The sequence below is a fragment of the Ruegeria sp. CJ3 genome (assembly GCF_056536725.1).
Genome location: NZ_JBQFQE010000001.1, coordinates 168797 through 279858, shown reverse-complemented (window position 1 = coordinate 279858; position 111062 = coordinate 168797). Strand labels below are relative to the sequence as shown.

General features: G+C 61.2%; 115 protein-coding genes (2 of these 115 running past the window's edge). 51 read left to right on the top strand and 64 right to left on the bottom strand.

Annotated features, from left to right (window positions below; genetic code table 11):
- A protein-coding gene (locus ACR0J1_RS01385) for a DUF4440 domain-containing protein (protein ID WP_480729999.1) crosses the window boundary here: on the bottom strand, positions 1 to 133 show its beginning. Its footprint begins 284 nt before the window's first position; the window shows 133 of its 417 coding nt (coding positions 1-133); its start codon is at positions 131 to 133; its stop codon lies beyond the left edge, outside the window.
- A gap of 117 nt (positions 134 to 250) precedes the next feature.
- Between ACR0J1_RS01385 and ACR0J1_RS01380 the strand changes: the two genes are divergently transcribed.
- The 5 genes from ACR0J1_RS01380 to ACR0J1_RS01360 all read left to right on the top strand — a co-directional run bounded on the left by ACR0J1_RS01380 (position 251) and on the right by ACR0J1_RS01360 (position 4087).
- Complete coding sequence (locus ACR0J1_RS01380) at positions 251 to 676, top strand: DUF2852 domain-containing protein (protein ID WP_480528835.1); 426 nt, start codon at positions 251 to 253, stop codon at positions 674 to 676.
- 63 nt (positions 677 to 739) lie between these two features.
- On the top strand, positions 740 to 1171 hold the full coding sequence (locus ACR0J1_RS01375) for an RDD family protein (protein WP_480730001.1): 432 nt from the start codon (positions 740 to 742) through the stop codon (positions 1169 to 1171).
- A gap of 75 nt (positions 1172 to 1246) precedes the next feature.
- On the top strand, positions 1247 to 2071 hold the full coding sequence (locus tag ACR0J1_RS01370; protein ID WP_480730002.1) for an arginyltransferase: 825 nt from the start codon (positions 1247 to 1249) through the stop codon (positions 2069 to 2071).
- Between the two features lie 6 nt (positions 2072 to 2077).
- A complete protein-coding gene (locus ACR0J1_RS01365; protein WP_480730004.1) occupies positions 2078 to 2485 on the top strand; it encodes a VOC family protein in 408 nt (135 codons plus the stop codon).
- A 243-nt stretch (positions 2486 to 2728) separates the two neighbouring features.
- A complete protein-coding gene (locus ACR0J1_RS01360) occupies positions 2729 to 4087 on the top strand; it encodes a dicarboxylate/amino acid:cation symporter (RefSeq protein ID WP_480730006.1) in 1359 nt (452 codons plus the stop codon).
- Between the two features lie 42 nt (positions 4088 to 4129).
- On the opposite strand, the gene ACR0J1_RS01355 is transcribed toward ACR0J1_RS01360, so the two are convergent.
- From ACR0J1_RS01355 to ACR0J1_RS01345, 3 genes are all read right to left on the bottom strand, one after another.
- The gene (locus ACR0J1_RS01355; protein WP_480730007.1) at positions 4130 to 6484 is read right to left on the bottom strand and encodes a TRAP transporter large permease subunit; all 2355 of its coding nucleotides are present in this window, start codon (positions 6482 to 6484) and stop codon (positions 4130 to 4132) included.
- A gap of 17 nt (positions 6485 to 6501) precedes the next feature.
- On the bottom strand, positions 6502 to 7428 hold the full coding sequence (locus tag ACR0J1_RS01350; protein WP_480730009.1) for a TRAP transporter small permease subunit: 927 nt from the start codon (positions 7426 to 7428) through the stop codon (positions 6502 to 6504).
- A gap of 119 nt (positions 7429 to 7547) precedes the next feature.
- A complete protein-coding gene (locus ACR0J1_RS01345; protein WP_480528828.1) occupies positions 7548 to 8630 on the bottom strand; it encodes a TRAP transporter substrate-binding protein in 1083 nt (360 codons plus the stop codon).
- Between the two features lie 248 nt (positions 8631 to 8878).
- On the opposite strand from ACR0J1_RS01345, the gene ACR0J1_RS01340 reads away from it, so the two are divergent.
- Complete coding sequence (locus ACR0J1_RS01340) at positions 8879 to 10312, top strand: cache domain-containing protein (RefSeq protein WP_480730011.1); 1434 nt, start codon at positions 8879 to 8881, stop codon at positions 10310 to 10312.
- Positions 10312 to 10956: a response regulator transcription factor gene (locus ACR0J1_RS01335; RefSeq protein ID WP_480730013.1), complete on the top strand. Its 645-nt coding sequence runs from the start codon at positions 10312 to 10314 to the stop codon at positions 10954 to 10956. Before ACR0J1_RS01340 ends, ACR0J1_RS01335 begins: the two co-directional genes overlap by 1 nt.
- A 74-nt stretch (positions 10957 to 11030) precedes the next feature.
- Here ACR0J1_RS01335 and ACR0J1_RS01330 read toward each other — a convergent pair whose 3' ends face one another.
- Together ACR0J1_RS01330 and ACR0J1_RS01325 are read right to left on the bottom strand one after the other, a co-directional pair.
- The gene (locus ACR0J1_RS01330; RefSeq protein WP_480730014.1) at positions 11031 to 11417 is read right to left on the bottom strand and encodes a bleomycin resistance protein; all 387 of its coding nucleotides are present in this window, start codon (positions 11415 to 11417) and stop codon (positions 11031 to 11033) included.
- Positions 11418 to 11459: 42 nt separating this feature from the next.
- Positions 11460 to 12305: a HalD/BesD family halogenase gene (locus ACR0J1_RS01325; protein WP_480730016.1), complete on the bottom strand. Its 846-nt coding sequence runs from the start codon at positions 12303 to 12305 to the stop codon at positions 11460 to 11462.
- Positions 12306 to 12729: 424 nt separating this feature from the next.
- Here ACR0J1_RS01325 and ACR0J1_RS01320 point away from each other — a divergent pair, with 424 nt between their 5' ends.
- From ACR0J1_RS01320 to ACR0J1_RS01300, 5 genes are all read left to right on the top strand, one after another.
- The gene (locus ACR0J1_RS01320; protein WP_480730018.1) at positions 12730 to 14481 is read left to right on the top strand and encodes an acetolactate synthase 3 large subunit; all 1752 of its coding nucleotides are present in this window, start codon (positions 12730 to 12732) and stop codon (positions 14479 to 14481) included.
- 67 nt (positions 14482 to 14548) lie between these two features.
- Positions 14549 to 15109: an acetolactate synthase small subunit gene (ilvN, locus tag ACR0J1_RS01315; protein WP_480730020.1), complete on the top strand. Its 561-nt coding sequence runs from the start codon at positions 14549 to 14551 to the stop codon at positions 15107 to 15109.
- Between the two features lie 288 nt (positions 15110 to 15397).
- On the top strand, positions 15398 to 16120 hold the full coding sequence (locus ACR0J1_RS01310) for a helix-turn-helix domain-containing protein (RefSeq protein WP_480730021.1): 723 nt from the start codon (positions 15398 to 15400) through the stop codon (positions 16118 to 16120).
- A 94-nt stretch (positions 16121 to 16214) separates the two neighbouring features.
- Complete coding sequence (locus tag ACR0J1_RS01305) at positions 16215 to 17372, top strand: aromatic ring-hydroxylating oxygenase subunit alpha (protein WP_480730023.1); 1158 nt, start codon at positions 16215 to 16217, stop codon at positions 17370 to 17372.
- A complete protein-coding gene (locus ACR0J1_RS01300; protein ID WP_480730025.1) occupies positions 17369 to 17590 on the top strand; it encodes a hypothetical protein in 222 nt (73 codons plus the stop codon). The genes ACR0J1_RS01305 and ACR0J1_RS01300 overlap by 4 nt, the downstream gene beginning before the upstream one ends.
- On the opposite strand, the gene ACR0J1_RS01295 is transcribed toward ACR0J1_RS01300, so the two are convergent.
- The 3 genes from ACR0J1_RS01295 to prfB form a co-directional block, all read right to left on the bottom strand.
- Positions 17591 to 18388 carry a DUF2189 domain-containing protein gene (locus tag ACR0J1_RS01295; protein WP_480730027.1) on the bottom strand — a complete coding sequence of 266 codons (798 nt, stop codon included), beginning with the start codon at positions 18386 to 18388 and terminating at the stop codon, positions 17591 to 17593.
- Between the two features lie 29 nt (positions 18389 to 18417).
- Entirely contained in the window at positions 18418 to 19815 is a 1398-nt protein-coding gene (locus ACR0J1_RS01290) for an amidase (RefSeq protein ID WP_480730028.1), read from the bottom strand.
- Positions 19816 to 20004: 189 nt separating this feature from the next.
- Positions 20005 to 21129, bottom strand: coding sequence for a peptide chain release factor 2 (gene prfB, locus ACR0J1_RS01285; protein ID WP_480730030.1), 1125 nt, complete (start codon positions 21127 to 21129; stop codon positions 20005 to 20007).
- An 89-nt stretch (positions 21130 to 21218) separates the two neighbouring features.
- On the opposite strand from prfB, the gene ACR0J1_RS01280 reads away from it, so the two are divergent.
- Complete coding sequence (locus ACR0J1_RS01280; protein WP_480730031.1) at positions 21219 to 22037, top strand: aminoglycoside phosphotransferase family protein; 819 nt, start codon at positions 21219 to 21221, stop codon at positions 22035 to 22037.
- On the opposite strand, the gene ACR0J1_RS01275 is transcribed toward ACR0J1_RS01280, so the two are convergent.
- The 3 genes from ACR0J1_RS01275 to ACR0J1_RS01265 form a co-directional block, all read right to left on the bottom strand.
- Complete coding sequence (locus ACR0J1_RS01275) at positions 22031 to 24520, bottom strand: penicillin-binding protein 1A (RefSeq protein WP_480730032.1); 2490 nt, start codon at positions 24518 to 24520, stop codon at positions 22031 to 22033. The genes ACR0J1_RS01280 and ACR0J1_RS01275 overlap by 7 nt on opposite strands.
- A 95-nt stretch (positions 24521 to 24615) precedes the next feature.
- Complete coding sequence (locus tag ACR0J1_RS01270; protein WP_480730034.1) at positions 24616 to 25836, bottom strand: N-acetylmuramoyl-L-alanine amidase; 1221 nt, start codon at positions 25834 to 25836, stop codon at positions 24616 to 24618.
- A gap of 66 nt (positions 25837 to 25902) precedes the next feature.
- Positions 25903 to 27066: a pyridoxal phosphate-dependent aminotransferase gene (locus ACR0J1_RS01265; RefSeq protein ID WP_480730035.1), complete on the bottom strand. Its 1164-nt coding sequence runs from the start codon at positions 27064 to 27066 to the stop codon at positions 25903 to 25905.
- On the opposite strand from ACR0J1_RS01265, the gene ACR0J1_RS01260 reads away from it, so the two are divergent.
- The 3 genes from ACR0J1_RS01260 to ACR0J1_RS01250 all read left to right on the top strand — a co-directional run bounded on the left by ACR0J1_RS01260 (position 27065) and on the right by ACR0J1_RS01250 (position 30042).
- Complete coding sequence (locus ACR0J1_RS01260) at positions 27065 to 28447, top strand: M48 family metalloprotease (RefSeq protein ID WP_480730037.1); 1383 nt, start codon at positions 27065 to 27067, stop codon at positions 28445 to 28447. The two genes, ACR0J1_RS01265 and ACR0J1_RS01260, sit on opposite strands and share 2 nt — an antisense overlap.
- A complete protein-coding gene (locus ACR0J1_RS01255; protein ID WP_480730039.1) occupies positions 28444 to 29202 on the top strand; it encodes a DsbA family protein in 759 nt (252 codons plus the stop codon). The genes ACR0J1_RS01260 and ACR0J1_RS01255 overlap by 4 nt, the downstream gene beginning before the upstream one ends.
- A 378-nt stretch (positions 29203 to 29580) precedes the next feature.
- Positions 29581 to 30042, top strand: coding sequence for an N-acetyltransferase family protein (locus ACR0J1_RS01250; RefSeq protein ID WP_480734628.1), 462 nt, complete (start codon positions 29581 to 29583; stop codon positions 30040 to 30042).
- Between the two features lie 130 nt (positions 30043 to 30172).
- On the opposite strand, the gene ispG is transcribed toward ACR0J1_RS01250, so the two are convergent.
- The 3 genes from ispG to hemA form a co-directional block, all read right to left on the bottom strand.
- Complete coding sequence (gene ispG / locus ACR0J1_RS01245) at positions 30173 to 31294, bottom strand: flavodoxin-dependent (E)-4-hydroxy-3-methylbut-2-enyl-diphosphate synthase (protein ID WP_480730042.1); 1122 nt, start codon at positions 31292 to 31294, stop codon at positions 30173 to 30175.
- A 70-nt stretch (positions 31295 to 31364) separates the two neighbouring features.
- A complete protein-coding gene (locus ACR0J1_RS01240) occupies positions 31365 to 32579 on the bottom strand; it encodes a helix-turn-helix domain-containing protein (RefSeq protein ID WP_480730044.1) in 1215 nt (404 codons plus the stop codon).
- 130 nt (positions 32580 to 32709) lie between these two features.
- Positions 32710 to 33933: a 5-aminolevulinate synthase gene (gene hemA / locus ACR0J1_RS01235; RefSeq protein WP_480730046.1), complete on the bottom strand. Its 1224-nt coding sequence runs from the start codon at positions 33931 to 33933 to the stop codon at positions 32710 to 32712.
- Positions 33934 to 34245: 312 nt separating this feature from the next.
- Here hemA and ACR0J1_RS01230 point away from each other — a divergent pair, with 312 nt between their 5' ends.
- Positions 34246 to 35631, top strand: coding sequence for a dipeptidase (locus ACR0J1_RS01230; protein WP_480730047.1), 1386 nt, complete (start codon positions 34246 to 34248; stop codon positions 35629 to 35631).
- Positions 35632 to 35764: 133 nt separating this feature from the next.
- Here ACR0J1_RS01230 and lpdA read toward each other — a convergent pair whose 3' ends face one another.
- The gene (gene lpdA / locus ACR0J1_RS01225; protein ID WP_480730048.1) at positions 35765 to 37159 is read right to left on the bottom strand and encodes a dihydrolipoyl dehydrogenase; all 1395 of its coding nucleotides are present in this window, start codon (positions 37157 to 37159) and stop codon (positions 35765 to 35767) included.
- Between the two features lie 203 nt (positions 37160 to 37362).
- On the opposite strand from lpdA, the gene ACR0J1_RS01220 reads away from it, so the two are divergent.
- Entirely contained in the window at positions 37363 to 37797 is a 435-nt protein-coding gene (locus tag ACR0J1_RS01220; RefSeq protein WP_480730049.1) for a hypothetical protein, read from the top strand.
- On the opposite strand, the gene ACR0J1_RS01215 is transcribed toward ACR0J1_RS01220, so the two are convergent.
- From ACR0J1_RS01215 to ACR0J1_RS01200, 4 genes are all read right to left on the bottom strand, one after another.
- On the bottom strand, positions 37794 to 38375 hold the full coding sequence (locus ACR0J1_RS01215) for a DUF924 family protein (RefSeq protein WP_480730051.1): 582 nt from the start codon (positions 38373 to 38375) through the stop codon (positions 37794 to 37796). The genes ACR0J1_RS01220 and ACR0J1_RS01215 overlap by 4 nt on opposite strands.
- 107 nt (positions 38376 to 38482) lie before the next feature.
- Positions 38483 to 39757 carry an MFS transporter gene (locus tag ACR0J1_RS01210; protein WP_480730052.1) on the bottom strand — a complete coding sequence of 425 codons (1275 nt, stop codon included), beginning with the start codon at positions 39755 to 39757 and terminating at the stop codon, positions 38483 to 38485.
- A gap of 104 nt (positions 39758 to 39861) precedes the next feature.
- The gene (gene queA, locus ACR0J1_RS01205; protein WP_480730408.1) at positions 39862 to 40908 is read right to left on the bottom strand and encodes a tRNA preQ1(34) S-adenosylmethionine ribosyltransferase-isomerase QueA; all 1047 of its coding nucleotides are present in this window, start codon (positions 40906 to 40908) and stop codon (positions 39862 to 39864) included.
- A 45-nt stretch (positions 40909 to 40953) separates the two neighbouring features.
- On the bottom strand, positions 40954 to 44337 hold the full coding sequence (locus ACR0J1_RS01200; RefSeq protein ID WP_480730054.1) for a YhdP family protein: 3384 nt from the start codon (positions 44335 to 44337) through the stop codon (positions 40954 to 40956).
- 70 nt (positions 44338 to 44407) lie between these two features.
- Here ACR0J1_RS01200 and ACR0J1_RS01195 point away from each other — a divergent pair, with 70 nt between their 5' ends.
- From ACR0J1_RS01195 to ACR0J1_RS01180, 4 genes are all read left to right on the top strand, one after another.
- Positions 44408 to 44869: a peroxiredoxin gene (locus ACR0J1_RS01195; RefSeq protein ID WP_480528794.1), complete on the top strand. Its 462-nt coding sequence runs from the start codon at positions 44408 to 44410 to the stop codon at positions 44867 to 44869.
- An 86-nt stretch (positions 44870 to 44955) separates the two neighbouring features.
- Positions 44956 to 45774, top strand: coding sequence for a ferritin-like domain-containing protein (locus ACR0J1_RS01190; protein WP_480730409.1), 819 nt, complete (start codon positions 44956 to 44958; stop codon positions 45772 to 45774).
- A 178-nt stretch (positions 45775 to 45952) separates the two neighbouring features.
- Positions 45953 to 47278 (top strand): DUF5930 domain-containing protein, encoded by a 1326-nt coding sequence (locus tag ACR0J1_RS01185; RefSeq protein ID WP_480730055.1) that lies wholly within the window; start codon positions 45953 to 45955, stop codon positions 47276 to 47278.
- Positions 47268 to 47768 carry a bactofilin family protein gene (locus ACR0J1_RS01180; RefSeq protein ID WP_480528792.1) on the top strand — a complete coding sequence of 167 codons (501 nt, stop codon included), beginning with the start codon at positions 47268 to 47270 and terminating at the stop codon, positions 47766 to 47768. The genes ACR0J1_RS01185 and ACR0J1_RS01180 overlap by 11 nt, the downstream gene beginning before the upstream one ends.
- A gap of 74 nt (positions 47769 to 47842) precedes the next feature.
- Here the strand turns inward: ACR0J1_RS01180 and ACR0J1_RS01175 are convergent, their stop codons facing one another.
- Positions 47843 to 48625 carry a hypothetical protein gene (locus ACR0J1_RS01175; RefSeq protein ID WP_480730056.1) on the bottom strand — a complete coding sequence of 261 codons (783 nt, stop codon included), beginning with the start codon at positions 48623 to 48625 and terminating at the stop codon, positions 47843 to 47845.
- 153 nt (positions 48626 to 48778) lie between these two features.
- Between ACR0J1_RS01175 and aqpZ the strand changes: the two genes are divergently transcribed.
- Positions 48779 to 49465, top strand: a complete 687-nt coding sequence (gene aqpZ, locus ACR0J1_RS01170) for an aquaporin Z (RefSeq protein ID WP_480730058.1) — start codon at positions 48779 to 48781, stop codon at positions 49463 to 49465.
- A gap of 47 nt (positions 49466 to 49512) precedes the next feature.
- On the opposite strand, the gene ACR0J1_RS01165 is transcribed toward aqpZ, so the two are convergent.
- Together ACR0J1_RS01165 and ACR0J1_RS01160 are read right to left on the bottom strand one after the other, a co-directional pair.
- Complete coding sequence (locus ACR0J1_RS01165; RefSeq protein WP_480730059.1) at positions 49513 to 50061, bottom strand: peptidylprolyl isomerase; 549 nt, start codon at positions 50059 to 50061, stop codon at positions 49513 to 49515.
- Positions 50054 to 50560 carry a peptidylprolyl isomerase gene (locus ACR0J1_RS01160; protein WP_170396522.1) on the bottom strand — a complete coding sequence of 169 codons (507 nt, stop codon included), beginning with the start codon at positions 50558 to 50560 and terminating at the stop codon, positions 50054 to 50056. The genes ACR0J1_RS01165 and ACR0J1_RS01160 overlap by 8 nt, the downstream gene beginning before the upstream one ends.
- Before the next feature lie 136 nt (positions 50561 to 50696).
- Here ACR0J1_RS01160 and ACR0J1_RS01155 point away from each other — a divergent pair, with 136 nt between their 5' ends.
- The 6 genes from ACR0J1_RS01155 (at position 50697) to ACR0J1_RS01130 (ending at position 56566) form a co-directional block, all read left to right on the top strand.
- A complete protein-coding gene (locus ACR0J1_RS01155) occupies positions 50697 to 51887 on the top strand; it encodes a phosphoglycerate kinase (RefSeq protein WP_480730061.1) in 1191 nt (396 codons plus the stop codon).
- Between the two features lie 122 nt (positions 51888 to 52009).
- Positions 52010 to 52309, top strand: a complete 300-nt coding sequence (locus ACR0J1_RS01150; RefSeq protein WP_480730062.1) for an FtsB family cell division protein — start codon at positions 52010 to 52012, stop codon at positions 52307 to 52309.
- A 173-nt stretch (positions 52310 to 52482) separates the two neighbouring features.
- Complete coding sequence (gene pdhA, locus ACR0J1_RS01145) at positions 52483 to 53472, top strand: pyruvate dehydrogenase (acetyl-transferring) E1 component subunit alpha (protein ID WP_480730063.1); 990 nt, start codon at positions 52483 to 52485, stop codon at positions 53470 to 53472.
- 15 nt (positions 53473 to 53487) lie between these two features.
- Positions 53488 to 54858, top strand: a complete 1371-nt coding sequence (locus tag ACR0J1_RS01140; RefSeq protein ID WP_480730064.1) for a pyruvate dehydrogenase complex E1 component subunit beta — start codon at positions 53488 to 53490, stop codon at positions 54856 to 54858.
- A 14-nt stretch (positions 54859 to 54872) separates the two neighbouring features.
- Positions 54873 to 56174, top strand: coding sequence for a pyruvate dehydrogenase complex dihydrolipoamide acetyltransferase (locus ACR0J1_RS01135; protein WP_480730065.1), 1302 nt, complete (start codon positions 54873 to 54875; stop codon positions 56172 to 56174).
- Positions 56175 to 56323: 149 nt separating this feature from the next.
- Positions 56324 to 56566: a hypothetical protein gene (locus tag ACR0J1_RS01130; protein ID WP_480730067.1), complete on the top strand. Its 243-nt coding sequence runs from the start codon at positions 56324 to 56326 to the stop codon at positions 56564 to 56566.
- A gap of 7 nt (positions 56567 to 56573) precedes the next feature.
- Here the strand turns inward: ACR0J1_RS01130 and cysE are convergent, their stop codons facing one another.
- The gene (gene cysE, locus ACR0J1_RS01125; RefSeq protein WP_480730069.1) at positions 56574 to 57383 is read right to left on the bottom strand and encodes a serine O-acetyltransferase; all 810 of its coding nucleotides are present in this window, start codon (positions 57381 to 57383) and stop codon (positions 56574 to 56576) included.
- A gap of 84 nt (positions 57384 to 57467) precedes the next feature.
- On the opposite strand from cysE, the gene ACR0J1_RS01120 reads away from it, so the two are divergent.
- Entirely contained in the window at positions 57468 to 57806 is a 339-nt protein-coding gene (locus tag ACR0J1_RS01120; RefSeq protein ID WP_480730070.1) for a TraR/DksA family transcriptional regulator, read from the top strand.
- Here the strand turns inward: ACR0J1_RS01120 and ACR0J1_RS01115 are convergent.
- The 16 genes from ACR0J1_RS01115 to ACR0J1_RS01040 form a co-directional block, all read right to left on the bottom strand.
- The gene (locus tag ACR0J1_RS01115; RefSeq protein ID WP_480730071.1) at positions 57787 to 58083 is read right to left on the bottom strand and encodes a DUF7742 family protein; all 297 of its coding nucleotides are present in this window, start codon (positions 58081 to 58083) and stop codon (positions 57787 to 57789) included. The two genes, ACR0J1_RS01120 and ACR0J1_RS01115, sit on opposite strands and share 20 nt — an antisense overlap.
- A 9-nt stretch (positions 58084 to 58092) precedes the next feature.
- Entirely contained in the window at positions 58093 to 62055 is a 3963-nt protein-coding gene (locus ACR0J1_RS01110) for a baseplate multidomain protein megatron (protein WP_480730072.1), read from the bottom strand.
- Positions 62055 to 62498, bottom strand: coding sequence for an NlpC/P60 family protein (locus ACR0J1_RS01105; protein ID WP_480730074.1), 444 nt, complete (start codon positions 62496 to 62498; stop codon positions 62055 to 62057). The genes ACR0J1_RS01110 and ACR0J1_RS01105 overlap by 1 nt, the downstream gene beginning before the upstream one ends.
- Entirely contained in the window at positions 62495 to 63379 is an 885-nt protein-coding gene (locus ACR0J1_RS01100) for a DUF2163 domain-containing protein (RefSeq protein ID WP_480730076.1), read from the bottom strand. Before ACR0J1_RS01100 ends, ACR0J1_RS01105 begins: the two co-directional genes overlap by 4 nt.
- Complete coding sequence (locus ACR0J1_RS01095) at positions 63379 to 64011, bottom strand: phage distal tail protein, Rcc01695 family (protein WP_480730078.1); 633 nt, start codon at positions 64009 to 64011, stop codon at positions 63379 to 63381. The genes ACR0J1_RS01100 and ACR0J1_RS01095 overlap by 1 nt, the downstream gene beginning before the upstream one ends.
- Positions 64012 to 64023: 12 nt before the next feature.
- Entirely contained in the window at positions 64024 to 64686 is a 663-nt protein-coding gene (locus tag ACR0J1_RS01090; RefSeq protein WP_480730080.1) for a phage tail tape measure protein, read from the bottom strand.
- Positions 64673 to 64882 carry a rcc01693 family protein gene (locus tag ACR0J1_RS01085; protein WP_480730081.1) on the bottom strand — a complete coding sequence of 70 codons (210 nt, stop codon included), beginning with the start codon at positions 64880 to 64882 and terminating at the stop codon, positions 64673 to 64675. The genes ACR0J1_RS01090 and ACR0J1_RS01085 overlap by 14 nt, the downstream gene beginning before the upstream one ends.
- Positions 64879 to 65193 (bottom strand): gene transfer agent family protein, encoded by a 315-nt coding sequence (locus ACR0J1_RS01080; protein ID WP_480730083.1) that lies wholly within the window; start codon positions 65191 to 65193, stop codon positions 64879 to 64881. Before ACR0J1_RS01080 ends, ACR0J1_RS01085 begins: the two co-directional genes overlap by 4 nt.
- The gene (locus tag ACR0J1_RS01075) at positions 65193 to 65606 is read right to left on the bottom strand and encodes a phage major tail protein, TP901-1 family (RefSeq protein WP_170396490.1); all 414 of its coding nucleotides are present in this window, start codon (positions 65604 to 65606) and stop codon (positions 65193 to 65195) included. Before ACR0J1_RS01075 ends, ACR0J1_RS01080 begins: the two co-directional genes overlap by 1 nt.
- A gap of 20 nt (positions 65607 to 65626) precedes the next feature.
- Entirely contained in the window at positions 65627 to 66040 is a 414-nt protein-coding gene (locus tag ACR0J1_RS01070) for a DUF3168 domain-containing protein (RefSeq protein ID WP_480730085.1), read from the bottom strand.
- Positions 66037 to 66375: a phage head closure protein gene (locus ACR0J1_RS01065; RefSeq protein WP_480730087.1), complete on the bottom strand. Its 339-nt coding sequence runs from the start codon at positions 66373 to 66375 to the stop codon at positions 66037 to 66039. The genes ACR0J1_RS01070 and ACR0J1_RS01065 overlap by 4 nt, the downstream gene beginning before the upstream one ends.
- Complete coding sequence (locus tag ACR0J1_RS01060) at positions 66372 to 66971, bottom strand: head-tail connector protein (RefSeq protein ID WP_480730089.1); 600 nt, start codon at positions 66969 to 66971, stop codon at positions 66372 to 66374. The genes ACR0J1_RS01065 and ACR0J1_RS01060 overlap by 4 nt, the downstream gene beginning before the upstream one ends.
- A 171-nt stretch (positions 66972 to 67142) precedes the next feature.
- Positions 67143 to 68321 carry a phage major capsid protein gene (locus tag ACR0J1_RS01055; protein ID WP_480730091.1) on the bottom strand — a complete coding sequence of 393 codons (1179 nt, stop codon included), beginning with the start codon at positions 68319 to 68321 and terminating at the stop codon, positions 67143 to 67145.
- A 33-nt stretch (positions 68322 to 68354) separates the two neighbouring features.
- Positions 68355 to 68900, bottom strand: a complete 546-nt coding sequence (locus tag ACR0J1_RS01050) for an HK97 family phage prohead protease (RefSeq protein WP_480730093.1) — start codon at positions 68898 to 68900, stop codon at positions 68355 to 68357.
- 26 nt (positions 68901 to 68926) lie between these two features.
- Positions 68927 to 69142, bottom strand: coding sequence for a GTA head formation protein, RCAP_rcc01685 family (locus ACR0J1_RS01045; protein ID WP_480730094.1), 216 nt, complete (start codon positions 69140 to 69142; stop codon positions 68927 to 68929).
- Positions 69135 to 70295, bottom strand: a complete 1161-nt coding sequence (locus tag ACR0J1_RS01040) for a phage portal protein (RefSeq protein WP_480730096.1) — start codon at positions 70293 to 70295, stop codon at positions 69135 to 69137. The genes ACR0J1_RS01045 and ACR0J1_RS01040 overlap by 8 nt, the downstream gene beginning before the upstream one ends.
- A gap of 540 nt (positions 70296 to 70835) precedes the next feature.
- Here ACR0J1_RS01040 and ACR0J1_RS01035 point away from each other — a divergent pair.
- Positions 70836 to 71426, top strand: a complete 591-nt coding sequence (locus ACR0J1_RS01035; RefSeq protein WP_480730098.1) for a hypothetical protein — start codon at positions 70836 to 70838, stop codon at positions 71424 to 71426.
- A gap of 99 nt (positions 71427 to 71525) precedes the next feature.
- Here ACR0J1_RS01035 and ACR0J1_RS01030 read toward each other — a convergent pair whose 3' ends face one another.
- A complete protein-coding gene (locus tag ACR0J1_RS01030) occupies positions 71526 to 72896 on the bottom strand; it encodes a DNA-packaging protein (RefSeq protein ID WP_480730411.1) in 1371 nt (456 codons plus the stop codon).
- A 433-nt stretch (positions 72897 to 73329) separates the two neighbouring features.
- Entirely contained in the window at positions 73330 to 73704 is a 375-nt protein-coding gene (locus tag ACR0J1_RS01025; RefSeq protein WP_480730100.1) for a VOC family protein, read from the bottom strand.
- Positions 73705 to 73743: 39 nt separating this feature from the next.
- On the opposite strand from ACR0J1_RS01025, the gene ACR0J1_RS01020 reads away from it, so the two are divergent.
- Complete coding sequence (locus tag ACR0J1_RS01020) at positions 73744 to 74277, top strand: winged helix-turn-helix transcriptional regulator (RefSeq protein ID WP_480730101.1); 534 nt, start codon at positions 73744 to 73746, stop codon at positions 74275 to 74277.
- A gap of 298 nt (positions 74278 to 74575) precedes the next feature.
- Complete coding sequence (locus ACR0J1_RS01015; protein WP_480730103.1) at positions 74576 to 75835, top strand: DEAD/DEAH box helicase; 1260 nt, start codon at positions 74576 to 74578, stop codon at positions 75833 to 75835.
- A gap of 31 nt (positions 75836 to 75866) precedes the next feature.
- Here the strand turns inward: ACR0J1_RS01015 and ACR0J1_RS01010 are convergent, their stop codons facing one another.
- The 10 genes from ACR0J1_RS01010 to fabD form a co-directional block, all read right to left on the bottom strand.
- Entirely contained in the window at positions 75867 to 76718 is an 852-nt protein-coding gene (locus ACR0J1_RS01010; protein ID WP_480730105.1) for a CopD family protein, read from the bottom strand.
- A 3-nt stretch (positions 76719 to 76721) separates the two neighbouring features.
- Positions 76722 to 77066, bottom strand: coding sequence for a copper resistance CopC family protein (locus tag ACR0J1_RS01005; protein WP_480734482.1), 345 nt, complete (start codon positions 77064 to 77066; stop codon positions 76722 to 76724).
- Positions 77067 to 77085: 19 nt separating this feature from the next.
- On the bottom strand, positions 77086 to 77511 hold the full coding sequence (locus ACR0J1_RS01000) for a c-type cytochrome (RefSeq protein WP_480730109.1): 426 nt from the start codon (positions 77509 to 77511) through the stop codon (positions 77086 to 77088).
- A 216-nt stretch (positions 77512 to 77727) separates the two neighbouring features.
- Complete coding sequence (gene mltG / locus ACR0J1_RS00995) at positions 77728 to 78882, bottom strand: endolytic transglycosylase MltG (RefSeq protein WP_480730111.1); 1155 nt, start codon at positions 78880 to 78882, stop codon at positions 77728 to 77730.
- A complete protein-coding gene (gene fabF, locus ACR0J1_RS00990) occupies positions 78883 to 80148 on the bottom strand; it encodes a beta-ketoacyl-ACP synthase II (protein WP_480730113.1) in 1266 nt (421 codons plus the stop codon).
- 209 nt (positions 80149 to 80357) lie between these two features.
- Positions 80358 to 81101 carry a 1-(5-phosphoribosyl)-5-[(5-phosphoribosylamino)methylideneamino]imidazole-4-carboxamide isomerase gene (locus tag ACR0J1_RS00985; RefSeq protein WP_480730115.1) on the bottom strand — a complete coding sequence of 248 codons (744 nt, stop codon included), beginning with the start codon at positions 81099 to 81101 and terminating at the stop codon, positions 80358 to 80360.
- Positions 81102 to 81224: 123 nt separating this feature from the next.
- A complete protein-coding gene (locus tag ACR0J1_RS00980) occupies positions 81225 to 81764 on the bottom strand; it encodes a GNAT family N-acetyltransferase (protein WP_480730116.1) in 540 nt (179 codons plus the stop codon).
- Between the two features lie 142 nt (positions 81765 to 81906).
- Positions 81907 to 82140, bottom strand: a complete 234-nt coding sequence (locus tag ACR0J1_RS00975; protein WP_008756330.1) for an acyl carrier protein — start codon at positions 82138 to 82140, stop codon at positions 81907 to 81909.
- Between the two features lie 208 nt (positions 82141 to 82348).
- Positions 82349 to 83086: a 3-oxoacyl-[acyl-carrier-protein] reductase gene (fabG, locus tag ACR0J1_RS00970; protein ID WP_480730118.1), complete on the bottom strand. Its 738-nt coding sequence runs from the start codon at positions 83084 to 83086 to the stop codon at positions 82349 to 82351.
- Between the two features lie 41 nt (positions 83087 to 83127).
- Positions 83128 to 84066, bottom strand: a complete 939-nt coding sequence (gene fabD, locus ACR0J1_RS00965; RefSeq protein ID WP_480730120.1) for an ACP S-malonyltransferase — start codon at positions 84064 to 84066, stop codon at positions 83128 to 83130.
- Positions 84067 to 84240: 174 nt separating this feature from the next.
- On the opposite strand from fabD, the gene ACR0J1_RS00960 reads away from it, so the two are divergent.
- Positions 84241 to 85467 carry a cytochrome b/b6 domain-containing protein gene (locus tag ACR0J1_RS00960; RefSeq protein ID WP_480730122.1) on the top strand — a complete coding sequence of 409 codons (1227 nt, stop codon included), beginning with the start codon at positions 84241 to 84243 and terminating at the stop codon, positions 85465 to 85467.
- Positions 85468 to 85520: 53 nt separating this feature from the next.
- On the opposite strand, the gene ACR0J1_RS00955 is transcribed toward ACR0J1_RS00960, so the two are convergent.
- Both ACR0J1_RS00955 and ACR0J1_RS00950 read right to left on the bottom strand, forming a co-directional pair.
- Positions 85521 to 86093, bottom strand: a complete 573-nt coding sequence (locus tag ACR0J1_RS00955; protein WP_480528743.1) for a YceI family protein — start codon at positions 86091 to 86093, stop codon at positions 85521 to 85523.
- A 126-nt stretch (positions 86094 to 86219) separates the two neighbouring features.
- A complete protein-coding gene (locus ACR0J1_RS00950) occupies positions 86220 to 86729 on the bottom strand; it encodes a hypothetical protein (RefSeq protein WP_480730124.1) in 510 nt (169 codons plus the stop codon).
- A 279-nt stretch (positions 86730 to 87008) separates the two neighbouring features.
- Between ACR0J1_RS00950 and rpsF the strand changes: the two genes are divergently transcribed.
- The 6 genes from rpsF (at position 87009) to ACR0J1_RS00920 (ending at position 90781) form a co-directional block, all read left to right on the top strand.
- A complete protein-coding gene (gene rpsF, locus ACR0J1_RS00945) occupies positions 87009 to 87362 on the top strand; it encodes a 30S ribosomal protein S6 (protein ID WP_039529890.1) in 354 nt (117 codons plus the stop codon).
- Positions 87363 to 87389: 27 nt separating this feature from the next.
- Complete coding sequence (rpsR, locus tag ACR0J1_RS00940) at positions 87390 to 87617, top strand: 30S ribosomal protein S18 (RefSeq protein ID WP_005982441.1); 228 nt, start codon at positions 87390 to 87392, stop codon at positions 87615 to 87617.
- Between the two features lie 12 nt (positions 87618 to 87629).
- Positions 87630 to 88250 (top strand): 50S ribosomal protein L9, encoded by a 621-nt coding sequence (gene rplI, locus ACR0J1_RS00935; protein WP_480730126.1) that lies wholly within the window; start codon positions 87630 to 87632, stop codon positions 88248 to 88250.
- A 153-nt stretch (positions 88251 to 88403) separates the two neighbouring features.
- The gene (locus ACR0J1_RS00930; RefSeq protein WP_480730128.1) at positions 88404 to 88886 is read left to right on the top strand and encodes a transglycosylase SLT domain-containing protein; all 483 of its coding nucleotides are present in this window, start codon (positions 88404 to 88406) and stop codon (positions 88884 to 88886) included.
- Positions 88887 to 89118: 232 nt separating this feature from the next.
- Complete coding sequence (locus tag ACR0J1_RS00925; RefSeq protein WP_480730130.1) at positions 89119 to 89820, top strand: autoinducer binding domain-containing protein; 702 nt, start codon at positions 89119 to 89121, stop codon at positions 89818 to 89820.
- A 106-nt stretch (positions 89821 to 89926) separates the two neighbouring features.
- Positions 89927 to 90781: an acyl-homoserine-lactone synthase gene (locus tag ACR0J1_RS00920; protein ID WP_480730132.1), complete on the top strand. Its 855-nt coding sequence runs from the start codon at positions 89927 to 89929 to the stop codon at positions 90779 to 90781.
- A gap of 96 nt (positions 90782 to 90877) precedes the next feature.
- Here ACR0J1_RS00920 and tig read toward each other — a convergent pair whose 3' ends face one another.
- The 3 genes from tig to ACR0J1_RS00905 all read right to left on the bottom strand — a co-directional run bounded on the left by tig (position 90878) and on the right by ACR0J1_RS00905 (position 95413).
- The gene (gene tig, locus ACR0J1_RS00915) at positions 90878 to 92209 is read right to left on the bottom strand and encodes a trigger factor (RefSeq protein ID WP_480730133.1); all 1332 of its coding nucleotides are present in this window, start codon (positions 92207 to 92209) and stop codon (positions 90878 to 90880) included.
- Positions 92210 to 92394: 185 nt separating this feature from the next.
- On the bottom strand, positions 92395 to 93519 hold the full coding sequence (locus ACR0J1_RS00910; protein ID WP_480528736.1) for a porin: 1125 nt from the start codon (positions 93517 to 93519) through the stop codon (positions 92395 to 92397).
- Positions 93520 to 93826: 307 nt separating this feature from the next.
- Complete coding sequence (locus ACR0J1_RS00905) at positions 93827 to 95413, bottom strand: NAD(P)H-hydrate dehydratase (protein WP_480730134.1); 1587 nt, start codon at positions 95411 to 95413, stop codon at positions 93827 to 93829.
- 168 nt (positions 95414 to 95581) lie between these two features.
- Between ACR0J1_RS00905 and ACR0J1_RS00900 the strand changes: the two genes are divergently transcribed.
- From ACR0J1_RS00900 to ACR0J1_RS00880, 5 genes are all read left to right on the top strand, one after another.
- Positions 95582 to 95920, top strand: coding sequence for a P-II family nitrogen regulator (locus ACR0J1_RS00900; RefSeq protein WP_480469443.1), 339 nt, complete (start codon positions 95582 to 95584; stop codon positions 95918 to 95920).
- 34 nt (positions 95921 to 95954) lie between these two features.
- A complete protein-coding gene (glnA, locus tag ACR0J1_RS00895) occupies positions 95955 to 97361 on the top strand; it encodes a type I glutamate--ammonia ligase (RefSeq protein ID WP_480730135.1) in 1407 nt (468 codons plus the stop codon).
- Between the two features lie 105 nt (positions 97362 to 97466).
- Positions 97467 to 98111 (top strand): MSMEG_1061 family FMN-dependent PPOX-type flavoprotein, encoded by a 645-nt coding sequence (locus tag ACR0J1_RS00890; RefSeq protein WP_480730136.1) that lies wholly within the window; start codon positions 97467 to 97469, stop codon positions 98109 to 98111.
- A gap of 20 nt (positions 98112 to 98131) precedes the next feature.
- Positions 98132 to 98923 (top strand): lytic murein transglycosylase, encoded by a 792-nt coding sequence (locus ACR0J1_RS00885; RefSeq protein ID WP_480730137.1) that lies wholly within the window; start codon positions 98132 to 98134, stop codon positions 98921 to 98923.
- A 197-nt stretch (positions 98924 to 99120) separates the two neighbouring features.
- A complete protein-coding gene (locus ACR0J1_RS00880; RefSeq protein ID WP_480730139.1) occupies positions 99121 to 100029 on the top strand; it encodes a hypothetical protein in 909 nt (302 codons plus the stop codon).
- Positions 100030 to 100067: 38 nt separating this feature from the next.
- Here ACR0J1_RS00880 and ACR0J1_RS00875 read toward each other — a convergent pair whose 3' ends face one another.
- Complete coding sequence (locus ACR0J1_RS00875) at positions 100068 to 100811, bottom strand: heme-dependent oxidative N-demethylase family protein (protein WP_480730140.1); 744 nt, start codon at positions 100809 to 100811, stop codon at positions 100068 to 100070.
- Between the two features lie 124 nt (positions 100812 to 100935).
- On the opposite strand from ACR0J1_RS00875, the gene dddP reads away from it, so the two are divergent.
- On the top strand, positions 100936 to 102279 hold the full coding sequence (gene dddP / locus ACR0J1_RS00870) for a dimethylsulfonioproprionate lyase DddP (RefSeq protein WP_480730142.1): 1344 nt from the start codon (positions 100936 to 100938) through the stop codon (positions 102277 to 102279).
- Positions 102280 to 102466: 187 nt separating this feature from the next.
- Positions 102467 to 103681: a bifunctional alpha/beta hydrolase/OsmC family protein gene (locus ACR0J1_RS00865; RefSeq protein ID WP_480730143.1), complete on the top strand. Its 1215-nt coding sequence runs from the start codon at positions 102467 to 102469 to the stop codon at positions 103679 to 103681.
- A gap of 35 nt (positions 103682 to 103716) precedes the next feature.
- Here ACR0J1_RS00865 and ACR0J1_RS00860 read toward each other — a convergent pair whose 3' ends face one another.
- The 5 genes from ACR0J1_RS00860 to ACR0J1_RS00840 form a co-directional block, all read right to left on the bottom strand.
- The gene (locus tag ACR0J1_RS00860; protein ID WP_480730144.1) at positions 103717 to 104058 is read right to left on the bottom strand and encodes a hypothetical protein; all 342 of its coding nucleotides are present in this window, start codon (positions 104056 to 104058) and stop codon (positions 103717 to 103719) included.
- Positions 104059 to 104069: 11 nt separating this feature from the next.
- A complete protein-coding gene (locus ACR0J1_RS00855) occupies positions 104070 to 104624 on the bottom strand; it encodes a hypothetical protein (protein WP_480730146.1) in 555 nt (184 codons plus the stop codon).
- 142 nt (positions 104625 to 104766) lie between these two features.
- Entirely contained in the window at positions 104767 to 105354 is a 588-nt protein-coding gene (locus ACR0J1_RS00850) for a biotin transporter BioY (RefSeq protein ID WP_480730148.1), read from the bottom strand.
- A 76-nt stretch (positions 105355 to 105430) separates the two neighbouring features.
- Positions 105431 to 105853 (bottom strand): DUF6314 family protein, encoded by a 423-nt coding sequence (locus ACR0J1_RS00845; RefSeq protein WP_480730149.1) that lies wholly within the window; start codon positions 105851 to 105853, stop codon positions 105431 to 105433.
- Positions 105850 to 106182: a hypothetical protein gene (locus ACR0J1_RS00840; protein ID WP_480730151.1), complete on the bottom strand. Its 333-nt coding sequence runs from the start codon at positions 106180 to 106182 to the stop codon at positions 105850 to 105852. The genes ACR0J1_RS00845 and ACR0J1_RS00840 overlap by 4 nt, the downstream gene beginning before the upstream one ends.
- A gap of 88 nt (positions 106183 to 106270) precedes the next feature.
- Here ACR0J1_RS00840 and purB point away from each other — a divergent pair, with 88 nt between their 5' ends.
- From purB to ACR0J1_RS00820, 4 genes are all read left to right on the top strand, one after another.
- Entirely contained in the window at positions 106271 to 107575 is a 1305-nt protein-coding gene (gene purB / locus ACR0J1_RS00835) for an adenylosuccinate lyase (protein ID WP_480730153.1), read from the top strand.
- 184 nt (positions 107576 to 107759) lie between these two features.
- On the top strand, positions 107760 to 108302 hold the full coding sequence (locus tag ACR0J1_RS00830) for a tetratricopeptide repeat protein (RefSeq protein WP_480730155.1): 543 nt from the start codon (positions 107760 to 107762) through the stop codon (positions 108300 to 108302).
- Positions 108303 to 108367: 65 nt separating this feature from the next.
- Entirely contained in the window at positions 108368 to 109459 is a 1092-nt protein-coding gene (locus ACR0J1_RS00825) for a flagellar motor switch protein FliG (protein WP_480730157.1), read from the top strand.
- A gap of 72 nt (positions 109460 to 109531) precedes the next feature.
- The gene (locus ACR0J1_RS00820) at positions 109532 to 110455 is read left to right on the top strand and encodes a lysophospholipid acyltransferase family protein (RefSeq protein WP_480730159.1); all 924 of its coding nucleotides are present in this window, start codon (positions 109532 to 109534) and stop codon (positions 110453 to 110455) included.
- Here ACR0J1_RS00820 and ACR0J1_RS00815 read toward each other — a convergent pair whose 3' ends face one another.
- Positions 110456 to 111062: the 3' portion of a DUF1223 domain-containing protein gene (locus ACR0J1_RS00815; protein ID WP_480730160.1), read on the bottom strand. 95 nt of this gene lie beyond the right edge of the window; only the last 607 of its 702 coding nucleotides appear in the window; its start codon lies beyond the right edge, outside the window — the gene reads right to left on this strand; its stop codon occupies positions 110456 to 110458.

Genomic DNA, 111062 nt, shown 5'->3' with positions numbered 1-111062 from the left:
CCCGATCGGCCTGCGCGTTGCCCTCGACCAGCGCGGTCCAAACCTGCTTTTCCAGCGAAAGGATCTGATCAAGCGTCGGAGCGGGTTTGTTTTCAATATCTTGCATGAGCAGAAATTGCGCCTGATCCGCCACTGCGTCAACCGTCGAAAAACAGGATGTAAATTCTTTTCACATTGCCCCTTGCATTGAATCCGGCAGGCCCCATCTAGGGTATGTGAAAAGAATTTACATCCTGAGTGGAGAGAGCAAATGACCGCATTGTCCGAACACGCCGTTCCTGAAAACCCGGGCTGGCTGCACCGCGCCGAGGCCTGGCTTGACAGCAAGGGCAAAGGGGCCTGGATCGCCGCAATGGTCCTTGGCTTTATCTTCTTCTGGCCCATCGGCCTGGCCTTTCTGGCCTATATGATCTGGAGCAAACGCATGTTCAGCAAATCCTGCAGCCGCCGTTCGTCGTGGAACAGCCACATGAGCGCCATGAAACCTTCCGGCAACAGCGCCTTTGACGCCTACAAGGCCGACACTCTGGCGCGGCTGGAGCGTGAGCAGAAGGACTTTGAGGCTTTCCTGCACCGCCTGCGTGAAGCCAAGGACAAGGCCGAGTTCGACGAGTTCATGGACGAACGCGCCCGCGACAATCGCGATGACACAGACACCGGCGAACAACCCGCCTGATCCAGCCTTGCCCTGTCCCGATCTTCGGGACAGGGTGCCTTTGACCAATAACCGGACCAAGACATGACCCACCTGCCCGATCCCGACAGCCAGCCGGAATTTTACCAATCCGTCGCCACCAAGCGTTTCTTTGCGTGGCTGTTTGATATCGCCTTCATCTCGTTGCTGTGTACCGTGGCGATCCTGCTGACCTTCGGCATGGGCTTTTTCATCCTCGCCCTGATCTATGCGGCCATTAGCTTCATCTATCGGGTCGTGACGATCGCCAACGGCTCAGCCACGCTGGGTATGCGGTTCATGGGCATCGAGTTGCGCGACGCGTTCGGGGCACGCATGGATACCGGCAAGGCCATCGCGCATACGGCAGGCTATTTCGTCAGCATGGCCATCCCGGTCCTGCAGATCATCTCGGTCATCATGATGATGACCAGCGCGCGCTGTCAGGGTTTGACCGATGCCTTACTTGGCACCGTCATGATCAACCAGCGGGCCTGAAAAACTCCTGACTGAAACACTTGGCGGCATAAGGAACCGTTGCTATCATCCGTTCCGAGGAAATGCGGAACCTTCATGCGACACACGCTGCCAATCGCGCCACAATTCTATGTGACGGCCCCCCAGCCCTGCCCTTATCTTGAGGGCAGGATGGAGCGCAAACTGTTCACCGCCCTGCAGGGGGAAGGCGCGGATCAGTTGAACAATTGCCTGTCTCAGCAGGGATTTAGACGCTCGCAGAACGTGCTCTACCGCCCGTCCTGCACCGATTGTTCCGCCTGTCTGTCGGCCCGTATCGACGTTTCGGCCTTCCGCCCGAGCAAAAGCCAAAAGCGCGCGGCCAAGCGCAACGGCTATCTGAAACGCCGCGCCACATCGCCCTGGGCCACGGATGAGCAATTCGACCTGTTCCGTCGCTATCTGGATGCCCGCCACGCCGATGGCGGCATGGCCGACATGGACGTGTTCGAATTCGCCGCGATGATCGAGGAGACCCCGATCCGCAGCCGCGTCGTCGAATATGCCGACCCGGAAACGGACGAACTGATCGCGGTCAGCCTGACGGACGTTCTGGATGACGGGCTGAGCATGGTTTATTCGTTCTACGAGCCGCAGTTTCAGCAAAAATCGCTGGGCACCTACATGATCCTCGACCATATCGAGATCGCGCGAGAGGCCGGGCTGCCCTATATCTATCTGGGCTATTGGGTGCCGGGCAGTCCGAAGATGGGGTACAAGGCCAAGTTCTCGGGCCTGCAGGCCTATATTCAGGGCGAATGGCGCGTGGTCGAGGACCCGGATCAGCACGAACACGCCTCACACCACCCCCTGTCCTCGGCACCGATTGCTGAGCAGGTGGCCAATATCCAGCTGCCCGACCGACACCCGACCAAGGGCTGACCCGCCATGCGGCAGAGCCTACATGCGGTGACGCTGGTCGTACCGGATTATGACGCGGCGATTGCGTTTTACACCGGGGTTCTGAACTTCACACTGACGCAGGATATCGATCTGGGCGATGGCAAACGTTGGGTCCGCGTCACGCCGCCGGGATCGTCCGGTGCATCGCTGCTGCTGGCCAACGCGGTGGGCGCGGAACAAGAAGCCTCGGTCGGGAACCAGACCGGCGGGCGCGTGGGGTTCTTTCTGGAAACCGACGATTTCTACCGCGACCATGCCGCGATGCTTGAGGCTGGCGTCGGGTTCGAGGAAGCCCCGCGCCGCGAACCTTATGGAATCGTCGCCGTCTGGCGCGATCCTTTCGGGAACCGCTGGGATTTGATCGAGTTTTCAGCACCTTCGCTGAGCGAATAAAGTATTATAAATCAAAGCACTACCAAAATCCCCAATCAAATCGCCCATTGATGCGGCAATTTTGACCACCTTGCATAATTTTTAGGCGGTTGAAAACTGACGTTACGTCACCAGATTAGTCGAACTTCTTGATACTCAATCCAGTTCTGAGGCCTGCGGTCATCTAACGATCTGCAGGGGCTGGCATTTCTTGTTGCTGTGACGGGCTTCCCACCGTTGCAGAGGTACTGAAGGAGGGGGAAAATGGTTAACGCCACTCGCCGACTGGTCTCGGCCACTTTGACGACCCAGATCCTGATCGCGCTGGCCCTTGGGTCGGTATTCGGACTGGTTTTGAATTATCTCGATATCGCCGCCCTGAACGCCACGCTTGTAGATGGTGCGCTGTCGATGCTGGGGCAGATGTTCCTGAACGCGCTACAGATGCTGGTGGTGCCACTTGTTGTCTTCTCGCTGCTTTGCGGAGTTGTCGGGATCGGAGACGTCAAACTACTGGGCCGCGTCGGCGGCATGACCTTCGTCACCTATCTGGCCACCACCGCGCTGGCCGTGACCACCGCGCTGGTCTTCGCCAGCCTGATCGGCCCCGGCAAAGGGTTCGAAAGCATGTATCTGGTCGGAGACGGCGTGAGCGTCGCCAACCCACAGACCACATGGGAGATTCTGGCGAACATCATCCCCAAGAACCCGATCAACGCGCTGGCCAATGGTGAGATGCTGCAGATCATCTTCTATGTGATGGTCGTCGGGATCGCCGTTCTGATGATGGGCAACCGCGCCAAGGCGTTTGTCGAAGGCTGTGAGTTCATGAACGAGTTGGCGATGAAAATCGTCAAGATCGTCATGGCTTTTGCCCCGATCGGCGTGTTCAGCCTGATCGCCAAGACCTTTGCGATGGAGGGCTTTGGCCTCTTTGGCCCCGTGATCGGCTATCTGACCACGATCAGCCTGACGCTGGTGTTCCACCTCTGCGTCACCCTGATGGCGCTGCTGTATTTCACCACGGGCCTCAACCCGCGCACATTCATGCGCAAGATGCGTTCGGCTCAGGTGTTCGCGTTCTCGACCTCAAGCTCGAACGCGACGATCCCGGCCAGCCTGCAGTGCGTGACGCAGCGCGTCGGCGTTGACCGTTCGGTCGCCTCGTTCGGGGTTCCTCTGGGCGCGACGATCAACATGGACGGCACCGCGATCATGCATGGGGTCGCCACCGTGTTCCTCGCCAACGCTTATGGCATGGATCTGGGGCTGAGCGGTTATCTGACCGTCATCTCGATCTCGGTTCTGGCGTCGATCGGAACAGCAGGTGTGCCGGGCGTGGGTATCGTGATGCTGGCAATGGTTCTGAACCAGTTGGGCATGCCGCTGGAGGGCATCGGGATCATCCTCGCCGTTGACCGTATCCTCGACATGATGCGGACCGTGGTGAATGTCACCGGTGATGCCGTCGTGACCACCATCGTCGGAAAGAAGGTCGGCAAACTGGACAAGACGGTGTTCGACAACCCAGAGGCGGGCGTGTTCGACACCACCGACCTTGAGATCGACCACGATGTCGAACAGGAATTTGCCAAGCTGACCCATGCGCAGCCGCAGACCTGACATGAAAAAAAGGAGGCCCTGCTGGGCCTCCTTCACGTGATACTAGTTCGGGATCAGATCAGGGACAATTGTCACAATCGTCGGGAAGAACCACAGGATCGCAATTCCCACCACCTGAATGATCACAAATGGAATGATGCCGCGATAGATATGGCCCGTTGTGACCTCTTTCGGGGCAACCCCACGCAGATAGAACAGCGCAAACCCGAACGGTGGCGTCAGGAACGAGGTCTGCAAGTTCACCGCCACCATGATCGTCACCCATTTCGGATCAAACGACCCGCCATAGATCACCGGGCCCACGATGGGGATCACGATGTAGATGATCTCGAGGAAATCCAGCACGAAACCCAGGAAGAACAACACCAGCATCACGATCAGGAAGACCGTGAACTCGTTATCGAAGCTCTTGAGGAACTGCTGGATATAATGTTCACCGCCGAACGAGATCACCACAAGGTTCAGCAGTTGCGAGCCAATCAAGATGGTGAAAACCATCGAGGTTACCTTGGCCGTCTCACGCACCACCGGCGTCAGCACGCCGCTTGCGAACAGGACCCAGCAGCCGAACAGCAGGCCGAACAAAGCGTACAGGTAGGCCGAATAGGCGATGATGAACGCGATCCAGCTTTCGACCGAGACATTGCCCTGATTGATGCGCAAATCGAAGTTCACGCCCATAAGCAGCGCAATGATCACGGCAAAGGTTGACCAGATGATCACTTTACCGGACCGGCCCTGATCCTGAAGCTTGCGATAGGCTGCCAGCATGATCGCTCCGCCCGCGCCAAGGGCCGCAGCGGGCGTCGGGTTGGTCACCCCGCCCAGGATCGAGCCCAGCACCGCAATGATCAGAACCAGCGGCGGGAAGACCACGCGGATCAGATCGTTTGTGGCACAGCGCGCAGCGGCCTCTTTGCAGCCATACATGGCCAACGCAAAGGGCAAGGCCAACAACAGGAACGTGGCCCCGGATGAGGTCGTGGGCGCGATCAGCAGCACATCGACCAGCAGCATCAGCAACAGACCGATGGCCCCCAAGATCAGTGGCTGAGGCGCACGCGAGGGCGCGATGCCCCGGCCCAGAACCAGTGTCAGACCCAGCAGAACTACCATCACGGCAACACCGTTGCCGATGGGCGCAGCCGAAGCGATCTTGGCCTCTTGGGCGGCAGCAAGCTCCTCTTCGCTCAGGCGCTCGGAAGATGCAGCACCACCGGCGGCATCGATTGCCTCTTGCTCGGTCACCGCCTGATCCCAAGCGGACTGACCATGCAACTCGATCATCGAAGCCTTGCACTCTTCGGACACGTTGGTGCGCAGCGATGCCCCCTGCCCGATATCCGAAAACGCCGAGACCGAGATGTTCTGGCTGCCGATCACGCCCGCACTGCCCAGCAGCAACGCGCCCGCGATCAGCGCAACCGGCGCACCGAGCAGCCATGTCAGGCCTTCGGACCGTGTGATGGTCTCGCCCGAACCGCCCGACAGTTCCACGGCGGGTGCCTTATCCGGATTAAGCAGCGCATAGCCAAAGGCATAAAGCGCATAGAGCAGCGCCAGCATGATCCCCGGCAGCAAGGCCGCCTGGAACAACGTCCCAACCGAAACCACGGCGGGTTCACCCAGATAGGTTAGCGCGTCGGTACACCCGGCCTCAACCGCGCGAGTTTCCTGAGCCGTTGAATAGAGGTCACCTGCCAGCGTCCCCAATAGAACGATAACAATCGAGGGCGGAATGATCTGACCCAAGGTACCTGACGCCGCAATCACGCCCGTCGCCAGTTCCGGCGAGTAGTTGTTGCGCAGCATGGTCGGTAGCGCCAGCAGACCCATGGTGACCACAGTCGCGCCCACGATCCCGGTCGAAGCGGCAAGGAAAGCACCCACAACCACAATCGACACGGCCAAACCGCCGGGCAGCGGGCCAAAGACGCGCGCCATCGTGGTTAGCAGATCGTTTGCAATCTTCGAGCGTTCCAGCGTGATGCCCATAAGGACGAACATCAGAACGGCCAGCAACGTCTCAATCGACTGCCCGGCCAGAACACGCTCGTTCATGCGGTTCACGATGAAGGATACGTTGCGGTCCAGCGCAGTTTCCCAGCCCTGCACAAAGACCGGTTCGGCTATCCTTGGTAAATCGGGGTATCGGAACACCGACACCGTGTCGGGTTTGACCCCGGCATTCACCAGATCACGGTAGGCTTGCGACCCGGTGTCGATCGCTTGGTGGATCAACAGCCCGGCGCTGTCCAGCGCGGCGATGATGCCAAAGGAAATCACCCCGGCCCCGCCGATGGCAAAGGCCACCGGGAAGCCTGACAGAATGCCTCCGAAGAGACAGAAAAATACGATAATGAGGCCTATCTCGACACCATCAAGTCCGAATAGCATTGTCTGGTTCTCCGTCCTTAATGCGTGCCTTCGAAGGCTTCTTCACCCTCACCAAGGCTGTCCTTGTCGAGGTATTTTCCAGTGCTTCCCACCCCTTCCACGAACTCCAGATACGAGCGATACAGGAAGGCAATTGCGTGCAGGAACACCATGGCGGCAAAGGCCACCAGCAGGATCTTGAACAGGAAGTAGGCGTTAAAGCCGTTGGGGCTGAACCCGATGGTTTCCACATTCCAGCGCAGGGCGCGGGATTTGGCCAACAGACGATCCAACGTGTCACTGGCCGAGGGTTTCGGCACAATCAGGTGCCGCCACATGAAGTACCAGCCATACATCCAGGTCAGCACGGCTATCGGCATCATGAACAGAACTGCTCCGCACATATCGACGACGCGTTTGGCACGGTGGCTGATACCCGCATAGATCAGATCGACCCGCACATGACCGCCCTGAACGAAGGTGTAAGTGCAACACAGGCAGACAACCATGGCGTTATACAGTTTAAGTTCTTCGGCGAACCAACTGATATCCATCTGAAAAGGGATACCCAGCCCAAAGGACATATCGGGCCGGGTGAACACTCGTTGCATAAAGACGATCACGATCTGCTGGATTACCATCAGCAGGCCCGCCCACGCAAAGAACCGCCCTGTCGTGTTGGCGAACCCTTCAAGGACACGCACCATCCCCCACATGAAGCCGCGCCAATAAAGCCCGATGGCGGTCAGCACCAGAAACAGCGTGAAGATCACAAAGAAGAACTCGACCGAGCCGCCATAATAAACAAAGCGCATAATCGCTTCTTTGTTCGACCAGTCCAGCCAGAGTTGCGGATGCGTGATCGCGTATCCGAAATTATAGAAGGCTTCGGCAATGTTCTGAATGAACCAGATCAGTCCATTCCACAGGGCGCCGAAGAACGAGATACCGTTATCGTCCTGCATGTTGTCCCCAGGTCGCGTCGGTTGCACGTTTGGTTATGGCGGCATGTCCGAACCGCCTATGTGCAACGGGAAAGGCTCCCCCGTCAGACGGGGGAACCGATTGCTGTGAACGGGATGGCTTAGCCGCGCACGCGGTCGCGCTCGGAGGTGTAGACACCCGACGACAGGTTGTTCCAGGCCGAGGACTCAGCCATCGACTTCATGGCGCTGTCGTGGATGCGCGCGAACAGCTCGTCGCCCATATACTGATCCAGAACTTCCTGGCTGGCCTTACCGAAGGCATCCCAAACGGGCTGCGGGAATTCCATGACCTTGACGCCAGCGGCCTGCAGACGCGCCAGCGCGGCACCGTTGTTGGCCAGGAATTGCGCCAGGTTCCACTGGTGGCACTCTGCTGCAGCGATTTCGATGATCTTCTGCTGTGCCGCGCTCAGGCTGTCATAAACCTCGCGGTTGGTTGCCAGCGACAGACCCGCACCCGGCTCGTGGAAGCCCGCGGTGTAGTAGGTCTTGGTGATTTCCTGGAAGCCGGCCTTCTCGTCGGCCCACGGACCGATCCACTCGGTTCCGTCAATCGCGCCGGACGACAGCGCCTGATACACTTCGGAACCCGGGATGTTCTGAACCGATGCGCCCAGTTTACCCAGCGCTTCGCCGCCCAGACCCGGCATACGGAACTTCAGACCGTTGAAATCTTCGGGGCTGTTGATCTCTTTCGAGAACCAGCCGCCCGCCTGCGCGCCAGTGTTACCGGCCAGGAAAGATTTCAGGCCAAAGATTTCGCCCAGCTCATCGTGCAGCTGCATACCACCTGCGTGATAGTACCAGTTCACCAGCTCCTGCGCGGTCATGCCGAACGGAACAGCGGTAAAGAACGCATAGCCCGGGTGCTGTCCGACAAAGTAGTAGTCTGCGGCGTGATACATATCGGCCTGACCGGACGAGACCGCGTCAAACACTTCGAACGCGCCAACCAGTTCACCGGCGGCTTTGATTTCAACGTTCAGGTTGCCATCCGACATCGTGGTGATGCTGTCGGCGCAGCGCTGTGCGCTGTCGAAAACGCCTGCAAGACCGCGGCCCCACGAGGTGACCATGGTCAGCGTGCGCTTGCCCTGCGCATAGGCGGGTGCCGCCAGTGTGGTGGCTGCAGCAGCCGAGCCGCCCAGTGCTGACGTTTTCAGAAACTTACGACGATCCATATGAGTGATCCTCCCCTGTCATATTTATTGCCCGGTTCTGTCCCGGACCGATCGTTTCCAGTGCGCGACAGCCTAGTTGCACGCACATGAATGTGAATACCTACTACTACGTAGCCGAGAGGGTTTTTGGTGAAACAGCCTCGTAAATCGGGCTTGTTTTGTCCGCATTCCATCAAATCCCGGTGCCTGAGCCCTCTGTTTGATCAATCTTTTTGCAATTTTCCCCTCGCTTGCGTATCGATTCGGCCATGGGAGGATTCCGAAATCTGGTCTCGCTGACCTACGCGCAGAAGCTGTCGCTTGTTGCTGCAATACCGCTGATCGCAGCGGTGGCGGCGATTGCGCTGGTCGTTGCCTATGAATCGCGAGCAACAGCGGAAAGCGAGATTCAAGCACTCGAACGTCGCTTGATCGAAGCCAAGAAGGACGAGCTGCGCAACTACGTCACGCAGGCGCGCAACGGGTTTGCCTACATTTACGGGCGCGCATCGCCGGATGACGAGGTAGCGCAGAACCTCGTCACACAGATCCTGTCGGCGATGATCTATGGCAAGGACGGGTTCTTCTTTGTCTACGACTATGACGGGAACAATCTGGTCAGCCCGCGCCAGACCGAATTCATCAATCGCAACTGGGTGGGCCTGACTGACAGTGATGGCACCCCCATCGTCGACGAATTCATCAAGCTCGCCCGTCAGGGGGCCGGTTGGCACAGCTTCATGTGGCAAAAGCCCTCGACCGGGGAAGAGGCGCAGATGATCGCCTATGTGGTCGGCCTGCAGGACTGGCGCTGGGTGGTGGGCACTGGCGTCTTCATTGACGATATCGTCGCCACCGTCGCCAACGCCCGCGCCGAGGTCGAGGCGCGTGTGCAGCGCACCTTCCTTTATATCGGCGGCATCGTTCTGGCCGCTGTGCTGATCGTTTTCGCCTCGGGCATGTTGCTGAACTTCCGCGAGCGCCGTCTGGCCGATGCCAAGCTCAAGGAACTGACGCAGCGCGTATTTGACGCGCAAGAAGAAGAACGGGGCCGCGTCGCCCGCGAGTTGCACGATGGGATCAGCCAGATCCTTGTCGGCGTGCGTTATGCACTGGACAACGCACGCCGCCGCCTGTCGCGCGGCGATGATGCAGGCGCACAGGACCCGCTTGAGAAAGGCATCGACAATCTCGGCACTGCGATCACCGAGGTTCGCCGCATCAGCCGCGACCTGCGCCCCGGTGTGCTGGATGATCTAGGCCTTGGCCCCGCGCTCAAGGCGCTGACGGATGACTTCCGCGAACGCACCGGGATCGAGACCGAATTCTCGACCGTCGTGTTCCGCAACCGGCTGGATCAGGATAGCAAGATCGCCCTCTACCGGATTGCCCAGGAAGCATTGACCAATATCGAGCGCCACGCGGGCGCAACCCGTGTAACCATCGACCTGCGCGGTCACAAGAAAGGGGCCACCATGCGGATCACCGACAATGGCATTGGACTGCGCAGCGAACCGGATGGTGCAAGCACCGGGATCGGGCTGCGCAACATGCAGGAACGCATCGAACAGCTTGACGGATCGCTGCGCATCCTATCGTCGCGCGGCCAGCGCAGCGGTACGGTGATCGAAGTCAGCTTGCCGCTCAGCCACCTGTTGCCGCCGCAGGAAGACGCAACACCAAAACGAAAGGCCGGTTCCTGATGACTGATACGATCCGGGTTCTCATTGTCGACGACCATCCCATGGTGGCCGAGGGCATCCAATCGCTGCTGGAAAGCTACGACGAGATCGAGGTGGTCGGCACGCTGTCGAACGGGCAAGAAGCAGTGGATCAGGCCGTGCGCCTGCAGCCGGACGTGATCCTGATGGACCTCAATATGCCCGGCCTCAGCGGGCTCAGCGCCACCGAGATCATCCTCGAACGCCTGCCCGACACCCGCATCCTGATCCTGTCGATGCATGACAGCCCCGAATACATCTCAACGGCGCTCAGCCACGGCGCCAAGGGCTATGTGCTCAAAGACGTGCCAACCGAAGAGATCAAACAGGCCATCGACGCCGTGATGCAGGGCGAACGTTATCTCTGCACCGGGGCCAGCGGGTCACTCGAACCCAAAGACGGCGACACGCGTGAGGCGCTCACCGGTCGCGAACAAACGATCCTGCTGGAACTGGCGCAGGGTAAATCCAACAAAGAGGTGGCGCAGGCGCTGGATATCTCGGTGCGCACGGTCGAGACCCACCGCAAGAATATCAAACGCAAGCTGGGCATTTCCTCGACCGCCGGCCTGACCCGCTATGCGCTGGAACATGGCGTCTTGCAGGGCACCAGCCCCGGGCTCTGACCGCAGCGCGGCACGCGCTGCCCGGCCCAACCCGAGGAGATGCGCCAAAGGCGCATTGACGACGGGCGGGAGGGCTACCCGCCGCCGCGCGAGCTGTTGTCTTCTCCGAAAAACACCAGCGTCCCGTCCTCGTCGATGACATGGAATTCGCGCTGTTGATACGGCTGATTGAAGGGCGGCCGCACGCGCCCTTCGGGCAGGTCGTCCAGACCCGGACGCAAGCTTTCAAACAGGGCATCGATACCCTTTACATCTATATAGAAGGACTGATCATCCCCCAAAGCCCGCCCATCCGCGCGCGGCGGACATTCCAGCAATCGGATCGCCACAGGGCCATTGCGCAAAAAGGCATAGTTGTCCTGTCGGAAGGTGCAGTCAAAGCCAAGTCTGTCACAATAAAACCCAATCTGTGCGTCCAGCGAAGAACACAAGACAAATGGCGTGAGTTGCAGGATCTGCATCAACCAACCCTCCTCTGATCGATGCCTTCAGTCTAGCACGACTCAGTCGATCAGCTGGTCATTTCGCAACCCTTCACGTTCATGATGATGCGGCAACACCCGGCCATACAGTTGCCGGGTCCGCTCGACCCCGCCACACATGCCCTCAGTTTCAACAAACGAGAATATGCCGACATAGCGCCGGCGCGCGCCCTTGACCGGCGCGACCCTGTGCAGGGAATATCGGCCCCTGAAAATCTGCAGGTCTCCGGGGCACAATTCCAACGTTCGGACCTGCGCCATACTGCCATCCATAACCGCCGCGACGCCCGGGAAATTCTCATCCTCTGCGCTGCGCAGATTGGGGACGTATTGGAACGCGCCACCCTGCTCGCCGCTCTGAATCGCCAGCGTGACCGTGTAGTTGTTGGTGTCGAAATGCCAGGGAAAGCCCTGCCCCTCCTCGACCACGTTGATGATCACATCGGCCAGCGGGTCGTCATAGCGAAAGAACTGGTCCTCGGGCTCGTCCAAAGCGGCGCGGATGAACGGCAGAAACCCCTCGAATTCATAAATCCGCCGCAGAGGGCCGTCTTTGGCAAAGTTGTCGGCCGGGACAAAGGCGTTCGAGCGATCATAGAACCGACGCAACGGATGCCCGATGCCAAAGCGCGGGTCGTCCTGCGTGAAATACGCGTTGGTCCGGTTGAACGACCGGTGTGCCTGCGGGGCAGCGGCCTCGGCCTCTCGCACCAGATGTTCAAGACCGGCCTCATGCACAAAGCCCGGCAACACTGCGCATCCGTCCTGATCAAGTTCACGTCTCAGGTCTTCGATCAGCCGGTCGTAGGCCCAGGAATCCGGACAATCGATCGGGTAACGCCCCAGGTCCACCAGATCATGCAACATCTCTGACCTCCCAGTTTCACTCACCTTGGCCCAGCGTGACTCAGAGGCGACGGACTCTCATGCCCGTTTCGGACATTCCGTTGCCGGTTTCAGACATTCGCTCCGACCGCCCGACAGGCCGAATTGGGATGATTTTTCGCGGAAGTTCCGGACATGCGGCAAAATGCGCAAGATTATGTCGGAGAATACCGCCACCAGGATAGAAAATTCATACGATTGCCTGTTGACGCCCCTGCGCCCCGCTCATAATGTCCCTGCACGCAAAGAAGGAGCCTCTGGCGATGAAAACGCTAGTCGTAATCGTAGGAACCACGCGCATGGGCCGGTAACGGTAAACCATAATCGAACCCATGCGCCTCCGAAAACTTCGGGGGCTTTTTTTTGGCAATACGCAAGACACTTGTCGCGAACGGAGCAAAAGCAGATGACACGTGAGATGACCGGCGCAAAGATGGTGGTTCAGGCCCTCAAGGATCAGGGCGTTGACACGGTATTCGGATACCCCGGCGGCGCCGTCCTGCCGATCTATGATGAGATCTTTCTGCAAAACGACATCCGCCACATTCTGGTGCGACACGAACAGGGTGCGATCCACGCCGCCGAGGGCTATGCGCGATCAACCGGTAAACCGGGCGTGGCACTGGTGACATCAGGACCCGGTGCTACCAACGCGGTGACCGGGCTCACCGATGCGTTGCTCGATTCGATCCCGATTGTCGTTCTGACCGGTCAGGTGCCGACATTCATGATCGGCTCGGACGCGTTTCAAGAGGCCGACACCGTTGGCATCACCCGTCCCTGCACCAAGCATAACTGGCTGGTCAAAGATACCAACTCGCTTGCCGCCAGACTGCACGAGGCGTTTCACGTCGCCACTTCGGGCCGGCCCGGTCCGGTTCTGATCGACATCCCCAAGGACGTGCAGTTTGCCACCGGCACTTATACCGGCCCCGAACCGTCGGCGTCGCATTACCAGCCAGTGCTGAGGGGCGATCTGGAAGAAATAACCGAACTGGTGGCCGCGATAGAGACCGCGAAGAAACCTGTGTTCTACACGGGCGGCGGCGTGATCAATTCGGGCCCAGAAGCAAGCCGCTTGCTGCGCGAACTGGTGGATGCGACCGGCTTTCCCATCACCTCAACCCTGATGGGGCTGGGGGCCTATCCGGCGTCTGGCAAGAACTGGATGGGGATGCTGGGGATGCACGGCCTCTACGAGGCTAACATGGCGATGCATGACTGCGATCTGATGATCAATATCGGCGCGCGGTTCGACGACCGGATCACCGGGCGGATCGACGCGTTCTCGCCGAACTCGGTCAAGGCGCATGTGGATATTGACCCCTCCTCGATCAACAAGGTGATCCGTGTTGACATTCCGATCGTGGGCGACGTGGCCCACGTGTTGCAGGACATTCTGGCCACGTGGACCGAGCGCGGGCGCAAGACCGAAGCCGCCGCGGTGGCCGAGTGGCAAAAGCAGATCGCTGACTGGCGCAAAGTGAACTGCCTTGCCTTCACCAACAGCGAGAAGACCATCAAGCCACAACACGCCCTGCAGCGCCTCGAAGAACTGACCAAAGGGCATGACCGCTACATCACCACCGAAGTGGGTCAGCACCAGATGTGGGCAGCCCAGTATCTTGGGTTTGAAGATCCCAACCGCTGGATGACATCTGGCGGGCTGGGCACGATGGGTTATGGCTTCCCAGCCTCCATCGGTGTGCAGATGGCTCACCCAGATGCCTTGGTGATCAACGTAGCGGGCGAGGCCTCGTGGTTGATGAATATGCAAGAGATGGGCACCGCGACGCAGTACCGCCTGCCGGTGAAACAATTCATCCTGAACAACGAGCGCCTTGGCATGGTCCGCCAGTGGCAGGAGCTGCTCCATGGCGAACGCTATTCTCATTCGTGGTCCGAGGCCCTGCCCGATTTCGTCAAGCTCGCCGAGGCTTTCGGCGCCAAGGGCATCATGATCAGCGACCCCGCCGATCTGGATGACGCGATTATGGAGATGATCAACTACGACGGTCCGGTGATCTTCGATTGTCTGGTCGAGAAGCACGAGAACTGCTTCCCGATGATCCCCTCGGGCAAAGCCCACAACGAAATGCTTCTGGGCGAGGCCGAAACGCAGGGTGTGATTGATAGCAAAGGTTCGGTCTTGGTCTGACAAAATTCGACGAATTTTGTCAGCGTTCGATGCGCCCGGCAACTTATCTATGATGAAAGGGACATGCATGTCTGCCCTACAAATCCAAAAAGGCTCCTCCCGCCATTCCGCTTACAACCTGCGCCCGACCTTTTCCGACGTGCAGGAGCAGCACACAATTGCCGTTCTGGTCGAAAATGAACCCGGCGTGCTGGCCCGCGTGATCGGGCTGTTCTCGGGGCGCGGCTATAACATCGACAGCCTGACCGTGGCCGAGGTGGACCACACCGGGCATCTCAGTCGGATCACCATCGTCACGACCGGCACGCCGCAAGTGATCGAGCAGATCAAGGCCCAGCTTGGGCGTATCGTCTCGGTGCGGGACGTGCATGACCTGACGGTCGAGGGCTCGTCGGTCGAGCGTGAGCTGGCGATCATGAAAGTGGTCGGCGAAGGCGATAAACGGGTCGAGGCACTGCGTCTGGCCGATATCTTCCGTGCCAATGTGGTCGACAGCACCTTGAACTCGTTCATATTCGAGATCACCGGCGTGCCCGACAAGATCGACGCCTTTGCCGATCTGATGCGCCCGCTGGGGCTCGCCGAAGTCGCCCGAACGGGCGTCGCCGCTCTGCTGCGGGGCGACTGATCAGGACTCGCAACCGCTCTGGCACCTTGCAGTCAGAGCGGGCGAGCATCTCAATCCCGCCATCGCGCACCTCTCTTGAGCGATATCCGCGCAATACCCTGAAAAAGATCACGCAAATTGGCGTAAAGCCTATTGATTTTGCCACCGGGCACGTTAGCGTCTGAACCGTAGCGGAGCCGATCACGGTCTCTGCTAGGGTCATCATTACGATTTCTGCCTGACGTTCGGCCTTTTTTGGGGCCGCTGCGACTATGTTTCCCTGCAATACCACTCACGACCGGGACAAACATGGCCGACACCTTTCGCAGCCCCGCCGAATTGCGCAGCATGTTCGGCGCGAACCTGCGGCAACTAGCGCGTCGCTACCCATCCGTCGCGGCGCTTTGCCGGCAGTTGGGGATTAACCGCACCCAGTTCAATCGCTACCTGTCGGGCGAGAGCTTTCCGCGACCGGATGTTCTGGACCGTATTTGCCGCTTCTTTGGGGTCGACGCACGCATTCTGCTGAAACCGCTGGACGAAATTGCCACGGCTCAGGACCACCCGGCGTCTGAGACCATTGATCGTTTTCTGGCAGCCAGGACCGAGACACCGATCGAACCCGGCTTCTATCACGCCGAGGAAACCGGCACAGGCCTGCACCGGCTGTTCTTCGTGCGGCAAATCCGACACTGTACCCTGCTGCGCGCTTATGAGCCGCGACCTCTGATGCAGGAAACCCCCGCCCCCAGGCGCGAGATTCAGGGGTTTGTCTCGCATACCAACGGGCAGATTTGCGCCCTTATGTCCCGGCGGGGCGGGCTTGATTGCCGGATGATGATGGCAACCCCGACGCCCGACTCCCCCGAACCACACTGGTCCGGTTATATGATCAGCCTGCCGCGCACCGCAGGTGCCGGCGCGGATGTGCAAAAGCTTGAACTGAGATATCTGGGTCGTGACCTGTCCGCAGCCTTGCGGCTGGCCCGCGCAATGCCCCATCCGCCAGACCATATACTGGCGCAGATGTGACCAAAGTGTCGCTGTGAGAAAAGCCGAAGTCGCGGAATTGAAAGTCAGCCCCACCTTGCCGTGTCTAGGCTGGTTCCCGACACAGGAGGACCACATGGCCAGCATCCCGACCAATCTGTCAACCGTCCGCCAGCCCATCGAGACCGCTCTGGGCCTGCCCAACGCGCACTATACCGACCCTGCCCATCACGCCGAAGAGGCCAGCGCCCTGATGCTGGATGGCTGGGCTGGCCTTGCCGCAACGGCAGACGTTCCCGAACCCGGTGACGCGGTGCCGCTGCAGTTTATGGGCATCCCCCTACTTCTGCTGCGGGACCGGTCGGGACAGGTGCGCGTGTTTCAGAACATCTGCCGCCATCGCGGCATGATCCTGGTGGAAGAACCACGCAAGATCGAAGGTGCCATCCGCTGCCCCTATCACAGCTGGTGCTATTCGACCGAGGGCCAACTGGTTGCAACGCCGCATGTGGGCGGCCCGGGCCAGAACGCGCATGAGCGTGTGAACCGGTCCGAGCTTGGCCTGATCGAGGTTCGCAGCCATATCTGGCGCGAGTTGGTCTGGATCAACGTCTCGGGCACCGCCCCTTCATTTGAAGAGGCCAACGCTGCACTGATCGAGCGCTGGGCCGAGTTCGAGAAGCCGCTTTTTCACGGCGGTGCCGGCAGCAGCTTCCGCCTTGATGTCAACTGCAACTGGAAACTGGCGGTCGAGAATTACTGCGAAAGCTATCACCTGCCCTGGGTGCACCCGGGCCTCAACAGCTATTCCCGGCTGGAAGATCACTATCACATCCAGGAGCCCGGCCTGTTCTCGGGTCAGGGGACACTGGTCTATCGGCAGCTGACGGCAGAGGATGGCACCGTCTTCCCCGACTTCGCGGGGCTCAGCGCAAAATGGGACACCGCCGCCGAATACATCGCGGCCTTTCCCAACGTGCTGCTCGGCGTCCACCGCGATCATGCCTTCGCCATCATCCTGCGCCCTGAGGCGCTGGACCAGACCTCGGAACATATCCACCTGTTTTATGCGGTGGCCGACACCGATGACGATCTGCGCGCGCGCAACACCGCCCAATGGAAAGAGATCTTTGAAGAGGACGTCTTTGTCGTCGAAGGGATGCAGCGCGGTCGCGCGGCCCCGGGTTTTGACGGCGGGCGATTTTCTCCGGCCATGGACGGGCCAACCCACCTGTTCCACGATTGGGTGGCAAGCCGCTTGCAGGCCCATCGCGCCCGACCGGCGGCGGAATGAACGATCTGGACGCGCGGCTCAGACAGGCACATCTGGCCGCGGACACCGCCGCGCTGGCCGATCTGTATCAACAGGCGGCGGATGCGACGCGGGATGAAGATGCCGCCGCATTCTTCCTGACCCACGCCTATATCCATGCGCTCGAGGCGAACCTGCCCGCCGCCGCCCCTCTGCGCCAGCGCCTGATCGACATGGGGCGCGAGGTTCGGCAGCCCTGACTATGCGGATGGCTGCTGGGCCACGTCGGCCACGCTGTCTCCGGTGATCAGCCGGTAGAGGTGCCAACTGCCATGACCCAGCAGGGGCAACGTCACAAACAGCCCCAAAAACCACGGGATCAGCGCCACAAAGGTCACAACCGCGATAAAAGCCCCCCACCCCAGCATCACCGCCTTGTTCGCATTCACGTAAGCAAAGCTCGAGATCATCGCCGTCACGAAATCCAGTTCGCGGTCCAGCAGCATCGGAATGGACAGAACCGTGATCATATAGAGCAGCACCGCAAAGACCGCGCCGACAACCGTCCCCACGGCCAGCATCGTCAACCCGTTTAGGGTCAGGAACACCTCGAACGAAGACGAGATATTGGTCATCGTCGTCAAACCCAGAAACAGGGCAAAGATCATATGGCCGAGGAAAAACCAGAACAGGAACATAACCACGATGATGGCGCAGATCGACGGCAACTGCCGGCGGCTCTGCTGGATCACAACGCCGAAGATCGCGCCGAAATCCAGCGGCTCCTGCTGTTCCAGACGGTGCGACACCTCATAGAGACCAACGGCGGCAAAAGGTCCAATCAGCGGAAAGCCGATGGCAGCCAGCACCAGCCAGAACGAGGTTCCCGTCTGCAACGTAACCCAAGCCATGATCCAGCCCCCCAGCACGTAAAAGCCCGCAAACAGCAGCCCAAACAGCGGCGCACGGCGGAAATCATGCCAAGCCCGCCGCAGGGCCTCTTTCAGCATCGCCGTATCGGCAGGCTTCAGCGTTGGCACACCAAAGGGTTTGTCCATTCTCTGTCTCTCCTCCCCAGGCCCCTGCTCTAAAGGGCCGGTCTTTTCTGCGGCCACTCTGTTTCCGCGTGATAGGCCGCACCAATCGCCAGCAACCGCCCGTCTGATCCCCGCGGGCCAAACAGTTGCAGTCCCATTGGCAAACCGTCGGGCCCAAATCCCGCAGGTGCCGCCAGACAGGGCAGGCCAAGCAGGCTGACCGGTGTCGTCACCTGCATCCAGCGGTGATAGCTGTCCATCGCCTGCCCCGCGATCTCTGTCGGGTAAGGCAGTTCGATCCCAAAGGGCCAGACCTGCGCTGCTGGCAGGATCAGCGCGTCATAAGCCTCAAACACCTCGGCCGCCCCCCGGAACCAGTCCGACCGGATGACGCTGGCCCGATGCACCTCCATCGCACTCAGCGCCAGCCCCCGGTCCAACTCCCACTGGGCGCTGTCCTTCAACGCGGCCTTCTGAGCTGCCAGCGGCTCAAGCCCCGCCGCCACACTCCAGGATCGCAGGGTGGTCCAACTGTCCCAGATCAGATCGGCTGAAAAGGGCGGCGCAACAGGTTCGACCTGCGCCCCAAGCCCCTCGAAAACCTTCAGCGCGCTCTCGCAGAGCTCACCAATCCCCTCTGCATATGGAAACGCCCCGCCCCAATCGCCCAGCCACCCGATCCGCATCCCCGAAAGGTCAACAGGCCGGACCGGAGCGACATCGGCAACCGGCCCGCTCAAAGGCATCCTCGGATCAGGCCCTGACATCACATCCAGCAATATCCCTAGGTCTGCCGGGCTGCGCGCCATGGGCCCCAGGGTCGAAAGCTGATGCAGGAAACTGTCCCCGGCAGGTTCGGACGGGACCCGCCCCCAACTGGGCCTGAAACCGTAGACATTGTTCCAGGCGGCCGGGTTGCGCAGGCTTCCCATCATGTCCGACCCGTCGGCCAGCGCCAGCATTCCCGTCGCCAGCGCCACCGCCGCCCCGCCTGACGACCCCCCACCGGACCGGGACAGATCATAGGGATTGCACGTCGCGCCATAGACGGGGTTGAACGTATGCGACCCCAGCCCGAATTCCGGCGTGTTGGTCTTGCCGATGATGATCGCACCCGCCGCGCGCAAACGCGCCGCAATCAGGTCATCGGACCCAGGAACATGATCCTTGAATAAGGGCGAACCCTGCGTCGAACGAACCCCGGCCACATTCACCAGGTCCTTGACCGCAACAGGCAGACCATGCAGGGCACCACGGCGCGACCCCGCATCCATAGTCCGCGCCTCGGCCATCAACTCATCCTCGCCCCGCAAGGCCACAATCGCATTCACTCGACCATTGACCGCACCGATCCGATCCAGGGTCGCCCGCATCAACGCCTCAGCCGACAGGCGCCCATCAGCCAGCCCGCTCAGCAGGTCTTCGGCAGAGAATTCATTCAAATTCATCAAGGTTCCAAACAGATACGCCACCACCTCTTGCAGCCCAGCCTAGCCAAGCCGCGACAGCAATTAAACCCACTGTTTGAATGTATCTTTTTCCGCACCTGCCCGCGCCACGGGATCCCGCTTCATCTGGCTAAAAATATCCCGGGGGAGGCGCGGCCCGCCGCGACGGGGGCAGAGCCCCCAGCGACCTCAGTCGCCCTGCGCCTCGGACCGGGATTTCCCCGCGACGTCCAGCGCAAGTGTCGCCGCCATGAACCCATCCAGATCCCCGTCCAACACGCCTTTGGTGTCCGAGGTTTCATGATTGGTCCGCAAATCCTTTACCATCTGGTAAGGCTGCAACACGTAAGACCGAATCTGGTTGCCCCAGCCCGCATCGCCCTTCGCCTCATGCGCCGCGTTGATATCGGCGTTCCGGCGGTCCAGTTCTTGCTGATACAGGCGCGATTTCAGTGCCTTCATGGCGATATCCCGGTTCTGGTGCTGCGATTTCTCGGAACTCGTCACCACGATGCCGGTGGGAATGTGCGTGATCCGCACCGCCGAGTCCGTCGTGTTCACGTGCTGCCCCCCGGCCCCCGAGGACCGGTAGGTATCAATACGAATATCCGACGGGTTCACCTCGATCTCGATATTGTCGTCCACCACCGGATAGACCCAAACCGAGCTGAACGAGGTATGCCGCTTGGCCGCCGAGTCATAGGGCGAGATGCGCACCAGCCGGTGCACACCACTTTCCGACTTCAACCAACCATAGGCGTTGTGCCCGGAAATCTTGTAAGCGGCAGATTTGATCCCCGCCTCTTCCCCCGCCGTCTCGGATTGCAGCTCGACCGTGTAGCCCTTCTTCTCAGCCCAACGCACATACATCCGCGCCAACATCGAAGCCCAATCGCAGCTCTCGGTCCCACCCGCGCCCGAGTTGATCTCGAGAAAGGTGTCATTGCCATCCGCTTCACCATCCAACAGCGCCTCAAGCTCTTTCTTGGCGGCCTTCGCTCCAAGCGCTTTGATGGCCGCCTCGGCATCCTCAACGACTTCTTCGTCCTCTTCCATCTCGCCCAGTTCGATCAGCTCGATATTGTCGCTCAGATCGGTTTTGATGGTCTCATAGGTCTCGATGGCGTCGACCAGCATCTGCCGTTCGCGCATCAGTTTCTGCGCGTTCTCAGGATTATCCCACAGGTTCGGATCCTCGACCCGCGCGTTGAATTCCTCCAACCGGTGCGGCGCGGTCTCATAGTCCATGCGCTGCGCCAGCAGCTCCAGCGACTTTTCGATTTCCGCCACGATGTTCTGGGTTTCGGCGCGCATGGTCTTGTCCCAACTTGCTCAATCAGGCCTGCGTGATAGCAAGAGGTGCGGGCCACCACAAGACAGGCGGGATCGGAATGCAAAGCGCGGTGGAAAAGATAGCAGATGAATGGGGCCTGAGCCTTCTGGAACAGGTCGCCGATACTGGTCACGCGCGGGCCTGGAAGGTGCAAACAGCTGATGGATACGCAGCCCTGAAGCTTTATCGCCGGGGGGATCGAGGGAATGAGGCTGCGGGGACGAAGCTGCTCGGCCTCTGGCAGGATCGCGGCGCGGTTCGGGTTCTGGCTGAAACCGAAAACGCGGTGCTGATGGACTGGCTTGAAGGGCCATCCTTGGGCGATCTGGCACGAGGAGGTCAGCCCGATGCGGCTGTGGCAACTCTGGCTGAAACCGCGTATCGCCTGCACCACGCGCCGGTTGTGCAGGCATCAGGCCTGAGGCCGCTACGGCAGGTTTTCGACCCGATTTTCGCGATCCGCTTCTCACCAGACTGCGCCCCGCAATTCCAGCATGACATGAGCCAAGCGATCTCCCTGGCACGCACTTTGCTAGACAGTCAGCCCATCGCCGTCCCGCTGCACGGCGACCTGCACCCCGATAACGTCATCCAAACCGCCGAAGGCCCTCGGGTCATCGATGCCAAAGGGTATCTGGGCGATCCCGCGTTTGAGCTTGCCAACGCTCTGCGCCATCCCAAGGGCATGGCCGCGCTGGTCCAGCAACGTCGCCAGATTGAACACTGCCTGATGCTCTATGCCAATGCGATGAGCGTAGACGTTAACCGGCTGGCCCAATGGGCTGCCGCAAAATGCGCGTTGTCGATCTTCTGGCGCGCCGAGGCCCTGATCGAAACCGACCGTGAGGCCGATCTGCTTCACCTTTTCCTAAAGATCGCAGATCAGTAAAGCCCGCCGCCCTGCAGGTCACCCTGACTTGCGTTGGGACCAACCGTGATCGTGTTCCCGGTCGAGGTCGTCACCTGACGACCGCCTCGGGTCACCTCTTCGAACAGCGGCAGTTCTGATCCCACGGCAAAGCCACCATCATAAACCCGGTCGATAAAGCCATCGACGCCATCCCGGAAATACTCGGCCACGACATATTCGCCCGAGGCATCCTCGGGCAGACGCGCACCGCTGAACCGGTCGATCTTGATGAAATGCCCACCCGGAGGCACTTCGAACGGGCCACCACCGTATTTCTCGACGGCCTTCTCCATGAAACTCTGGAAGACCGGGCCGCACATCGTGCCGCCATAAGCCCCCCGCCCCATCGGGCGTGGACGGTCGTAACCGATATAGCAGCCCGCCACGATGTTCGACGTGAAGCCGATGAACCACGCATCCTTGGATTCGTTGGTCGTACCGGTCTTGCCCGCCGTCGGCACCGGCAGCCTGACATGGGCCGAGGCTGTACCGCGATCCACCACCCCTTTCATCATCGAGGTCAGCTGATACGCCGTAATCGCATCCATCACCTGACTGCGATCGGTGATGATCTGTGGCGCCTCATCCGGCTCCAGCCAGCTTGAGTTGCAATCCAGACATTGCCGGTCATCGTGGCGATAGATCGTCTTGCCGTACCGGTCCTGAATTCGGTCAACCAGCGTCGGCTCAACCCGTTCACCCCCGTTGGCAAACATCGCGTAGGCCGCGACCATCTTATACAGCGTCGTCTCCTCGGACCCCAGTGAGTTGGCAAGGAATGCCCCCATCCGGTCATAGACACCAAAGCGTTCCGCATAGCCCGCAACAACGGGCATCGTGACCTCTTGCGCCAGACGGATGGTCATCAGGTTCCGCGACTGTTCAATCCCGGTACGCAGCGGCGTTGGCCCATAGAATTTGTTCGACGAGTTCTTGGGCCGCCACAGACCCTGTGGCGTGTTCACCTCGATCGGCGCGTCCACAACGATGGTAGCAGGGCTATAGCCGCTGTCCAAAGCTGCGGCATAAACGAAGGGCTTAAAGCTCGATCCCGGCTGGCGCTGCGCCTGCGTGGCGCGGTTGAACACGGTGTCCTGATACGAGAACCCGCCCTGCATCGCCAGAACCCGGCCCGAGTTCACATCCATCGCAACAAAACCACCCTGCACTTCGGGCACCTGGCGGGCGGACCATTGACCCTCTTCGCCTTCCATCACAAGGATCACGTCGCCGCGTTTGAAATTGGCGGCAAAGTCGCCCTGCATCCACTGGATATCTGAGCGCGGGATACTGCCGTCCGCCGGGCCGTCCTCAATCCCAACTGTCAGGGATTGATCGGCCACGTTCAAAACAACTGCCGGATACCATTGCGTCGGCAACACCACATCACGCGGGACTTCCATGATGGCCAGCGCCTCGCGCCATTGCGCCTCATCCGCCAGCTTTTCTTCGGGGATTACCTCTCCGGTGCCACGCCATTTCCCGCGTGACCGGTCGTATTTTTGCAACGCCGTACGCAGGGCCTTGGCGGCCTCGACCTGCATCTCTTCATCCACCGAGGCGCGCACGGTGAAGCCACCGGTAAAGAACTCACCCTCGCCGAAGTCTTCGCTCAGCTGGCGGCGGATTTCGTCGGTGAAGTAGTCGCGGGGCGGCAAAGCCGTGCGGAAGCTTTCAAAGTCACCATTCTGAACCGAGCGCAGCGGTGCATCGACCTCGGCTTCATAGGTCGCCTGATCGATATAGCCGTTCTGGTTCATCTCACGCAGCACGTAGTTGCGCCGCGCCAGAAGACGTTCTTTCTCGCGCACCGGATGGTAATCCGACGGGGCCTTGGGCATCGCAGCCAGCGTTGCGGCCTCATGCGGGGCCAATTCCTGCAACGTTTTGTTGAAATAGGTTTGGGCAGCAGCGGTCACGCCGTAAGAGTTCTGGCCCAAAAAGATCTCGTTCATATAAAGTTCGAGGATCTGTTCCTTGTCCAGCGTATCCTCAAGCCTTGTGGCGAGGATGATCTCTTTGATCTTGCGCTCGGCCCGGCGGTCACCGGACAGCAGGAAGTTCTTCATCACCTGCTGGGTAATGGTCGAAGCACCGCGCACATTTGCGCCCTTCGATTTCACCGCCTCAACCCCGGCGGCGACGATGCCACGCGGATCGTATCCCTGGTGGGTATAGAAATTCTTGTCTTCCGCCGAGATAAACGCCTGTTTCACCAGATCAGGAATTTCCTCGGACGGGGTGAACAGGCGGCGTTCCTGCGCGAATTCGTCGATCAGTTGACCTTCGCCCGAGTAAATCCGGCTGATCGTGGGTGGTTTGTACTGCGCCAGCGACTCATGGCTGGGCAGGTCTCGGCCATACATCCAGAACACCGCGCCGACGACCAGCGCGGCCATGAAGATACCCAAGGTCACGAGGCTGAAGATCGCCCCGAAAATCGAAAGAATAAACCGGATCACGTTACTGCCTTTTACTCGCGGTGCCGCCTATATAGGGACGCGCCTGCCCCGGGTCAAAACACGAAAGCCTACAATGGCCGTTTTGCGCCGCTGCGTTATTGCCCCACCAGCGCGCGTTTCACCAGATCATCCTGCCGCCAGCCCTCAAGCCCCTGCGCCAACCCTCGCGCCATCGCTGCCCGCCAATCGGGGTCTTGGATGTTCTTCAGATCACGCGGGCTGGACAGAAACCCAAGCTCGACCAGAACCGAGGGGATATCAGCAGCCTTGAGCACCGAGAATGAACCGGTGCGGATCGGGCGGCTGTTCATCGGCCCGCCCTGCTGCGCCATGCCGTCAGCCAGCGCCCGCGCCAGAGCGTTGGTGCGCGGTTGCGTTTCCTGCCGCGCCATGTCCAGCAGCACGTCAGCCACCTGATCGTCGGACCCGCTCAGATCAATCCCGGCGATCAGGTCGCCCCGGTCATGCCGCTCGGCCAGTTTCTGGCTGGCCACGTCCGAGGCCTCGTCGGCCAGCGTATAAACCGCAGCCCCATGCGCGCGCCCTTCGGACAGCGAATCCGCATGCAGCGAGATGAACACATCCGCCCCCGCCCGATGCGCCAGCGCGATGCGGCGTTCAAGGCTGACAAACTGGTCATCCACCCGGGTCATCACCACCTCATACCCGCCTGTGCGCAGCAGTATCTCGCGCAGCTCGCGTGCGAAGGTCAGCATCAGAGTCTTTTCGTCGGTGCCGGGAACCTCGGCCCCTGGATCAATGCCGCCGTGCCCGGGGTCCAGCATCACGCGCAGGGTCCGATTGTCGCGCGGCTTCGCGGCCTCGGGCGTGGCCGCCGGTTCGGGCAAATCCCAGCCGGGCTGGCGCGGCGCGCCCGCGCTGGCAGCGAAACTGTCGAAATCGGTGCCCATCAGATGCAGCGACAGATGCGCGGCCCCGGTGGCCTCATCCACGCGCAGATCGGCGGTTTCGATTGCCAAGGGCGCGCCCAGTTCCAGCACCAGCCGCGACCAGCCGGGCACATAAGCCCCAAACTGCACGCCACTGATCCGGTTGGTTTGCAAAAAGCGCTGACGGTCCAGTCCCGTCCAGTCGACCTCCTGAAAATCCAGAACCATGCGATAGGGATCGCGCAGGGTGAAGACGCGATAGGGCACGCCCTGGCTGAGACCAAGATCGACCCGCACGCCCGACCGGCCCGCATCGGTGATCCGGCTTTGATCCGGCAACACCCGCGCAAGCGCGCTGAAGTCATGCGCGAACGCAGCGCCGGTCAGCGCCCAGATCAGGGCGAGTGCATAGAAAATCCTGCTCATGGCCTCAAGTTTTCCCGAGATCGTTTGGCCGGTACTCTACCCGACCAACGCCGTTTTGTGAACGCCCTAGACCGGCGCGGCAATCGCCCCGCGCTCGACCATGAAATGCTGCAGGCGGGCCAGGCCTTCTTCGATATCCGCCGTCGCGCGCGCATAAGAAAACCGCAGCGTCGTGTGCCCCCGCACGGGATCGAAATCCAGCCCCGGGGTGACCGCAACACCGGCCTTGTCCAGAATCTCGGCAGCAAAGGCGCGGCTGTCGTCGGTCAGGCCCGAGACATCGGCATAGACATAAAACGCCCCATCGGGCGGCGCGATATTGGTGAACCCGGCCTTGGGCAACCCGTCCAGCATCAGCGCGCGGTTGCGGCGATAGACGTCCAGATTGGCCTGCAGTTCCGTGTCGCAATCCATCGCGGCCAGCGCGGCCACCTGACTGGCATGGGGCGCGCAGATGAACATATTCTGTGCAATCCGCTCGACCACGCGCACCTGATCCTCGGGCACGACCATCCAGCCCACGCGCCAGCCTGTCATCGAGAAATACTTGGAGAACGAGTTGATCACATAACACTCATCCGTCAGTTCCAGCGCGGTGACGGCTTTGGCCTCATATTCCAGCCCATGATAAATCTCGTCGCTGATGAATGAGGCCCCCTGTCCGTGTGCCGCTTCGATCAGCGCGCCCATCGCGGCGTGATCCAGCATCGTGCCCGTCGGATTGGCGGGCGAGGCGACCATCAGGCCCTGCAGGTCCAGACCGGCAAAGTCGGCCGGCACCGGCTGCAAGCGGTTTTCCGGCGCGGTGGGCAGATCAACTGGTACCAGCCCCAGCGCCTTGAGGATCTGCCGATAAGACGGATAGCCCGGCGCGCCGATGCCAACACGGTCGCCACTGTCGAACAGAGCGGTGAAGGTCAGCAGGAATCCGCCCGACGAGCCGGGGGTGATCACCACACGCTCGGGGTTCAGATCAACATCGTACCACTCGCCATACAGCCGCGCGATGCGCTGGCGCAGCACGGGCAGGCCCAAAGCCACCGTATAGCCCAGTGGCCCCTGCTCCATGGCCTTCGCCAGCGCGGCGGTTGCGCCTTTGGGCGCGCCGGTTCCGGGCTGGCCGACTTCCATGTGGATGATGTGGCGACCGCCATCCTCGGCCTTGCGGGCGGCCTCCATCACGTCCATCACAATGAACGGGTCGACCCCGGACCGGGTTGAGTTTCTCATGCCCATCTCCCATGTTGCGGCCATGGCTTTTGAACGCGTATCCCGGCTGGCGTCAATCCCGGCCCTGATGCTGGCTGCGGCGATGTGGCTGGCGGCAAGCGCACAGGCCAGCGCCCAGAACCTGATCCGCGACCCCGATATCGAGCACGGCCTGCGCGAACTGGCCTTTCCGATCCTGCGCGCCGCCGGGCTGAACACCAACCGCGTGCGGATTCTGGTGGTCAATGACAGCACGTTCAACGCCTTCGTCATCGACTACAACACCATCTACGTGAACTATGGTCTGATCCTGTCGGTCGACACGCCCGAGATGCTGCAGGCCGTCATCGCACATGAGGCCGCCCATATCGCCAATGGCCACCTTGCCCGGCGGGCCGAGAACCTGCGTGCGGCCCAACGCAACGCCCAGTTCGGCACCGCATTAGCCCTGATCGTCGCCGCGGCGGGCGGAGGAGAAGCAGCCGCCGGCATCGCCGCTGGCACCTCGGGCTCGGCGCTGCGCAGCTTTCTGGGGCACACGCGTGCCGAAGAGGCCTCGGCTGATCGCAGCGCGGCCAGCTATCTGCGGTGGGCGGGTATCTCTCCGCGCGGGATGGTCAACCTGCACCGCAAATTCGCCGGTCAGGAATTGCTGAACCAGGCCAATCAGGACCCTTATATGCGCTCGCATCCCACCAGCCGCGAACGCCTGCGCGCCGCCGAACAGTTTCTGGATGAGTTCGACGACAAAGCCCAGCAGAACGCCAATGCCGATTATTGGTTCGCGCGGGTCAAGGGCAAACTGTCGGCCTGGCTGCGCGCGCCCGGCTGGACCCTGCGCCGCGCGGTCGAGGAAACCGACCCCGGCATCCGCCTCATGCGCGAGGCTTCGGCCCATCACCAGAACCGCGATCTGACCCGCGCCCGCGCCGCCATCGACAAGGCCCTTGAAATCCGCCCCGATGATCCATTCTTCTATGAATTGAAAGGCCAGATCCTGCTGGAAAACCGCCGACTGAAAGAAGCGGTTGCAGCTTACGGCACAGCTGTTGATATGGCCCCGAATGACTCGCTGATCCTGGCCGGGTACGGGCGGGCCCTGCTGGCGGACGGGCGAACAAAGGACGCCTTGCAAGCGCTTGAAAAAGCACGTGCAAGGGACTATCGAAATGCCCGGTTGATGCAGGACCTCGGCGCGGCATATGCGCGGGTTGGCAATAATGGGATGGCCTCGGCGGTCACAGCAGAACGATATGCCTTGCATGGTCGGCTGGATGATGCAGGTATCCACGCAAGGCGCGCCCTTGGGCAACTGCCCGAGGGGTCTCCGGGGTGGCAACGGGCGCAGGATGTGCTGATTGCCTCGGAGCAGGCGAAGAAAAAGAAAAGGAAACGGAAATGATCCTCAGACATACAGCACCCGCCCTTCTGGGGCTTTCCATGCTTGCCGCTCCGGCCCACGCGCTGGACCTGAACGCCATGAGCGACGCTGAGCGGGCCGAATTCGGTGCGCAGGTGCGTGAATACCTGCTGGAAAATCCCGAAGTGATCATCGAAGCGATCAACATTCTGGAAGAACGCAACGCCGTCGCCGAAGCTGCTGCTGATAAAGAGCTGGTCGCCGCCAACGCAGACGCGCTGTTCAACGACGGCTACAGCTGGGTGGGCGGCAACCCGGACGGAGACATCACACTGGTCGAGTTCATGGACTACCGCTGCGGCTATTGCCGCCGTGCGGTGTCCGAGGTTGCCAGCCTGCTGGCCGAGGATGGGAATATCCGGCTGGTGATCAAAGAACTGCCCATTCTGGGCGACGCTTCGGTTGTATCGTCGCGCTTCGCCATCGCGACAAAGCAGGTGGCTGGGGACGATGCCTATAAGCAAGTCCACGACGCGCTGCTGGAGTTCAGTGGCGAGCCTTCCGAGGTCACCCTGCGCCGGATCTCAGACGGTCTGGGTCTGGACAGCGACGCCATCGTTGCGGCGATGGACAGCGATGAGGTGACAGCGGAAATCGCCCAGACCCGCCAACTGGCGCAGCGGTTGCGGATTTCGGGCACACCGTCCTTTGTGCTGGGTTCTGAGATGCTGCGTGGCTTCCTGCCCGCCGATCAGATGCTGCAGATTGCGGATGGCGTGCGCGCGGAACAGGGGTGAGAACAAGGACGGCCGAGCCGCCCAAACACCCCAGCGCCGCATCTCGGTAAACACATAAAATCTTAGTGCAATGGCACCGCCGACGTCGGCTTCGAGCTCAATCCTGCTTCGTCTTGCTCGTAAGCTACTGCACTGGTACCCTGATTACACGCTTGGCACGGAAGCTAGGCGATGGAGATTTTATGTTTACGATTGCGGGAAACCGCTAAGTCCTGAACGGCAGGACGATCAAGCCAAGTAGAGTCTGTTCAAAGGTGGCAGGCTTTCCTTTTGCATGGCTCGTGAACATTCAAACTATCACCAACGATGCATGAGCTTTGCGCCTGTCACATCAAGCGTCTTTGCTTGTTTGACAGCACGAAGAAAGACGAAAGACCAATGAAAATACGACCAACAAAGCAAGCCGATATCGCAGCCTTACAGGAGGTGCTTAGCGGCACCGAGCTTTTCCCCAATGAAATGCTTCCTGACATGGTGGACGGATTCCTGTCCGACGGTGAAAGCTCTGATATTTGGCTGACATGCGAAGCAAACGGTAAGGCCGTGGGCTTTTGTTACGCAATCCCAGAGGAACTTGCCGAAGGTGCATGGAACATGCTCGCCATCGCAATTCTGCCAACCGAGCAGGGTAACGGTTTTGGCGGTGCCATCGCCAAGCATCTGGAGGTCGAACTCAAGAACCGTGGACAGCGCATCTTGATAGCTGACACTTCAGGCACCGACGAGTTCGAACAGACACGCGCGTTCTATCGCAAGAACGGCTACAGCGAGGAAGCTCGGATCAGGGATTTCTGGGCTGCGGGGGATGACAAAGTCGTCTTCTGGAAATCACTAAGCTAACCTTAAAAAGCTGGTGCTGGCCTGCCTTCGGGCAGGTCAGTCTCATTTGTTTGCTCGATTTGGCAACGGTAGCAAAGTCCGCCTAGCGACCCAAGTGAACTCACATCATCAAGTTTGTAGGATTGCGCCGCTACTCCGCTGCCTCAGCCGCCGCATCCAGCTCTGCTGCCTTCTTCTCGACCTCTTCCACGATGTGATCGATCATCTGATCGTTCGACATCTTGTGGCTGGCCTTGCCCGCCAGATAGACCATGCCGGACCCGGCCCCGCCGCCGGTGAAACCGACATCGGTCATCAGCGCCTCGCCCGGGCCGTTCACGACGCAGCCGATGATCGACAGGCTCATCGGCGTCTTGATGTGCTCCAGCCGATGTTCCAGCGCTTCGACGGTTTTGATCACGTCAAACCCCTGTCGCGCGCAGGAGGGGCATGAGATGATATTCACACCGCGATGGCGTAGGCCCAGAGACTTCAGGATCTCAAAACCCACCTTAACCTCTTCCACCGGATCGGCGGACAGGCTGACGCGGATCGTGTCGCCGATGCCCATCCACAGCAGGTTGCCCAGACCGATGGCGGATTTGATGGTGCCGCTGACCAGCCCCCCGGCCTCGGTAATACCCAGATGGATGGGCGCATCGGTGGCCTCGGCAATGCCTTGATAGGCGGCAGCCGACAAGAACACGTCGCTGGCCTTTACGCTGATCTTGAAGTTGTGAAAGTCGTTATCCTCAAGGATACGGATATGTTCCAGCCCGCTTTCCACCATCGCCTCGGGGCAGGGCTCGGCGTATTTCTCAAGCAGGTGTTTCTCCAACGACCCCGCATTCACCCCGATCCGGATCGAGCAATTGTGGTCCCGTGCGGCCGCGATCACCTCTTTGACCCGCTTTTCGTCACCGATATTGCCCGGGTTGATCCGTAGGCAGGCGGCCCCGGCCTCGGCAGCCTCGATCCCGCGGCGATAGTGGAAATGGATGTCGGCCACGATGGGCACCGGGCTTTCGCGCACGATCTCTCTCAACGCTTTGGAAGATGCTTCATCCGGGACTGAGACGCGCACAATATCTGCGCCTGCTTCCGCCGCAGCCTGCACCTGCGCCACGGTCGCGGCCACATCGGTGGTCAGGGTGTTTGTCATGGTCTGCACAGCAATAGGTGCGTCGCCCCCGACAGGCACGTTGCCAACCATGATCTGACGGGATTTGCGGCGATAGATGTCGCGCCACGGACGTACGGGATTGTGGGACATGGGGATCGGTCCGGATCAGCCTGAGTTGCGCCTTAGATAGTTCGCCAACCCGGCGGGAGCAATGCCAAGATCACTCGGCGGGCGCTTCTGCCGCCTCGGTCTGCAGTTCGGCGACCAGCTGCTTGAGTGCGCTGTTCTGATCGGCCTCAAGATCGGCTACGGTGAAATTCTCAGCCACTGCATCCTTTGACAAGACAACACCCTTGGTCACGGTACCGGGTGCACCAACCGGGCCAAAATGTTCGCCATTCATCGAGAAATAGACGGACCCCGAGGCCCCTGCCCGCAACTGCGGCGGCTCTTCGGTCAGCGGAACTTCAAACGTGCTGCCCTGCTCGACGGTACCCAAAGTACCTTCGAAGATGACGCTGCCATCGGCGGCGGTGACGCGCATCCATGACGGGTTCACGGCCACAATCTTCAGCGTCGTATCCAGTTGTTCGACCACCTGCGGCAGCGCCGGACGTTCGACTGTATGAACTTCGGTCACCTGAATCTGCGGCGGCTCGGGCGCGCGGAAGGTGCCAACCGTCCGGGGGTCAAGCGTCGAGATCGGCGCATCACGCGCCACCAACACCGGTACATCCAGCGCCTGAGGGCGATACAGACGGTCCAGCGCCTCAGAGCTTGGCGTATCGGCGCTGGCCAACTCGGTCTCTTCCGTCCGCGCTTGCGCCGCGTCCAGCGGATCGAGGTCGGTCAAAACGACAGGCGCCTGCTCAACCGGGCTGACCTGCACCTGCTGAATGCGGTTCAGGACGGACCAACCGCCATAGCCAATGCCGCCGATGACGGCCAACAGAACCAGCGTCGAACCAATGGCCCGCGGCTCAATCTGGCTGACAACAGATTCGCGGCCCGGAATATAAGGCGTATTGGGCGAGACAAAGGGATCGCGCCCCATCGGTCCGCGCGACGGCAGACCGCCCGGTGCTTTCTTGACCACAGACGCCTCGGCCGACATGCCATGGGCGACCTCAAAGCCGCTTTCCTTGCAGAAGGTCTGAAACGTCTCGTCTGGGTTCATGCCCAAGTAACGGGCGTAGGACCGAACATACCCTGCGATGAAGCCAGGCGTGTCAAAGGCATCCGGATCGGCATTTTCGATGGCAGCGATGTAGTTGGCCTTGATCCGCAGTTCCCGCTGCACGTCCAGAAGAGACTTGCCCATCGTCGCGCGTTCGCCACGCATGACATCGCCAAGCCGTACCTCATAGTCATCAAACCCCTTGGGTCTGACGTCCATGCCTTCTTCGGAATCGCGCTGTGATCTGCGCCCAATCATTCCTGCTGCCCCATCTTTGCCTGTCGCGTGTTACGCGTCAGCGGCGAATCGCCCCTATGACGATTCGTCCGCTACTTTTGTTAGCTTAAGCCTAACACGCAGCAAACTCGTTGCACACTTTGGTGTGAGGTTATCCAGCAAGTTCGGCGCGATTTAGCGCACAATGTGACCAAAGTTCGTCCATCGCCTGCACCAGACGATTCATTTCGTCAGGCCCATGTACCGGAGACGGGGTAAAGCGCAGGCGCTCTGTGCCACGCGGAACGGTCGGGAAATTGATCGGCTGCACATAGATGCCGTAGTCATCCAGCAGCCGGTCGCTGAGGATTTTGGTATGCACCGGATCACCAACGATCACAGGTACGATATGGCTGCCATGGTCGATCAGCGGCAAACCCAGCCCCTTTAGGCGCAGCTTGAGGATCTTTGCCTGCGTCTGGTGCTGCTCACGCAGCTCGGGCGTCCGCTTGAGATGCGCGACCGAGGCCGCCGCCCCCGCCGCAACCGCAGGCGGCAGCGAGGTGGTGAAGATAAAGCCCGGCGCATAAGAGCGTACGGCGTCACACATTTTTGCGCTGGCGGCGATATAGCCACCCATCACGCCATAGGCCTTAGCCAGCGTGCCGTTGATGATGTCGATACGATGGGCCAGCCGGTCGCGCTCGGTCACACCGCCACCGCGGGGGCCGTACATGCCAACCGCGTGAACCTCGTCAATATAGGTCAGCGCACCGAATTCATCGGCCAGATCGCAGATTTCCTCGATCGGTCCGAAATCGCCATCCATCGAGTAAACCGATTCAAACGCGATCAGCTTGGGTGCAGCCGGATCGTCCGCCGCCATCAGTTCGCGCAGGTGTTCAACATCGTTGTGGCGGAAGATACGCTTGGCACCGCCGTTCCGGCGCACACCTTCGATCATTGAGGCATGGTTCAGCGCATCGGAATAGATGATCAGGCCGGGGAACAGCTTGGGCAGCGTGCTCAGCGTCGCGTCATTGGCGATATACGCGCTTGTGAACAACAGCGCCGCCTCTTTGCCGTGCAGGTCAGCGAGTTCAGCCTCGAGCCGCTTGTGATAAACGGTAGTGCCCGAAATATTGCGCGTCCCGCCCGAGCCCGCGCCGGCAGCATCCACCGCCTCGCGCATCGCATCCAGAACGACCGGATTCTGCCCCATGCCCAGATAGTCATTGCCACACCAGACAGTGATATTCTGCTGCGACCCGTCGGGGCAGGTGCGCACCGCATGAGGGAAGTGCCCGTTACGGCGTTCAATGTCGATAAAGGTCCGGTAACGACCTTCTTCATGCAGCCTGGCAATCGCTGAATCGAGCTGAGCAGTATAGTCCAACGGACCCTCCCTGGATGCCCGGCCTCTGTTCGCGGCAGCCGGGCGGCTGTTTCTCCTGCGCCCTGCGGGGCGTCGGATTGCGTTCCTTTGAACCACTCAAGTATAGTTCAAAAAATGGCGCATCATTGATTTGCATCAAATATCGACCTAAACCCCAATCGACAAGTGGTGTTGCGGCCTGCGGACGCGAGGAAACGACGCAGGGCGACTCAATACCCCAATGCATAGCCGGTTTTCGATGAACGCGTGTTGGAGGGCCCTCCCCTCGCTGCTACATACCCTACCAAATTCAGGACAATTCAGGAGAACACCATGTCGCTTGACGCCGTACTGAGCCGGATCGATTCCGATCTGACCCCCTCTATCGACCGCCTGATGGAGTTTCTGCGCATCCCCTCGATCTCAACCGACCCCGAGTATGACCCACAGGTCGAACAGGCCGCCGACTGGCTGGTCGCCGATCTGCAAAGCCTGGGCGTGCAGGCCGAGAAACGCGCCACGACCGGGCACCCGATGGTTGTTGGCCAGGTGGGCGAAAGCGAAGACGGCCCTCACCTGCTGTTCTATGGCCACTACGACGTGCAGCCCGTAGACCCGCTGGAGCTGTGGAACCGTGACCCGTTCGACCCTGCGCTGGAAGACACCGACCTGGGTCAGGTGATCCGCGGGCGCGGCGCGTCGGATGACAAGGGCCAGTTGATGACCTTTGTCGAAGCCTGCCGCGCCTGGAAAGCCGTTCACGGCAAAATGCCCTGCCGCATCACCTTCTTCTTCGAAGGCGAAGAGGAATCCGGTTCGCCCTCGCTGGTGCCGTTCCTCAAGGAACATGCCGAGGAACTGAAGGCCGATCTGGCGCTGGTCTGCGACACGTCCATGGTCTCGCGCGGTGTTCCCTCGATTGCTTCGCAGCTGCGCGGCCTGCTCGAGGAGGAATTCACCCTCACCGGCCCGCGCATCGACCTGCATTCGGGCCACTACGGCGGCCCCGGCCTGAACCCGCTGCGCGAGGTGTCGAAGATCATCGCGTCATTCTATGACGACGAAACTGGTCGTGTCGCAGTCGATGGTTTCTACGAAGGCGTTCACGAGGTCTCGGCCGAGCAACTGCGCCAATGGGAAAATTGCGGCTTTGACGAGGCAGAATATCTGAACTCGGTCGGATATTCCCAGCCGCATGGCGAAAAGGGATACTCGGCGCTGGCACAGCAATGGGCCCGCCCGACGCTCGAGGTCAACGGCCTGTGGGGTGGCTATCAAGGGGTCGGGACCAAAACCGTGATCCCATCCGAGGCGCATTGCAAGATCACTTGCCGTTTGGTCGGCGACATGGACCCCGCCGCGCTGCGCGGCAAGATCCGCAAACACGTCGAAGACCGTCTGTCGACCGATGTGAAAATCGTGTGGGAGGACAACGTGGCCGGCGACCCCGCCTCGGTCATGAACCTCGACCGCCCCGAATTCGAAGCCGCCCGCGGGGCGCTGTCCGAAGAATGGAACCGCGAGGCCGTCTTTACCGGCATGGGCGGCTCGATCCCCGTGGTCGGCTACTTCCACGAAATCCTCGGACTAGATTCGATGCTGGTGGGTTACGCCAATGACGACGACGCCATCCACTCACCCAACGAGAAGTATGACGTCAAAAGCTTCCACAAGGGCATCCGCTCCTGGGCCCGCATTTTGGACGCTCTGAACCGTTAAGACTCTTTGCGAGGCTCTGCCTCGCGCTCCGGGATATTTTTAGCCAGATGAAGTGCGGATCCCCTGCTTCATCTGGCCCTTAAATATCCCGGGGGAGTCGCGGCTTGCCGCGGCGGGGGCAGAGCCCCCTTTCTTACATATGGATTACACGCCCATAAGCATCCAGCACGCTTTCATGCATCATCTCTGACAGGGTGGGATGCGGGAAGACCGTGTTCATCAGGTCTTCTTCGGTGGTTTCCAACTGGCGGCCCACCACATAGCCCTGGATCATCTCGGTCACCTCGGCCCCGATCATATGCGCGCCCAGCAACTCACCGGTCTTGGCGTCGAAGATAGTCTTGATCATCCCCTCGGGCTCGCCCAACGCGATCGCCTTGCCGTTGCCAATGAAGGGGAAGCGCCCGACCTTGATGTCATAGCCAAGCTCCTTTGCTTTCGCTTCGGTATAGCCCACCGACGCAACCTGAGGCTGGCAGTAGGTGCAGCCCGCGATACTTTCGGGTTTCACAGGATGCGCGTGTTTGCCCGCGATCAATTCAGCGACCATGACGCCCTCGTGGCTGGCCTTGTGCGCCAACCAGGGCGCACCCGCTATGTCGCCGATGGCATAGAGGCCGTCGACCCCGGTTCGGCAGAATTCATCGGTGACCACATGGGTTCTGTCGATTTTCACACCCAAAGCCTCAAGCCCGAGGTTTTCAACATTGCCAACGATACCCACGGCTGAAATCACGGTGTCAAAGTCGTGTTTCTCGACCTTGCCCTTTACTTCGATATGGGCCGTTACCTTACCCTTGGCGCGGTCAAGTTGCTTGACCATCGCCTTTTCCATGATCTTCATGCCCTGCTTGGTGAAGGCCTTCTTGGCGAAGGCACTGATTTCTGCGTCCTCCACCGGCAAAACCCGGTCCATCACTTCGACAACGGTCGTGTCCGCGCCCAGCGTGTTGTAGAAGCTGGCGAATTCGATGCCGATTGCGCCCGAGCCGATGACCAGCAGTTTCTTGGGCATCCGTGGCGGCTGCAACGCGTGCTTGTAGGTCCAGACCAGATCACCGTCGGCCTCAAGCCCCGGCAGTTCGCGCGCCCGCGCGCCCGTCGCCAACACGATATTCTTGGCCGTCAGCTCTTCGGTGCCCTTGTCGGTCTTGACGCTGACCTTGCCCTTGGCCGGGATCGTCGCCTCGCCCATCACCACGGTTACTTTGTTTTTCTTCAGCAGATGTCCGATGCCGCCCGACAGCTGCGCCGCGACCCCGCGCGAGCGTTTGACGACCGCGTCCAGATCATAGCCGACCTTGTCCGCCTTCAGGCCGAAATCCTTGGCGCGCTCCATCAGATGAAACACCTCAGACGAGCGCAGCAGCGCTTTGGTCGGGATACACCCCCAGTTCAGGCAGATGCCGCCCAGATGCTCACGCTCGACAACGGCGGTTTTCAGGCCCAGCTGGGCTGCGCGAATAGCAGCGACATAGCCTCCGGGGCCGGCCCCGATTACGATCAGATCATAAGATTGTGCAGCCATGTGTCCCTCTCGGCGCAGGTCGGTTTCAAAACTAGTTTACCGTTAAACTATTTTTTTCGACGCATCAACAGCCCTACCCGCGACATATGTGACGCAGGGTCAGATCGCCGGTTTGACGCTGATTTCAGCCTATACCCGTGCCCGCCCAAAGGCTAGAACCGAACCCGACTGTATTCATACCGTATATTTCAGAGAGGCCTGTCATGGCAAAAACCCTCAAAGATCTGTTGCTTGCCCTGTTGAACGCAACCCTGATCCTGCTGGCCTTGTGCCTGTTTCTGGGCTGGAAGCTGGCCCAGTCGGTCGACACCATCCGAACCGGGTTTGCCGAGAACCTGCAACTGGTGACCCCGCTGCGCGATCAAGCCCAAGGCATTCGCGGAGAGCTGACGGCGTTGCGCAGCGATCTGGCTGCGATCCGATCGCAGGAGGGCGTACTGGATTCAGCTGATCTGCAAAAACTCAACGCCACCTTGCAGCGACTGGGTAAGCTGGAAGAGGGTCTGGAAAGCACTCAGGCCCGGCTGGCGGGCCTGGTGGATAATCCCGAAGACCTGATTGACCACGCCATCACCACCTCGGTCGACCGCGTGACCAACAGCCTTCTGATCGTTCGGGCATGTGTGCCCGCGACTTAGGTCGCGCCGGTTTGCAATTCGCGCACTGTGGCCCCGTAACCGCCATTGTTGACATAGGCGGCCTCGTGTTCAGTTGTATTCCGATCCAACGCATCGTTGCGATATGGGAAACGACCGAACTTGCGGATCACCTCGCGGTGGGCCCGTGCGTGCAACAGATTGCTCTCGCCATCCTGCGGCATCCGTTCGTGCATCAAACGCACACAGCGTTCCTGATCGCACAGGTTTTCCGAATGCATCATCGGCAGATAGAAGAACTGCCGCGCCGGTTCGTCGATCTTCATGTCCCAGCCCTTATCGACGGCGCATTTTGCAGCCGCCAACGCCGCGCGATCCGTCGCAAACGCCTGCGCGCTGCCGCGGAACATATTGCGAGGCAATTGATCCATAAGGATAATATAGGCCAGCGAACCGCTGGGATAGGTCAGCCAAAGCGAGAATTTGCCCTCGCACGCGGCTTTCCATGTAGCAAAGAACTTGTCGCGGATCTGCGCATCAAGCGCATCATCCTGCAGGTACCACCCCTTGGGGCCAACCTCATCCAACCAGAAACTCAATACTTCTTCAGGACCAACCATTGCCCTAGACTCCGTAATTGTCCTCCCCAGGGACGTAACGTCATTTAAATCTCTTTTACAGATTTGTCACAGTAACATATTGCAACACAAAAGTCACAAATCCGGCGTCAGGCGGGTTCCTGCGTATCCGAGTCATCCTGCGCCGCCTCGATGGCGACCTCTTGCGCGACCTCAAGGGCCACGGGCGAGGATGTCGGATAGAGCGGCGCGATCGCTCCGGTCTCGTCCACCGGCACATAGGCGCGCTGGGTCATGCGGTAAGCCGCGTAGATCGCCATGGTGAACATCAGCGTAGCGATGAACAAAAAGAACCCCGAAGGCCCCAGCAGGCCAAGCCCCATCAACCAGCCGGTGATGATCGGGCCCGCGATGGCGCCCAGGCCATTGATAAAGACCAACCCGCCCGAGGCGGCGGACATATCATCATATTCCAGATAGTCGTTGGTATAGGCGATCAGCAGGGAATAAAGCGGGCTGGTCATCCCTCCGATTGAGAACGCAGCCAGCAAGAGCACCGGGAACGCGCCCGCACCGAGCATCATGCCGACCAACGCGCCGAAACCGCCGACGGCGGCCACCAGCATGATCAGGATACGCCGGTCCATGCGGTCCGAAATCCAGCCAATCGGATATTGCAACAAGACGGCACCGACGTAGAACGCCGCGACGAAGGTCGAAATCTCGACCAGCGACAGCCCGGCCTGCGCGCCATAAACCGCGCTCATCCCGAACTGGGCCGAGAACACGCCCCCCAAAAGGAACATCCCGACGCAGCCCAGCGGCGAGGTTTCCAACAGCTTGCGCAGCGTCATCGGCTTGGTGGTATCAAAGGCAGGGGTTGGCGAAATCGACAGCAGAATGGGCGCGAAGGACACCGAGACCAGGATCGAGGCGATCACAAAGGTCTCGTACCCCGCAGGGTCACCCACCAGCATCAGCGCCTGCGCGCTGACGACGCCCGCCATCTGCACGATCATATAAAGCGACAGCGCCTGGCCGCGGTTTTCATTGCTGGCCGCATTATTCAGCCAGCTTTCTGCCGTCACATACACGCCCGAAAAGCAGAACCCGATCACGACCCGGCCCAGCGACCACGCAATCGGGTCGGTCAGCATCGGATACATGATCATCACGGCCGAGATGAACGAGGCCAGCGCCGCAAACACACGTACATGGCCCACTCGGCGGATCATCTCGGGGGCCAGACGGGAACCGCCCAGAAAGCCCAGAAAATAGGCCGACATCACAAACGACATCTGAAGCGTCGAGAATCCTTCGATCTCGCCGCGCACACCCAGCAGCGTGCCCTGCAGGCCGTTGCCGACCATCAGCAATCCCATGCCGAGAAGAAGCGCCCACGCGCTGGAGAGAACCTGAAGCATGTCGCCCGTCCAAATGCCGAAACCAAGTGTCGATTTGCGCTCAAATACCGTCTGCGTCGCGTTTGTCTACGACATTGTGAGGACGCTAACGGAAAAGTTGCGCGCTAGGGGATCAGCAGCGAGGCATCGCCGTAAGAGAAGAACCGATAGTCTTCACCGATGGCATGGTCATAGACCGCTCGCATTCGGTCCCGCCCCATCAACGCAGAAACCAGCATCAGCAGCGTGGATTTCGGCAGGTGAAAATTGGTCATCAGCGCGTCCGCTGCATGGAACTGAAAGCCCGGGTAGATGAAGATGTCGGTCTCGCCTTCCCAGGCCGCGATCTCGCCGCCCCGTGCGGCGCTTTCGATCAGACGCAGCGCGGTGGTGCCCACCGGGATCACCCGCCCGCCTGCGGCCTTGGTCGCGGCGATCTCGGCAGCGGCCTGCGGGCTGACCCGGCCCCATTCTGCGTGCATCTTGTGGGTGGTCACATCCTCGACCTTCACCGGCAGGAACGTGCCCGCGCCCACATGCAGGGTCACATGGGTAAAATTCACGCCCCGCGCGGCGAGCGCCTGCAGCAGCGCATCGTCGAAATGTAGCGAGGCCGTGGGGGCGGCTACCGCCCCGGAATGCCGAGCCCAGACGGTCTGGTAATCGGTCTTGTCCTGTTCATCTGCGGCGCGTTTCGCAGCGATATAGGGCGGCAAGGGCATCGCGCCGGCCTGTTCCAGCGCCTGGTCGAAATCCTCGCCCGTCAGGTTGAAGCGCAGAAAGGCCTGCCCGTCGACAACCCGGTCCAAAGTGGCGCTGAGGTCGTCGGAAAAGACAATCTCCTCACCCGGTTTGACCTTCTTCAGCGGCTTGATCAGCGCGCTCCAGCAGCCGTCGGCCTGCGGGTCCAGCAAGGTCGCCTCGATCGCGGCCGAGACGGGGCCTTGCGCACTGTCGCGGTGGCGGCGCCCGTTCAGCCGCGCGGGGATGACGCGGGTGTCGTTCAGCACCAGCCGGTCGCCCGGTTGCAGCAGATCGGGCAGATCGAACACATGCCGGTCGTTGATCCCATCGCCCTGCGCCACCAGCAGACGCGCCGACGAACGCGGGCTGGCGGGCCGCGTGGCAATCAGGTGTTCCGGCAGGTGAAAATCGAAATCGCTGAGTTTCATGGCCGCGCCATACATCGCCGCAACAGATTCGGCCACCGCCTGTGATCAGCGGTCTTCGCCTCGCGACTGCAGGGCGGGATGCGGCGTATCGGACCGGTCCGGCGTAGCGTTCGGGCCGTCCGAAACCGTTGGCGCGGGCTGGCGCATCAGGTTGCGCAGGAACAGCGGGGCCAGTCCCGACAGCGGATTGACCGAGACCTTGGGATCGGTCAGCGGCCCGGTCAGCGTGTAGTTAAAGGCAAACACCCCCTCGCCCTTGCGGGTCAGCACGCTGCCGATTGCGTTCAGCAGGTAGATCGGGGAAATCGCGCCGCGCAGGTTCAACCGTCCCGCGACGGTATCAACTGTGCCATCGAAGGACAGACCCATCGAAGGCCCCACGGCGCTGCCGCTGAGGATTTTCACCTCAGTGGGCGTGATGCGCATCTTGCTGTCGATGCCGGCAAAGAAAATACCCTGCCCCGCCATTTCATCCAGCAGCCCCACAAGGCTGATTGCGTTCAGCAGGGCCGCCATGGCGGGGGCATCCTTGATCCGCGTGTTCTCGATCCGCAGATCGACGTCATAGTTTCCAGGCTCGGCAATGGGGTCGAGTTGCAGTTGCAAGCTGCCGCCACGGGCCTGAGTAATAATGCCCGCCGACCGCATCACCGCGCCCGCATCTTCCGAAGTCAGGCCAACCGCGCTGCGCCCGCTATGCGGGGCCACCTGCCCCTTGACCGGCGCGCCTCCGTTGACCTGCGCCGCAAACGCGCCGGTCAGCCCGCCGGTGGTCTGGAACGATCCGGTCAACCCGGTCAGCGCAACCGTCTCGGTCACCTGTAATCGGTCCAGCGTCACGTCCATCTTGGGCCCCGGCCCTCCGGCCCCGCCGTCGCCGCCCCCTTCGCCAATGGTCGATTTACCCAAATCCAGCACACCGCCCAGAACCCGGATATCGGGCAGAGCGTCGCCACGCCCGATCAGTTCGGCCGGAACCGCCAGCCAGTCGCCCAGTTCGAACGAGCTGAACCGGACCCGGTCAAAATCCCCGTCTCGGAACGAAATCGTCGCCGAAGCCCGCAGCCCCGCCGTGTCGATCCGCAGCGCATCGACGCTCAGCTGTGCGCCCAGCGTGGCCTCGGCCGTCAGGGTACCGCTGGCCGCCGCCGGTTTGCGCCAGCCAAGCTCGGGGATGGCCAATGCAGTCCCGTCCAGATCAGATTGCGCCCGCAGCTTCGGCGGCGCGCCCGCGCCGATATCCAGTGTGAAATCCGCCAGCGCCTGTCCCGTCAGCATCCCGCGCGGCAGCCCCGCATGGATCTGGTCCAGCAGCCGGGGCGAGAATTCGATCTGACCGGTCAGAGTGCTGCGCTGCGCGGTCTCGCCTCCGATCGGCTGCTGCCACTTCGCGGTAACCGGGACGATGCCGAACAGACCTTCGCCGTCGATCGAAACCCCGGTCTGGTCCCCGCTGAGGCGCAGCCGGTCGGCGCTGATCTCAAATCCCGGCACCAGCTTGTCACTGTCCAGATCGGCCAGCGTACCGTCGAAATGGAACCGGGTATCTTCCAACTTCAGCCCCTTGATCAGCGGCAGCGACAGCGTACCGGCAAGGCGCACCTGCCCGTCGGCCAGATCGACAGGCAAGTTGGCTTTGCTCAACAGCGCCAGCGGAGGGCGATCCAGCAGGGACAGTCCTGCCGTCACGCTGCCGCTGGCCTGAATCCGCGCAATACCCGGCGCGCCTTTCTTGATCCCGGTGTCCGGAATGATGAACGAGGTGCCCGAGGCATCCACCGCCCCGCCCTCATCCGCGATCACCACGCCTTTCTGCGCGGTCACGGTAAAGCGGCGGTTCAGCAGGCTGGCCTGCCCCTGCGCCTCTTGTATCGGAGGCAGCGTCTTGGCGAACCGCAGGCTGGTCTTATCGAACTCGAAATCCGCATAGATGTCGGGCTTTTCGCCGGGCCGCAGCCGCAGGGCGAAATCCAGGTCGGACATTTCGCCATAATGCAGGTTTTCAGTGACCCAAAGACGCGGCTTGGGGGCCAGCCGCTCGGGCCAGTATTTCAGCACTTGGTTCGAGTTCATCTGGTCGATCTGGGCGTCGATCTGGGCCTGCCAGCCTTCGGACAACCCGGCCAGTGTGCCGTTAAGGCGCAGCCGGTGCTCGCCATCCTCGACCGTCATCTGCCCGACCCGCATCCGGAACGGGGCAAGCTTCATCTGAAAATCCACATCCGCCCGCGTCAGGTTCAGCGCCTCGGGAAATAAGTTGGCGGGATTAACCTCGATCCCGCTGAGGTGGAACTGCCCCGCCATGCTGTCGAGCCGCCCGGCCTCGGCCCCTTGCAGGAACGCCTTGCCCTCGGCCTCGACCTGACCCCAGGCCGAGTTGATCGATATCTCGTTGAAATCCAGCACTTCCTGTTTCGGGTCATAGGTAAAATAGGTACGCGCCGAGTCGAACCGGACCGGAACCGTTTCCGGCGTCGGCTGCACCGCCCCTGCGCCCAGGTTCAGCGTGGCAAAGACCGGCCCCAACGCGCCATCAGCGTCAACGCTGCCGCGCAACGCCCCCGAGATCGGCGTCCGCAGCACCTGCATCCACGCCAGCGCAGGGCTGTGCCCGGCAATATCCTCGGCGGGCAGATCGGTGATCGACACGCCGAACTGCGCCGCAGCACTATCGAGCGAGCTGGTATAGTTCGCCTCGATCCCGCTGACATAATCCCGGCCCGCCAGCACCGAGAACCCGGTGGCCAGCCGCACCTCGCGCGCGCTGCGGGTGGCCTGAATATGCCCCCCGTCCAGCACCCATGACCGCCCAAGCCGCAGATCGCTATAGTCCAACGTGATCGCATCCAGTTGAACCGAGGTCAGCGCCGACAGCGCGGGCGACCGGAACACCTCGTCCGAGGCTTCGATCAGCTGCGCCAGATTCGGGGCCTCGCCCACAGGTGTGCTGCCGGTGCCGACCGTCAGCGACAAAGCCCCGTCCTCGCCCCGCGTCAGCGCGATCTGTGCGCCCTGCAGAATGATCCGCTTGGGCCGGACATGGCCGCGTAACAGGGGCCGCATCGCAAGGCTGGCGCGCAGGTCGCGGACCTCGGCCACCTGTTGCCCGGCGGCATCACTGATGCGCACATCGGTCAGGCGCAGGCGCGGGCGCCAGCCTTCGTGGATGATAAAGCTGACATCGCCGAACCGGATCTGCACCCCGCCCAGCGCCTGATCCAGCCGCGCCTCGACCCGGTCGCGGACCCATGCGGGCGCGTGCATCGTCTGCCCGACCACCATGAACCCGGTCACCAGCGCCAGCAGCGCCAGAATGAAAACACCGCGCATGGCCCACAGCCCAGCCGTCCGCCGACGCGACCGGCGGCGCGGCTTTTTGCCGGCTTCCGTCTCATCCTGCTGATCTTGCTGGACCAATTTGCGTTCCACGCCTTTCAACCTGCCCACAGCGCCCTATGATACGAGGCAACCGTTAATATCCTCAGCCCGGAGTCCTCATATGCCCGACGTTTCAGACATCGCCCCTGATTTCACCCTGCCCCGCGACGGCGGCGGAGAGGTTTCCCTGTCGGAACAGCGCGGCCGCGCGGTGGTTCTGTTTTTCTATCCCCGTGATGATACGCCGGGCTGCACCAAGGAATCCATCGGTTTCTCGGAACAGCTTCAAGCGTTTAGCGATGCTGGCGCTCACGTTTTCGGCATCTCGCGCGATAGCGTGGCCAAGCATGACAAGTTCGTCGCCAAGCACGGGCTGACCACACCGCTGCTGTCCGATGACGGGCAGACCGTGTGCGAGGATTACGGCGTCTGGGTCGAAAAGAATATGTATGGCCGCAAATCCATGGGCATCGAACGCTCAACCTTCCTGATCGACGCCGAGGGCAAGATCGCCCGCGTCTGGCGCAAGGTGAAAGTACCGGGCCACGTCGATGAGGTGCTTGAGGCCGTACAGGCACTCTGACCCTCTCGACCCGCCCTTGCATCCGCGCTATGCCGCGCGCGGATGCAGCGTAAGGGGGGCAAACCGTGGCAAAAACACTGACCCAGATGGCGACCGAGGTTCTGACCACGGCGGATGGGCGCGCCAAAACCGCGCTGTCCAAACGCCACGCCGCCGCATGGTTCGCATCCCGCAAGGCCGAGGCTGAGGCGATCGAGATCGGTACCGCCGAACCTCCGCTTAGCCCGGCGCGTCCGGATAAGCCCGATCTGCTATCGCCGCGCGACGTCCCGCGCCGCAGGCCGGGGTCCGAGGCCGGGCGCATCGCCTTGCTACACGCGGTCGCCCATATCGAGTTAAACGCGGTGGACCTGCACTGGGACATCATCGCCCGCTTCGGCCACGTCCCCATGCCCATCGGATTCTACGACGACTGGGTCAAATGCGCTGAAGAAGAATCGCGACATTTCGAGATGGTCAGCGATTGCCTGGAACAGATGAACAGCCATTACGGCGCCCTGCCCGCCCATGCCGGAATGTGGCGCGCCGCCGAAGATACGGCTGAGGACCTGATGGGCCGCCTCGCCGTGGTGCCCATGGTGTTGGAAGCGCGCGGGCTGGACGTCACCCCCGGCATGATCGACATCTTCCGCAAGGCCAAGGCGGATGACGCCGTGGCCGCGCTTGAGGTGATCTATGCCGAAGAGGTCGGTCATGTCGCCTATGGCTCGAAATGGTTCCACTTTCTGTGCGGGCGCGAAAATGCGGACCCGAAGGATGTGTTCCACACGCTGGTGCGCCGCTATTTCCACAGCACCCTGAAACCGCCCTTCAACGAGGAAAAGCGCGCCGAGGCCGGATTGCCGCCCGATTTCTACTGGCCGCTGACCGAGGACCTGCCACCACCCGGGGTTGTGTCAGACTGACATTAAACGCGCAATTTCGGCAAATTCCCGCCGATCACGTGCGGGAAATCTCCTCCCGGGGCCATTGACTGGTTAACAAACTTGCCCGATTGGCCCGACCGCTTTATGCAGTCGCCCCAAGGAGCGGCGACACACTCACGACCGGCTCCGGGATATGGGGACAATTGAGGTAGGACGCGTGCGCACACGCCTTGCAATCAAACTGCACTCACTGCTCGAGCGGCACTTTCCTGAACGCCGGGTCTTTCTGAAATCCGACAATGACACACGGTTCATTCGGCTGAGTTCCGAGACTCAGATCGCAGCCGTCGCCGGTGTCGCCGCGATGGTCGCGTGGACCGCGATTGCCACGTCGATCCTGCTGATGGACAGCATCGGATCGGGCAATTTCCGGGAACAGGCCAAGCGCGATCAAGCCACCTATCAGGAACGGCTGAACATCCTGTCGACCGAACGCGACGCCCGCGCCGCCGAGGCGCTGGCCGCCCATGACCGGTTCAATGCAGCGCTGGAACAGATCTCGGTCATGCAGTCGGAGCTTCTGGAATCGGAAAACCGCCGCCGCGAGCTGGAAACCGGGATCGAGGTCATCCAGACCACCCTGCGTGCAACCATGAAACAGCGCGAAGAGGCCCGCACCGAACTGGCGGACCTGCAGCAATCCACCGGCGACGACGGCGCGTACATGATGGCCTCGGCCAATCCGGCGCAGATGGCGTTCATGACTGACGCGCTGGCCCGCACCGCCGCGCAGCGCGATCAGATCGCCGCCGATGCGCAGGGCGCGCTGAACCAGCGCGACGAGCTGGAACTGGAAATCCGCCTGATGCAGGAGCACAGCGAAGAGATTTTCCGCCAGCTGGAAGAGGCGATGGTGATCTCGGTCGAGCCGCTGGACAAGATGTTCCGACAGGCCGGAATGCCCACAGACCACATCCTCGAAGAGGTCCGGCGCGGATATAGCGGCATGGGCGGTCCGCTGACCCCTTTATCCTTCAGCACACGCGGTGAGGAACTGACCCCCGACCAAATCCGCGCCAATATCCTGCTGGAACAGATGGACCAGTTGAACCTCTATCGCATCGCTGCCGAAAAGGCCCCCTTCGCCAGCCCGGTGCGTGCAGCGGTTCGGTTCACCAGCGGATACGGCACCCGCCGCGACCCCAAGACCGGCGGACGCCGCATGCATAACGGCGCGGATTTCGCCGGAGCGCAGGGCACCGATATCTTCTCTACTGCCGACGGCGTGGTCACGCATGCGGGCTGGCAATCGGGCTTTGGACGGCTGGTAAAAATCAAGCACGCCTTCGGGATTGAGACACTTTACGCTCATAACACCAAGATACGCGTAAAGGTTGGTCAAAGGGTCTCGCGCGGGGATCATATTGCTGATATGGGTAGCACCGGACGGTCCACCGGCACGCACCTGCACTATGAGGTGCGCGTGAACGGGAAACCTGTAAATCCAATGACTTACATCAAGGCTGCGAGAAATGTTTTCTAAGAGCAAAATCAACGAACCCGGATCGAAAGAGCCTGAGGCAGCAAAACCCGCCGCTCCGGCCACTCCGGCGGCCCCTGCACCGGCTGAAACCAAGGCCAGCACCCCGCCCAAACCCAAGCCGCCCGCATCGGTCCTGTCGTCCGATCTGCATATCACCGGCAACCTAAAGACCTCGGGCGATATCCAGGTCGAAGGCACCGTCGAAGGCGACATCCGCGCCCATCTGCTGACCATCGGCGAAACCGCCACCATCAAGGGCGAAGTCACCGCCGATGACGTTGTGGTCAATGGCCGCATCGTGGGCCGTGTCCGCGGCCTGAAGGTCCGCCTGACCTCGACCGCACGGGTCGAAGGCGACATCATCCATAAGACCATCGCCATCGAAAGCGGTGCGCATTTCGAAGGCTCGGTGCAGCGTCAGGACGACCCGCTGAACCCGGGCCGCAGCGCCAAGCCCGCTGGCAACCCGGCTGCGGAAGTGAAGAAATAATCCGCCCCCCCGGATTTCGGAAACCAACGCCGCAGCCCGCGCTGCGGCGTTTTTCTTTGCCTACGCCGCAGCCCCTAAGCGGACGGCTGGTTCCAGCTTGCGTTTGCCTCAATCACCGCCGCAACCGCCAGCGCCTTTTCTGACAGATCAGGCGGCGTATCATCCGCAAAGGCCAACTGCTGCAACCTGCGATACATCGCGCGAGAGGTGTAAAAATCGAACACCTCGGTGCGCGCCGGGCTTTCCCAGAAGGCGGTCATCCAGACCGACTCGCGCCCCGGTACGCGCCCCGCACACCAATCCCTCCAGAACCGGTGGGCCAGAACCGCGCTGCGCTGCGCCGCCACCTGATCCAGCAGATCCTGCAACGGCCAACCAGCCAGCGCAAACATGCACAATACATCGTCAAGCGCCTCGTCCATATCATCCGTAAGGGCGCGGTTGAGGTACAGGCGCTGGAACCGGTCAAGAACGCTCCATTCTTCGACAGACCAGTTCGCGGCAACGCCAGTGGCGAACCGGTTCAGACTGACCTCGGGGCCGGTATTGCTGACATCCTCGCCATAGGCCAGAATCTCCAGCACGCGCGGCAGAAGATAACCCCATGTCGCTTTGGCGATCCCGTTGGGGTCGTAGGCCGCAAAGTACCAGTCCTGAACATAGCTCAGTGGTAGATCGCCGATCCGAGGGTTGAAGAAGTCTGCCTCGATATCGGCATCCATGCAGCATCCCTCGCACACCTCGATGCTTTGAGGTTTGGGATACGCGAAGACGCGATAGGCCTCTTGCACAAGCTCGTAAAACGGCTCGCCCACCGCGACCTTTGGAATGAAAGGCTGTTTGCGTTCTTGCGCCATACGGACCCGCCGAAAACTGAAGAGGGTCCCTCAGGTCTACCCCCGCGCCCTGTATCTGGCAAACCGATCGCCTGAAACGGGTCGCAAACTTCAATTTCACAAAAATTGATTTCTGAATTACACTCCACCCCATTGTTTTCCGGAGGAGATTTCATGTCATCAAAACTCATGGCCGAGTTTTTCGGCACGTTCTGGCTGGTACTGGGCGGCTGCGGCAGCGCGGTACTGGCGGCAGGTGTGGCCGATGTGGGCATCGGCTGGCTGGGTGTTTCGTTTGCATTTGGCCTGACGGTTCTGACCATGGCCTATGCGGTCGGGCATATCTCGGGCGGGCATTTCAACCCTGCGGTCAGTCTGGGCCTGATGATCGGAGGGCGGTTCGACGCCAAAGACCTGATCCCCTACTGGATTGCGCAGGTGATCGGCGCGATTGCCGCCGCTGCGGTGCTGTATCTGATCGTCAGCGGCGCGCCGGGCTTTGAAGGCGTGGGCGGTTTTGCCTCGAACGGATATGGCGAGGCGTCGCCCGAAGGATACTCACTAATGTCGGCGCTGATCATCGAGATCGTGATGACGGCGTTCTTCATCATCATCATCCTGGGCGCGACGTCTAATTTTGCGCCTGAAGGGTTTGCGCCTATCGCCATCGGCCTCGGGCTGACCCTGATCCACCTGATCTCGATCCCGGTGACGAACACATCCGTCAACCCGGCGCGGTCGACCGGCGTTGCCCTGTTTGCTGACGGTCCGGCGCTGGCGCAGTTGTGGCTGTTCTGGGTGGCCCCGCTGATCGGTGCTGCAATCGGAGCGGTGATCTGGCGGGCCATGGGCGACGACTAAGCCCACGACAAAGGCCCCGGTGCAATCCGCACCGGGGTCCTGTTTGTTCACTCGGTCACAGTGACCTTTTTCATCGCATCCGGCTGGCCGATGACCGCGCCATTCGGCCCGTCGCCGCGCTTGATCGCATCGACCACATCCATCCCGTCCGTGACCTGACCGACCACGGTGTACTGGCCGTTCAGGAACGGCCCCGGTGCAAACATGATGAAGAATTGCGAGTTGGCACTGTCGGGATCCTGCGCACGCGCCATACCGACCACACCCCGGTCATAGTTATAGTCCGAGAACTCGGCAGGCAGATCGGGGCGGTCCGACCCGCCGGTGCCCGCACGGCGCATATCCGCGCCCAGACGACCATGTTCGACATCGCCGGTCTGCGCCATGAAGCCGTCGATCACGCGGTGGAACACCACGCCATCATACTGACCGGCGGCAGCCAGCGCGGTGATCTGTTCGACATGCTGCGGTGCGAGGTCCTCGAACAGGTCGACGGTGACGGTACCGTTGGCGCCCTCACCTTCAATTTCGATCTCTAGACCCGTGGCCAGCGCAGGGCTGGCCAGCAGAGCGAATGCGGCGGCCAGCTTATGCATCGGCGGCCACCTTGACGCTGATCATGCGGTCGGGGCTCGCAGGCGGCTCACCGCGTACGATGGCGTCCACATGCTCCATCCCGTCGATGACGCGGCCATAGACGGTGTACTGACCGTTCAGGAAATGGTTGTCCTTGAAGTTGATGAAGAACTGCGAGTTGGCCGAATCCGGGTTGGCCGAGCGTGCCGCGCCCAGCGTGCCGCGATCATGGGGCAGTTTCGAGAACTCGGCCGGGACATTCGGCAACGACGAACCGCCGGTGCCCGCCATGCGGATGTTGAACCCGTCTTCCATATCGCCATGCTGCACATCGCCGGTCTGCGCCATAAACCCGTCGATGACCCGGTGGAACGCGACATTGTCATACTCGCCACCACGCGCCAGTTCCTTCATGCGGGCCGAATGCTGAGGGGCCACGTCCGGCAGCAGTTCGATCACGACGTTGCCGTCCTTCAGCTCGATGATGATCGTGTTTTCGGGGTCTTTGATCTCGGCCATCTGGCCCTCCTGTCTTTGAAACTTGCGCAAATACCTAAGACGCGAGGGCACGAATGCCAAGTGACGCATTGACCTGAAGGCAAAATGCAGGAAAAGAACCGCCTGAAACTGGATGCAATGGGCAAGGATAGGCGCGATGGGCTGGAAATCTCTGGACGATATGGATCTGAACGGCAAACGGGTTCTGGTGCGCGTGGATATCAACGTGCCCGTCGCAGATGGCGTGGTCACAGATGACACCCGCATCCAGCGCATTGTGCCCACCGTGCGCGATATCCTCGCCGCAGGTGGCAAGCCGATCCTGCTGGCCCATTTCGGGCGCCCAAAAGGCGAACGCATTGCTGAGATGTCCCTCAAGCAACTGGTGCCCGCGCTTGAAGCTGCATTCGGTGTACCAGTGCGCTTTGCCGAGGATTGCGTCGGACCCGACGCCGAAGCCGCTGCCACATCGCTGGGCGATGGCGAAGTTCTGCTGCTGGAAAACACCCGCTTCCACGCCGAGGAAACCAAGAACAGCGTGTCGCTCGCGGAAGGCATGGCGAAACTGGGTGACGCCTATTGCAACGACGCTTTCTCAGCCGCCCACCGCGCCCACAGCTCGACCGAGGCACTGGCCCGCCTGCTGCCCGCCTGCGCCGGTCGCTTGATGCAGCAAGAGCTGAGCGCACTGGAAGCCGCTTTGGGCGCGCCCAAACGCCCCGTCACAGCTGTAGTTGGCGGCGCGAAGGTATCGACCAAACTGGACCTGCTGGGCAACTTGATCGAGAAGGTTGATTATCTGGTGATCGGTGGCGGCATGGCCAACACCTTCCTTGTGGCCAAGGGGATCGACGTTGGCAAATCATTGGCCGAACACGCGATGACGGACACCGCAGCCGAAATCCTCGGCAAAGCCGAAAGCACCGGCTGCACCATCGTCCTTCCGCGTGACATCGTTGTGGCCGAGGCATTCGAGGCCAACGCGCCAAATCAGGTTCTGCCCGCAGATCAATGCCCCGCCGACGCGATGATCCTGGACGCAGGTCCCGAAAGCGTCGCCGCCGTATCCGAGTTCTTGGAGAAAAGCCAGACCCTGATCTGGAATGGCCCGCTGGGCGCGTTCGAGCTCACCCCGTTCGACGCGGCCACCAACGCCGCCGCCCTCAAAGCAGCCGCGTTGACACGTGATGGCAAGCTGACCTCGGTCGCGGGCGGAGGCGACACGGTCGCGGCACTGAATGCATCCGGCGCGGCAGCGAATTTCTCGTATATCTCGACCGCGGGGGGCGCATTCCTGGAATGGATGGAAGGCAAAACCCTGCCGGGTGTGGCCGCACTGGATCAATAAACAGCCCAGCGCAGCTTTTTGCGAACAGGGGATTCACAAGGCGAATCACCTGTGACATAGTGCGTTCAGATGCCCGCAAAGGGCACGTTTCTGAGGCAGTTTGTTATACGGCGGTTAACACAGTGACCCGTTCCCATCGCCCCGGTCTGGGCGCATTCATCTTCTTCTCGATCGCCTTCATGCTGGGGGTCTATTTCACCTTTGCCGCCGTGCAGGGGGATTATGGCCTGTTTCGCCGTGTCGAGATTGCCGCCGAACGCGACGCCCTGTCCCGTGACCTGGCGCAGTTGAACACCGAGATCGACCGGATGGAGAACCTGACCCGCCGCCTGTCCGACACCTATCTGGACCTTGATCTGCTGGACCAGCAGGCGCGCTCGGTGCTTGGCATGATCCGCGCCGACGAAATCGTCATCCGCTGACAAGATTTTTCGACGAAAAATCTCGGCACCGTTCCGCCCATGAAATAAGCGTCTCCCCATCGAATGGAGCGCGCCCTGCCCCCGCGTCACTTTTACCCTCGCCAGATGAAGTGAAATGCCTTAGAAGATAGTTTAACGCTAAACTATCTTGCCGAAAGGGGGAGATCGCCACAATGGCTGCGCGAAAAACCACAAAGAAACCAAACGTTTCTGCGGAAGAACTGACTACATACTACCGCGAGATGCTGCTGATCCGCCGATTCGAAGAAAAGGCGGGCCAGCTTTACGGTATGGGTCTGATCGGCGGGTTCTGCCACCTTTACATCGGTCAAGAGGCGGTTGTCGTCGGTCTCGAGGCCGCGGCGAAAGAGGGTGATAAACGCATCACCTCTTATCGCGACCACGGCCACATGCTGGCTTGCGGCATGGATCCGGGCGGCGTCATGGCTGAACTCACCGGGCGCGAGGGCGGCCTGTCCAAGGGCAAAGGCGGCTCGATGCATATGTTCTCGAAAGAGAAGCATTTCTACGGTGGCCACGGCATCGTCGGCGCGCAGGTGCCACTAGGTGCGGGTCTGGCCTTCGCCGACAAGTACAAAGAGAACGGCGGCGTCACCTTCACCTATTTCGGCGACGGTGCGGCGAACCAGGGTCAGGTCTATGAGACCTTCAACATGGCCGCCCTCTGGGATCTGCCAGTCGTCTTCGTGATCGAGAACAACCAATATGCGATGGGCACGGCGCAGGCGCGCTCAACCTCCTCGCCTGACATCTATGTCCGGGGCGAGGCATTCGGCATCCCCGGCGAGATCGTCAACGGCATGGACGTGCTGGCGGTCAAAGCCGCGGGCGAAAAAGCCGTCGCACACTGCCGCGCAGGCAAGGGTCCTTACATCCTCGAGGTCAAGACCTATCGCTACCGCGGCCACTCGATGTCCGACCCGGCCAAGTACCGCACCCGCGAAGAGGTTCAGAAGGTCCGCGAACAAAGCGACCCGATCGAACACGTGCGCGAGCTGCTTTTGACCGGCAAACATGCGACCGAAGATGACCTGAAAGCGATCGACAAAGAGATCAAAGAGATCGTCAATCAGGCCGCCGAATTCTCAAAAGAAAGCCCCGAGCCGTCGCTGGACGAGCTCTGGACAGATATCTACGCCTGAGAGGACGATTAAGACATGGCAACCGAAATTCTCATGCCCGCCCTTTCGCCCACGATGGAAGAAGGCACCCTGGCCAAATGGCTGGTCAAGGAAGGCGACACCGTATCCTCGGGCGACATCATGGCCGAGATTGAAACCGACAAGGCCACGATGGAGTTTGAGGCCGTCGATGAAGGCATCGTCGGCAAGATCCTGATCGCTGAAGGCACCGAAGGCGTCAAGGTGAACACCCCTATCGCTGTTCTGGTCGAAGAAGGCGAAGACGCCTCAGCCCTGCCCGCGGCTGCGCCGGCAGCCGCAGCGGTGACCGAGGCCGCCCCTGCGGCGGTTGAGGCCCCCGCTCCTGCCGCCGCCCCGGCCGCTCCGGTGGTGGACCTGTCGCCAGACTGGCCTGCGGATGCCGAGATGGCGCAGCAGACGGTCCGCGAAGCCCTGCGCGACGCCATGGCCGAAGAAATGCGTGGCGATGAAGACGTCTACCTGATGGGCGAAGAAGTCGCCGAATATCAGGGCGCGTATAAGATCTCCCAAGGTCTGCTGGACGAGTTCGGCGGCAAACGCGTGATCGACACTCCAATCACCGAGCACGGCTTTGCCGGCATCGCGGTTGGTTCGGCCTTTGGCGGTCTGAAACCAATCGTGGAATTCATGACCTTCAACTTCGCCATGCAGGCGATTGACCAGATCATCAACTCTGCAGCCAAGACACTCTATATGTCCGGTGGTCAGATGGGCTGCCCCATCGTGTTCCGTGGCCCCAACGGTGCCGCCGCCCGCGTCGCCGCTCAGCACTCGCAGGATTACGCCGCGTGGTACATGCAGATCCCCGGCCTGAAAGTCGTCATGCCCTACTCGGCCGCCGACGCCAAAGGCCTGCTGAAATCGGCGATCCGCGACCCCAACCCTGTGGTCTTCCTGGAAAACGAAATCCTCTACGGTCGCTCCTTCGACGTGCCGCAGGTAGATGATCTGACCGTACCGCTGGGCAAGGCCCGCATCTGGCGCGAAGGCTCGGATGTAACCATCGTCAGTTTTGGCATCGGCATGCAATACGCGCTAGAAGCCGCTGACAAGCTGGCCGAAGACGGCATCAGCGCCGAGGTGATCGACCTGCGCACCATCCGCCCGATGGACACTGGCGCAATCATCAACTCGGTGATGAAAACCAACCGTCTGGTGACCGTCGAAGAAGGCTGGCCGCAAGGCTCGGTCGGCAGCTACATCAGCTCGGTCGTGATGCAAGAGGCGTTCGATTACCTCGACGCGCCGGTCATCACGCTGACCGGCAAGGATGTTCCGATGCCCTATGCCGCGAACCTCGAAAAGCTGGCCTTGATCACCACCGATGAGGTGATCGCCGCCGTCAAACAAGTGACCTACCGGTAAGGAGCGACAGACAGATGCCCACCGAAATTCTGATGCCCGCCCTTTCGCCCACGATGGAGGAAGGCACGCTTGCCAAATGGCTGGTCAAAGAGGGCGACACCGTCTCGTCCGGCGACCTGCTGGCCGAGATCGAAACCGACAAGGCCACGATGGAGTTCGAAGCCGTTGACGAAGGCACCATTGGCAAGATCCTGATCCCGGAAGGTTCTGAGGGGGTCAAGGTCAACACCGCGATTGCGGTTCTGCTGGAAGACGGCGAAAGCGCCGATGACATCGGCACCGCGCCTGCCGCAGCCCCCGCGGCGGCACCCGCAGCCGCCGCAGGCAACGAGGCTGCCGCGCCAGCGGCGTCCGAGGCGCCTGCCCCTGCTCCGGCAGCACCGGCCAAGGCCGATGGCGGTCGTATCTTCGCCTCACCCCTGGCCCGCCGGATTGCCGCACAAAAGGGTCTCGATCTGGCGCAGATCGCCGGCTCGGGCCCGCATGGCCGTATCGTCAAAGCGGATGTTGAAGGCGCAACTGCAACCGCTCCGGCCCCTGCCGCAGCACCTGCAGCCGCCGCTCCGGCAGCTGCAGCACCGGTTGGCCCATCCGCAGACGCCGTCGCCAAGATGTACGAAGGTCGCGACTACGAAGAGGTCAAGCTGGACGGCATGCGCAAAACCATTGCCGCGCGCCTTAGCGAGGCCAAGCAGACCATCCCGCATTTCTACCTGCGCCGCGATATCAAGCTGGACGCGCTGCTCAAGTTCCGCAGCCAGTTGAACAAGCAGTTGGAAGGCCGGGGCGTCAAGCTCAGCGTCAACGACTTCATCATCAAGGCCGTTGCCAACGCACTGCAGCAGGTCCCCGAATGCAATGCCGTCTGGGCGGGCGACCGGGTTCTGCAACTGAAACCTTCAGACGTGGCCGTTGCGGTCGCCATCGAAGGCGGGCTGTTCACCCCGGTGCTGCAGGACGCGGACACCAAGTCTCTGTCCGCTCTGTCGACCGAGATGAAGGATCTCGCCGGGCGCGCCCGCGAGCGCAAGCTGGCCCCGCATGAATATCAGGGCGGGACGTTTGCAGTCTCGAACCTGGGCATGTTCGGCATCGACAATTTCGACGCCATCGTGAACCCGCCGCACGCCGGTATCCTTGCCGTCGGCACCGGCCTCAAGAAACCGGTCGTAGGCGAGGACGGAGAGCTAACGGTTGCCACCGTGATGTCCGTGACAATGTCGGTTGATCACCGGGTCATCGACGGCGCGTTGGGTGCACAACTGCTGCAAGCCATCGTGGAAAACCTCGAAAACCCGATGGTCATGTTGGCCTAATCAAACATCACCCGCCGGGGTCAGGCCCCGGCGGGTACTCTCACGATCACCGCCACGATGTGAGCAAGCGTGATCGCCCGGCTGGTTGCCCAAGCAATCGCATTCCCCCACCTTTGTTGCAGACGGTTTTGCAAACCCGGAGGTGGACCATGCGTTTTTCAGATCTGACCAAAACCCTGCTGTTGGTGACCCTGACCGCGACTACGCTGCCCGCCGTGGCAACAGCAAAGCCCAACAGCTATCCCGGCGAAAATTCCAAATTCAAATCCACCGATCCCGCCGTCATCGCACGGCAGAATGCCGAACGCGAGCGGCGCATCGAACTGCGGAAACAACGGCGCGAGGAACGCAGGCGTGCGCGTCAGGAGCGGCGCAACAACCGCTCGAACTGATTCAGGATTACTGGTCCTTGCCCAGCATGTGGTCCATCGAGATCGACGGTTGATCACAGCCCGCCTCGCCCACGATCTTGGCCGGAATACCGGCCACAGTCGTGCAGGCGGGGACCTCTTGCAGCACCACCGAACCGGCAGCGATACGGCTGCAATGGCCCACCTCGATATTACCCAGAACCTTGGCCCCGGCACCAATCAGAACGCCGTCGCCAATCGTCGGATGGCGCTGTTCCTCTTCCTTACCGGTTCCACCCAGCGTCACCGAATGCAGCATCGAGACATTGTCGCCGACAACCGCCGTCTCACCGATCACGATGGAATGGGCGTGGTCGATCATGATCCCCTTGCCGATCTTCGCGGCTGGGTGAATGTCGATCCCGAAAATCTCGGACGACCGCATCTGGAAGAAATAGGCCAGATCATGCCGCCCCTTTTGCCAGAGCCAATGCGCCACGCGATAGGCCTGCATCGCCTGATAGCCTTTGAAATACAGGATCGGCTGCAACAACCGATGGCAGGCCGGGTCACGCTCATAGACCGCCATCAGGTCGGCGCGGGCCGCCTCGATCAGCGATTTGTCACCGGCATAGGCCTCGTCCACGATCTCGCGCAGCACCATCATCGACATCTCGTTCGAGCACAGCTTGGCCGCGACGCGATAAGACAGCGCCCTCTCAAGGCTGCGGTGGTGCAGGATACAGGCGTGCACTAACCCACCCATCAGCGGCTCTTGCTCGACTGCTGCGTGGGCCTCGGATGTGATGCGATCCCAGACCGGATCGACAGGGGTGACTTGGCTGCGCGTTTCAAACATGGCTTTGATCCTTTGCTCCGCCTAGAATGCCATCTAGTCGTAAAAACGCCAAACGCAAACCCCTGATGTGCCCAACAACAAAAAATGAACGCTGACGATCTGAACCATTTCAAACAGTTGATCCACAAACGCCTGAGCGAGATCGAGGCCCAATCCGCCTCGGGGCAAGAGGCGCAGTCGGTTGTTGAGCTGGACCAGCAAGCCGTCGGTCGGCTCAGCCGGATGGACGCGCTGCAAAATCAGGCGATGGCCAAGGCGCAACAGGCCCGGCGGGATACCGAAACCCGGCGTCTTCGGGCCGCTCTGGCCCGCTTGAACGCGGATGAGTTCGGATATTGCGAGGATTGCGGCGATGATATCGCGCCTGGTCGGCTGGAACTGGATCTGGCCGCCACCAAATGCGTCAGCTGTGCCTCTGGCTAGTCTGGAACCGGATCAGATGGCGCAGAACGATCTCAAAACACTGGCAATACTGCAGATCGTCGAACCCCGGCTCGTCCGGCAGGGCGCGGCTGCGCGCGACCGCCATCAGCGATCCGTTTCCATAAAGCGGGTGGAGACGCCCGGTTGCCCGGGCATGGCGATCCGCCAGTTCCGCCTCGGCGATCATCCGAGCGCATAACCGATCCCGTTCCAGCGACGGCACGGCCAGTAAAGCCCGCGCCGCCGCGCTGATATCGCCGTGCAGGAAGGGGCGCATCGGTGCGCCTTACCCGACCTGCAGCCGCGCAAAGGCACCTGGCCCATAGCTGGCCGAGACCTGCGCAACCGCGACCTCGTAAGGCCCGCTCAAACCGTCCTCAAGCTTCATGGCGTCGGAATACTGCCAGTTCGGCGCGCTCACGAGCGTTTCGCGCAGCACCGCACCGCCTGCAAGGACCCGGACAAGATAGGATTCGCTTTCTTCGCCCAAGGGCACCTCCAGTCCATCCCAGTCATCCCCGTCGATCCGCGTCCGCCGTATCCATGAAACATCGTCGCCCGCAGCCGACGTCTGCACGCGCAGATGGGCGGGTGCGTAAGGCCTCAGCCCGTTGCCATCAAATGCCTCAACCAGATGCACGTAAGCCGGGTCCTCATAGCCGCGCGTGGCTGGGCCGATGCGGTAATGCTTGGCCACCCGCCGCTCGGTGCGCAGCAGCCCGGTCTGATAAACGCGCTCATCCAGCAGCACAAAGGTCGAGCCCTCGGGCCAGACATCCGGCATCAGCACATCCGTGCCAAGCTGTCCGCGTAGCCGCCCGGACAGGGTATAGACGCCGGTTTCCTGCAGGACCGCCTCGGAAAACTGGAACAGCTCCCAATTGCCGGGCGTACCATCCCCGATCGCGGCCAGATTGGCCCCGCCCAGCAGCGCCGACCGGGGCCGCGATTCCAGCAGACCGTCGATCAGGTTGACCCGGAGCGCAGGCCCTTCGTCCCAGACACCGGCGCCGGCGCGGCGCAGCGGGGTTTCGGTAAATCCGATCACCGCCTGCCCGGCGATCACCTGATGCAGCGTATAGTCCTCATCCTGTGCTGCAGAATAAGCCGCCACGCTGCCCGGCCAGGGATCGGCCGACACCGCCAGATACGGCGCATGCGGCACCTCGGAGCCAGTGATCAACGGCAAATCCATGAACACAGGCAGCACCGGCACCGGAGCGATAAACGGCTTCGTCGCTACCCCATCATCGGTCACATCCGAGGCCGCATAGACGCCCGGCTCGATCCGCACCGCGTCCGCCAGCTGCATCTCGGCCTGCTCCAGCCGGTCGATCCGGTAAAGCGCACCCGCGCCCTGCCCGGCCCCTGGCAGCCGCACCACATCCCCCGCGCCCACATGCAGCAGCGACGGCGGCAACGCAAATTTCGCCGTCTCACGCGAGACGCGGGATTCGCTCAACCACCGTTCGACCGTCTGCCGCCCTTCGGCGCGGGTCATCGACAGGGGCATCTCGTTCACCGCCACCGCATGAGTGCGGTCATCGGGCAGAACCGCCTCTTCCGCGACTACATCGTGATCCGCATCCGACTGCACGAACCGCAGGCGCACGCGGCCCGTCATCTCGGCCTCGGCCTCGCGGCGATGTTCGACCGTGCCGTCGAGGTCGGAACTGATGGCGATCTGCTCGGGGTCCAGATCATAGGCCCGCCGCCCGTCACGGGTGCGGAACACCAGCACGCCATCGCGCTCAATCGCATCGAACCCGTATCGCAGCATCAGCGGCTGCAGAGCCTGACGCGCATTCATCACATCCTCGACCGCATAGCCGCGCACCACGCCGTAAAGGCCTGAGACGTCGATATCCGTCACCCCCGCGCCGTGGCAAATCTCAGTCACCACCGAGGCCAGAGTGCGCGACCCCGACCGCCCGTTCAGCCAATGCCCACGGGCATAGTTCTCGCCATCGGTCCATTGCGACCGCAGGTTCGGAAAGGTCGGATATGGCCGCGCATCCCAAGCCCAGACATAGGCGTTCGCCATATCCACCATCGGCCCGTCATAGATGTCCGAGACCGGATTGTTCTGCGGATCATCCCAATAGCCCAGCATCGCCCGCAGGTATTGAACGAGGATAAAGTCATCCCGCATACCGTTGGAATATTTCGGCAATTCCGACTCAGACGATTTCGGGTCCAGAAACTTGTTCGGCTGGTTGGTGCCTTTGTCGATGGCCGCACAGCCCAGTTCGGTGAACCAGATCGGCTTTGACCCAGGCACCCAGGCGGTCGGGTTGTCTTGCCTCACCCCGCCAATCCGCTCGTGATGCCGGTTGCCCCACCAGTTGCGCACATCCTTGTACCGCCAGACCCAGGGCTCACCATGCGTGTCGTCGGTGATTGGGGTACGCACCTGCGCCTCGGCCTCTTCGGGCGAGGCATAGTACCAGTCATAGCCCTCGCCGCCTTCGATGTTGCCGCGCAGATAATCCAGATCGTAGATCGACCCGGCATCCGCATCCGCATGACTGTCCCCCTCGCGCCAGTCGGACAGGGGCATGTAATTGTCGATGCCCACGAAATCGATATCGTCATCCGCCCACAGCGCATCCAGATGGAAATAGCGATCTCCGCTGCCGTCCTGCGGCTGATACCCGAAATACTCCGACCAGTCCGCGGCATAGCCGATCTTGGTGCCCGAGCCCAAAATCTCGCGCACCTCAGCGGCCAGAGACCGCAACTGCGCCACCGCCGCAAAGCCCGACGCCCCACGGATTTGCGTCAGCCCGCGCAGCTCTGATCCGATGCAGAACGACGCCACGCCGCCCGCCACCTTGCACAAGGCCGCATAATGCAGAATGAACCGCCGCAGCCCCCATTCCTGCGGGCCGCGATAGGTCACCTTGCCCCCGCTGGTCGAAAACTGCGACGCCCGCGCCGTTCCGAAAAACGCCGCAACCTGCGCATCCGCCGCCGCCGTCTGATCCGGCGAACCCGCGCGCCCCGGTGCCACATCCAGCGTGATCCGCCCCCGCCACGGCAGATGAGGCTGATCACCCGCGTCAGACCACGGATCGGGCAACCCGTTGCCCTCCAATTGCTCCATCAGAATGAACGGATAGAACATGACCCGCTTGCCGGTCTTCTTCAGCCGCTTGATCGCCTGAACCACCGCCGCATCTGCTGGCGTTCCGCCATAGACCGGACGCCCATCTTTCCACCGAACGGTTCTGGCCGCCGCACGCGACACACCCGACACGCGCCACGGCATGTTCTTGCCATCGGCGCTTTTGCGTTCGACCTTCGGGCGTATCTCGCATTCGCCACAGCGCAGATCATCGCCAAACCACGACACGATCAGCGAGGCCGCCTCGCACCCCGGCAGCTCGCGGCTCAGGGCCCGCGTCGAGGTCTCCAGATCAGACCGCCCCGAGGGTGAGTTCACATTCGCCGCCCAACTGCGCCCCCGCCCCTTGGTGTAGTTCACCTGAGACGAGGCCAGCGCATATTCGCCCGTCCCCGGCATCAGCGCCACGCCCTTAACGATGCGCGACAGCGCATCCTCGGCATCCGGCAGCCCGTCCTGTTCCTGCCGCACCACCTCGAAGGAAAACTGCGGCACACGGTTGCCATAGGCCGCCAGCGCCAGATCTTCGATCACCACATAGGCCGTGCCGCGATAGGCGGGCACCTTGCCCGCCCCCTCAATCGCCTCCATCAGCGGATCGGGCAACTGATCCGGTCCGCCGCGATAGATGCGCATGTTCAGCGACCTGCGCTCAACCTCCTCGCCATCGGCCCAGATGCGCGTCACATCCGCCACCTCGCCCGCACCCACCGCAATCGCCAGCGAGATGGAATAGCTATAGCTATGCGTTGTGGTCGTCACCTCGGCAGGCTTGGGCTTGCCCTTGCCGCCGCCGGTGGACTGGGTCGAGGTCGACGTCGTCCGCGTCTCAAGAAAGTCCGAAGCCCAGATGACCTGCCCCCCGACCCGCATCCGGCCATAGACCGTGGCAACCGGCGCACCCTCGCCGGTTTCGGTCAGGCGGAACCGATCCAGACGCCCGGTCTCGACCACCTCGCTGCCGCCGCCCATCACAGATTGACCCATCATCCGGTTGTCGATCACCCGGCCCAGCGTCGCGCCCACTGCGCGGCCAATGATCGCCGTCGACAGACCCGCGACCGAGCCGCCAATCGACCCGCCCAGCGCCGCACCCGCGGCAGACAGAAGAATTGTAGCCATCAGAGAACCTCCTGCGGGAATGCGAAACAGGCGACGACGCGACGACGCCACGGCTCGCTGAGTGTGTTTTCGACAACGCCATGCCCGGAATAAGCGTGGATAAAGCGCATCGGATCGGGGTCGCTGACAATGCCCAGATGCTTGGCCACCGCCGCATCCCGCATTCGAAACAGCAGCACATCGCCCGGGGCCATATCCGCAGGCGACTTCTCGATCAGATGGCGGCGGGCGGCGGCCCACATGCGTTCCTCGCCCTGCGGCTCGGACCAGTCCATGCTGTAGACCGGCACCGTCTCGGGCTCATGCCCCCGGACCGCGCGCCAGACACCGCGCAGCAGGCCCAGACAATCGGCCCCCGCACCGCGGACCGAGGCCTGATGCACATAAGGCGTCCCCAGCCAACCACGCGCCTCGTTCACAATATCCTGTCTCGCCTGTGTCACCGCCTGCTGCCCCCTCTGTTCCGGTTGCCTTTCTTCGGCACCGCCATCACCCAATCCTCATGCGGCAGGTCAGGAAATCCCTGAAAGTTCAGAATGTTGTTGAACTTCAACCGGCAGGTACTCATGCGTTTGTCACACCCCGCCGTCAGCTGCACCCGGTCGCCCACGGCCAGCCCGCCGCCAATCCCCGACCACAGAGTGACAGAGCGCCCGTCACCCTCCCGCTGGTCTTGCTTGATCGACGCCCACAATCCCTGCGCCGCACCATCCAGCACATCCAGCCTGCCACGCTCGAACCAACCGTCGTCCGCGCCGTCGGCCCCCTGCAGGCGTAAGATGGTGCCGTCCACGCCGATGATCTCGGCCTCGGCCCGATAACCCGGCGCGTCCAGCGCAAACCGACACGCACCGTCGCCCAGCACAGCCGTACAGGGTTTCTGATAAATCCGCCCCAAAGGCCGGTTCAGCAAATCGGTCAGCCCTCGCAATTCCGCATGAAACGCCCCGCCCGCACGCCGCAACTCACCAATCGAGCCGCGAAACTGCAGCATCCGCTGCGCGGGCTCGGCCCAGTTGACCAACCAGGCCCGCACCTCGGCGCCGTCGAAACGCCCGGCCTCGATATCCTCTTCCCGGACCGAGGCATCGGACAGCGCGCCCATCGCCTCGGTGTTGTCGATCGACAAGCCAGTCGCCTGTTCGATCGCCGCCGCCGTCAGGCCCGTGCTGGCCTTGAAGACCAGCCCGTCAAAGCTCAGCTCCATGTCGTGATCGGTGAAGCCATAGGTCTGACCATCGCTTCGTGTGATGGCCCAACACCGGCAGGTCGTCGTCAACCCGCCCTGCAAATGCGCCTGCAGCGCTTGTTTGTCCCCACTCATCAGACCCGCACCTCGACCACCGGTACGTTCGGCACATCCCCGGCCTGAAAGCTGGCCACGCTGGTCTGGATCTTGTCGGTATCGAACCGCACCGGCACGTCAAACTCAAACCCGGCGGTGATCTCGACCTGCTCGGGCGGCGGCGTGGTGAATGTCACGCGGCCCGTAGCCAGATCGACCTCAAAATCCACACCCTCGCGCAACGCGTCCTGATCCAGCCCCAGCTTTACGGTGCCCAGCACCGGCTTCACGATAGGTCGCACATAGCTTGCCCCGCCCGAGCTATAGGTCTTGACCAACTGAAACCCGGTCGTCTCGCCATCTCCGCGCGCAATCACCTGATCGCCCTGAGCGACCTCAGCCGTCGCCGCGCCCGATTTGAAATCCGACCAATCCTTCCAGCGAAACCCGAACATCTGCCCCTGCCGCGCCTCGAAGAACGAGATCAGCGTCTCGATATCATCCAGCGACCGCATCCCCAGCCCCGCATCATAGCGCCTGCGCGAATGCGCCCAGGGGGTGTTGCGCTCTTCGAACCCGTTGGCCAGCGTCACAATATCCGTGCGCCGCTCGGGCCCGCCGACCGAGCCGAAACTCAGGCTGGCGGGAAATCTCACCTCATGAAAATTCATCCCCTGCTCCCCTTATCTGTTGCGATTGCCGCGGCCCAAGGCGCGGCTCATCTGCGCCGCGATCTGCCCCTGAGACCGGCGGAATCCCTGCACATCCGGCGTGCTGATATTCATCACCACGTTCACCGCACGGCCCCCGCCCTGCGTCCGCACGCCCAGCTTGCCATCCGCGCCGCGCGCCAGCGGCATGATCGCCTCGGGGCCCGCCTCGCCCATCAACCCGGTGCCCCCGCGCATCGGGAACATGGTCGGGCTGCTGACAACGCCGCCATTGGCAAACGGCATCACCCGGCCTTGGGAAAAACTGCCGCCATCCGCAAACGGCAGAATGCCCTGCACCAGATTGCCAACCCCATTGGCCAGCATGCCGCCGAAATGATCCGTCACCGGCTTGATCGCCGCCGAATAGGCGGTCTTGATCATCGAGTTCTTCAGCACATCCAGCGCGCCAGACAGGTTCATCCCGTCCAGCACCACGCCATCAAACGCCTTGCGCAGCCCGCCGGACATGCCACGTTCCAACGTCGCCACATCCTTGCCGGTCTCTTCGAACGCGGCCCTGATCCGCTTCATCTGCCCGCCAAACGCTCCGGCCATGGTCGCCGCATCGCCCAAAGCATCGCCCAGCGCCTCTCCCCGCTCCTGCAGGTCGTCAAACCCTTCACGATCCGTCATCACGCTCTCCTTGTGTCTTGTCCGGATAGGCCGACAGCAGCGCATCCAGCCCCGCCCGGTTCATCGCAGGCATCCCCGCGCCCTGCCCCAGCATCAGCCGCAACTCGGCCGGGGTCAGACGCCAGAACTGGTCCGGCGTCAGGCGCAGTCCGAGGAATCCGGCCCGCATCAGCGCGGGCCAGTCGAACCCGCTCACTCGGGCACCATGAAGGCGCGCGCCAGCAGCTCAGCCGCCGCCTTCGCACCAGCCATCGGCCCGCCGTCGATCTCGGCATGCAGCAGGTCATCGCGGCTCACCTGCGCCCCACCGCCCCGCAGCCCGGCAACAAGCAACGCCAGCACATCGCTGCTGGAATATCCGCCGCCCTCAAACCGCTGCACCAGCTCGACCAGAGACCCGGCCTGCAACTCCTGCTCCAATTCCGCCAAAGCACCCAATGTCAGCTTGAGCACCCGCTGCTCCCCATCGATGGTCAGCGCCACCTCGCCCGTCCACGGATTGGCCATCAGAGCGCCGTAAAGCTCAGCGCACCAGCGCTTGCCATGCTCATCTCATAGGTCGCCTCACCGTTATGCGAGCCCGCATATTCGATGCTGCTGACCTGAAACGGGCCTTCAACGATGCCAAAATCCGGGATGATCACCTGAAACCCCGGCGTTTCACCGTCAAAGAACAGCTGACGCGCACGCTCGTCGGTCCCCGCATCCTTGAACACGCCCGAGCCGGAAATCGCAGCGGATTTCACCCCCGCTCCTGACAGCAACTCGCGCCACCCGCCCTGACTTTCCAGGCTGGTGACATCCACGCTTTCCGCGTTGAAACTGATCCGCGTGGCGCGCAGCCCCGCGATGGTCTCGAACAGGCCCGTGCCGTTCATATCCACTTTGACCAACAGGTCTTTTCCGTTCTGGGCAGCCATATGCTCTCTCCGTTGATTGCTTAGTCGTCTTCCACGCGGGCGCGGAATCTCAGATTGATCTGGCGGATTGCACCGCCGGTTCCCGTGCGCCGGGCGCTGGCGCGTTCGAACCACAGGCCAACCAGACGGCCCCGGTCCAATGTCAGCGCCGCACCTTCCAGCGCGTCACACACCGCGCCTGCCAGCGTCTTGGCCGCACCAAACCCCGCCACCTCGGACACAACCGAGACCGTGAAGCGATGCACCGCGCCCACGCCCGACCGATCCGAGGCATCGCGCACCTCCTCCGGCCCCAGCGTCACATAGGTTTGCGGCAACACACCCGAGGGCACCGCATCATAAATCGCCCCGCCCGACAGCGCGCCGACCTGCGCATCCGCTGATAACTGCTGAAACACCGCCGCTTGCAACGCGGCTGATACGCCGTAACTCATGCCGCCACCTCTTCATCTGCAAAACAGGTCAGGTACTGGCCGCGCCCATCGCGCTCAGCCACCGCGCGGATCACAAACCGCCGCGATCCCTCGCGAAACCGCTGATCCGGCGCAGGCCGCATGTCGGACCCTTCGGGCGCACCACGCACCACGATCCGATACCCAACCCGCGATACCGAGGCGCCACCCACGGCCCGCTCCGCCCCGCTGCGCGCCGTCACGTCGGCCCAAAGCGCGCCCAACGCGGCCCATGTCTCGGTGTAGCCCCCCGCGCCATCGGCCACGCGCGTGGGGGCCTCAAGCACCAGCTTGCGGTTCAATCGCGGCGTGCTCATTGCATCACCCCCGCGCCGAAACGCACCGTGCGATAGCGCTGGATCAGGCTGGTGACGCCAAAAGGCATGCACCCCGCGCCCAGCGCCGTCTCATCGCGGTATTCATAATAATGCGCCGCCAACAGCAGCACCGCCTGCCCCAAATCAGCGGGCAACCCGCCCCAATCCGCAGCCATCCCGGCAGTGAAACCAATCTTCACCGACCCACCTGTCTGCACCTTAGGCAAACAAGATCCCGAAGGGCGCAGCCGAGGGCGCTGCATATCGCCTTCCAGCCGATACCCCGACGCGTCCACCACAGTCTCGGCTCCCGCCGCATCGCTCAGCGTCACCGCGCCAACCGAGACCACCGGGGCCACCGGCAGAACCTCACCCGCCGGATCACGCCAGGCACTAACGGTCCACGAGAAATCCCGCTCAATCAGCACCTTGCCGGTCCGCGCCTCAATCGCCGCGAGGGCCGCGCGCAGAAACCCTTTCAGCACTTCGTCCTGCACATCACCCTCGGCAAACCCCGTGCCCAGCCGCAGATGCGCCTTGAACTGATCCACCGGCAGCGCCGCATCCGCGATGGCGGTTTCTTCGATCAACATCATCCATTCACTCCGCAATCTCGGACCCCTCCGGGGCCTCTGTCAGGAAAATGACGGGCACGCGCCGCCCCACGTTGCTCGGACGGAGGGGAGCAGCTAGACAACGCGAGGATTCACCCCGGCCCGCGCCCGCCGCCCGAGGGGCCATGCAGCCCCCCGGATTCAGCCCGCGGTTCAGGCGGTGCCGAATTTCACCAGCTTGATCGCAGCAAAATCGCTCACATCTCCGCCCACGCGCTTGGTCGCGTAGAACAGGACATGCGGCTTGGCGCTGAACGGGTCGCGCAGCACGCGCAGATCAGGGCGTTCGGCAATGGTGTAACCCGCCTGAAAGTCACCAAACGCAATCGAGAAGCTGTCGGTACCCGCATCCGGCATATCCTCGGCAATCAGCACCGGATACCCCATCAGACGCGCAGGCTCACCGGCGGCCAGACCGTCCGACCACAAGAAGCGGCCATCGCTGTCCTTCAGCTTGCGGATCAGACCCGCGGTTTTCGAGTTCATCACGAAGGTGCCGTTGACCCGATACTGCGCCCCCAGCGCATAGACCACATCCACGATGGCATCCGCATCAACACCGCCATCTGTGCCCGTCGCCACATAGCCCAGATTGCCCCAGGTCCAGACGTCATTATCGACAGCCGGGTGGTCAAGAATACCCTTGGGCTTGTCCGCCCCATCGCCACCAATAAACGCCGCCGCCTCGGCGCGAGCGAACTTGTCGGCAATACGACCGGCCAGCCAGCCCTCGACATCAAACGCGCTGTCGTCCAGCAAGCGTTGCGAGGCTTTAGGCAGCGCACTCAGCTCGTGCAGCGGGATGGAAATCCGGTCAATCGACGGCGTCGCGGTCTCTGCGGTGGCCGAGGTCTCATCCGCCCAGCCCGCGCCCACATCCGTATGGTCGATCAACACATCGAACGAGTTCGCCTCGACATTCACCACCGATGCAATCGAGCGGATCGAGGCCGTCGAGTTCAGCACGGACTTGATCATCTCAGCGGTCTGCGGATCAACCAGATAACCGCCATCACTGTTCACTGCGCTCGACAGCGATTTGGCCTCAATCTCCAGCCCGCGCAGCCCGTCATCCTCGCCCGACCGCACATAGGCGTCGAATGCCTTCTGATGTGGGGCACCGTCCTCAACGGAGGCCGCAAGATGCGGACGCGCCGCGATGGTTGATTTACGATCCAGCATGGTCAGTCGCTCTTCTGTCTGTTGCAGTTGGGTTTTAACTTCGGCCTTGAGGCCCTTGAATTCATTCACGAAGCCAGCCATCGCCTGCTTCACCTCCTGAACCAGGGGCGCACCCTCTCCGGTCAAGGCCGGGGTCTCGGTCTTGCTCATCAGCACTTCCTTTTCTGGGTGGGTTTTGAGGCGCTAGATCCGCGCCAGCTCCTGCCGGGCGTCACGGAACACCTCGGCAATATTGCGCCAGGTGAACGCAACTTCGGGGTCCGTCCCCTTCGCCGCCACCCGCGCACTGGGCAGCATCGGGAACGTCACCAAGGACACCTCCCACAGCTCCAGTTCGGTCAGGACCCGCTGGCCCTTGTCATTCTTCACGGCCCGCTTTGTGCGATAGCCAATCGACAGACCATCCATCGCGCCCGCCCGGATCAGCTCAGCCGCCTCACGACCCTTTTGGGTGGCCTCCAGCAGACGCCCCTTGACCCACAGGCCCCGGTCGTCCTCGCGCACCTCATCCCAGACGCCGATAGGCTGCGCCGGATCGTGCTGCCACAGCATCTTGACCCGCTGCCCCGCCTTGGACAGCCCATCAAGCGAGCCGCGATACGCCCCGCGCTGCACCACATCGCTGCCCTGATCGACCTGCCCGAACAGGCTGGCATAGCCCTCGATCACCGCATCCTCGGACACTGACAACCCGTCGCCAAACCGCGCGAATTTATGTTCCAAATCCATGAACTTCTCCATGTAACCCACTGACATTACGGCGCCACCACCAACAACGACTGAAACGCCTGCGCCAAAATCACCGCCGCCACGCCGTAAACCGTCAGCCACAACCGCTTCTCCAGCCGCTCCATCATCTCTTCGATCTGATCCAACCTGCGGCACAAATGCGCGTGCTGGATCTCGGCCACCCGCTCATGCGCGGCCAGCCTCAGCCCCGGCGCACACTCGAACGAGGGATAATCACCCATCGCCACGCTCCGGCAACCCCAGCAGCGCGCGCTTTTCAGCATCCGTCAGGAAATCGGCCCCATTGACCCGCGCCCATTGCGCATCGCGTTCCGCCGACAGCGCAGGCACCTGATCCATGTCGGGCTTCAGCACCAGATCCTCACCCGAGAACCTCGCCAGCCATTCCGACACCGCCGCCGCCACCCGCGTCACCAGGGGCAGCACGGTCAGGCGATAGAACGCCCGGTTGGCCTCCTGATAGTTCGAATAGGTCGCGTCGCCTTGTATCCCCAGCAGCATCGGCGGGACCCCAAAGGCCAACGCGATCTCGCGGGCGGCGGCTTCCTTGGTCTTCTGAAACTCCATATCGGACGGAGAGAACCCCATCGGCTTCCAATCCAGCCCCCCCTCCAGAACCATCGGACGGCCAGCATTGCGCGCGCCGCGATAGTTCTGCTCGATCTCATCCGACAGACGCCGGAACTGATCCTCGGCCATCACCCCATGGCCATCACCCTTCCAAACCAGCGCCCCCGAAGGCCGCGCAGCATTATCCAACAGCGATTTCGACCACCGGGACGCGCTGTTATGCACATCAATCGCCATCGCCGCCGCCTGCATCGGCGAGAACCCATAGTGGTCATCCTGAGGGTGAAACGACTTGATATGACAGATATTTTCCGCCGCAAACCGGTGCTTTTTGCCACCCACCGCGTAATCATACGCCTTGGGCCAGCCATCCGCCCCCGGCACCACGCTCATCCGGTCCGAGCGCAGCACATGCAGCTCAACCGGCAAGCCTTCGTCAGCCTGCACAGCCTCAACATACGCATTGCCCGACAGCAACAACTGGCCGAACAAGGCCTCCATCAACTCCGCCCGCCCCTGCGCCGCATTCGGACGGCGCATCAGCGACAGGATCGGATGAGTATCAAACCGTTGTGCCTGATCCTGCAACACCAAAGGCAACGCCGCCGCCGCCTCAGCAATCAGCTTGACCGAGCGAAACCCCACCGGATTCCCCGAAAACCCCGTCCGCGTCAGCGACACCGCATCCCGAGGGCTCCACGCCACGCGCCCGCCCGTCTGCCACGCCACCACAGGCCCCGCCGCGCTCGCCTTCGCCTCGGGCGCTTCGCCTGCCGATCCACGACGCAAGAAATCGAATACCATCTGTGCTCCTTTCTGCCGCCGCTCTGCCCGGCTTGTTGAAAGGAGTTATGACGGAAAGAAGTTTAAGGCTTGGGAATGGGGCGTACGTCGGGTGGGCAACAGTCTTAGGCTCGACAATCGCACCAGTTGCCATGACACCTGGGTTCAAGCGCTACATAAAACGGTTGATAAAACAGGAAAGTTCAGCCAAGTGACAAAGATTGACCGTACATTTGCTGAAACTAGAACAAGTGAACATAACTTATGCTCGAGTTATTAGTATTTACGGCCGCAGACCGAAGGTACGAACCGTTTGTTTTGCCCTATATGGTCTCTGTCTTGTGGTCCAATCCTGATACCATTGTTGAAGTCTGTGTCGAGGACGAAGATAGTTTTCGGAGAGAATTTCGGAGTGGCTTAGAAGTCCTCGAACGCCATTGCGCGGGTAGGTTTGCGATTTCCACCGGTAGACACTTTGACCAGGTGTCGAACACGGTCCGGTTTTTGGAGACGCCCCGCAATCAAGCACGCTACGTTTACATCGGGGATATAGACATACTCGTGCTTGAGCGTATTGCCCCAGATCACATTGAAAATATGCGGGTACTTGGTTTGCCCTATAGCAACATACAGCGACCATCCGGGAAGAAAGCACTTAGCGGTTTACATTTTTCAGATTGGGATGCCTATTATCCGCTTCCTAACGACTATCCAAAACAACGAATTAATTTGGACGAGTGCTTTCTATACGATCTCATTGTTGCACGTGGGCTCGGCCTTCCTGATCCATCACATACCTTTCGTCCCTTACACGGGTATCATATGTCGCTAAATCGGGATCCACGAATTCCTGGTGTGGGAGGATGGGGGTATACACGAAATCGCAGCTACGCCCTGTCGTTTAACAAGTTACGACAAAGCGATCTTTGGCGCGATTCCGCACCTTGTTTTTCACCGGACTACCTGAAGCTTCTTTACATTCTTGAAGTCAGCATTGCGTTTCATTTCCCTGACTTATTTGAGAGTTCTTCGCTTTCACCTATGCCCTCTGTACGAAGCTTGTTTATTACCGAGAAACCGCGCACGCATCCCATCAAAAAATGGAGAAATATACTAGCCCTCGGAAAAAGTCGGGCTGCCGATCGAACCTGAGTCGGGTAATCCGCTGTTTAAATGAACGGTCTATCCCAAATTCTTGTTCGGAAGAGAGCCACGTTGGGGGAACAGGAATTCGCGTGTTTTTTGACCACCTCACAAACTCCGCACCCTAGGCCGCCGATACGCCCCCGCAGGCCCCACCAACAACTCATGCAGTGCCCAGACCAGCGCGTCGACACGGTCGGGCGAGCCCTGACCCTCGAACCCGCGCGCGGTCATCTGGCACATCTGCTCCTCCAGCGCGTCCAGCCCGGCCACATGGCTCACCCGCCCCTGCTCGTACAATGCCGCCACAGGCTCGGACCGCGCGACCTTGCCGCGGGAGGCCCGCACGGCGCGATACGGAACCAGAGGGTCCACCTGCCGCACGACCTCTTCCACCAGTTGCCCGCCCTGATTGACCTCGGCCACCAGCCGTTCGGCCCCGAATTCACCCATCGCGTCAATCGCCGCCTGCGCCCAGCCCGCAGGACCCGCGCCCTGCACTGTCCGGTCGGCCAGCACATAGGCGCGCCAGTCCTCGGGCGGCCCCTGTAGCTGAGCGCCCACGACCACGATCCCACAGGCATCGGCATCCGCCCCCGCCGTCACCGCCGGGTCCAGCGCCACCACGATCCGGTCCAATTCGGGCACCTGTGCGCACCGCGCCGCCTCCAGCATCGAACCGGTCCACAACGCGCCTTCAGCATCCGACAGCAGCACCCCGTCCAACTCCTGCCGCCCCAGCCGGGTGCCCGCATAGCGCGCGCGCACCTCGTCCAAGAAGGAACCCGCCAGATTGGCCCGGTTCGCCTCGGTCGGCGCATGGGTCTGAACGGTCGAGTGCGACGCCAGCAACTCCTTCAAAACCTTCACATTGCGCGGAGTGGTCGTCACGCAAACCCGAGGCCGATCCCCCAACCGCAGCGCAAATTGCAACATATTCCAGGTTTCCCCGGCCTTTTTCCACTTGGCTAATTCATCCACCCAGGCCGCATCGAACTGAGGCCCGCGCAGCCCCTCGGGGTCATGCGCCGAAAACGCCTGCGCCTCGGCGCCGTTGGGCCAGACCAGCTTGCGTTCCGATGCCTTCCACGTGGGCCTGCGATCCGGCGGCGAGCACTGCAAAATCCCGCTGTCACCAAAGATCATCACATCGCGCACCTGATCAAAGGTCTCACCAACCAAAGCCACCCGACACGCCTCGCCTTTGTCCAAAGGCAAAGACCCCTCAACCATCGACCGCACCCACTCAGCTCCGGCCCGCGTCTTGCCAGCCCCCCGGCCGCCCATGATCACCCATGACCGCCAGTCGCCTTCGGGCGGCAACTGATGCGGCAGCGCCCAGAACTCGAACAGGAAAGGGAGGGCACACAGCCCTCCCTCCCCGATCTCACTCAGAAACCTGTCCTGCACCGCAGCAGGCGCGGAGGCGAGCCAGCCTGCACCCGATCTCAGATCGTGCCCGATCAAGGTCGAGCGCATAGCCCCCTTGGGCAATTCCGGCTTGTCTGTGATGTTGTTCGACAAAGCTTGTCTCCACTTTCTGGCAACTGCGGATCAGCCCCTCTAGCTGACCCAGTTGCTTGCCTGTTCCGGCAAGGTCTGCATCCTCCCCGGCACCGATCTGTTTTCGCAGTTCTTCCGCTGCCTGGCGCAGATCGCGAATGGACCTCTCCAGCGACATCAACAAATCCGCCGTCTGTGAAATCCGCTCTTCCGGGGTAATCAAAGTCATGTTTGGCTATTGACCTCATGCGTGAGTTTTTCCGCACGAGAGAAACGAAAAACGGCCGCCGGGTCGCCCCGGGGCCGTTGCCCACTTCTTCTAGCATGACATAAGAGATACGCGATTAAGTTCGCAAAGTCAATGAGTTACGCAACACGGACGCAACACCCACCGGACGCCATGTTAACATCAACCCCCGGTCAGATCCTGCGCCAGCATCATCGCGTTCTTGTCCGGGTCATAGAATGTGGCCGTGCTGACCATCCCTTCGACCGTGTCCGTCGGGCCATCAAACGCCACCCCTGCGGCCTCCAACGCGCCCCGCGCCGTGGCAATATCTCCGACCTCGTAGACCGGAACGCAGTTGCCCGGCGTCGGTTCTGCCTGCTCTCCCAGACCCAAGGTCACGCCGTCGACATTGGTGCGCATCTCGCTCCACCCCGCTTCATCAATATGGTGGACCAGCTCGAACCCAAGCTTGTCGCTATACCAATCCGCGCTGGCGTGACGGTCCCGAACCGAAATCGCGAATGTGATTGTATTTCTCAATGAAACGAGCGGCATCGATCTTCCCTTCGTATTAAAATATAGTTACTATACTTTATGGACATTAACCTGCTTGTCAAGCTGACTGCACGCGCATGGTCACTGAACATCCTGGCCCTGATGCACACGGGCGTTCCCGGCCGTCAGGCGCCCTTGCTTGCCAAGACCAGCGCCAGCCGAACGGCCTTTGCGGCAAGCCTCGACCATCTCGTCCAACTCGGCCTGATCGAGAGAAACCCCGGGCATGGCCACCCCCTGCGCCCCGAATTCCGCCTCACCGCCGCCGGGACCCAAGCCGCACGGATCGCCCACGCGGTCATCAAAGTCGCGCCCGCAGACGCCAACAAGCTTCTCCGCAAATCCTGGACCGTGCCCATCCTGGCCCTGACCGGCACCCCGCATCGTTTTTCAGCGATCAAATCGGATCTGCCCCCCATCACCGACCGCGCCCTGTCCTCGTCCCTGCATCAGCTCGAGGATCACAACTGGATCAGGCGCGATATCGAGACCTCAGGGCGGATGCCCTTCCCCACTTATTGCGCGGTGAACACCGGGCTTGCGGTCCATCAGGCGGTCGGACTGAGGCACTAGGCGCCGCGGCGTTCTGAAGACAGCTCTCAGAAAACGCCACCCGACAGCTTGACAAATCCCCACTCAACCCGCATGTGCCCTATCAAGCAGCGCTGCCGCGTGAGCATTCGGGCCGTCGATATGGCCCCACAGCGCCCGATTCACCCATAGTTCCCCATCACGCAGGGTTCTTGACGCGACGACCGGATGCAGCAGGAACCGCCTGCCCGTCCCGAGGTCTCGCACAACCCCTGCCGGTCGCGGATGCGGCCCGTCTTGCCCCCTGCGTAAACGCATGGGGGCCACAAAGGATAGTTATTTGTTCGACTTCGACATGCTGGGCCTCGCGCCCGCGCTCAACGACGCGCTGAAACGCGCCAATTTCACCCAACCCACCCCGATCCAGAACCAGGCGATTCCGCTGGCGCTGAACGGGCATGACATCATGGGCCTCGCCCAGACCGGCACCGGCAAGACGCTGGCCTTTGGGCTGCCGCTGATCGACCACCTGCTGGCACAGCCCGGCAAACCTGCGCCAAAGACGGCCAAGTCGCTGATCCTCGCGCCCACCCGCGAACTGGTCAACCAGATCGCCGACAGCCTGCGCAACCTGACCAAGGGCACCAAACTGCGCGTCGCGACCGTGGTCGGTGGCCAGTCGATCAACAAGCAGATCATGTTTCTGTCACGCGGCACCGACATTCTGGTCGCCACGCCGGGCCGTCTGATCGACCTGATGGATCGCAAGGCCGTTGACCTCGGCGCGGTCCGCCATCTGGTGCTGGATGAGGCTGATCAGATGCTCGACATGGGCTTCATCCACGCCCTGCGCCGCATCGCGCCGGAACTGGGCACGCCGCGCCAGACCATGCTGTTCTCGGCCACCATGCCCAAGCAGATGGAAGAGCTCAGCCGCGCCTATCTGACCAACCCGCAGCGGGTTCAGGTCTCGCCCCCCGGCAAGGCCGCCGACAAGATCACCCAGTCGATCCATTTCGTCGAAAAGCCCGCGAAACCCGCCAAACTGCGCGAGATCCTGTCGGCTGATCCCGACGCCCTGACGCTGGTCTTTTCGCGCACCAAACACGGGGCGGAAAAGCTGATGAAGGGCCTCGTCGCCGATGGCTTCAACGCCGCCTCGATCCACGGCAACAAAAGCCAGGGCCAGCGCGACCGCGCGATCAAGGCCTTCCGCGCCGGTGAGGTCACCATCCTCGTCGCCACCGATGTCGCCGCGCGCGGCATCGACATTCCCGGCGTGGCTTATGTGATCAACTATGACCTGCCCGAGGTGCCCGATAACTATGTCCACCGCATCGGCCGTACCGCCCGCGCAGGCCGCGAGGGCGAGGCCATCGCCTTCTGCTCGGCGGAAGAGGTCGATCTGCTGATTCAGATTCAAAAGTTGATGAAGATCGAAATCCCCGTGGCCAGCGGCACGCAGCCCGAGGCGATCACGCCCAAGAAAACTGCCCGCCGTCCGCAAAACCGCCGCCGCGGCCCCAAGCCCCAGAACAGCGGCGCAGCCAAACCCGCGGGCCAGAAACGCCGCCGCCCCCGTCGCCCCAAAGCGGCCTGACGGATTGGATCAGAGGGGGCTGCCCCTCTGATCAATGCACATTCGGCAGCGTCAGAGCGGTGGTCAGCATCGCCGTCGCCAGCAAGATCAAAGCGATCATGGCCCCCTCGGCCCTGATCACCCGCACCAGACCCCGCGCCGCCGTGCGGTTCCCCGCGCGCAATCGGGGCACAAAGATCAGCTTGTTCAGCGCCGCCAGCGCCAGCAGAACAGCGACCAACGCCACCTTGAGCAACAACATCTGCCCATAGCCCGTCGTCAATAGCGCCGTCAGCGATCCGGTCAGAGCATACGCCATATAGCCGCCAACCAGCAGCAGCAGCGGCACAAACACCATGGCAACCCGTCCAAACCGCTCACCCAGATCCGCCGCCTGCCCCCCGTCAAGACCAGCCGCCCGCTGATGCAACGGCAGCAGAATGCCAATCCACAGCGTTGCACAGATCAGATGAAGCAAAAGGCCATAGAACAGCATGGAACTGCCCCGGTCATATAGATGACCGATGACCGCCAGCCCCGTGATGGCACAGACCCCACCCACGATCTGCACCCCTCGGGCAAGACGCGTTTGCAACAGCCCAAGCATCAGCAGCACCAGCCCGCCGACCTGCCATCGCAGCGCAGCACCGCTTTGTGTTTGCCACAAAAGACCCAGCATCTCAGGGTCGGTCATGCCGGACAAATCCCCCGTCAGCACGCTGCCCTTCAGCGCAAACGACATCACCGCGCCCAGCATCCCCAATCCCGTCAGCCCGGCGGCCCACCGACGCGGAACCTCAAACCGGAACAGCGCCGCGCAGAATACCAGCCCGGCGCCGCCCAGCACCCCGGCATACAGCCCCCATTTGGCCAGAACCGAGGTTATGCTGACCGGATCTTCCACCCGTCACTCGACCACAAAACCAAAACTGCCGGTCTGAGGGTGCCCATCATCCCCCAACCCGCGCCATTCGATCCGATACTCACCCGAACCCGCCCCGTCGAAGGGCAGCGTGAACTCGGTCGCAAAGCCGCTTGTCGCGCTCAGGTCAATTGACCCGGACTGATCGTCATCCAACGTCCACTCCACACGGGTCAAACGAATATCCCGCGCAAAAACAAGCGCGACCTCGGCCGGAACGTCCGTAAGACCCGCACCATCAGCAGGGACCGTCCGCTCCAGCGGTGAGTGGGCAAGGGCGATGTTGGCGGTCAAAAGAAATGCTAGCACCGCTGCGATTTTACCCATCATACCAGACCCTTCTCTCGTGCTAGTGAATACCATTGGCTTGCTGAACCTCCCGAATATAGCGGACAATCATCGTCACATCGCCACGGGTCAGACCTTCGACCGGGGGCATGTCGCCAAACGGCCAATGGTGCGCTTGTACGCCATGAGCGACGGCACGCTGAAAGCTCTCATCGCCGTGATGGCCCGGCTCATAGATCTTGTGAATCAACGGCGGCGCGATCCCGTTCTGGCCTACCGCATCTACACCATGACACGCGGCGCACACCGTATCATAGGCCTTCTTTCCCAACACGGCCTGTTCAGACAGGTCCTCGGGCACCGTAATCTCGACAAGCGCCTCCCCCGCAGCCACGTCGCCCGGCCCGTCAAGGTCCGTCCCCGTCATCATCCAATATCCGACACCCAAAGCGGCAGCGACAGCAACCGTGATCACAACTATCTTCATGCGAACCTCATTCATCTTGCCACCCCCCGATAGGGTTTCCAGCAGATGGAAGGTCAAGACGATCCGACAAACCGTCCGCAGATTTCTGAGGGGTCGCGCATTGAGTAGGCGCAGAGCCCCTGTTCAAGCGTCGTCAGGACGGCAGATGCAGGTTGTACAAACCCGACAAATCACGGTCCGGCGCATGTACAAAACGAAAGAAACGGGCCGCGCGGTTCAGTTGCCTGAATTCCGCTCGGCCTCGATCTCGCGCCACTTGGCGACGTTGCGATTATGCTCTTGCAGCGTCTCGGCGAAGGCATGACCTCCGGTGCCATCGGCGACGAAGAACACGAAATTCGTATCGTCCGGTGCCACCGCAGCCTCAAGACTGGCCAGCCCCGGGTTCGCAATCGGGGTCGGCGGAAGGCCGTCGATCACATAGGTATTCCAAGGTGTTACACGGCGAAGTTCACTTCTGCGTAAGCCACGGCCCAACGTACCCTGACCCTTGGTGACACCGTAGATCACGGTCGGGTCCGTCTGCAATTTCATGCCTTGATTCAGACGGTTAACGAAAACGCTGGCCACCTGACCGCGTTCACCGGGTACACCCGTCTCTTTTTCGATGATCGAAGCTAGAATCAGCATCTCTTCGGGGCTGTTCAGGGGCAGCCCTTCCCGACGCCCCTCCCACGCGGCATTTATTCTAAGTTGCTGTTTTTGCTGCATATCCGTCAGAATTTCGTTCCGATCCGCACCGGGAGTGACCTCATAACTGTCCGGTGCCAACATCCCTTCTGCGGGCAGTTCAGCAACCTCTCCGGTCAGCAGATCCATCGCCTTCAGCGCCTCAACAACCTGCCAACTGGTCACGCCCTCGGCCAGAGAAATACGATAACGGGTATCCGCCTCACCGCGCTTTTCTCCATATATTTCAGGCGCTTCTTCGCTGACCTCGAAGGACGCAACTTCGATGAAATCCAGCGTCGCCGGGTCCAGCTCGCGCACGCGGGTCTGCAGCCGGGTCACGCCGATGCGGTATTCGATCTCAGTCCCGCAGGTGCTGGCCCCGCTGCGGGTAATCTCGTCGATGATCTGCTCCATCGACGATCCCTCGCGCACCAGAAAGCTGCCCGCTTTCAACTGCTGAGATTTATCAGTGTAATCAGAGGCTAAGCGGAAGATCAGACCGCTGCTGATCGCGCCCTGATCCTCAAGATCGCGGCTGACCCGGGTCATGTTCGAGCCCGGTTTCACCTGCAGACAGATCGCAGTTTCCAGCGGGCCGTCGGTCTTGTATTGCGACTGCCCCCACAGGACGACACCGCCCAACAGGAAAAGGCCGACCACCAGAATGGTCAGCGCATTCGACGCCAGGGCCCGCCACATTTAGTTGGCCTTTCCGAAGATCACACTAGCATTAGTGCCCCCGAAACCGAACGAGTTCGACAGGGCCACGTTGATCTCACGCTCGCGCTTGGCATTCGGGGCCAGATCGATCGGGGTTTCGACCGCCGGATTGTCCAGATTGATCGTCGGCGGCGCCACCTGATCGCGGATCGCAAGGATCGAGAAGATCGCCTCGATCGCGCCAGCGGCACCGAGCAGGTGACCCGTCGCCGATTTGGTCGAGCTCATGGTCGCGTTGCTGGCATGATCGCCCAACAAACGCTCTACCGCGCCCAGCTCAATCGTGTCCGCCATGGTCGAGGTGCCATGCGCGTTGATGTAATCCAGATCCTTCGGCTCAAGCCCTGCGCTGCGCAGCGCGGCTTTCATCGAACGCTCGGCCCCGTCGCCATCCTCTGACGGCGCGGTGATGTGGTAAGCGTCGCCCGACATGCCATAGCCCAGCACCTCGGCGTAGATCTTCGCGCCCCGCGCCTTGGCGTGTTCGTAATCCTCAAGCACCACGATGCCCGAGCCCTCGCCCATGACAAAGCCGTCACGGTCAATGTCATAAGGGCGGCTGGCCTTTTTCGGGTCGTCCGCATATTTCGTCGACAGCGCTTTGCACGAGTTGAAACCTGCAATGCCGATCTCGCAGATGCAGCCCTCGCCGCCGCCCGCGATCATGACATCCGCATCCCCGGCCCGGATGATCCGGCTTGCATCGCCAATCGCATGGGCACCGGTGGAACAGGCCGTCACGACCGAATGGTTCGGCCCCTTGAAGCCAAACCGGATCGAGACCTGACCCGAGGCCAGGTTGATCAGTGCGCCGGGAATAAAGAACGGCGATACGCGGCGCGGACCCTTGTCGCGGATCAGGTTCGCGGTTTCGGCAATCGAACCCAGGCCACCGATTCCCGAACCGATCAGTACGCCCGTGCGCAGACGGTCTTCTTCATCCTCGGGCAGCCAGTTCGCGTCCTTGCAGGCCATTTCGGCCGCAGCGATGGAATAGAGAATGAAATCCTCGATCTTACGCTGCTCTTTCGGAGGCATCCAGTCATCGGGGTTGAATGTCCCGTTGGTGCCATCCCCGCGCGGGACTTCGCAGGCGTAGGTCGTGGTGACGCCGCTTGCTTCGGCATCAAACAGCGTGATGGGGCCTGCGCCGGACTCGCCGTCCAACAGACGCGACCATGTTTCCTCGACCCCGCTGGCCAAAGGAGTGACCAATCCCAGACCGGTTACAACGACTCTGCGCATGAAAATGCCTCTTGCCTGCTTCCTGTTATGAGAACCGCTCATACCCCGGCCCGGGGTCCGGGGGCAAGGGCTACGGCGGAATCTGACCGGGCATCATATCGCTCATGAGGCGCCGCCAGCCCTGTGGGTTTGTTCGCATCCGCTCTCTGAGCTCAAAAAAAGCCCCTGCTGCAAAGCGGCAGGGGCGGATTTTCTTTGCTTTCGCAGATTTACTGAAATTCGGCGACCGGTTCGTGGGCCGAGTTTGCAACCTCCAGCGCCTCGGTCAGGTTCACGGTCTTGCGGAACAATGCACGGCCAACGATGGCACCCGAGATGTTCGAGACGTAGGCCAGACGCGAGATATCGTCGGTTGTCCGGACCACACCACTGGCGATGATCGGCGTGCGCGATTTCTCGGCCAGACCCGAGATCAGACCCAGCTGCGCCTCGACATCTTCCATGTCGCTGTCGATATCGGTGACCAGAATAGCGGCGAACGGCGTGTCCGCAAAAGCTTCGATGAACGCATCCGGCGTAAAGGCGCTCTGGCTGCGCCAGCCCTCGGTCATCACCTGCCCCTGCCAGACATCCACGGCCAATACGATCTGGTCAGGATACAGCTTGGCCAGTTCCTTGACCAACTGAGGATCCCAGGCTGCCAGCGTGCCGATCACGATTCGGCCGGCGCCCTTATTGATCCAGTATTCGACCTGCTCACGAGTACGCATACCACCGGCCAGTTGCACCGGCATTTCGGCGGACCGAATGATCTCCTCCACCAGTTCCGAGTTAGTGTCACGACCTTCGATGGCATCAAAATCGGTCAGATGCATCCATTCGGCACCGGTTGCAGACCAGCTACGCGCAGTTTCAACCGGATCCACGTGCCAGATCATCGCTTCATCCAGACGACCCTTGTCCAGCGTGACACACCGGCCGTTCTGCAACTCCATCGTGGGGTAAATCCTCATGAGCCAAGTCCTCCGCTCAATCCTTTGGCAATTCCACGATACCATAGTGTCTCAATATGCCCCATCCTTTCACAGGATCGGCACAGTAAATGCTGTTTGCGGCATCGCAGCGCTGGATGCGTTTCACGCCCGCGACGGAGGTCCATCCCGGCGAAACAGTTGAACTGCCGTGTCGTGGTATTCCGCCTCGCGCAGCAACTTGTAGCCAAGCTTTTCGGCCAACCGGCGCGAGGCCGCGTGATCGACATCGATCAGCGCAACCAGCGGACCGGGAATAACCCTGTCAAACCAGTCATGGGCGGCCTGCGCGGCCTCGTGCCCATAGCCTTGCCCCTGCATTTCCGGTGCCAGAACCCAGCCGGCCTCGGGGAAGCCGTCGAAATCCTCACCCAGCGACCGGTTGCCGTAAAAGAACCCGGCCTGCCCGATCAAAGAGCGATTCGACTGTAGCATCACGCCCCATTGCCCGAATCCGGTCATCTGCCAGTGCCCGGCATTGCGCAGAAACGAATCCCACGCCTCGCCGCGTGTTTTTGGGGTGCCGCCGATATGGCGTACGACCTCGGGGTCGCGCCAGATCTCGGCGAACCGGTTGAAATCCTCGGGTCGCATCGCACACAGGGTCAGACGCGCCGTGTTGATCATCGGGGTGGATCTTATCATGCCCTTGCCCGCTCAGAATTTTTGCCTCAGAGGTCAGAGTGCGGAGCGTAACCCCCTCAGGGCAAGTGCGAATTGCGGCAGGGCACAAAAAAACGGCGCCTCCGTTGCCCGGAAGCGCCGCTTTTGTCTCAGAACGATAAGCTTAGGAAGCTTCGCTGATGAATTTGACCGCGTCGCCAAAGGTCTGGATGGTTTCGGCTGCGTCATCAGGGATTTCGATGCCGAACTCTTCTTCGAAGGCCATTACCAGCTCAACGGTGTCCAGGCTGTCTGCACCCAGATCGTCGATGAACGAGGCGTTTTCAGCAACCTTGTCCTCTTCAACACCCAGATGCTCAACAACGATCTTCTTAACGCGATCTGCGACGTCGCTCATGTCTATTCCTCATTTCAATTTCAGGGCGATCCGCCCGGTTCTGCCCTTGCCCGATGGGGTTGGCCTTGATGTGCCCATTCGGGCGGTTTGCGTCCCGGGACCCGGGAAAGTAGAAGGCCGACCTAAACGACCGGCCTTGGATTCATGCGCCGCCTATAACACAGACAACGCGCAAGGCAAACGCTTTCGCATCTGCCCTGACTCGCGCTCACAACATGGCCATGCCGCCGTTCACATGCAAGGTGGCTCCGGTAACATAACCGGCCTCGGGGCTTGCAAGATACAGAACGGCTGCGGCAATTTCCAACGGATCGCCCATGCGCCCTGCCGGGACCTGCGTCAGGAGGCCCGACTTCTGATCGTCGGTCAGCTTGTCGGTCATGGCCGTGGTGATAAAGCCCGGTGCGACGGCATTTGCCGTAATCCCGCGGCTTGCCACCTCACAGGCTATCGATTTGGTCATCCCGACCATACCCGCCTTTGACGCCGCATAGTTCACCTGCCCCGGATTGCCCGTCGCACCCACGATGGACGATATGTTGATAATCCGCCCCCAGCGCGCCTTCATCATGCCCCGCAGCACACCCCGACACAGCATGGCGGTGGCGGTCAGGTTGACGTCGATCACGCTCTGCCATTCCTCATCGGACATGCGCATGAACAGGTTGTCGCGCGTGATGCCCGCATTGTTAACCAGAATATCGACCGACCCCATCGCCTCGGCCGCCTGTTTCGGCAGCTCAGCGACGGCCTCCATATCGCCAAGGTTGCACGGCAAAACATGCGCGCGTTCGCCCAATTCCGCAGCCAGTGCCTGCAGGGGCTCAACCCGTGTGCCCGACAAACCAACCGTCGCCCCCGCACCATGCAGCGCCCGCGCAATGTCGCCACCGATACCACCTGAGGCCCCGGTGATCAGCGCATTCTTTCCCGTCAAATCAAACATTTCAAATCCTTCCCTCACCGCCAAGCCCGGCAGTTTATCCGTTATACGCCGTCGCCGGTCACTTTTTTCACATCATCCGGCGAGCCAACCGCCTGACACGCAAGGGCGCGGTCAATCTTGCGGATCATGCCGGACAAAGCCTTGCCCGCACCAATTTCCCACGCTTCGGTCACGCCTTGCGCGACCATGTACTGAACGCTTTCGCGCCACCTCACCGAGCCTGTGACCTGTTCGACCAGCAACTGACGGATCACATCCGGGTCGGTCACCGCCTCGGCGCGCACATTCGCGACCAGCGGCACCGCGGGGGCCTTGATTTCGACGGCAGCCAAAGCCTCTGCCATCACATCGGCTGCGGGTTGCATCAGCGCGCAATGGAACGGGGCGCTAACCGGCAGCATCACCGCCCGCTTTGCGCCCTTTTCCTTTGCAATCTCGGCCGCGCGCTCCACGGCGGCCTTCGCGCCCGAGACCACGACCTGCGTCGGGTCGTTATCATTGGCGGCCTGACAGACCTCTCCTTGCGCGGCCTCTTCGGCAACTGCGCGCACAGCCTCGAGGTCCAGCCCCAGAATCGCGGCCATCGCGCCTTCGCCTACCGGCACAGCGCTTTGCATCGCCTGCCCGCGGGTGCGCAGCAGGCGCGCGGTGTCGGCAACCGACAGCGCCCCGGCAGCGGCCAGCGCGGAATACTCACCCAGCGAATGCCCTGCCACAAAAGACGCCATCGGGATCGAGGCCCCCTCCGCCTCGAGCGCGCGCATCGCCGCCATCGAAGTCGCCATCAGCGCGGGCTGCGCATTCTGCGTCAGGGTCAGATCGGCAATGTCGCCATCCCAGATCAGCGCGCTCAGCTTTTCGCCCAGGGCCTCGTCGACCTCATCAAATACGGCGCGGGCAGCGGGATATGCTTCGGCCAGAGCCTTGCCCATTCCGATGGTCTGGGCGCCCTGCCCCGGAAAAACAAACGCGCGTGTCATTGGTGCCTCTTGCGTGATGTCAGGTTGCGGCGGGGTGTAAACCGACTGACGTCGCGGCACAAGCATTGCCTGCGTTCTGCATCAGGACACCTTTGCTGTGCATTTCTCTGCCTTGTGTCCGCAGGCCATCCCTTTAACCTGTCGCCAGCGCAGCAAAAACAGAGAGCCCGCCCAATGCCCCTGACGAACACCCGCGCCAGCTATGGCGGCGTCACCAAGACGTTTCACTGGCTGACCGCCTTGCTGATCCTGACGGCGCTGCCGCTCGGCTGGTTCGCCAACGATCTAGCCCACGCGATCTACGATCCGAACATCGCCACGACCGAGGATGACATCGCCCGCGCCGCCCGCCTGTTTTCGTTGCATAAGACAGTCGGGGTTACCGTGTTCTTCGTGGCGCTGGCCCGAATCCTCTGGGCGCTGACGCAGACCAAGCCCGGCCTGCTGAACGCCGACAACAAGCCCGAGGCTTTTGCCGCCGAGACCGTGCACTGGTTGCTTTACGGCTCGCTGGTTCTGGTGCCGCTTACAGGCTGGATACACCACGCCGCCGCCGAAGGCTTTGCCCCGATCCTGTGGCCCTTTGGCCAGAACCTGCCTCTGGTGCCGAAATCCGCAGCCGTTGCCGAGTTCACCGCCAGCCTGCACTGGCTGTTCGTCTGGATACTGGGCGGATCGCTTATCCTGCACATCATGGGCGCGCTGAAACACCATGTCGTCGACAAGGACAGCACCCTGCGCCGGATGCTGCCCGGGGACGCGCATGCCCCCGAGCCTCCCGCGCAGCATCACTCGGCCGTCCCCGCGGTCGCGGCGCTGGCAGTCTGGGTGGCGGTATTGGGCGGCGGCTGGTCTATCGGCATCTTCTCGCACCATTCGGACGCGGCCACCGACACCGCCGAACTGACCGAGGTGCAATCAGACTGGCAGGTTCAGGACGGATCGCTGTCGATCACCATCACCCAGCTGGGCAGCCCCGTCACCGGCAGCTTTGCCGACTGGACCGCCGCGATTGCGTTTGACGAACCCGCAGAGCCCGGGCTGGCGGGGTCGGCGGATGTGACCATCGCTATCGGCTCGCTCAGCCTCGGCACCGTTGCGGAACAGGCAATGAGTGCGGATTTCTTCGACAACACCCAGTTTCCAACCGCGCAGTTCAAAGCGGATCTTTTCAAGACTGAAACCGGGTACGAGGCGCGTGGGCCGCTGACCATCAAGGGTACAGCGCTGGACATCGTGCTGCCGTTTACGCTTGAGGTCGAAGGCAACACCGCCCGCGCGGCGGGGTCGGTCGACCTGAACCGGCTGGATTTCAACGTCGGCACATCCCAACCCAAAGAGGATTCGCTGGGTTTTGCCGTCACGGTCGCCATCGACCTCACCGCGACCCGCGGCGAATAAAAAACCGCCGGAGGGGATGCCTCCGGCGGTCTGACTTACCTGCCGGCGATGCCTTAGTCGGCTTTCTGCGCCTCGACCGAGATACGCACTTCGACCTCATCACCAACAAACGGGGCGAACTGGCCCAGATCGAAATCGCTGCGCACCAGCGTGGTGGTGGCGTCAAAACCGGCCCAGGGCTTGCCCGCCATCGGGTGCTCGCCCACTTGGTTCAGCTTGGCATCCAGAACCACCGACTTGGTGACGCCGTTCATGGTCAGATCGCCGGTGATGTTGGCGGTGTTCTCGCCCGTCACCTCGATACCGGTCGAGGTGAAGGTGACCAGATCGCCCTCGGCTGCGCCAAAGAAATCCTCGGTCATGAAGTGATCTTCGCGCGGCTTCCAGCCTGTGATCATCTCGATCACCGGCATCGAAACATTCACGCTTGAGGCGGCGGGATCTTCCTGATCGAACAGGATTTCGCCCTCAAAACCCGAGAACATGCCGGTGGTGGTCGAAAAACCAAGGTGGTTATAGCTGAAGATGACCTGGCTGTGGCTAGGGTCCAGAACGTATTTTTCGGCGCTGGCAAAGGCTGTGGTCGCCGAAACGGCCAGTGCCGCAGCAAGAAGGGTGGATTTCATAACAATCTCCGCAATGTTGGTGTTGCAAACCGGGTGGGTTGCTCATCAACAAAAATGTGCCGCCCAAGGGCGGCACACAAGTTTTTTTGATTCACAAACTCTGTTCCTTTTTGAACAGAATAGAATTCAGGCGAAAATTGTTACGTTTTGGCTAAGTTGACCTTTCAGCGCTGAGCCGACATCCGCCGATTCCAGCGGCAGCTTCATCAGCAGGCTGCCGTCGACGTCAAACAGTTCGACCTGATCATCGGCAAACCGCGCGCCGCCCAGCGACTCGTAGCTGCGGCGCAGAACCGTTTGCGGGCGACCATTTTCGTTCTTCTGCAGAATGCGGACCTCGCGGCGGATGGGATCGAAATAGGCATCTGGACGGGCATCCATCACATCGATGGTCAGCAGGCTGACACCAACAATCAGGAACATCAGAGACGCCACCAGCTTGATCGGCCAGACCTCGGCGCCCATGACCGATCCGGGCATCAGCCACATCGAGAAGGCGGACAGGATCACAAACGCCCCAAGAACGCGCAGCAGCACCATCCGGGCGCGCCAGTTCGGAGCGAAGGTAATCAGAACCGGAACGGATTTTTCAAAGATCGCGGCGGGCGCTGCTTTTTCAAAAGTATTTGTATTCATGACGGCCATTGTCCTGCCCTGTCTGTGGTTTTCCAAATGCCCGGGTGTCGCCGGGGTTGAGAACAACCTCGGCTTGAAAAGCGTCAGGAATTGGGCGCGCCAGTGGAAATTGGGCGACTTCACAGGGGCATATGTGGCAGGGCTTGCCCCGCCGTCATAAACGTGTATACGGGGCCATCCTTCGCAAGAGTTATGAATCGCGCAGCCTCTCGTGGCAGGGTCGCGAAGGACCATATGGCCCCGCCTTTGAAATGCGCCTTGATATAAACAGGAGTGCACATGCCACTGTATGAGCATGTAATGATCGCGCGTCAGGATCTGTCCAACGCGCAGGCAGAAAGCCTTGTCGAACATTTCGGCACCGTTCTGGCTGACAACGGCGGCAACGTCGTCGACAGCGAGTACTGGGGCGTCAAGACGATGGCTTACAAAATCAACAAAAACCGCAAGGGTCACTATTCCTTCCTGAAGACCGACGCCCCCGCTGGCGCCGTTCAGGAAATGGAGCGCCTGATGCGCCTGCATGAAGACGTCATGCGCGTTCTGACCATCAAGGTCGACGAGCATGCCGAGGGCCCCTCGGTCCAGATGCAGAAGCGCGATGAGCGCGAAGGCCGCCGCGAGCGCCGTTGATCAACGCCTGACGAAAGGACTTAAACCATGGCCGCAAAACCATTTTTCCGCCGCCGCAAGGTCTGCCCATTCTCGGGCGACAACGCGCCGAAGATCGACTATAAAGACACCCGTCTGCTGCAGCGCTACATCTCTGAGCGTGGCAAGATCGTTCCTTCGCGCATCACCGCCGTTTCGGCGAAAAAGCAGCGTGAACTGGCTCGTGCTATCAAGCGCGCCCGCTTCCTCGCCCTGCTGCCCTACGCCGTGAAGTAAGGAGAGACTGACATGCAAGTTATCCTGCTGGAACGCGTTGCGAAACTGGGTCAGATGGGCGACGTCGTTGACGTCAAGTCTGGCTACGCCCGCAACTTCCTGCTGCCCCAGGGCAAAGCCCTGAGCGCGTCCGAAGCGAACATCGCCTCGTTCGAAGCCCGCAAGGCGCAGCTTGAGGCGCATAACCTGGAAACCAAGAAAGAAGCTGAAGCACTGGCTGAAAAGCTGGACGGTCAGCAGTTCGTTGTGATTCGCTCGGCATCGGATGCCGGCGCGCTCTACGGCTCGGTCACCCCGCGTGACGCCGCAGACGCCGCGACCGAGGCGGGTTTCACCGTCGACAAGAAACAGATCGCCCTGATCGCACCGATCAAGGAACTGGGTCTGCACTCGCTGGCAGTCAAACTGCACCCCGAGGTCGAAGTTGAGATCAAGATGAACGTCGCCCGTTCGGAAGAAGAAGCCGAACTGCAGGCGTCGGGCAAGTCAATTCAGGAACTGGCTGCTGAAGAAGAAGCCGCTGCTGAATTCGAGATCGCCGAACTGTTTGACGATATCGGCTCGGCCGCGTCGGAAGACGAAGATCTGGTCGTCGAGGACGCTCCGGCTGACGAAGACGAAGCCAAAGCCTGATCCGGCGACGCCTTGAACGTATAAGGGGCCGCGCGGTTGCGTGGCCCTTTTTCATTCGGCGGTGAAACCGGCAGATTTCAGCCGAGCTTCGCACCGCCCTTGCGATCGCGCCGGTGATCCATATCATCGGCCTTCGCAATCAGGAGCATTTGCATGACCCCTCTCCTTCGCCGTACCGTGTTGACTTGGTTGGTTTTTGCCCCACTTGCCGCGTGCAGTGGCCCCGATACGCCCAGCCGGGGAGATACGTTCGATCCGCCGCTCTATCCCAATGAAACGCCCGAGTTGCGCGCCTCGATCAACAAATGGGCAGACCACTACGAATTGCCGCGCGAACTGGTGCACAAGCTGGCCATCCGCGAAAGCACCCACCGTCCCTGGGCCGTGAACCGGCCCTACTACGGACTGCTGCAGATCCTGCCCGCCACCGCCCGCTCGATGGGATATACCGGCAATGCGCAGGGGCTGTTGGATGCTGACACCAATCTGGAATTTGCAGGCAAATACCTGCGTGGCGCATGGTTGCTATCGGACGGTGATCAGCAACGCGCGATCTTCCTCTATGCCAAGGGCTACTACCCCGAGGCGAAAAAGCGCGGGATGCTGGTCGAGACCGGTTTGGTTCCGGCTGAATGACCCGATATTTGTGAGCTTCATCTTGGCACCAGAGCATAAGAACAGTGACAATTTTGCTTTATTGTCTAAAGCTCAGCCTAAAAGCATAGACGAATGCCCCTATATCTTGTGATACGCTTGAAAATGTGCTGTCGTAATCTTCGCTAGATAAAAGTAGGGTTCACTCTAGGTTAAGTTGCGGGTTCGAAAGCACCACCGGACCATAGTACAAACCATAGTCTGTAGGCGAAGAATGGAGATAATCGATCTAAGTACGCTGCCAAGCATCGAAACTCGGTACACCGAGTTTTTGAAACAGGTATGCGACAAGTTTGAAATGGACCATGCAGCCTATGCCGGTATGAACCCGTCAGAGGGCAAAGTTGCTGGCCACGTCACCTACAATGACGATTGGAAAGAGCACTACCAGAAACACGATCTGGTAATGATCGACCCAACCCTGCACGTGGCCAAACGCAGCATTGCGCCGGTTGACTGGAGCCGACTGGAACGCAACCCTAACTTCCAGCGCGTCTTTCGGGACGCACATGATTTTGGCCTTCCCAGTCAAGGGGTTACCATTCCGGTTCGCGGCCCCTATGGCGATATCGGTTTTCTGAGCGTAACCCGCGATTGCACAAAAGAAGAGTGGGCCAAGCTCTATACTCATGTCATCGGTGACCTTCAGTCTATGGCGGTACATATCCACGACAACGTGATTACGTCCGATGAGTTCACGGGAACGCTGTATCATCCGAACCTCTCCACCCGCGAAGCCGAGATCCTTCAGTGGGTCGCAGCAGGGAAATCGCAGCAGGACATTGGCGATATCCTGTCAATCTCGCACCGCACCGTCGAGGTCCATCTGCGATCAAGCCGCGAAAAGCTTTGCGCACTGACCACGCCGCAGGCGGTAGGACGCGCCATCGCGGTCGGTCTCATCGGTACGGGTTAGGCCAAAAACAACACAATCTGAACAAAATACGGGAAACCCCCAATAGAATTTCTTCCCCGTCGAGGTAACCTTCTACTTACCGAATGACCACTCGAAGGGGGATGACATGATCATCGTAGTAGATGGGCTGAACAGACACGTGTTCGGCGAAATTCTTGACGAGATGTTCGAGTTGAGAGCACGCGTATTTGGCGAACGTCTTGGCTGGGAAGTAAAAATCAAAGACGGCAAAGAGATCGACGAGTTCGATCATTTGGATCCAACATACGTAATCGGGCTCGACGACGGGGGGAATGTCGTCGCCGCGGTACGTGCCTTGCAGACAACCGGCCCTCATATGCTGGCGGACGTATTCTCGGCCATTTTGGATGGTGAGCCGCCGATCCGAAGTGCGACGCTGTGGGAATCGACCCGGTTCTGCGTGGATACCCAGCGGTTGAAGCGCGGCGTCGGCGAAAACTCGCTGTCTTACGCCACCTGTGAACTGATGATTGGCTCGCTGGAATATGCGATCAAGGCAGGTGTTCAGGACATCGTGACGGTGATCGATCCCGTGATGGATCGGGTGCTCAAGCGCTCGAACTGTGCCCCCTACGACTATGTCGGGAAAACCGTGCCGATGGGCAAAGTCTCTGCCCTCGCAGCTCTGGTAGATTGTACTCAGGAACGCATCGACAGCCTGCGTGAGTTCGCCGGCATCCAGGACGATGTTTTCCTTGAAGAAGAGCAAGCGCTTGCTTTGTTCAACAAAAAGAAATTGGCAGAATCCAGTGTTGCAAACCGCAACCACCAGCCGTTGTCCGAGCTCGAGAAATACTTTGTCGAGCAGATGCACGCGGCGCGATCAGAGGCCGAAGTCAAAGATGTTCTGAAACTTATCGAAGCGCTTTCGGATCGGTTCACCCCCGAACAGAAAACCGCTTTGCTCCGAACCCCCCGTGCTTTAGCTCATGAGGCCTGACCCCCTCACCTCATAGCATAAAGCCACCCAAGCGGAGCCGTCCTTTCCAGACGGCTCCGTATTTTTGTGCCCCCACCATCGTTGGGGGAAAGAGGCTTACTCCTCTTCCAGCGCCTCAACGGCTTTTTGCAGGTCGTCCTTGCTGACTTCCTTGTCCGCGACCTGAGCCAGTTCGAACACATAATCGACGACCTTGTCCTCGAACAGCGGCGCGCGCAGTTGTTGCTGCATCTGGGCGTTCTGCTGCACGAACTCGAAGAACTGGCGTTCCTGACCCGGGTACTGACGCGCCTGGTTCATGATCGCCTGGGTCATCTCGGCATCGGTAACCTCAACCTCGGCCTTCTGGCCCAGCTCGGCCAGCAGCAGGCCCAGACGCACACGGCGCTCGGCCAGCTTGGTGTGCTCGTCGGTGGGCTCGATCGGATCGTGGTCGTGGCCTTCGACGTCGGGATTTTCCTCGTGCCACAGCTGATGTGCGATTTGCTTGGCCTCGGCCTCAACCAGCGACGGCGGCAGCTCGAACGAAACCTTCTCGTCCAGCACATCCAGCAGAGCACGCTTCATCACAGCGCGCGAGGCACCGGCATATTCAGCTTCGAGACGCTCGGCGATCTGGCCTTTCAGCGCGGCCAGATCCTCGGCGCCGAATTTCTTGGCCAGCTCATCGTCGACCTCAGCCGCGACGGGTTCCTTCACCTCTTTGACAGTGCAGGTGAAGACCGCGTCCTTACCCGCCAGATGCTCGGCACCGTATTCCTCGGGGAAGGTGACGTTGACGTCTTTTTCTTCCTCAGCCTTCACGCCAACCAGCTGCTCTTCGAAGCCGGGGATGAAGCTGTTGGAACCCAGAACCAGCGGATAGTCTTCGGCCGAACCGCCTTCAAACTCTTCACCGTCGACCTTGCCAACGAAATCGAACACGATCTGGTCGCCGTCCTTGGCTTTCGAACCCTTGCGGCGCGCTTTGAAGTTCTGCGCGGTCTCGGCCAGATTGTTCAGCGCCTCTTCGACTGCAGCGTCGTCAGCTTTGACAACCAGCTTCTCCAGTTCGACCGATTTCAGGTCAACCTCGGGGATGGCGGGCAGCGCCTCGTAGGACATCTCGACATGGACGTCGTCGCCTTCTTTCCAGTCCTCATTGGTCATCTTGACCTCGGGCTGCAGCGCAGGGCGGTCGCCGCTGTCTTCAAAGTGCTTGTTCATCGCACCGTCGATGGTTTCCTGCATCGCTTCGCCCAGCAGACGCTGGCCGAACTGCTTTTTCAGCAGCGCCATCGGCACCTTGCCTTTGCGGAAACCCTTCATTTCAACTTCGGGCTGCGCTTCGGTCAGCTTTTCGTTGACCTTGTCGTCCAGCTCGGCTGCGCTCACAACGATGTTGTAGCCGCGTTTCAGACCTTCGTTCAGCGTCTCGGTAACCTGCATTATGGTAGTCCCCATAGGATTCGGGGCGCGCAAAACGGGCGCGCCGGGCAAATTTGACGCCTTCTATTTGCCCAGCCGCCCGCGCGCAAGAGGCAAAGCCCGGATCAGCCCGGTTTTGCCTGCGCCACAGGTGAAAAAACGCCCCGGAACAGACCGGGGCGTTTGATCCTCGCGACGGCTTGCGATCAGAAGCGCCAGCGCGCGCCCAGAACCCACGCTTCGTTGTTGTCGAACGAGGTGCCGTCATCAAAGTCGTGGTTGCGATATTTCAGATAGGCATCGGTATTGATGCTGTCGATCCGCTGCACGACGGCGATACCCCAGGCCTTGGTGTCCGAACCATCGGTGACGAAATCGGAGCCGTCATAATAGTCGATGCCAATGCCGGTCTGGCCCCAGGAAACCCAATCGGCCTGATAGGCAATCTTGCCGTACCAGTAGTTCGGGTCAGACGCACCTTCGGCATCATCATCCCGCGTCCCGGCAGCAATGGTAAAGCTCAGCCCGTTCTGCAGCAGAACCGAGGCCGAGCCCAGCGTATCCTTCCGGTCTCCGCCGCCGCCATCACGCGAACGCACCGCATAGGCCAGCGCTGCGGCGAATTCGACGCCCCCGGCAAAGGTGTTGCGATAGTTCACGCCGATGTCGAAATAGTCGTCATCATCGCTGCTGGACAGGATGTTCTGACCATAGGCGATCCCGGCGGTGAACCCGCTGAAGCTGGGCGTGTCATAGCGAATGCGCCCCCGGCGCGGGCCGTCAAAGTTGCTGCTGGAATCCCCGACGGTAATATCGCTCAGCACGCCGTCGGTGGCGCGATAGAAAAAGGCACCGTTCTCGTCATTGGTAAAGGAATAGAGGGCGGTTCCAACATAAGACAGATCGACCTCGGCCGCGCCATCGGCAACCATGCTGCCCTGCCCGGCTGAAAACTTGCCGTAGGACCCTTCTAGCGAGAAATCGACATGCCGGATATCCTCGCGGCTCCAGCCGTCGTTGTTTGTCCCGTCCTGATTGGCCGTGCCGGTGCTGGGCAGTCCAAGACCGGTTTCAAAACGGAACATGAATTCACTGTTGCCATAGGGCTGCATCAGCCGAAGGCCAACGCGGCTGTTGGACAGGTCATTGTCCAGCAGTCGGGTTTCGGTCTCCTGCCCATCATCGACCGATACGATGGCCGGGTGAAGCTGCCCATACAGCAGCACATATCCGCCGGTGTTGTTTTCGTATTTCAACTCGGCGGCTGCGGGGATCGCGGTTGTTGCGACCAGCGCTGCAGTTATCGAAGTCAGCTTAATATTCACTGTCATATCATTCACCATGAATGGTTTTGTTTCAGGTCCTGCTCAAACGCCCCCGAAACACGAAATGGTTTCAATATCCCGCTGCCCTTATCCGGGCGGCATCGCCTATCCGCTACACAAAACGCCGGGAACTGCAGGGAATAATTTATTATCAACAATTTACATTCACGCGTGAGAGACCCCCGGCCGGTCTCTCTGATGAAGAGTGACGCTGCGCTCTGCCTGAAGCAAACACCCGTCACGTCCAACTTCGCCGCCAACCGGCGAACATTGCCGCTTTGACCTCCTGCCAGTCATTCTGGGCTTATAATAACTAAATATCAAGTTCTCTGAATACTGAAGGTAACTGCTCAGGCAGGTCTTCGGCGATCAGGCCCGGTCCGAATTGCCGTGCGCATTCGACATGCAACCAGGCGGCAGTTTCAGCGGCCTGCATAGGTTCAAACCCACGCGCCAGCAGCCCGGTGATGAACCCGGCAAGCACATCGCCCGACCCAGCTGTTGCCAGCCACGGCGCGGAACGCTCATACACCGCCGCATTGATCGAGCATCGCCCATCCAGCGCGGCAATCACCGTATCGGCTCCCTTGAACAGAACCACGCATCCCGCCCGCTCTGCAGCCGCGCGCGTGGCGTCAACCTTTGAACAGGCCGGTCCGCCGGTGGGAGTTGCCGACAACCTCTCTGCAATATCCGGGAACAGGCGGGTAAACTCGCCCTCGTGCGGGGTTAAGATGCACTGGTCGTGCAACTGGTCGAACAACACCTGAGGGTCATCGCTAAAGGCCGTCAGCGCATCGGCATCCAGCACCGTTGCTCGCCGCGCCGCCAGCACCGAACTTACCACATCACGGGCACGCTGCACCCCCAGCCCCGGACCCAGGCACAAGGCGTTCAGGCGTTGGTCCTGCAGAATGCCCGACAACCCTTCTGCATCCTCGACGCGGCGCATCATCAAGGCGGTGATCTGCCCCGCCACCTCAAGCTGCGCCGAAGGCGGCACGCCCAGCGTCACCAACCCGGCCCCGATCCGCAGCGCCCCCCGCGCCGCCAATCGGGCCGCGCCGGTCTTGCCAAGACCGCCCGACAGAACCAGCGCATGGCCGTGAGAGTATTTATGCTCACCACCGCCCTTCAAAAGCAGATCGCCATGAACCTGATCAACCAGCCTCACATCGCTGCCGCCTGCATCGTCCAGCCCAATATCGACGACCCGCAACGCCCCGCAATAATGCGGCCCGTCCGCAAGAAACTGTCCCACGCGCCCACGATGAAACGTAACCGTCAGAAAACCATAGACCGCGCCGAACTCGGTACTCAGCGCCCGCCCACTATCCATGCACAACCCGGTCGGAGCATCCACACACACCATACGACCAAAGGTTTCCCCCGCCGCATAGAGCTGCACCAGCGGCTCCAAAACCTCAGCCGCAGGCGCGCGCGTCAGACCAGCCCCAAATACCGCATCCACGTAAAGATCATACCCCGACAGCCCCGCAACCGCTGCCGCTGACCAGACCTCAACCTCTCCGACCGCGCACCACCGGTCATAGTTCACCCGCGCGTCCGGCGGCAGTTTCCGAGGGTCACCATAAAGGAACACATCCACGTCCCACCCCCGCTCCCGCAAAAGGCGCGCAACGACAAACCCGTCCCCACCGTTATTCCCCGGCCCGCACATCACCAAAGCGCGCAAGGGATCCCCTTCATCTGGCCCCAAATATCCCGGGGAGCGCGAGGGGCTGGCCCCTCGCTCGCGCAACGCCGGCCACTCCGAAAGAACCGCCTCGACAACACCCTGCCCAGCTCGCTCCATCAACTCCAGGCCAGAAACCTTGCCGGACGAAATCGCCGCCCGTTCGATCAGCCGCATCTGCGCTGCGGTCAGCAATTCCGCCATCTCACCCCTCCAGCGATTCAATTCTGATCATTTTTTACGCAATAAGGCCAAAATTTAATCCACCGCCCAATTTCACCGCACTGCAAACCACGCAAACCTGCAACCTTATTGCCGCCCGATCTTAGACGTGATCATTGCGTCCCTGACAACCATGCAAGGTGAGCCGGAATGAAAAAGATCGAAGCGATCATCAAGCCGTTCAAACTGGACGAAGTAAAAGAGGCACTGCAGGACGTAGGCGTCCAGGGCCTCAGCGTGATCGAGGTGAAAGGCTTCGGTCGTCAGAAAGGCCATACCGAGCTATATCGCGGCGCGGAATATGTCGTCGACTTTTTGCCCAAGGTGAAGGTCGAGGTCGTGCTGGACGACGATCAGGTCGACGCCGCGATCGAGGCCATCGTCGGTGCGGCAAAAACCGACAAGATCGGCGACGGCAAAATCTTTGTCTCGCCCGTCGAACAAGCCATTCGCATCCGTACCGGCGAGACCGGTTCGGAAGCCCTGTAATCTTACCCAATTCTCCAAGCAGAGGACCAAGAGAATGAGCAAGGACGCAGTTCTTCAGCTGATCAAGGACGAAGGCGCCGAATATGTCGACGTTCGTTTCACCGACCCGCGCGGCAAGCTTCAGCACGTGACCCTTATGGCCGATCAGGTCGATGAAGACTTCCTCGAAGAAGGCTTCATGTTCGACGGCTCGTCCATCGCGGGCTGGAAGTCGATTGAAGCCTCCGACATGAAACTGATGGTCGATACCGACAGCGCCTATGTCGATCCTTTCTATGCGGAAAAGACCATCTGCGTACATTGCTCGGTGGTCGAGCCAGACACCGGCGAAGCCTATGAGCGCGACCCGCGCGGCACCGCCCAGAAGGCCGAAGCCTACCTGAAAGCCTCGGGCATCGGCGACGTTGCCTATATGGGCCCCGAGGCCGAGTTCTTCCTGTTCGACGACGTCCGTTTCTCGAACAGCATCAACAAGGTATCCTACGAAGTTGATGCAACTGATGCGTCGTGGAACACCGATACCGAGTATGAGATGGGCAACATGGGCCATCGTCCCGGCGTCAAGGGTGGTTATTTCCCGGTCAACCCCATCGACGAAGCGCAGGACCTGCGGTCGGAAATGCTGTCGACCATGAAGCGTCTGGGCATGAAGGTCGACAAGCACCACCACGAGGTTGCGTCGTGCCAGCACGAGTTGGGCCTGATCTTCGACAGCCTGACCAAACAGGCCGACGAGCTGCAGAAATACAAGTATGTCATCCATAACGTTGCCCACGCCTACGGCAAATCGGCGACCTTCATGCCGAAGCCGATCGCGGGCGACAACGGCACCGGGATGCACGTGAATATGTCGATCTGGAAAGACGGCAAGCCCCTGTTCGCTGGCGACAAATACGCCGACCTGTCGGACGAGGCACTGTGGTTCATCGGCGGTGTTCTGAAGCACGCCAAGACGCTGAATGCCTTCACCAACCCGTCGACCAACAGCTACAAGCGTCTGATCCCGGGCTTTGAGGCCCCTGTCCTGCGCGCCTACTCGGCCCGTAACCGTTCGGGTTGTGTGCGTATTCCGTGGACCGAAAGCCCGAAAGCCAAGCGCGTTGAGGCTCGCTTCCCTGACCCAGCTGCGAACCCCTACTTGGCGTTTGCTGCGCTGCTGATGGCCGGTCTGGACGGCATCAAGAACAAGATCGATCCGGGCGAAGCTATGGACAAGAACCTGTACGATCTGCCTGCCGAAGAACTGGCCGACATCCCGACCGTATGTGGTTCGCTGCGTGAAGCCTTGGAAGCTCTGGCATCTGATCACGACTTCCTGTTGCAGGGCGACGTGTTCACCAAAGACCAGATCGACGGCTACATCGCGCTGAAGATGGAAGAGGTCGAAACCTACGAGCACACTCCGCACCCTGTAGAATACGGCATGTACTACAGCTGCTGATCAAGAATTTTCGACGAAAATTCTCGCAAGGGCGTCCGAACGGACGCCCTTGTTTCATCTGGCACGATCTTTCAAACTCGGATGACCCGAAACAGGAGAGATCGAATGCCCTCAGATGCCGCTTTCTCACAGTTTTCAGATTTCATCACCTCGACCGAAGACCTGGAACAGGTCGTCGGATCCCCGCTACCCCAGATCGTTGCGAAGGAAGTGCCAGCGCTGGATCAGATGTGCCGCGACTTCATCGCGACCTCGCCCTTTTGCCTGATCGCCTCGGCCAACCCGTCCGGGCATCTCGACATCTCGCCACGCGGCGATCCGGCGGGTTTTGTGCGGGTAATCTCGGACAGCCTGATCGCAATCCCCGACCGGCCCGGCAACAAGCGGGTGGATACGTTTCACAACGTCCTGCAAGACCCGCGCGTCAGCGTGATTTTCTTTGTCCCCGGCAAAATGGAGACCCTGCGCCTGCGCGGCACCGCCCGTCTTTGCACCGATCACGATCTGCTGCAATCCATGGCTGTGAACGCGCATCCGCCCAAGCTGGCCCTGCTGATCCATGTCCAGACGGTCTTTGCCCATTGCCCCAAATGCGTCATCCGCGGGAACTTGTGGCAGCCCGAGGCATGGCCGGACTCATCCCATCTGCCGAACATGAACGCGATGATGGTCAAACACGCCAAAATCGACAAAACTCCGGATGAATGGTTCGAAAGCCTGAAAGCCGCCGGAGAACTGGATTTGTACTAACCTGCCTTTTGGATTTACATATGCTTCGTCTTTTCCTCCTGACACTTGCCCTGACCGCCCCCAGCCTTGCCGCCTCAGCCCCATGCGGCAATACCAGCGCCGGGTTTGAAGCCTGGAAACAGGATTTCGCAAAACAGGCCAAGCGCGGGGGCGCAAAAAAGAAAGGGCTGCAGGCGCTTGCCCAGACGCAGTACGAGACGCGGACCATCGCGGCAGATCGCAATCAGAAGAGCTTTAAATACTCGCTCGATAAATTCATGCAGGTGCGCGGCGCAAACACGATTGTTGCGCAAGGGCGCAAGCGCAAAGCCCGCAACCCGCAATTCTATGCCGCGCTCGAGCGTCAGTACGGCGTGCCCGCCGGTGTTCTGATCGCCATCCACGGGATGGAAACCGGGTTCGGCGGTTTTATGGGCGACAGCCCGGTTGTGTCAGCAATCACCACGCTAGCCTATGATTGTCGCCGATCCGAATTCTTCATCCCGCACGCCATCGGAGCGCTGAAACTGGTGGATCAGGGCAGCCTTACCATGGCGACAAAAGGGGCAAAACATGGCGAGTTGGGCCATACGCAATTCCTGCCGGGTAACGCGCTGACCTATGGTGTCGACGCCACCGGGGACCGTCAGGTCGACTTTTACAACATGACAGACGCGCTGGCCTCGACCGCGAATTTTCTGCGTAAGAAAGGGTGGAAGCCGGGAAAAGGCTATCAACCCGGCGAGCCGAATTTTGCGGTCATACAGCAGTGGAACGCGGCCTCGGTCTATCAGCAATCCATCGCGATCATGGCGTGGCGAATCGATAACTGAGCCGGCCCCGCCTTTGACATGGCGCAACCCAGATTTGGCCACATTCCCGCCACATAGATTAACACCATCCTTTAATTTCTTGGTTTCCAAAGCGTAATCAATACCGAAGATTTCTGACTTTTTTCCCTTTCCGTCAAAATTTGCGCCAGATCGGCGGTTAACCTGTCGTGAGAATTATTACGGCGAAGGAACATGCTGTGACCTCAAAGCATAGCTATCACGGTGGTCTTCAGTTCAACGGCGCGGCGGACGGCGCGCTCAAGCGGTTCTGCGATGTGGTCACGGCCACGCTTGAGGATTATGGGCATCTGGTCGAGCGCAAGACGCTGCTGAGCCCATCCGAGGCCAGCATTGTCACCAGCCAGTATCTTGTACGCCTGACGCTGGACCCCTCCTCCGAGCAGACGGGCCGGTCCCATCACGAACGGATGGACCGGGCAGCAGGGTTGCGGACGCTGACCCGGCCTGCCGTATCCATGCTCGACAACCGTTTGGCGATCTCGATCAGCCCGGTGTCTAGCCTGCTGGATGACAGCGAGCTTTCCGAACTGATGCTTGTGGTGATCCTCTATCGCATGGTCGATATCTGTTCGACCCAACGGGTCGAGTGGCTGTCACCCAAGACCGTGCTGACGGTCGAGCAGTTCATGAGCGCATTCGATTCAATTGCGCCGCGCAAGCCCCGGAACCGCAAGCAGATTTTCGAAGCTGTCAGCGGACCCTTTGCAGGCCTTGATCTGCCCGAAGCAGATGAGGCCTTCGCCGAACCCAGTAAGCCGAACCCGCGCCCGATCCGGCTGAGCGACGAGCAACTGCTGAGCATCGCCTTTCGGACCGAAACCGAGACGACCCAGCCCCCCGAGGCCCCTGGGCAAGCGCCCGATGACCCCGAGCGCCCGAGCGATATCCTGCGGCTGACGAGCTGGGGAATGACCGGCGCGGTGGCCAGTGTGTCAGCCCCGATCGCCATTTCCATGGCCGCCGTCAACCTGATCCGGGGCGAGGATTTCCGCCTGAACACTCAGGTTCTGGCCTTCACGACGGCCATTTTTGGCCTGAACAGCACAAATGCCTTTGCCGAGGTCGCCAGCGTCCTGGGCATGTAAACGAATAACCGAGAAGACCCTCCTTGGAGGCCCCGCCGTCAGGCGGGGTTTTCCATTTGGGAGAGGCGTTCTGCGGCCATGACATAGGTGTGGATCGCAAACACCACGGCCTTGGTCTGCGGCAGCCGCAGCAGGGTCTGGCGTTCGCTGCGCAGATAGCGGGCTGTGCCTTTGTCGCGCGGGTCGCGGCGCTGATGCATGCTGCGGGGCTGGAACAGTTCGGCATCCTGATACCACAGCGCATTGAACCGCCACAGCGGGCGCCCGGGCTGAATGCCGTCGAACAGGCGCTGGACCCGGCGGGCGATGTTCTCGTCATAGGCGTCGACCGGCGTATGGATCGCAAGCAAGGGCCGCATGAATTTCTCGGACAGCCGCCAACTGGCCGGAAAGCACAGGATCGCCCCGGTCAGGACGTGTTCGTCCCCCTGTTTCTGCAGGATGCAGAAATCCTCCTGCACCAGATGGCACAACGTTTCGAGCGGGCGCGCTTGGTTAATGCGAACCTGAACTCCGTCAGGGCGCGTGACTTGATCGGACAGGCCCGCGTAGGCCTGCGCCAGCACGAGGTCCAGCAATTCCTGCGCCGGGGCCAACGCCTGCGCGCTTTGGGCCAGAACCTCGGCCCCGTGCTGCGCCAACAGACCCGCCCGCCGCTGCATCTGCGCTGCAAAGGCATCGTCGCGGTGCAGCCAGTTGTCCGGATCGGCCGGCCGCATCCCCGGCAAGGGGTTCGGGGCCAGCGGATCATAGGGGATTTCCAGCTGTAAGATCTCGGTCATGATGCAGCCATAACATCCCGTCCCAGCCCTGTCGGTCAAAAAGCGACGCCTATTCCGTCGCAAATCTCAAAGACGCGGCGTCAGGGGCTTTGCAGGCTGAAAGGGTAAGCAGCGAGGTCCGCCCGTGAACGAACACTACCGCGACAGCCGCAAGATTGACCCCAGCCGAGGCACTGTGCTGGGCGACGGCAGCCCCAATGACAATGACCGGATCGAGATCGGCCCCACGCAGCTTGCCTTTGACGAATGGACCGCTGCAGGCCTGCGCCTGCCCGATCTTGGGCGGATGCGGGAATACCGCTGGCGGCGGCTGACTCAAGGCATCGTTGCGCGCGGCTGGGGCGGTGTGCTGCTGTTTGATCCGCTCAACATCCGCTATGCGACTGACAGCACCAATATGCAGTTGTGGAACACACACAACCCGTTCCGGGCCGTGCTGGTCTGCGCCGACGGATACATGGTGATCTGGGACTACAAGAACTCTCCGTTTCTGTCGAAGTTCAACCCGCTGGTACGCGAGCAGCGCTCGGGCGCGGACCTGTTCTATTTCGACCGGGGTGACAAGGTCGATGTGGCTGCGGATGTGTTTGCAAACGAGGTGCGGATGCTGATCGATGCCCATGGCGGCAGTAACCGGCGGCTGGGTGTCGACAAGATCATGCTGCACGGGCTGCGCGCGCTTGAGGCGCAAGGGTTCGAGGTCATGGAAGGAGAGGAACTAACCGAGAAGACACGCGCCGTGAAGGGGCCGGATGAAATCCTCGCCATGCGCTGCGCCAGCTATGCCTGCGAAACCGCCGTGGCTGAAATGGAGCAGTTCGCGCGGGCCAATGTGGGCGATGGCAAGACGTCCGAGGATGACATCTGGGCGGTTCTGCACGCCGAGAACATTCGCCGGGGCGGCGAGTGGATCGAGACCCGTCTGCTGGCCTCGGGGCCGCGCACGAACCCGTGGTTTCAGGAATGCGGGCCCCGGATCACGCAGCAGAATGAGATCATCGCGTTCGATACGGACCTGATCGGGTCTTATGGCATTTGCGTCGATATCTCGCGGACGTGGTGGATCGGCGATGAAAAACCGCGCGCCGACATGATTTATGCCATGCAGCATGCACATGAACACATCATGACCAATATGGAGATGTTGAAACCCGGCGTCATGATCCCCGATCTGACGGCCAACACGCATCGGCTGGACGACAAGTTTCAGGCGCAGAAATACGGCTGCCTGATGCATGGGGTGGGTCTGTGCGACGAGTGGCCCTTGGTGGCCTATCCCGACAAGGCGGTTGAGGGGGCCTATGACTATCCGCTGGAACCGGGCATGGTGCTGTGTGTCGAGGCCGCGGTGGGTGAGGTTGGCGGTGATTTCTCGATCAAGCTGGAAGATCAGGTGCTTATCACCGAGGACGGGTATGAAAACTTGACAACCTATCCGTTTGACGAGCGGTTGATGGGTGCGCGCTAGGGGCCGGTCCACCGCGCATGCGCGCGGCAAACCGGGCGAGAGGCGCTGCCTCTCGCGCTCTCCGAAGTATTTTTGAACAGAAGAAGGATTGGGGCCGGTGGTCACCTCCGCGTGAGCGAGCGGCCTTGCGGGTTGAGATGTGGCGTTGGGCGGCACACTCTGTAGGGGAAGATACAGGAGTTTTTCCATGCCCACCGAACGCATCACCTTTGCCGGTCACGACGGCAGCCAGCTGGCCGCGCGCCTTGATCTGCCGGATGGGCCGGTTCTGGCGACGGCATTGTTTGCGCATTGTTTCACCTGTTCGAAGGATATTCCGGCAGCGCGGCGCATTTCGGCGCGGCTGGCGGCGATGGGAATTGCGGTGCTGCGGTTCGACTTTACCGGGCTGGGCCATTCAGGCGGCGAGTTTGCCAACACAACCTTTACCTCGAATGTCTCGGACCTGATTGCGGCGGCGCAGTATCTAGCGGGGCGCGACATGGCTCCGGCCCTGCTGATCGGGCATTCTCTCGGCGGGGCAGCGGTTTTGCGGGCGCGGGCGGGCATTCCCTCGGTCAAGGCTGTGGTGACGCTGGGGGCTCCGGCGGATCCGGGACACGTCTCGCATCATTTCGAGGCCGCTCTGCCCGAGATCGAAACCGAGGGAAGCGCCGAGGTGTCGTTGGGCGGGCGCCCGTTCCGGATCGGCAAGGCCTTTGTGGATGACATTTCAGAAGCCGCGCTGACCCCGTCCATTGCCGATCTGAAGGCTGCGCTGCTGATCTTGCACGCACCGCGTGATGAAACCGTCAGCATCGACAATGCCAGCGCCATCTTTCTGGCCGCCAAACATCCCAAGAGCTTTGTTACGCTCGATGATGCTGACCATCTGATCACCCGCGCGGCGGATGCCGAATATGCCGCCGATGTCATTGCCGCCTGGGTGTCGCGCTATGTCAAGCTCTGCCCGCCTGCCCCGCCGCCCGGCGCGCCCGAGGGCGTCGTGCGCGTGACCGAAGCCGATCCCGCGGGTTTCTTGCAGGACATCCAGTCGGGGCCACGCCATCATGCGGTGGCCGATGAGCCAGCCTCGTATGGCGGGACCGATCGGGGGATGTCGCCTTATGGCTTTGTGTCCTCGGGTCTAGGGGCCTGCACCTCAATGACAATCCGGATGTATGCCCGGCGCAAGCGGTGGCCGCTGACTGGGGTTACCGTGGATGTCTGCCACAACAAGGTGCACGCTCAGGATGCCGGTCTTGCGAGCGAGGGCAAGGTCGACCAGTTCCGCCGCAAAATCCGGCTGGAGGGCCCGCTGGATGCAGATCAGAAGGCGAGACTGCTGGAGATTGCGGATAAATGCCCCGTGCATCGCACCCTGGAAGGTAGTGCCCAGATCACCACCGAGTTGATTGCCTAAACGCGAAAGGGGGCCGCATTTGCAGCCCCCTTTACCTAACGCCGCCGCGGTGCCGGCCGGTGGATCGGCGGTCGCGCCGTCGGAGGGCGTGCCACGGGCGGGCGCGGACGGGCGGGCGGTTTGGCGACCGGCGGTTTCGGTCGCGCGGGCGGCTTCGAAACCGGAGGCTTGGGGCGGTCCGGACGGTCGGGCCGATTGATGTCGACGTCTATATCGACGTCGCGGTCATGGTAGTAATCATTCCACAGCAGTGAGTCATAGAACGGGTCGTACCCGTAACCGACGCCAACCGTGACCCCATCGCAGGCCGAGAGGGTCAGCGTTGCCACACCAAGGCCGAGGGCCAGAGCGGATCGTTTGAGCATTTTGCGTGTCATCCGGGCCTCCGTCACTTCAAGGACCGGAACGACGCGAAGACGTCGTTCAGATCGTCCACATAGGCCGGGTCGGCCCCATCCCGCAGGATCGCCACCGCGATGGCCACGCGGCCCTTTGGCAGGTCGATCACTGTCGCGGTAAAGTTCACTCCGCGCCCGTCCCGCCTGCCCGTGCCCCGGATCACCCGGGCGGGCTGACCGCCGATCCTTGTGTCGCTGGTGCCGCTGACGACCGGTTCTTTGACAAGGAACTTGTCGATATCCTCCAGATACCGGATTCCTCCTTGGATGTCGCTGACGCCTGCGGGCGAGACAAAGCCCATCCAGACCGCGTCATCCGTAAACGGCCTGATCCCCATGACCCTTGCGACGGCGCGCGCATCACCCAACTGGGTATCCTCGATCTCGCGCGGGCCTCCGGTGCGGACGGTCCAGAAATCGGGAACCTCGAAGCTGAACAGAGCCTGCCCTGCATCCGTGTAAGTAACAGGTGTATCGGCCCGGGCGGTGCCCGCAAGCCACAACGCGCCGCAAAGGGCGAGCGCTGATGTCAATGGAATACGCATATCTCAATAACCTGATGGTTTCTCAGGTCTCAGATTGAACTGTGGTTGCCGCCTTTGTCCAGTATGACGTTGGAGGCGCAACGAAAAACCCGCACCCGAGGCTCTCGGATGCGGGTTCGGATTTTGCCAGAACAGCGTTGGATCAGGTGCGGGCGTCGCCCACCAGCTTCCACAGGCCGGGGATCAGCAGCGCGGCCAGCGCCAGCTTGATCACATCACCGACCAGGAAGGGCGTCAGGCCCCATTCCAGGATCGGCTTGTCCCAGCCGTAAAGCTGACCCAGCCACAGCAGGCCGGGGACATAGATCAGGACGTTGGCCAGAACCAGCGCCAGCGCCAGCTTGCCAACCGAACGGTCCCAGCCGCGCGCGGCCAGAGCGCCCAGCGCCAGTACCGCCAGAACATAGCCGACCAGATAGCCGCCAGTGCCGCCCATCATGTAGGTCAGGCCAAATTTCTCGGCCGAGGACCCTGCGAAAACGTCAAAGCCCAGCGCGCCGACCAGCAGGTAGCCCAGCATGGTGATCAGGCCCAGACGCGCGCCATAGGCGGTGCCGATGGTCAGCACGGCGAAGGTGCCCATGGTGATCGGAACCGGCCACATCGGAACCTTGATCTTGGCGGCCACGGCCAGCGCCACGATGCCCAGAGCAACCAGAACCACCTGTTTGACGCGCAGCGCCGTCCCCTCACGCGGGCCAAAGGCATTGGCCAGAACGTTTGCATTCATGTTGTTTTCTCCACTTGTGGACTTATTTGCAGGTGCAGCAATGCCCGTTCCGGGGCGGTGCTGCAAGATGATTACGCTATCGCCGCGTATATTTGGTCTCCATTTCATAGGATTTTCGCGGTCCCGACACGGTCCAGCGCACCGTCCAGCGCGGCCATCCCGTGAAATCGTATAATGCATCATAGCTGTCAGGCGGGCAATCGTGATGGTCTTCGGGCCGGCCCTGCCCCAGTTGCAGCGTGTGAAAATACCGGTCGTCGTCGAAATGAATGGCGATCCGGTCGCCCGATGCGCGCCACAGATACCGGCGTGTCCCGGTCATCTCGGGTTGCCCGGGAATGTGCAGGGTGACGGTTTCGTCATAGATCAGCTCGTCACCCTCGGGCCTCAGGACCGCGCGGCCATCGGCCTGAACCACCTGTCCTGCGCGGGCATCGCGGATCAACCGCTCAAGGCTCCAGTTGCCTTTGAAATCGGACAGGGTTTCAGGCAGGCTCACCGGGCATACACCCCGTCCGTTGTGCCACCGGCCTGATCCACAAACCGGATCGTGTCGCCGCTTTGCCGGACATCATAGCAGGCCCACAGCTCTGACGGCGGCCAGAGCGAACAATATTGATCACCCCGCACCGCCCACCGCCCCGCGCTGGGACGACCCGAGAAATACTGGGTCAGCATCGACCCATCAAAACGCTGCCAGATACCCCCACCATAGTCGAGCTTTCGGTCGGTCAGTGCCTGCAGGATTTCATCTCCGCTCAACGCGCGGAACTCTTCTGCGGCCAGAACACCCGGCCAGAGCAATAAAATCAGGGCAAACCGTCTCATAACAGCACTCGCGCCTTGTTCCCGCAGACCTGCGCGGCTAAACCCCGCGCCAACGCCTCATCCCAATCACAAAAAGGTGCTGCCGCCAATGATTCCCCGCTATTCCCGCCCCGACATGGTCGCCATCTGGTCGCCCGAGACCAAGTTCCGCATCTGGTACGAGATCGAAGCCCATGCTTGCGATGCCATGGCCGATCTGGGCGTGATCCCGCGCGAAAATGCTGAGGCCGTGTGGAAAGCCAAGGACGTGGAATTCGACGTGGCCCGCATTGATGAGATCGAAGCGGTCACCAAGCACGATGTCATCGCCTTCCTCACCCATCTGGCCGAGCATGTGGGCAGCGACGAAGCCCGTTTTGTGCATCAGGGTATGACCAGCTCGGACGTGCTGGACACCTGTTTCAACGTGCAGCTGACCCGCGCCGCCGACATTCTGATCGCCGATCTCGAAGGTCTGCTGGCCGCCCTGAAGCGCCGCGCTTATGAGCATAAGGAAACCGTTCGCATCGGCCGCAGCCACGGCATCCACGCCGAGCCGACCACAATGGGTCTGACCTTCGCCCGTTTCTACGCCGAGATGGATCGCAACCTGTCCCGCATGCGCGACGCCCGCGCCGAGATCGCCACTGGTGCGATCAGCGGCGCGGTCGGCACCTTCGCCAATATCGACCCTCAGGTCGAGGAACACGTCTGCGACAAGTTGGGGCTGGTGCCCGAGCCGATCAGCACTCAGGTCATCCCCCGCGACCGTCACGCGGCCTTCTTTGCCACGTTGGGCGTCATCGCCAGCAGCATCGAAAACATCGCCATCGAAGTGCGCCACATGCAGCGGACCGAGGTTCTGGAGGCCGAGGAGTTCTTCTCGAAAGGTCAAAAGGGCTCATCCGCGATGCCGCACAAGCGCAACCCGGTCCTGACCGAAAACCTGACCGGTCTGGCCCGTCTTGTCCGCATGGCCGTCGTCCCCGCGATGGAGAACGTGGCCCTGTGGCACGAGCGTGACATCTCGCACTCGTCGGTCGAACGTAACATCGGTCCCGACGCCACGATCACGCTGGACTTCGCACTGGCCCGCCTGACCAGCGTGGTCGACAAGCTGGTTGTCTACCCCGAAAACATGCTGGCCAACATGAACAAGTTCCGCGGTCTGGTGATGAGTCAGCGCGTGCTGCTGGCCCTCACGCAGGCTGGTGTCAGCCGCGAGGATGCCTATCGTCTGGTCCAGCGCAATGCGATGAAGGTCTGGGAAGAAGGCAAAGATTTCAAAACCGAGCTTCTGGCTGACGCAGATGTGACCGCCGCGCTGAGCGCCGAAGAGATCGAGGAAAAATTCGATCTGGGCTACCACACCAAGCATGTCGACACGATTTTTGCACGTGTTTTCGGCGACTAATACCTGAAACTTCCACCAAGGGCCCGTGCGGACGCCTCCGCGCGGGCCCTTGTTTTTTGGGCGGACGGGTGTCCCACGATCTCGGGTTTCCCCCGGTCGTGAATAAAAGCGAGCCACAAGTTGTTAGCTTTTACACAGAACACGCTATGATTTAACCAAGCAGACCAGTGATCGGAGACCCGTTATGCGCCTCGTATTTGCCTCGGCCATTGCCCTTCAGGCCTTTACCTTTGCCCCTATGGCCCTTGCAGCGGGCGGTGGCGACAGCAGCCCGCCCAAGCCGACCAACACCACCAAGAAGTGCCTGTTCGGGCGCGTCTATGACGCTGATCGTGGGCGCTGCGTGAAGCCGAACCAATCCAATCTGACCGAAGACCAACTGTACGAAGCTGTGCGCGAGCTGGCCTATGACGGGCAGTACGAGAATGCTCAGGGCATTCTGCGCATCATGGATCAGGAAGATGACCGGGTTCAGACCTATTGGGGCTTCACCTATCGCAAGATGGGCGAGATTGAACTGGCCAATGCCTTCTATCAGCAAGCCATCGACAGCAACCCCGACAACATTCTGGCCCGCAGCTATATGGGTCAGGGCTTTGTCGCGGAAGGCAAGACCGAACTGGCCATCGACCAATGGCGCGAGATCAAGGCGCGTGGCGGTGAAGGCACCTGGGCCGAGGCATCGCTGCGCGAGGCGATCCGCACCGGGCTGACCTACAGCTACTGAGTTTCAGGGTTTCTTTACCCGACTCGACCTAATCTGCCTGTAACGCGAATTGGCATTGCAGGCAGATGCAGGACACACACGCATTGGTACAGATGGCACCGGGGGCCAAGGCCCCGGCTGCCGATCAGGATGACGGCGCACCCCGGGTGGTGGCCCGGCAGCTCAGCAGCCGCGAAAAGGCGGCCGTCGTGGTTCGGCTGCTGCTGAACGAAGGCGCTGACATTCCACTTGAAGAGTTGCCCGATCCTTTACAGGAAAAACTGACCCACCAGCTGGGGCAGATGGGCCTTGTCGACCGGGTGACACTGGCCGCCGTTGCACAGGAATTCGCAGACGCGCTGGATGGTGTGGGCCTGTCTTTCCCCCACGGGCTTGCCGGCGCATTGGACGCCGTGAATGGCAAGATCGCCCCGGCCACCGCCGCGCGGCTACGTAAGGTGGCGGGTGTGCGCCAGATCGGCGACCCGTGGCAACGTCTGCGCGAAGTCCCACCTGACCAGCTGGCCGAAATGGCCAGGGCCGAAAGCACCGAGGTGGCGGCGGTGATGTTGTCAAAACTGGAAACCGCGACGGCGGCACAGGTGCTGGGCCACCTTCCCGGCCCTACGGCGCGGCAGATCACCTATGCGGTCTCGAAAACGGCAAATGTGACGCCCGAAGCGGTCGAGCGGATCGGCTGGTCGCTAGCCGCACAGTTGGACCAGCGCCCGACCCTGGCTTTCCCCGATGGTCCTGGCGCACGGGTTGGGGCAATCCTCAACCAGTCCGCAGCGGCAACGCGCGACGGCCTGCTGACCGCTCTGGACGAAGAAGATGCCGAGTTTGCCAACGCGGTCCGGCAGTCGATCTTCATCTTCGCCCATATCCCCGCCCGCATTCAGCCGCGCGACGTTCCGGCGATCCTGCGCGGGGTGGACCAGCCGGTTCTGGTGACCGCGATGGCAGGGGCCACCACCAAAGAGGATGCGGCGGCGGTTGAATTCATGCTGGCCAATATGTCCTCGCGCATGGCCGACAATCTGCGCGAAGAGATGGCAGATCGCGGCAAGGTCAGGCAATCCGAGGCCGAAGACGCGATGGCGCAGATCGTGGGCGTTATCCGGGCCCTGCTGGATGACGGCACCATCACGCTGGTCGAGACGGATGAGGAAGGCTAGCCCCACTTGTGAACAAAGAACGGGGCCTGTATGTCTGTCCGCGCAGTTCACAACACCCAGGTATCCCTCCCCATGCCCGTCGAAAAGTCGGAACTGAGCCGATTTGAGCTTGGAAAATACTACCTCGCCAACCTGTTCCTGAAAGGCGTGATCGGCGGTATGCGCCTGCTGCCCTATGAACGGCGCATCGGCGCGATGGGCGCTGTGACCCGGTGGCTGGCCCCGGTCGTCGGGTTTCGCACACGGGTGCGACGCAACCTGAAACTCACCTGCCCCGAGTTGCCCGAGGACGAAGTCAAACGCATCTGTCGGGCCGTGCCGGATAACGCCGGGCGCGCGATTATGGAGCATTTCTCGGCCGATGGCTTCATCGACCGGCAGAGCAAGGCCAAAGTGTCAGGTTCGGGGATTGAGGCGTTTGACAAGGCGGTGGCCGAGGGTAAGCCGGTGATGATGATCACCGCGCATTTCGGGCACTATCTGGCCGCCCGCGTCGCGCTGCAGGCGCGCAGTGGCCAGCCGATCGGCTGCCTCTATCGCCGCATGGCCAACCCTTATTTCAACGATATGTATGTTGACGCCTTCTACCAAACCGGCGCGCCGATGTTCGAACAGGGCCGCCGCGGCATGGTCGAGATGGTGCGCACGCTAAAAAGCGGTGGCATCATCGCGATTGTTTCAGACCTGCACGCCCACGGCGGTGAGGAACTGACCTTCTTCGGCAAGCCCGCCGTGACCTCGGTGCTGAATGCCGAACTGGCGATCAAATACAAGGCGGTCCTGATTCCCTGCTACGCGGTGCGCCAGCCCAACGGTATTGATTTTGAAATCGTACTGCACGACCCGGTGCCGCATACCGACGCCAAAACCATGACGCAGTTCACCAATGACGACCTCGAGGCGATGGTGCGACAGCACATGGGACAATGGTTCTGGATTCACCGCCGCTGGAAAGCGTGGAAGAAACTGGGCGTTCAGCCGCAGGACATGCCCTGATCACTTCACTCGCGCAGCAGCCACGATCGGCCCGTGGCCAACCCGCTGGATCAAGACCACGGCAGGCAGATCTTCGGTCAAAGACACCTTGAACTCCTGCGGCGCAGCGCCGTCCCAATGCCCGGCGATCTGCCAGTTTTCGACGACGTTGGCATAGTCCAACTCGTGCCCCGCCAGTTCTCCGCGCCGGATCGAGGCGTGGCGTATCGGTGAATACTGCACCACCCGCACTTCATAAGTCTGACCGGCAGGCAGTTCGACCGGGGCGACATCCACGACCAAATCGTCACCGGTGCGTTTCGCGGTGACCTCGGCCTCGGGCGCGGCGGTCAGATGGGCGTTGATCAGTCGATCCAATTCTCCCGCCTTGGCCCCCACCACATCCTGCCGACCGTTAACCACCATCTGCGGCGTATAGATCATCGTGCGCCCGCCCTCGCGGGCATAGGCGCGCTGACGCAGGGTATGGTCCGGCTTGGCGTATTCGTCCTTCCAGCCAATGTAGTCCCAGTAATCCACATGCAGCGCCAGGCCGATAACGTCCTCGCGCTGTGCCAATTGTTCCATGATCCGGTCCGCAGGCGGACAGGATGAACACCCCTGCGAG

What these genes read in the sequence shown, in the direction of transcription:
- ACR0J1_RS01380 (WP_480528835.1), top strand. Translation starts at nt 251, where the DNA reads ATGACCGCATTGTCCGAACACGCCGTTCCTGAAAACCCGGGCTGGCTG.
- ACR0J1_RS01375 (WP_480730001.1), top strand. Translation starts at nt 740, where the DNA reads ATGACCCACCTGCCCGATCCCGACAGCCAGCCGGAATTTTACCAATCC.
- ACR0J1_RS01370 (WP_480730002.1), top strand. Translation starts at nt 1,247, where the DNA reads ATGCGACACACGCTGCCAATCGCGCCACAATTCTATGTGACGGCCCCC.
- ACR0J1_RS01365 (WP_480730004.1), top strand. Translation starts at nt 2,078, where the DNA reads ATGCGGCAGAGCCTACATGCGGTGACGCTGGTCGTACCGGATTATGAC.
- ACR0J1_RS01360 (WP_480730006.1), top strand. Translation starts at nt 2,729, where the DNA reads ATGGTTAACGCCACTCGCCGACTGGTCTCGGCCACTTTGACGACCCAG.
- ACR0J1_RS01355 (WP_480730007.1), bottom strand. Translation starts at nt 6,484, where the DNA reads ATGCTATTCGGACTTGATGGTGTCGAGATAGGCCTCATTATCGTATTT.
- ACR0J1_RS01350 (WP_480730009.1), bottom strand. Translation starts at nt 7,428, where the DNA reads ATGCAGGACGATAACGGTATCTCGTTCTTCGGCGCCCTGTGGAATGGA.
- ACR0J1_RS01345 (WP_480528828.1), bottom strand. Translation starts at nt 8,630, where the DNA reads ATGGATCGTCGTAAGTTTCTGAAAACGTCAGCACTGGGCGGCTCGGCT.
- ACR0J1_RS01340 (WP_480730011.1), top strand. Translation starts at nt 8,879, where the DNA reads ATGGGAGGATTCCGAAATCTGGTCTCGCTGACCTACGCGCAGAAGCTG.
- ACR0J1_RS01335 (WP_480730013.1), top strand. Translation starts at nt 10,312, where the DNA reads ATGACTGATACGATCCGGGTTCTCATTGTCGACGACCATCCCATGGTG.
- ACR0J1_RS01330 (WP_480730014.1), bottom strand. Translation starts at nt 11,417, where the DNA reads ATGCAGATCCTGCAACTCACGCCATTTGTCTTGTGTTCTTCGCTGGAC.
- ACR0J1_RS01325 (WP_480730016.1), bottom strand. Translation starts at nt 12,305, where the DNA reads ATGTTGCATGATCTGGTGGACCTGGGGCGTTACCCGATCGATTGTCCG.
- ACR0J1_RS01320 (WP_480730018.1), top strand. Translation starts at nt 12,730, where the DNA reads ATGACACGTGAGATGACCGGCGCAAAGATGGTGGTTCAGGCCCTCAAG.
- ilvN (WP_480730020.1), top strand. Translation starts at nt 14,549, where the DNA reads ATGTCTGCCCTACAAATCCAAAAAGGCTCCTCCCGCCATTCCGCTTAC.
- ACR0J1_RS01310 (WP_480730021.1), top strand. Translation starts at nt 15,398, where the DNA reads ATGGCCGACACCTTTCGCAGCCCCGCCGAATTGCGCAGCATGTTCGGC.
- ACR0J1_RS01305 (WP_480730023.1), top strand. Translation starts at nt 16,215, where the DNA reads ATGGCCAGCATCCCGACCAATCTGTCAACCGTCCGCCAGCCCATCGAG.
- ACR0J1_RS01300 (WP_480730025.1), top strand. Translation starts at nt 17,369, where the DNA reads ATGAACGATCTGGACGCGCGGCTCAGACAGGCACATCTGGCCGCGGAC.
- ACR0J1_RS01295 (WP_480730027.1), bottom strand. Translation starts at nt 18,388, where the DNA reads ATGGACAAACCCTTTGGTGTGCCAACGCTGAAGCCTGCCGATACGGCG.
- ACR0J1_RS01290 (WP_480730028.1), bottom strand. Translation starts at nt 19,815, where the DNA reads ATGAATTTGAATGAATTCTCTGCCGAAGACCTGCTGAGCGGGCTGGCT.
- prfB (WP_480730030.1), bottom strand. Translation starts at nt 21,129, where the DNA reads ATGCGCGCCGAAACCCAGAACATCGTGGCGGAAATCGAAAAGTCGCTG.
- ACR0J1_RS01270 (WP_480730034.1), bottom strand. Translation starts at nt 25,836, where the DNA reads ATGAGCAGGATTTTCTATGCACTCGCCCTGATCTGGGCGCTGACCGGC.
- ACR0J1_RS01260 (WP_480730037.1), top strand. Translation starts at nt 27,065, where the DNA reads ATGCCCATCTCCCATGTTGCGGCCATGGCTTTTGAACGCGTATCCCGG.
- ACR0J1_RS01265 (WP_480730035.1), bottom strand. Translation starts at nt 27,066, where the DNA reads ATGAGAAACTCAACCCGGTCCGGGGTCGACCCGTTCATTGTGATGGAC.
- ACR0J1_RS01255 (WP_480730039.1), top strand. Translation starts at nt 28,444, where the DNA reads ATGATCCTCAGACATACAGCACCCGCCCTTCTGGGGCTTTCCATGCTT.
- ACR0J1_RS01250 (WP_480734628.1), top strand. Translation starts at nt 29,581, where the DNA reads ATGAAAATACGACCAACAAAGCAAGCCGATATCGCAGCCTTACAGGAG.
- ispG (WP_480730042.1), bottom strand. Translation starts at nt 31,294, where the DNA reads ATGTCCCACAATCCCGTACGTCCGTGGCGCGACATCTATCGCCGCAAA.
- ACR0J1_RS01240 (WP_480730044.1), bottom strand. Translation starts at nt 32,579, where the DNA reads ATGATTGGGCGCAGATCACAGCGCGATTCCGAAGAAGGCATGGACGTC.
- ACR0J1_RS01230 (WP_480730047.1), top strand. Translation starts at nt 34,246, where the DNA reads ATGTCGCTTGACGCCGTACTGAGCCGGATCGATTCCGATCTGACCCCC.
- lpdA (WP_480730048.1), bottom strand. Translation starts at nt 37,159, where the DNA reads ATGGCTGCACAATCTTATGATCTGATCGTAATCGGGGCCGGCCCCGGA.
- ACR0J1_RS01220 (WP_480730049.1), top strand. Translation starts at nt 37,363, where the DNA reads ATGGCAAAAACCCTCAAAGATCTGTTGCTTGCCCTGTTGAACGCAACC.
- ACR0J1_RS01215 (WP_480730051.1), bottom strand. Translation starts at nt 38,375, where the DNA reads ATGGTTGGTCCTGAAGAAGTATTGAGTTTCTGGTTGGATGAGGTTGGC.
- ACR0J1_RS01210 (WP_480730052.1), bottom strand. Translation starts at nt 39,757, where the DNA reads ATGCTTCAGGTTCTCTCCAGCGCGTGGGCGCTTCTTCTCGGCATGGGA.
- queA (WP_480730408.1), bottom strand. Translation starts at nt 40,908, where the DNA reads ATGAAACTCAGCGATTTCGATTTTCACCTGCCGGAACACCTGATTGCC.
- ACR0J1_RS01195 (WP_480528794.1), top strand. Translation starts at nt 44,408, where the DNA reads ATGCCCGACGTTTCAGACATCGCCCCTGATTTCACCCTGCCCCGCGAC.
- ACR0J1_RS01190 (WP_480730409.1), top strand. Translation starts at nt 44,956, where the DNA reads ATGGCGACCGAGGTTCTGACCACGGCGGATGGGCGCGCCAAAACCGCG.
- ACR0J1_RS01180 (WP_480528792.1), top strand. Translation starts at nt 47,268, where the DNA reads ATGTTTTCTAAGAGCAAAATCAACGAACCCGGATCGAAAGAGCCTGAG.
- ACR0J1_RS01175 (WP_480730056.1), bottom strand. Translation starts at nt 48,625, where the DNA reads ATGGCGCAAGAACGCAAACAGCCTTTCATTCCAAAGGTCGCGGTGGGC.
- aqpZ (WP_480730058.1), top strand. Translation starts at nt 48,779, where the DNA reads ATGTCATCAAAACTCATGGCCGAGTTTTTCGGCACGTTCTGGCTGGTA.
- ACR0J1_RS01165 (WP_480730059.1), bottom strand. Translation starts at nt 50,061, where the DNA reads ATGCATAAGCTGGCCGCCGCATTCGCTCTGCTGGCCAGCCCTGCGCTG.
- ACR0J1_RS01160 (WP_170396522.1), bottom strand. Translation starts at nt 50,560, where the DNA reads ATGGCCGAGATCAAAGACCCCGAAAACACGATCATCATCGAGCTGAAG.
- ACR0J1_RS01155 (WP_480730061.1), top strand. Translation starts at nt 50,697, where the DNA reads ATGGGCTGGAAATCTCTGGACGATATGGATCTGAACGGCAAACGGGTT.
- pdhA (WP_480730063.1), top strand. Translation starts at nt 52,483, where the DNA reads ATGGCTGCGCGAAAAACCACAAAGAAACCAAACGTTTCTGCGGAAGAA.
- ACR0J1_RS01140 (WP_480730064.1), top strand. Translation starts at nt 53,488, where the DNA reads ATGGCAACCGAAATTCTCATGCCCGCCCTTTCGCCCACGATGGAAGAA.
- ACR0J1_RS01135 (WP_480730065.1), top strand. Translation starts at nt 54,873, where the DNA reads ATGCCCACCGAAATTCTGATGCCCGCCCTTTCGCCCACGATGGAGGAA.
- ACR0J1_RS01130 (WP_480730067.1), top strand. Translation starts at nt 56,324, where the DNA reads ATGCGTTTTTCAGATCTGACCAAAACCCTGCTGTTGGTGACCCTGACC.
- cysE (WP_480730069.1), bottom strand. Translation starts at nt 57,383, where the DNA reads ATGTTTGAAACGCGCAGCCAAGTCACCCCTGTCGATCCGGTCTGGGAT.
- ACR0J1_RS01120 (WP_480730070.1), top strand. Translation starts at nt 57,468, where the DNA reads ATGAACGCTGACGATCTGAACCATTTCAAACAGTTGATCCACAAACGC.
- ACR0J1_RS01115 (WP_480730071.1), bottom strand. Translation starts at nt 58,083, where the DNA reads ATGCGCCCCTTCCTGCACGGCGATATCAGCGCGGCGGCGCGGGCTTTA.
- ACR0J1_RS01110 (WP_480730072.1), bottom strand. Translation starts at nt 62,055, where the DNA reads ATGGCTACAATTCTTCTGTCTGCCGCGGGTGCGGCGCTGGGCGGGTCG.
- ACR0J1_RS01100 (WP_480730076.1), bottom strand. Translation starts at nt 63,379, where the DNA reads ATGAGTGGGGACAAACAAGCGCTGCAGGCGCATTTGCAGGGCGGGTTG.
- ACR0J1_RS01095 (WP_480730078.1), bottom strand. Translation starts at nt 64,011, where the DNA reads ATGAATTTTCATGAGGTGAGATTTCCCGCCAGCCTGAGTTTCGGCTCG.
- ACR0J1_RS01090 (WP_480730080.1), bottom strand. Translation starts at nt 64,686, where the DNA reads ATGACGGATCGTGAAGGGTTTGACGACCTGCAGGAGCGGGGAGAGGCG.
- ACR0J1_RS01080 (WP_480730083.1), bottom strand. Translation starts at nt 65,193, where the DNA reads ATGGCCAATCCGTGGACGGGCGAGGTGGCGCTGACCATCGATGGGGAG.
- ACR0J1_RS01075 (WP_170396490.1), bottom strand. Translation starts at nt 65,606, where the DNA reads ATGGCTGCCCAGAACGGAAAAGACCTGTTGGTCAAAGTGGATATGAAC.
- ACR0J1_RS01070 (WP_480730085.1), bottom strand. Translation starts at nt 66,040, where the DNA reads ATGAGTTACGGCGTATCAGCCGCGTTGCAAGCGGCGGTGTTTCAGCAG.
- ACR0J1_RS01065 (WP_480730087.1), bottom strand. Translation starts at nt 66,375, where the DNA reads ATGAGCACGCCGCGATTGAACCGCAAGCTGGTGCTTGAGGCCCCCACG.
- ACR0J1_RS01060 (WP_480730089.1), bottom strand. Translation starts at nt 66,971, where the DNA reads ATGATGTTGATCGAAGAAACCGCCATCGCGGATGCGGCGCTGCCGGTG.
- ACR0J1_RS01055 (WP_480730091.1), bottom strand. Translation starts at nt 68,321, where the DNA reads ATGAGCAAGACCGAGACCCCGGCCTTGACCGGAGAGGGTGCGCCCCTG.
- ACR0J1_RS01050 (WP_480730093.1), bottom strand. Translation starts at nt 68,900, where the DNA reads ATGGATTTGGAACATAAATTCGCGCGGTTTGGCGACGGGTTGTCAGTG.
- ACR0J1_RS01045 (WP_480730094.1), bottom strand. Translation starts at nt 69,142, where the DNA reads ATGGGTGATTATCCCTCGTTCGAGTGTGCGCCGGGGCTGAGGCTGGCC.
- ACR0J1_RS01040 (WP_480730096.1), bottom strand. Translation starts at nt 70,295, where the DNA reads ATGGTATTCGATTTCTTGCGTCGTGGATCGGCAGGCGAAGCGCCCGAG.
- ACR0J1_RS01030 (WP_480730411.1), bottom strand. Translation starts at nt 72,896, where the DNA reads ATGCGCTCGACCTTGATCGGGCACGATCTGAGATCGGGTGCAGGCTGG.
- ACR0J1_RS01025 (WP_480730100.1), bottom strand. Translation starts at nt 73,704, where the DNA reads ATGCCGCTCGTTTCATTGAGAAATACAATCACATTCGCGATTTCGGTT.
- ACR0J1_RS01020 (WP_480730101.1), top strand. Translation starts at nt 73,744, where the DNA reads ATGGACATTAACCTGCTTGTCAAGCTGACTGCACGCGCATGGTCACTG.
- ACR0J1_RS01005 (WP_480734482.1), bottom strand. Translation starts at nt 77,066, where the DNA reads ATGATGGGTAAAATCGCAGCGGTGCTAGCATTTCTTTTGACCGCCAAC.
- ACR0J1_RS01000 (WP_480730109.1), bottom strand. Translation starts at nt 77,511, where the DNA reads ATGAAGATAGTTGTGATCACGGTTGCTGTCGCTGCCGCTTTGGGTGTC.
- mltG (WP_480730111.1), bottom strand. Translation starts at nt 78,882, where the DNA reads ATGTGGCGGGCCCTGGCGTCGAATGCGCTGACCATTCTGGTGGTCGGC.
- fabF (WP_480730113.1), bottom strand. Translation starts at nt 80,148, where the DNA reads ATGCGCAGAGTCGTTGTAACCGGTCTGGGATTGGTCACTCCTTTGGCC.
- ACR0J1_RS00985 (WP_480730115.1), bottom strand. Translation starts at nt 81,101, where the DNA reads ATGAGGATTTACCCCACGATGGAGTTGCAGAACGGCCGGTGTGTCACG.
- ACR0J1_RS00980 (WP_480730116.1), bottom strand. Translation starts at nt 81,764, where the DNA reads ATGATAAGATCCACCCCGATGATCAACACGGCGCGTCTGACCCTGTGT.
- ACR0J1_RS00975 (WP_008756330.1), bottom strand. Translation starts at nt 82,140, where the DNA reads ATGAGCGACGTCGCAGATCGCGTTAAGAAGATCGTTGTTGAGCATCTG.
- fabG (WP_480730118.1), bottom strand. Translation starts at nt 83,086, where the DNA reads ATGTTTGATTTGACGGGAAAGAATGCGCTGATCACCGGGGCCTCAGGT.
- fabD (WP_480730120.1), bottom strand. Translation starts at nt 84,066, where the DNA reads ATGACACGCGCGTTTGTTTTTCCGGGGCAGGGCGCCCAGACCATCGGA.
- ACR0J1_RS00960 (WP_480730122.1), top strand. Translation starts at nt 84,241, where the DNA reads ATGCCCCTGACGAACACCCGCGCCAGCTATGGCGGCGTCACCAAGACG.
- ACR0J1_RS00955 (WP_480528743.1), bottom strand. Translation starts at nt 86,093, where the DNA reads ATGAAATCCACCCTTCTTGCTGCGGCACTGGCCGTTTCGGCGACCACA.
- ACR0J1_RS00950 (WP_480730124.1), bottom strand. Translation starts at nt 86,729, where the DNA reads ATGAATACAAATACTTTTGAAAAAGCAGCGCCCGCCGCGATCTTTGAA.
- rpsF (WP_039529890.1), top strand. Translation starts at nt 87,009, where the DNA reads ATGCCACTGTATGAGCATGTAATGATCGCGCGTCAGGATCTGTCCAAC.
- rpsR (WP_005982441.1), top strand. Translation starts at nt 87,390, where the DNA reads ATGGCCGCAAAACCATTTTTCCGCCGCCGCAAGGTCTGCCCATTCTCG.
- rplI (WP_480730126.1), top strand. Translation starts at nt 87,630, where the DNA reads ATGCAAGTTATCCTGCTGGAACGCGTTGCGAAACTGGGTCAGATGGGC.
- ACR0J1_RS00930 (WP_480730128.1), top strand. Translation starts at nt 88,404, where the DNA reads ATGACCCCTCTCCTTCGCCGTACCGTGTTGACTTGGTTGGTTTTTGCC.
- ACR0J1_RS00925 (WP_480730130.1), top strand. Translation starts at nt 89,119, where the DNA reads ATGGAGATAATCGATCTAAGTACGCTGCCAAGCATCGAAACTCGGTAC.
- ACR0J1_RS00920 (WP_480730132.1), top strand. Translation starts at nt 89,927, where the DNA reads ATGATCATCGTAGTAGATGGGCTGAACAGACACGTGTTCGGCGAAATT.
- tig (WP_480730133.1), bottom strand. Translation starts at nt 92,209, where the DNA reads ATGCAGGTTACCGAGACGCTGAACGAAGGTCTGAAACGCGGCTACAAC.
- ACR0J1_RS00910 (WP_480528736.1), bottom strand. Translation starts at nt 93,519, where the DNA reads ATGACAGTGAATATTAAGCTGACTTCGATAACTGCAGCGCTGGTCGCA.
- ACR0J1_RS00905 (WP_480730134.1), bottom strand. Translation starts at nt 95,413, where the DNA reads ATGGCGGAATTGCTGACCGCAGCGCAGATGCGGCTGATCGAACGGGCG.
- ACR0J1_RS00900 (WP_480469443.1), top strand. Translation starts at nt 95,582, where the DNA reads ATGAAAAAGATCGAAGCGATCATCAAGCCGTTCAAACTGGACGAAGTA.
- glnA (WP_480730135.1), top strand. Translation starts at nt 95,955, where the DNA reads ATGAGCAAGGACGCAGTTCTTCAGCTGATCAAGGACGAAGGCGCCGAA.
- ACR0J1_RS00890 (WP_480730136.1), top strand. Translation starts at nt 97,467, where the DNA reads ATGCCCTCAGATGCCGCTTTCTCACAGTTTTCAGATTTCATCACCTCG.
- ACR0J1_RS00885 (WP_480730137.1), top strand. Translation starts at nt 98,132, where the DNA reads ATGCTTCGTCTTTTCCTCCTGACACTTGCCCTGACCGCCCCCAGCCTT.
- ACR0J1_RS00875 (WP_480730140.1), bottom strand. Translation starts at nt 100,811, where the DNA reads ATGACCGAGATCTTACAGCTGGAAATCCCCTATGATCCGCTGGCCCCG.
- ACR0J1_RS00865 (WP_480730143.1), top strand. Translation starts at nt 102,467, where the DNA reads ATGCCCACCGAACGCATCACCTTTGCCGGTCACGACGGCAGCCAGCTG.
- ACR0J1_RS00860 (WP_480730144.1), bottom strand. Translation starts at nt 104,058, where the DNA reads ATGACACGCAAAATGCTCAAACGATCCGCTCTGGCCCTCGGCCTTGGT.
- ACR0J1_RS00855 (WP_480730146.1), bottom strand. Translation starts at nt 104,624, where the DNA reads ATGCGTATTCCATTGACATCAGCGCTCGCCCTTTGCGGCGCGTTGTGG.
- ACR0J1_RS00850 (WP_480730148.1), bottom strand. Translation starts at nt 105,354, where the DNA reads ATGAATGCAAACGTTCTGGCCAATGCCTTTGGCCCGCGTGAGGGGACG.
- ACR0J1_RS00840 (WP_480730151.1), bottom strand. Translation starts at nt 106,182, where the DNA reads ATGAGACGGTTTGCCCTGATTTTATTGCTCTGGCCGGGTGTTCTGGCC.
- purB (WP_480730153.1), top strand. Translation starts at nt 106,271, where the DNA reads ATGATTCCCCGCTATTCCCGCCCCGACATGGTCGCCATCTGGTCGCCC.
- ACR0J1_RS00830 (WP_480730155.1), top strand. Translation starts at nt 107,760, where the DNA reads ATGCGCCTCGTATTTGCCTCGGCCATTGCCCTTCAGGCCTTTACCTTT.
- ACR0J1_RS00825 (WP_480730157.1), top strand. Translation starts at nt 108,368, where the DNA reads ATGCAGGACACACACGCATTGGTACAGATGGCACCGGGGGCCAAGGCC.
- ACR0J1_RS00820 (WP_480730159.1), top strand. Translation starts at nt 109,532, where the DNA reads ATGCCCGTCGAAAAGTCGGAACTGAGCCGATTTGAGCTTGGAAAATAC.